Source organism: Maribacter sp. 4G9 (genome assembly GCF_002742265.1).
Taxonomy (GTDB): Bacteria; Bacteroidota; Bacteroidia; order Flavobacteriales; family Flavobacteriaceae; genus Maribacter.
The window spans coordinates 1-105,657 of sequence record NZ_MDGL01000045.1 but is presented as its reverse complement, the minus strand read 5'-3'; the positions used below and the strand labels follow the sequence as shown (position 1 = coordinate 105,657).

The following is a 105,657-nucleotide window of genomic DNA, read 5'->3' as shown; positions in this document are numbered from 1 at the left end:
GGAACAGACAAGGATTTGGATGGAGGATTACAACAATCATAGGCCACATAAGGCCTTGGGATATCTGTCCCCAAAGCAATATTTGGAGCTTAATTCCTTGAGCGGTACCGCTCAAGGAATTAAAAACAATAACTTTGATGAAGTTTTAGAAAAATAAACAGTTCTATCTAGGGGAAGCTTACACCTTTCTTTGCCCACTCACATTGATTCCCCTTAAAAATGCGATTTTTTTACCCATCCTTTTACGTTCGATCAAAACTGTTGACGATTCCCTGAGCCGCCAAAAAACCGCCCGTCCAGGCATTTTGAAAATTAAAGCCCCCTGTTATCGCATCAATGTTTAATATTTCACCAGCGAAATAAACATTTGGGAGCACTTTGCTTTCAAAGGTTTTGAAATTGACCTCCTTTAAGTCCAAGCCCCCTGCGGTCACAAATTCCTCCTTAAAAGTACTCTTCCCATTTACGAAGAACAGGCTTTCCGTCAATTGTGCCGTTAAGTCCTGTAACTGGTTTTTGCTTACTTCTGGCCATGTAAGTGCATCATCGATACCTGATGCCCGCACCAAATTGGCCCATAATCTTTTTGGGATATCCAAAACCTTGGTTCTTATAACGGTCTTTTTCTCCACCTGCTTCACTTTCATAAATAATTCCAGGAGACCGTCGGCATGATAGTCCGGCACCCAGTTCACTTTAATCCTGAACTCATACTCATAGGATGCCAAAATCCGTGCGCCCCATGCCGAAAGCTTCAAAATGGCCGGGCCGCTCATTCCCCAATGGGTAATCAACAACGGCCCTTCCGATGACAGGATTTCGCTATGGCCCACACGACCGTTATTCCTTCGAGATTTTATTTTGTCCAAAACGGCAACTTCGGCATGTGTACTTATACCCGGTATATTTTTGATGCGTTCGTCCTGAATATTGAAGGTAAACAGCGAAGGTACCGGAGGAACGATGGTGTGGCCCAAACCGCTCAATAGATCCCAAATTTTGGGGTTGCTTCCAGTAGTCAACAACAACTTTTTGGATCTATACGTTTTTTTGGCAGTGCTTATTTCCCATAGATCCCCTTCGTCAGAAGAAATATTCATAAATCCCGTAACGGTACAAATTCGAATGATATGTACGCCCAATCTATCTGCTTCGGATGTAAAACAATCGATAATGGTCTGGGAGGAATCCGTTGTAGGAAACATTCTGCCGTCCTCCTCTATTTTTAATGCGATGCCCCTTTTTTCAAAAAACCCGATGGTATCTCCACTGGCATAGGTATGAAAAGGCCCTAACAACTCTTTTTCCCCTCTTGGATAATTGGAAACAAGATCAGCTGGATTGAGCTCGGCATGGGTAACATTGCATCTTCCACCCCCCGATACCTTAACCTTGGTCAGAACTTGCTTTCCCCGTTCAAGGATGGCAATTTTCAACTGGGGTCTAGCCTCGGCGATATGGATGGCCGCAAAAAAACCGGCCGCTCCGCCACCAACTATGACCACATCGAACATTACCGTACCCTTTCAGGATAATTGGTAATGATACCGTCAACACCAATTTTTTTCATGGCATCAATATCAAAATCCTCATTTACGGTCCAAACATTTATTTTGAATCCTGCTTTCCTGATTTTTTTGGCAGACTCCATATCCAGATTTTTATAATAAGGGTTGATAGCCACAGCGTTCACTTCCTTAGCCACAGGAATGGCGTCCACAGGGTTATCCTCGGTTAACACCGCTATCTGAACAGTGGGGTTCAGTTTTCGCATTTCCCGTAACTCGTCCCATTTAAAACTGGAAATGATAAAATTCTCAGGAGACCATCCCTTTTTTTCTATGTAGTAGTTCATGATATAGTTTACCTTATCGGCGGTTTTATCTCCTTTTAATTCGATGTTCAAGGCAACTTTATTGTCAATTAATTTTAGGACATCCTGCAACATGGGAATCTTGTGTCCCCCATTTACGATTAATTTGCTTAGGTCGAAAATATTGTACTCCTCGATCTTTCCGGGGCCGTTGGTCAATTCATCCACAGTTTCATCATGAAAAACCACAATTTCCCCGCTCTGTATCTTAAACACATCTATTTCTATCATATCAACGCCCAAATCCATAGCCTTCTGAACGGAAGCCAGTGTATTCTCGGTTTCATGACCCATGGCACCCCTGTGCCCAATTACCAATGGTTGTCTCATATTACAGGAAGCTAAGGTTATTCCACTTAACAAGATTGAAAATACTTTTTTCATGTGCTAGCTATTGTGTTTTAAACGGTCAAATATAAGTAACCCTCCAGAAAGTTATTGGGATGGATGCTTACATAGACTATAAAATTTCAAAAATAAAGGATTTCAATGGTTCAAGATGTAGGTCAATATGGCCTTCTTTATCTACAATGTTCAATATGTTTTTTTTATCGGAAAGGATGTCCTTCAATTCGTGGGTACCATCCCTTAATCCCCATTGTTCCAGTAGCTCACTTGGCACCTTTAAATCGAAGGAAAAAGAATCAGTAACATCAAAATTAACGATGATGATCAATTTCTGATTTTTAGACCATCGCGCGTACGAAAGCAACCTATGGTTATAATTTTGGGTACGTTCCTTATTAAAAAAATGAATTTCCCTACAATCTCCCATTAGGGCTTCGCTTTCCAAGGTGAAATTCAACAATCTTTTATAAAAAACGCGTAAATGCCTTTCCTCGTCGCTTAACTGTCCCCCATCAAATTTTTTGTTGTTCATCCATCTTTGGTGGTGGGGCACCCCAACGTAATCAAAAATAGAGGTTCTGGAAGCGCTTCCAAACCCCGGATTTTCGGCTGCGGGCTCCCCTACTTCCTGACCAAAATAAATCATGGTTGGGGAGGTGCTTATGGTAGCGGATACCACCATGGCGGGCATTCCTATTTTGGCATTTCCCACAAATTCCGGACTCGCAATACGTTGTTCGTCATGGTTTTCCAAAAAATGGAGCATGTGGTGTTCTATATCCTTAAAGTTGTTCTGAACTACCGGAATATGATCGGACCAGCCATACCCCTTCATGATATGCTTCAATCCGTCATAGAAATCGACCTTATCATATAAATAATCCATTTTTCCTTTATGGATGAACGTTCTGTAGAGGTCTGGATTATAAACTTCGGCCATCAATAGGGCATCCTCGTTCCGCATTTTTATGTAGGAGTTCATAAAGCTCCAGAATTCCACAGGAACCATTTCGGCCATGTCATAACGAAATCCATCTACCCCAAAATCCAACCAATACAGGGCGATGTCCCTAAACTTGAGCCAAGAATCCGGCACATCCCTATGTTGCCAAAAACGAAAATGCTCGGTACAGTCCTTTTCCCCAAAATCATACGGTAGCAGGTCGAAATCCAAACCTCCATCCGGTTTTACCCCATAATTTATGCGCACGGTCTCATACCAGTCGTTCATATCGGGCTTCGAACTTCTGGAACCGTTACCCGTCCATTTAGCGGGATTTTCCTTTAGCGTTCCGATATAAGTATTCTTTTCGCCACCTAAAGGAAGGTAGCCATCCTTCCAATTCGGAACCTCAAAAGAGGAGCCCGGTATATAGTAAAAATTATTGTTTTTCCGATACTCTTTACTGGTATCGTCATCGGCACCAAAACTACCTACGCCGTTGGGGTTAGAGATACCTTGATAATCCCGGGCAACATGGTTGGGAACGATATCCATAATGACCTTCATACCATGCTTATGGGTCCTATCTATAAGTTCCTTAAATTCCTGTAACCTGTTGGCCGGGTCTAGGGCCAAATCCGGATTCACATTGTAATAATCCTTTACGGCGTAGGGAGAACCGGCACGACCTTTCACCACATTGGGGTCATCATTGGAAATGCCATAGGCCGTATAATCCCTAATAACGGCATGGTGGGGCACCCCGGTATACCAAATGTGGGAAACACCCAGATCACGTATTTCCGATAAGGCTTTATCGCTAAAATCGGCAAACTTGCCCACTCCGTTTTCCTCAATGGTTCCCCAGGGTTTATTTGTCGTGTTGGTATTACCAAAAAGCCTGGTAAAAACGTGGTAGATTACTACTTTTCCTTGCATTTTTCAATCGCTAATTCAAACAAGAAGTCCGGCGGGCATATTATGGGGTTCTAGTGTATTTTTAGGGGAGCTTTGGGCAACAACTCATATTCGTTGCCCCGCACCAAGATCGACATTCCGTGATCCCCGTTCAACTCAAAAGTTAATTCGCCGGAAGAGACAATGACCTTGATTATCCTGTTCCTAAAGTTCACCTTAAAGGAATATCCCTCCCATTGCCATGGGATTCTTGGATCAAAGGACAACCCATCGTTTACTATGCGCATTCCCCCAAAACCTTCTACAATACTCATCCAGGTACCTGCCATGGAAGTTATGTGAAGCCCCTCCTCCACTTCCTTATTGTAATCGTCCAAATCCAACCGGGAAGTTCTTAGGTAAAAAGTATAGGCCTGTTCCATTCTTCCCAATTTGGCGGCCTGAATACTATGAACACACGGCGACAAGGATGATTCATGAACGGTGAACGGTTCATAAAAATCAAAGTGCTTTTCCAGTTCCTCCAAGGTAAATCTATCCTCAAAAAAGTAGAATCCCTGAAGTACATCGGCCTGTTTTATATATGGAGATCTTAAAATTCTGTCCCAGCTCCACTTTTGGTTTATTGGTCTTTCCGTCCTATCCAAATCGGCGACCTTAATCAAATCCTTGTCCAAAAAACCATCCTGTTGAAGATAGACACCATATTCCTCCGAATATGGGAAGTACATAGCATCGGCCACCTTTTTCCAGGATTCACATTCCGTTGAGGACAATTTGGTCTTTCCAATGACCCTTTCATAATCCTCTGGATACCCTTCCGCTACTTTGGCCAATTGCTCCAAGGTAAATTGGATGCACCACTGGGCCAAATAATTGGTGTACCAGTTATTGTTCACGTTATTTTCGTATTCATTGGGACCGGTTACACCCAAAATAACGTATTTGTTCCTGTAGCCGGAAAAATTCGCCCTTTGGTGCCAAAAACGGGCAATTCCTATAAGTACTTCCAAGCCCATTTCAGGAATGTAGGAGTAGTCTCCGGTATATCGGTAATAATTATAAATGGCAAATGCTATAGCGCCGTTTCGATGGATTTCCTCAAACGTTATTTCCCATTCGTTGTGGCATTCCTCGCCGTTCATGGTTACCATAGGATATAGGGCCGCGCCATTCGTAAACCCAAGTTTCTCCGCATTTTCTATGGCCTTTTCCAAATGGTTGTACCTGTATTTCAACAATTTTCTGGCAACCAGTTCATCTTTTGTGGCCATATAGAATGGAATGCAATAGGCTTCCGTATCCCAATAGGTACTACCCCCGTACTTTTCCCCGGTAAACCCTTTTGGACCAATGTTCAGCCTGGAATCCGTACCTAGATAGGTTTGGTTCAATTGAAAGATATTGAAACGTATCCCCTGCTGGGCTTTTACATCCCCTAGGATATTGATATCGCTCATTTCCCAAATGCCGGCCCAAGCTTGTTTTTGTTTTTCCAACAAGTTTTCAAAGCCTATATTGGAGGCCCTGTCCAATACATCATTGGCCGCATTTAACAGTGTATCCTCCGGATGGTTTCTGGAAACGGTATACCCACCAAATTTGGTCAGTTTTAAATGTTCCCCTTTTTTTATGTGCTGAGAAAACTTCAAGGATACAAAGTTGTCTTTGGAGACATCCAGATTTCCAGATATGGAAGTGCCCATATAATCCAAGGTTGCTTGCATGAAGGTACAGGTCTTAAAATGTGTCTTCATGGTGTGGGCCTCTATGAAGGCCCTGTTGCCCTCAGAGAAAACATGTGTGGTGTTCCAAAATTTATCATCCCAATTACTGTCCTCGTTTGTAATGCCGCTATCCAAATAAGGAAAGAAGGTTACCTCTCCATCCATATTCTCCAGAGATATATCAAAGGAGATAGCACCTACCTCGTCCAAGTCCAAACTCAAAAATCTGGTAATATTGACCTGGACTTCGGCATTGTTGTCCAAAACTGCGCTATAGCTTCTTTTGTACCAACCTTCCTTCATATTCAGTTCACGCCTAAAGCCCGATACTTTTTTGCAGGTGGCCAAATCAAGTTCCAACCCATTGACAAACACCTTAATTCCGATCCAATTGGGAGCGTTCAAAACCTTGGCGAAATACTCTGGATAACCATTTTTCCACCATCCGACCCTGGTTTTATCCGGATAATAAACCCCTGCAATATAACTGCCTTGAAAGGTTTCACCTGTATAGGTTTCCTCAAAATTGGCACGTTGCCCCATGGCCCCGTTTCCAATACTGAAGAGACTCTCGGAGGATTTCACCCTTTCCGCATCAAAACCTTCCTCTATTATGGACCACTCGTTAGGTTGTATATAATCCTGATTCATATTTTATTGGGATAAAGTAATTCTTTTAACGTTGTTAGGCCGAAAAAGAAGCCCTATTGAAGTAAGTCGTTTAAAAATTCATCTGTCATTTTCGTAAAATCCTTGAAATTATAGTCCGCCTCATGCAAGGTGCTTGGTTCCCCGATTCCTATACTGGTCATTTGGGCAATATTGGCCGCTTGTATCCCGGCTACCGCATCTTCGAATACCACGCAGTTCTGTGGTTCTGTATTAAGGTTTGAAGCGGCTATCAAAAATACTTCGGGATCCGGCTTTGCCTTGGTTACACTATTACCATCCACAATGCTATTAAAATATGGTAAAAGACCCACTTTTTCCAATATAGGTGTAGCGTTTTTACTGGCGGAACCTAGGGCTATGGGCACTTCCCTATTTTTAAGAAATTGTAGGACGCGAGGTACATCGGGTAAAATCTCGGAAGCATCCATCTTTTCAATATAGTTCAAATAATCCTCATTCTTTTCTATCATCCATTGGTCAAATTGTTCTTGTGAAGCACTAATATTTCCTATTTCTAAAAGTATTTCAAGACAACGTTTCCTACTCACGCCTTTGAACAATTCATTTTGCTCCAAGGTAAATTCAAAACCCAATTCGTTGGCCAATTTTTTCCACGCGAGGTAATGGTATTTGGCGGTATCTACAATGACACCGTCCAGATCAAAAATAAACCCCTTCTTTTTCACACATTTAAATTTTAGTAATTATTTAAAAATAATCTACTTATAAAATTGAGAACGTGTGCAAGCGCTGCACGCTCCCATTATAATTTCAAACATTCCTTTTGTGAAATGATTCAAAAAATTTGATAATGCTCGTTTCATGCCGGCAAAAGTAATTAATTGATGGTGGATTCCCTATGTATCAAGGTAGCGGAAATTACCTCGGTTTTATAATTCCCTTCTAGATCGTTTTCTATGCGGTCAATCAACAACTTCGCCGCGGTTTCACCCATAAGTTCACCATGTTGGGCCACGGTGGACAACCTAGGTGTTGAATATCTTGATAAAATTCCATTGGTAAATCCGATGAAGGAAATATCTTCCGGCACCTTTTTTCCCTGTCTTTGGACCACGTCCATACACTTAATGGCAAATATTTCGTTGACACACAGAACGGCATCGATTTCATTATTTTCAAAAAAGTTCCAGATTGGAGATTCGTCCTCACTTTTATAGGGCAAGCTCAAGACCAATGCGCCATTGTAATCCAATCCATTTTTCTGTATTGCCGTTTGATACCCTTTAGCCCTGTCAAAACTTACATTAAAATAACCCTCCGTGGTTATTAAGGCAATATTCCTTTTCCCTGTTTGGATCATATACTCCACCGCCTCATAGGCTATTTCGGCATCATTGAGAATTACCTTATCACATAACACCTCGTCTGAAACCCGATCAAAAAGTACAAGGGGAATTCCTTGTTCCAAGACCTCATTGAGATGGGTATAATCGTTCTTCTCCTGTGTTTCGGCGGAAAGGGACATAATGAAACCGTCTATACTACCATTGGCCAAGAGTTCCATATTAAGAACCTCCTTTTCAAATGATTCATCAGAGACACAAATCATGACATTATAGCCTCTTTCCCCGGCATAATGTTCAATCCCCCTAAAGACTGTTGTAAAAAAATGATGGACAATATCAGGTATGATTACACCAATATTTTTTGTCTTTTTGTTCTTGAGACTTAATGCAATATTATTTGGGCGGTAGTTATATAGCTTAGCGAAAGCTTGAATCTTCTCCTTTGTATCCTTACTGATTTCCTCACTATTTTTCAATGCTTTGGAAACCGTAGATACAGATACTTCCAATTCCTTTGCGATTTGTTTTAACGTGACTCTCTTTTTCAATTGGAAAATTGTATTAGGTGGAATAACAAAAAGTAGCAAATTACATAAATTTTAGAATAAAATTTAAACCCGATTCAAATAGAAGGGTTTTGGATTTCTTTAAGTATTTGACAAGAAAAGGTTAAGAAAAAATTAAATCCACATATTTGTCTAAAATTGCAATTTCACATTTTAGGTTTATTATTTTTACGATTTGTATGTTTAAAAACCTTCTAAATTCATAAACCTTTAATTTTCGTAAGTTATCAACACGAAAACGGTTTCGTGACTTGAATTTCTGATACAATGGATTTGTTTCTGACATTTTTGCATATTTTTAACGCTTGAAATTAATTAAACTCAACTTAAATTAACATTTTATGAAGATTACGCTACTAAAAAGCTTGGCTGTTCTTGGGGTCTTTTTGTCCTTTGGTTTGGCGCAAGCCCAGGAGGTTTCCGGTACCGTTTCAGATGCTAGTGGCCCACTACCGGGTGCCAGCGTTGTTGAAAAAGGTACGACAAATGGAACCCAGACAGATTTTGATGGTAACTTCTCCCTTTCGGTAGGAGACGACGCGGTATTAATATTTAGCTACATTGGTTACAAAAACCAAGAAATACCAGTGGGCGGTCAAACAACTATTGATGTAACCTTAGTGGAAGACACACAGGCTTTGGATGAGGTAATTGTTGTAGGTTACGGTAACCAAGCAAAAAAAGAAATCACATCTTCAGTGGTAAGTGTTAGTACGGAAGACTTTAACCAAGGGGTGGTGCAAGAGCCTACGCAGTTATTGCAAGGTAAAGTTGCCGGTTTAAGTGTTGTAAACAGAGGAGGCAATCCCAATGCTGAGCCAGTTATTCGACTTAGAGGTATTTCCACCGTTGGAGGAAATCAACAGCCTTTAGTGGTAATAGATGGAATCTTGGGAGGTTCGCTGGCTAGTGTAGACCCTGCGGATATCGAAAACATAACCGTACTTAAAGATGGTTCGGCAGCTGCAATCTATGGTTCAAGAGGTTCTGCCGGTGTAATTGTGGTCACTACCAAAAGAGGAAAAGGAAACCAACCATTACAACTTTCCTATAATGGACAAGTGGGTGTTTCAACAATTGCCAATCAAATAGACATTATGAACCGTGAAGAGTTTTTAGCAACGGGAGGTAATGATTTGGGTAGCGATACCGATTGGAGGGATCAGGTAACCCAAACCGGATTTGCTCAAGTTCACAACATCGCAGCTTCCGGAGGTGGTGATGGTTTTAATTTCAGAATTGCCGGTAACTTGAGGGACACCGATAATATTTTGATAAACACAGGTTTTCAACAGTTCAACCTTAGAACCAATTTTACAGGTTTCCTTTTTGACGATAAACTAAAGATTGATGTTAACGCCGCCTTTACACAGCGTGATTCACAAATAGGGTTTAACGAAGCTATGCGTTATGCTACTAGTTATAATCCAACAGCACCTGTTTTTGGGGACGATGCGCCATTCGCCTTTAATTCGTCACAATTTGGTGGTTATTTTGAAACATTGGGGCTTTTCGACAGCTTCAATCCGGTTTCAATAGCTGAATTGAACAGAAACGATGCAGCTGCTACCACATTGAATTATGGAGTTAATCTAAATTATAAGGTTACCGATAACCTGACATTCAACCTTAACTATGCCGCTCAAAACATCAAGAGGGATAATAATCAATACTATCCAACCACCAACCTATGGAGAGGTAATGCCTTAAGCCCAACAAGACGAGGAAGGGCAGATTTTAGAAGTGAGGAACGTAGGTTTAGGTTATTGGAAGGGTATGCAGCATATAAGGGAGCCGCTGAAAAATTGAATTATACGGTCACTGCTGGTTATTCATTTCAAGAAAATGATTACAATTTCAACTATTTCCAAGTAGGGGATTTTCCTCCAGGTGTGGATTTTGATTGGAGTAATAATATTAGCGTTGCACAGGATTTATTGGAAGCAGGACGTGTTGTTGCAGACAGTGGCCGTGAGGACGGAGATCGAATCATAAGGTTCTTTGGTAGGGCTAATGTAACTTTTGACGATGCCATCTTTTTTGATGCCTCCATAGCACGTGAAGGTTCAAGCCGTTTTGGTTCCGAAAACCAATGGGGTATCTTCCCATCCGTAGGCTTGGGTGCTGATTTGAATAAGTATTTGGAATTACCAAACATCAACCTCTTGAAGGTTCGTGCCGGTTGGGGTCTTACAGGGGCTATTCCACCATCCGTAGGTCTTTACCAACAAATCTTTAACGTACAAAACGGTTCTGACGGTCAAAGTGGTGCTGCCACAACACAAGCTGGAGGTCGTGCTGCCAACCCAGACTTAAAATGGGAAGAAAAATCCGAGTTCAACTTCGGGGTTGAATTTGCAATGGATCGCTTTGGAGCCACAGTCGATTACTTTGTTCGTGACATTAATGACTTCATTACGTTGGCCAACATAGATGCGGCTGAAAACAATGGATTTAGCCAAAGATGGCAGAACTCTGGACGGTTGGGTGTAACTGGTATTGAATTGTCTGCTAACTACGATGTTGTAAGAAATGATAAACTGAAGTATAATACTGGTCTTATCTTCACTCACAACAAAAACATCTTGGAGGAAAACCCACAAGGTGACCAAGTCCTCGGTAACCTTGGTGCCCCAGGCCAAAATAACACCAATGTTGTTAGGGTTAAGGAAGGTGAGGAAATTGGACAAATTTGGGGACCCGTTTTTTCAGGAGATGTTGATGCCAATGGGACACCAATACTTGTAGATATTAATGGAGACGGTAATTTGGTTACCGGCCAAGGTAGTGCTTTGGACGATGATGCCGACTTCAGGGTATTAGGAAGTGGTATTCCAGATTTTGAATTGGGCTGGACCAACCAAATAACGTATGGTAATTGGGATGCTAATGTATTCTTTAGAGCCGTAGTAGGACATAGTTTGGTAAACAGTTTTAGAGCCTTCTATGAGCCTATTATTGGATCACAGGCTTCCTACAACTTTGTGAACACAAGTTTGGCTAGATCGGATATTAGAACAGCTCAGTTTAGTGACTATTATGTTGAGAAAGCTGATTTCTTGCGTTTGGATAACATGTCTGTTGGATATACTTTTAACATGAAAGAGGATAGTTATATAAAAGGTTTGCGCTTGTCATTAGCTGGTCAAAATCTTTTCACTATCACTGGTTATACTGGGGTGGACCCGGAACCTTCCTTACAGGATGGTGGATTGGGATTAAGTAACTTGGAAGGATCCACACCCAACCAAAATATACAACAGGTACAGGCTAACCCTTTAATTGCGGGTATCGAAAGAAGGGAAGCCTATTTTACAAGCACCACGATTACTTTAGGTGTTAATGTTAATTTCTAAAAAAAAAATTATGAAACGTATACTAAAACTAACATTGGCAAGTGTAGCATTGATTGCCTACTCTTGTACGGATTTAGATGATGAATTGGAAGATACCATTACCGAAGAATTCTCTATTGAAGGAGTTTCTGTAGGTGGTGGTGAGGATGGAGGTCCTCTATTGGCTCCATTTGGAAGACTAAGGTCTGGATCTGCGGGCAACACCGGTTTCTTTGCTTCTCAAAGTGTACCTTCCGATGAAATGGCCGTAGGCCAAAAAGGAGGCGACTGGTTTGACGGTGGTATTTGGATTCAGCTACACAGGCATACTTGGGATGCCGCACACGAAAGAATTGGTGAAGCTTGGAACGATGCCTATGGGGGAATTGGTGAGTGTAATATTGCTTTATCTGGAGGGAATTTGAATGCCAATCAAACAGCTCAAGTGAGAGCACTTAGGGCCTATTTTTATTGGAGACTTCTGGATTTATTCGGACGTGTTAAAATCGTAACGGAACCTGGAGGGGATGCACCACAATCAGAACGTACGGCGGTTTTTGATTTCGTAGAGAGTGAATTGTTAGCCTCTTTGGGCATTCCAGCAGTAACTGCAGGAATGGATTTATCCGGTAGTAACTTAGGAACTGAGGTCAATAATTATAGAATCAACCAATATGCAGCATTGGGCCTCTTGGCAAAATTGTACTTGAACGCAGAAGTATATACGGGTACGCCAAGATATCAAGAAGCGGATTGGGCAGCATCCTACATTATTGATAATAGTCCATATATTCTTTGTGCGGAAGGATGTACCACTCCAAACTCATCAAAAAGACCCGAAGTAGACTCCGACCCTGAAACTTTGGAAGGTTATCCTGCAATTTTTGCCCCGACCAACGAAAACAATCCAGAAATCATCTGGTCCATTGAGTACAATAACACAAATTTAGGTGGTATGAACTTTAGCCAAATGACTTTGCATGGACCTAGTCAGTTAACTTATGGTTTGGATGAAGCCCCTTGGAACGGTTTTCAGGTATTGGAAGAGTTTTACAATAGTTATGAAAATGGCGATTTAAGAAAAGAAGCAAACTTCTTGGTAGGTCCACAAACTGATTTTTCTGGAAACGCTTTGATTGATTTCGCATCGGATGACGATGATCTTCAAGTGGTATATACTCCTGAAATCAATGAATTAGAACCCAATTCCATCAGACAATCTGGAGCGCGCATGAAGAAATTTAGTTTTGAAGTATTGGGTCGATCAAATATGAACAATGACTACCCTATTATTCGATTGGGAGATGTGCATTTAATACGTGGTGAAGCTCGAGCAAGGGCAGCTGGGGATTGGAGTCTTTCCCTACCAGACGTTAACGCTATAAGGTCAAGAGCAGGTGTAGCGCCGCTAACATCTATCGATGCCGCAGAATTCTTAGCAGAAAGAGGACGTGAAATGTTCCAAGAATCAAGCAGAAGAACAGATCAAATCCGTTTTGGGACGTTTGACGATGTATGGTGGGAGAAAACCAATACAGATGCCTATAGATCTTTGATGCCTATTCCAATAGCTCAAATTAATGCATCTGATGGAACATTGACCCAAAATCCTGGATACTAATAAAGTTTAACATATTTTAATTAAAGGGTTGTTCGTAAGAACAGCCCTTTTTTAATAAGATACATACCTTTGTCCTTTGTGACAAATGCCATAGAATGGATATTTCAAAAGATGAAAATTAATCATTCCTTCATAGGATGGGTTTGCTCTTTACCATTTCTTGCAGCATCATTGGCAAGCTGCAAAAAAAAAGATTTCAAAGAACCTATTCCCCTTTTTGTATTGAGGGATAGCATTACCGGTATTTATTTTGAAAATAAATTGGTTTATGACGAGGAATTCAACCCCTACCTTTATCGTAATTTTTATAATGGTGGAGGGGTCGCGATAGGTGATATAAATAATGATGGCCTAGAAGATATATATTTTACGGGCAATATGGTTGACAACAAGTTATTTCTTAATAAGGGAAATTGGCAATTTGAAGACATTACAGCGAACGCTGGAGTAGCATGCCCCAAAGTCTGGTCCACAGGTGCCACCTTTGCCGATATTAATAACGATGGATTACTAGATCTTTATGTTTGTAAAGCAGGTAGACCTGAAGGCACCAATAGACACAATGAACTTTTTATAAACAATGGAGACCTCACCTTTACAGAATTATCCAAAGAATATGGCCTAGATATTGAAGGGCTCTCGGTACATTCCGCCTTTTTCGATTATGACAAGGACGGGGACTTAGATGTATACATACTTAACAACTCTTTGCGTTCTATTGGAGGTTTCGATTTAAAAAAAGACCTACGGCTAATCCCAGATGAAAATGGCAATAAATTTCTACGCAACGATGATGGTGGATTTATTGATGTCACCAATGAAATTGGGATATTCTCCAGTAAAATAGGTTTTGGCCTTGGTATAACACTTGGTGATTTCAATAACGACAACTGGACGGATATTTTTATTTCGAATGATTTCTTTGAGCGGGACTACCTCTATATCAACAACACCCAAGGTGGATTTAATGAAAATTTGGAAAATTACTTTGAATCCATTTCCATGGGTTCCATGGGGGCAGATTTAGCGGATTTGGACAACGATATGTTGCCAGACCTAATCGTTACGGAAATGTTACCCACCACCGAAGAACGAAAAAAAACAAAAACCCTATTCGAATCTTGGGACAAACAACAACTTGCTGCAAAACAAGGTTATTTTAACCAATATGCCCGAAATGCCCTTCAGAGGAATCTAGGCAACGAATCCTTTTTGGAAGTAAGCAGGCAGGCAAATGTGTCCGGAACCGAATGGAGTTGGGGAGCTCTCCTTTTTGATATGGACAATGACGGCTTAAAGGATATTTTTATCAGCAATGGAATTTATAAAGACCTTTTGGACCGTGACTATCTAGCTTATGACGCCAATGAAGAGAAAATACGAAACAGAATTGCCAAACAGGAAAGAAATGTCATCACCTCGCTTATAGATGCTATGCCTTCCCAGGCGGTCCCCAATTCAGTATTTCATAATAAAGGTAGCTTCAACTTTGAAAATGCCGCTGAAAATTGGGGTTTAAGTACTCCCAGTTTCAGCAACGGTAGTGCCTTTGGGGACTTGGACAATGATGGTGATCTTGATTTAGTAGTAAATAATGTAAATATGCCCTCTTTTGTTTATGAAAACAAAACAGACACCTTAAACCACAGAAGTATACAAATCACGCTCTTTGAAGGGAAATTAAGGGCAATAGGTGCCAAGGCAATGATAAAATCAGATGGAAAAATAATAGGGTATGGTGAGAACTTTGTATCAAGAGGGTTTCAAAGCAGTGTGCCTTATGGTCTCCATTTTGGAGTTGGCAACCTTTCAAAAATTGACTCCTTGATAATTACTTGGCCAAACGGCGACATTAGCACGTACACCAACTTAAAAACAAATGAAAAATATAGATTCTCCCAACCAAAGAATGATTCTATATCTTCCAAAGTCTTGCTAAAACCCAATAAATATCCTTCCCTTCTAAATGAAATTGCCCCTTTGTTTAATTTTGAGCATACTGAAAATCGCTACATCGATTTTGATAATGAAAGGTTATTGCCCCATATGAGCAGTAATGAGGGTCCGGCCATGGCCACAGCCGATATAAATGCGGATGGTAAACCGGATTTCTTTCTTGGAGGTGCCAAAAACCAATCGGGAAAGCTTTTCATTTCAAATAATAATGAATATACTGAAAATGATATCCCTTTCAAAAACGATGCCGGCTCTGAAGACACCGATGCTTTGTTTCTAGATGGGGATGGGGATGGGGACCTTGATTTATATGTGTGTCACGGAGGCAAGGCATTTTCGCCTTATTCCATAGAGCTTAATGATGCTTATTACATTAATAACGGCTCCGTTTTTACAAAATCCAAAAGTTCTTTAAATTTTAGCAAGACCTTTAGCTCATCCGTAGTTACGGCATCGGATTTTGACAAGGATGGGGATATTGACCTATTTGTTGGGGAACGCTACAAACCAAATGTATACGGCCTACCCGTATCTGGATACCTACTAAAAAATGACGGTAAAGGAAATTTCAACATCGCGGAAAACCCACTTTTTCAAAATATAGGTATGATTACCGATGCTATGTGGGGAGATATCAATGATGATGGCTGGGACGATTTAGTAGTTGTTGGGGAATGGATGCCTATTAAAACTTTTATAAATAATAAAGGAAGCCTTGAAGACGCTAGTGCATCCTATGGACTTAAAGAAAGTTCAGGTCTTTGGAAAACGGTTGCCTTGAAGGACCTTGATGGAGATGGTGATATTGACATCATAGCAGGCAATATTGGTCGCAATGCTTTTTACGAGAAGAACATGAAGATATTCATTGCCGATTTTGATGGGAATGGCTTTCAAGAACAATTGATTTGTAAAGAACTGAACGGTAAATACTACCCAATAGCGGATAAGGATGAATTGATTTCCCAAATACCTTCCTTGAAAAAGAAATTCTTATACTATAAGGATTATGCCAAAGCCGATATGACCATGATCTTTTCCGAGGAACAACTTGCAAACTGCTATATTACCGAACTTGATATAATTGAAAGTATGCTATTTATAAACGAAAGCGGAAGATTCAAAGCAAAGGTACTTCCAGATGAAATACAATATGCGCCAGTATATGCAATCTACATGGAGGATATTAATAACGATGGATACCAAGATATGTTTCTTGGTGGAAATCAATACATGGTAAAACCTCAATTCGGGAGGTATGATGCTTCAAAGGGATGGGCTATCTTTGGACCGCTTATTTCTCAAAATTCTGAAGCAAACGTCATTCCACTTTTTATAGAAGGCCAAATACGAGCTTTGGAATGGGTTAATTTAGAAGGAAAAAAAATACTAACAATTGGTACTAATAATGAAGAAGTTCTTTTTTATGAATTCAAGAATAATCAATAGAATTGGTATTCCCTTTATGTTTTTATTATTCTTGAGCTGTTCCACTGGTTCAGAATATTCAAAACTTATAGAGCGTGAAATGGCCACGGGCGAAATTCATGATTCCCTGCTATTTGATATGAAATTCGGTCAATATAGAATGGAGTTTTTTAGTGCTTGTTGGCAATTGAACCAGCAAGGATTGGTCTCCAACGGACCGGGAAATCAAACCGTGAAATATAAATTACCCTTAAGTGCAGACGCACCTTTGGAATCTGAAATCACCTTGCTTTTCTTTGGAGATTTCAATGATGATAAGATTATGACAGGTATGGATTTGGAATTCTTTTACAGTGCATGGTCCATATGGAACAAAAAATTACAATCAGATAAATTAGTGCCGGTTGTCATGGATACCTTGAAAAAGTGGTACCCAGGAAATGATTTCATTAAAGTTCCTTTGGAAAAGGATAGTACCCATCTCTTGGTAAAAGTGGATGGAAACCGCAGAATAGTAATAAGGCCAATAGATGACGACCGCATTGTAAAGGCAAAAATAGATGACCTTAGGTATGTGCTGGAAGAGAAATAATAAAGCGATATTTGATAAGATGCTGTTGAGAATAGGCGCATTTGCTTTTTTGACTTTATTACTATCCTCCTGTAATGACAAAACCAGTGAGCCCATTACTGTTGAAAAAGAAACAGTTTTCAAATTGCGTTCGGGCCAAAGTACCGGAATCGATTTTGTAAACGACTTAAAATACGACCAGGAGTTCAACGTCTATAGATATCGTAATTATTACAATGGTGGTGGGGTTGCCATTGGCGACATAAACAACGATAGCCTACCCGATATTTACTTCATCGCCAATCAAAAAGAGAATAGACTCTATCTCAACAAAGGCAATTTTCAATTCGAGGATATTACGGAAAAGGCCCAGGTTGGAGGCACAAGACCATGGTCCACAGGAGTAAGTATGGTAGACATCAATGCAGATGGCTTTCTGGACATCTATGTTTGTAATTCGGGCGACTTAAATGGCGAAAACAAGCAGAACGAACTTTTTATTAACCAACAGGACGGCACTTTTAAGGAAATGGCGTCAGACTATAATCTAGATGACAAAGGTTTTTCTACACATGCGTCTTTTTTTGATTTTGACAAGGACGGGGATTTGGATGTCTACATACTTAATAATTCCTATAAGGCTATTGGTGGTTTTGATCTAAAAAAGAACGAGCGGAATAAACGCGATATCCTTGGCGGTGACAAACTCATGGAAAATGTAAATGGAAAGTATATTGATATCAGCGAAAAGGCCGGTATTTATGGAAGTGTAATCGGGTTTGGTCTTGGGGTAACCGTTGGGGATGTGAACAATGATGGTTGGGAGGATATTTACGTATCAAATGATTTTTTCGAACGTGATTATCTATATATAAACAATCAGGATGGCACCTTTACGGAATCCCTTGAAAATCAAATTACCGCCATAAGCGTAGCTTCCATGGGAGCGGATATGGCCGATATCAACAATGACGGCTATAACGATATCTTCGTTACGGAAATGCTTCCATCGGAATATGAACGATTAAAGACCGTAACCACTTTTGAAGATTGGAACAAATACCAGTTAAACCTTAATAGTGGATATTACCATCAATTTACAAGGAATACGTTCCAGCTAAACAATGCGGACAATACCTTTAGTGAAATTGGTAGGCTAAGTGGCGTGGAAGCATCGGATTGGAGTTGGGGCGCTTTGATATTCGACATGGATCATGATGGACTAAAAGACCTTTTTATCGCCAACGGGGTCTATCAGGATTTAACGGACCAGGATTATCTTACTTACATTTCCAATACCGAAATCCTCAAATCCATGATTACGACGGATTCGGTGAACTATGCAAAACTAATTGACCTCATTCCTTCGAACAAAGTTGAAAACCATGCCTACAAAAACCTTGGTAATTTGGAATTCGAAAAATATGAGAAATCCGGTTTGCTTGTGGAGAGCTTTTCAAACGGGGCTGCATACGGTGATTTGGACAACGATGGCGACTTGGATTTAGTTGTCAACAACCTGAACATGGAATCCTTTGTCTATGAAAACACTATAATGGATTCCAAGAAATCATACTATCTCAAGTTTGATTTAAGGGGCGAGGGCAAAAATACCCTCGCCGTAGGCTCTAAAATTGAGGTACTCCCCTACAATATCACAGTAGAAAATCAACCAGTACGTGGATTTCAATCCAGTATGGACATTAGACCGAATATTGGATTGCCCAACAATCAAAACATTACGGTAAAGATCACTTGGCCATCGGGCAAGATTACCAAAGTGAATGACATCCGGATAAATCAGACCCTTGTTCTATATGAAAAAGATGCCCAACAAACAGCATCGAACAAATCTCCTTTGGAACCCCAACTTTTCAAAAAAGTAGCGGGGCTAAGAGATTTCGTCCATCAAGAGAATCGCTTCGTTGATTTTGACAGGGACCGTCTTCTTAATCATATGGTTAGTACAGAAGGTCCTAAAATGGCTTTTGGCGATGTAAATGGTGACGGCAAGGAAGACCTTTTCATAGGTGGTTCTAAAGGGAACTCGCCAAGTCTGTTCGTCAACACCGATAAGGGCCTCGTCCTAAAAAAGACGACCGACTTTGACCAACACAAAAATTCCGAAGACATGGAAAGCGTGTTTTTCGATGCAGACGGTGACAATGACCTGGATTTGTACGTATGCAGTGGTGGTATCGAATATTCGCAGTACTCCGCAGAATTCTTGGACCGACTCTATCTAAACGATGGTCATGGGAATTTTAAACTCTCAGATCAAAAGCTTCCTGTGCGCAACACCTTTCATAGTTCTTCCACTGTCGATGTTTCTGATATAGACCACGATGGCGACTTGGATCTATTTGTGGGTGAGCGTATGATTCCCTTAAAATATGGTATGGCGGGTTCGGGCTTTTTATTGGAGAATGACGGCAAAGGCAATTTTACGGATATTACCAAAACCGCCGCACCCTATTTTCAGGAAATGGGTATGATTACCTCCGCCCTCTTCCAAGATCTGGATGATGACAGAGATGAAGATTTAATTATTGTTGGCGAGTTTATGGGCATTGAAATATTTACCAATGAAGCCGGAAAATTTGTTAGAAAGGCAGATAATCCTTTAATGGACTTAAAAGGCTGGTGGAACACCATTGTCCCCAGTGATTTGGACGGTGACGGCGATCTTGATTTCATCGTAGGAAACCATGGATTGAACAGTCGGTTTAAGGCTAGTGAAGAGCTACCCATCCGCTTGTATTCCGCGGACTTTGACGGAAACGGGTTCATTGACCCCATACTCACATTTAGAAGAGAGGATGGACAGGATTATCCTTATGCCCTTAGACATGATTTAATCGAACAAATAAAGGCGATTACTAAAAAATATCCGGATTATCAGTCCTTCAAAGATGCCTCGGTCTCCGCTATTTTTTCTGAGGAAGCCTTGAAAGAAGCAAAAACATTGGAGGCCACCACGTTGGAATCCGTTATACTTGTAAACAAAGGAAACTTCACTTTTGAGGTTTTGCCACTTCCCATCACCGCCCAATTTTCCACCACCTATGCAATTGCCGCCAACGATTTTGATGGAGATGGGGACCAAGACATTGTATTAGGAGGTAATCTATACAACGTAAAACCAGAGGTAGGACGTTACGACGCCTCCTATGGCGTGTTTTTGGAAAACAAGGGTGGTCTAGAATTTGAACCAACAAAAAGCGGAAGAGGCTTTAAAGTTAAAGGGGAAATTCGGGATATGGGCATTTCCGATAAGAAGTTATTCGTAAGTAGAAATCGGGACTCCATAGCCGTATTTAAATTCAATTGATGAGATATTTACTAATAATAGTGGCTACGCTCTCTTTACTAGCGTGCACCAAAGAACCAAATAATAAATCTGCCACGGAAAAGGCACATATTTATTTCAGGAGTGTACCCGCGGATAGTAGCGGAATCGATTTTTCCAATGACCTTGTGGATACTAATGATTTAAATATTATCGAATATTTATATTACTACAATGGCGGAGGAGTGGCCATAGGTGATATCAATAATGACGGACTTGAGGATATCTACCTGACGGCCAACCAGAAACCGGACCGTCTCTATTTAAATTTAGGAGGATTAAACTTCAAGGATATTTCTGAGGAAGCTGGCTTACTTATGGATGCAAGCTGGTCAACCGGGGCTACGATGACCGATGTCAACAATGACGGTAATTTGGATATTTATGTCTGTAAAGTAGGTGATTACAAGAGTCTCAAATCCCACAATGTACTTTATCTCAATAATGGCGATGCCACCTTCAAAGAGGTATCCAAGGAATACGGGCTAAATTTTTCCGGATTTTCAACCCAAGCCGCTTTTTTCGATTACGATAATGATGGAGATCAGGATATGTATCTCTTAAACCATTCCGTTCATACGACCAGAAGCTATGGAAATATTTCCCTACGACAAGAGAAAGACTCTCTGTCCGGCGATCGGTTCTATGAAAATAAGCTAAATGAGGGAGATTCACTTTTTGTAGATGTAACGGATAATAGTGGTATTTATAGCAGTGCCCTTGGATATGGTTTGGCAATTAGTGTTTCCGATATAAACAACGACGGACTTTTAGATATCTATGTGGGCAACGATTTTCATGAGAACGACTATCTCTATATAAATCAAGGCGACAAAACGTTTAAGGAATCCGTAGCCGAATATTTTAACCATACCTCACGTTTTACCATGGGTGTTGATATCGCCGATATAAACAACGACCTGCTTCCCGATATCTTTTCGCTTGATATGATGCCCTTTGATGCACAAATCTTTATGAGGTCGGGCGGTGAGGACTCTGACAAAGTATATCTGATAAAAAAAGGGTTCGGTTTTGAGGATCAATATGCAAGAAACACATTTCAATTAAATACGGGTCAAGGCCATTTTGCCGATGTTACCCTTTTGACAAATACCCATGCCACGGATTGGAGCTGGTCCCCCTTGGTGCAGGATTTTGACAACGACGGCCAAAATGACATCTTTATAACAAACGGAATTTATAAACGGCCCAATGACCTCGATTACATCAATTATTTGAGCAATATCGATTTCTCAAAATATGAAAGAGAAGAACAAAATGAGATCGAAACTAAGCTGATTGCCCAAATCCCTACGGTAAATATTCCCAATGTCATCTTTAGGAATACGGGTAACTTGACCTTTGAGCGCCTTTCGGAGGCTTCCGGGCTCATTGCCTCCTATTCAAATGGAGCCGCATATTCAGATTTGGACAACGATGGTGATCTTGACCTCGTGGTTAACAACATCAACCAAACGGCAAGCCTTTTGGAGAATGAAAGTAAACGGGATACGAGTAAAAATTATGTCATCTTTAAATTAAAGGGAAATCAGGAGTACAATAATCCCCATGGAGCAAAAATCATAGTGTATTCGGTTGGGAATCATTACGTAAAAGAACTTACGACCGTAAAGGGCTTTCAGTCCTCTTCCACACATAAACTACATTTTGGATTGGGCCGTAGCACTAGGATAGATTCTATCCAAATTCAGTGGCTGGATGGAAAAGTACAAACAGAAACAGGTTTGGGCATCAATCAAGAACATATGATTACAAGAAAACCAAACTTACCTGATAATCTGAAAAAGGAAACAACCCAAGAGGAAAACTATGAATTTTTCAATTTTGTCCATTTAGAGAATAACTATTTAGACTACGATCGGGAACGTCTTATACCTGAAAAATTGTCTGCCGAAGGCCCGGCCTTGGTAAAAGCGGATTTCAATGACGATGGTTTAGAGGACCTTTTTATTGGCGGTGCCAAATATCAATCCCCTTCCCTTTACTTTGGAAACAGCGATGGTACCTTTTCAGAAGATAAAAATACAAGCCTTAGAAAGGATATCATTTATGAAGATGTTGATGCCACGGCATTCGATATTGAAAATGATGGTGATCTGGACCTTTATGTAATGAGCGGGGGCAATGAATTGGTTGAAGGAAATCCCAATTTGGAGGACAGAATCTATATCAATGATGGTACCGGTACGTTTGAACGCTTGGACATCCCTTTGATAAAAACCAATGGAGGCAGTGTTTCAGCGGCCGATTTTGATGGTGATGGTTATGCAGACTTGTTCATTGGCAATCGTTCTATTCCCGGAGGCTACGGACTCTCACCCTTGAGCTATATCCTGAAAAATGATGGCACGGGAAAATTCAGGGTTTTGCAACAGGAAAGAATAGGCATGGTAACGGACAGTGAATGGGCAGATTTGAATGCTGATGGATTATTAGATCTAGTTATCGTAGGTGATTGGATGCCCATTACGGTACTGATCAACCAAGGTAATTCACAATTATTGAACGAGACCCAAAAAATGGGGTTGTCAAACACAAACGGAATGTGGAATACCGTATCGGTTACGGATCTGGACAACAATGGCCAATCGGACCTATTGGTGGGTAATGCTGGCTTAAATTTTAAAATTAAGGCAAGTGTAGAGCGTCCCGTGAAATTATACATCGATGATTTTGATGAAAACCAACAACCGGATCCTATCATATTCTATGATTTCTTCGGGAAGTACGTGCCTTTTGCTTCTAAGGACAAACTTACCGAACAAATACCTTATTTAAAGAAGAAGTTCCTAAGCTATACCAAGTTTTCGAAAATTAAGGGCATTGAAAATTTGACCGGTAAAAAAGAGGAAGAAATTATGGAGACCAAACAAGTGCAAGAACTTCGTTCCATGGTCTATCTAAATCCAGGAGAAAATATCAAAGCGGTTTCGTTACCAATACAGGCTCAAATGAGTAGCATACAGGACTTTTATGTAGCGGAGGATGGGCAAATCTACTATATTGGAAATTTCAAGGGGCAAACTAACGAATTGGGTCAAAATATAGAAAATCCAGGGGGTGTCCTCAAAATAGATTCGAATAAAAACATCATCCACATAGGTTCCTTGGACCTACCCAAAGGTTTGGACACAAGAAAAATAATCCCAATTTCAAAAAACAGACTTTTGATTTTGACAAATAACGATCGCTCCTATTTGATTCAAGAAAAGTGATTTTTGGTCTCCTCAAAATTTATCTTACTACCATATCGACCAGTATTTCGAAGTAATTGAAGTCAGTGAATCTTACCTTACAAAAAATTTTCGGATAATTAATTTCCTTAATACCATGGTTTATATTTATAAAAACCTAAAAAAAATTAACGAAAGTTTAATGTTCTCCCCAAACGCCCAATTTTAACCCTAAAGAATTGATTGGCAGTCAAAATAATGTAATTTTGTCCTTTGACTGAGGGATTAATTTGACGATGAATAACAAAATGACACCAGATATGTTCAAGAAAGTTTCGGCCATTTTACTTGTTTTGGTTTTCCTTTCCTGTTCTCAGGAAAAGCCACAACGCTATGAACCGATCAATGTAACGGCAGAGGAATTACATACCTCCATTGATAAGGTGGTAGAGATCATGATTCATGATATATTTTCCCCGCCTGTGGCCAGTAGAATATTCGCGTACCCAAATATCGCTGCCTATGAAATCATAGCACAGGTAAATCCGGAATACAATTCATTGGCCGGACAGGTAAATGAGCTTACCCCTATTCCAAAGTTGGATTCCTTACAAAATGTGAATCCCAATTTGGCAGCATTGATCGCGCACATGAACATTAGCAAGCAATTGATTTTTTCGGAGGATAAATTCAACGTTTTGCAGGACAGTCTCTTTGCCTCATGGGAAACTACGAACAAGATCGAGTTCGAGGCGTCCAAGGCCTACGGGGAAAAAGTAGCGGAACATATAAAAACATGGATGGGGAAGGACAATTATAGCCAAACCCGAACCATGCCCAAGTTTACGGTAGATACGGATGATCCGGCAAGGTGGCAGCCCACCCCGCCCGCCTACATGGATGGCATAGAACCGCATTGGAACAAGATACGTCCTTTCTTTTTGGACTCGGCGGCTCAATTCAAACCGGTACCTCCACCAGCGTTTTCTATGGACAATAATTCCCAATTCTATAAAGAACTCCAGGAGGTATATGAAACCAGTAACAGGATTACCGCTGTTGGTGACGAATCCGAGGAGGTAGCCATAGCTAAATTTTGGGATTGTAATCCCTACGTATCCGTTACCCGAGGACATTTGATGTTTGCCACCAAAAAAATCACTCCGGGAGCACATTGGATCGGAATTACAAAGATCGCCTGTAGAAAAACCGAAAGTGATTTTCAGAAATCGGTGTATGCGTATACGAAAACTTCCATGGCCATTGCTGATGCATTTATTAGTTGTTGGGATGAAAAGTATCGAAGTAACCTAATTCGTCCAGAAACATTGATCAATCAACACATTGACGAGAACTGGGTTCCCATTTTACAAACACCTCCATTCCCAGAATATACGAGCGGACATAGTGTTGTCTCCGGTGCCGCCGCCACAGCTTTGACGGATATTTTTGGGGACGATTTCAGCTTTGATGACGATACGGAACTACCGTACGGGCTTCCCACAAGAAGCTTTACCTCATTCAACCAAGCTGCGGACGAGGCTGCCATCAGCAGAATGTACGGAGGGATTCACTACAGGGCCGCTGTAGAGGTTGGTGTGGGACAAGGTCGAGAACTAGGTGCATTGCTTATCGACAAAATAAATATGAAAAGCGTCAAATCCGTCGCGGAAAATCAAGAGTAGTTTAGATTTAGATTCGTAAATTCATACGTTCTTATCGATATTTTTCAATATGATCAGAACCTGCCTCTTTTTACTATCCCTTACCATTTTTTCCTGTACCAACTACGGGCAGTTAAAGGTAATTACGGATTTACCTGGAAACCTTGAGGAAAACTCCGGTATGATAAGCCTTACAGACTCCGCTGTTTGGATTGTAGAGGATGGGGGAAATAAGGACGAACTATATAAAGTCGATTTTAAGGGAAATATCCTAAAGTCCCTTACCATGAAGAATGGTGACAATGATGACTGGGAAGATCTTGCCAAGGACCATTTGGGGAATGTTTACATAGCCGATATAGGTAACAACGATAACAGCCGTAAAGATTTAAAAATTTATAAGGTTCCCAATCCGGAAGTAGAACCTGGCGACAAAATCGATGCCGAAATAATTGAGCTACGCTATCCTGAGCAAAAGGAATTCCCACCGAAGAAGTCCGGCCGTTTTTTTGATGCCGAAGCCATCTTCCATCATGACAACAAAATATATATCGTCACTAAAAATAGGTCGAACCCTTTTACCGGAAGTGCCTATGTTTATAGCGTACCGGATGTAAAGGGGGAATATGTGGCAACATTAGTCGCTGAAATAAACTTGTGTTCAGATTGGAAAACCTGCCAAATAACAGGTATAGACATTTCCCCAAACGGCACTAAAGTGATCGCCCTCAGTTACGGAAAACTCTTCATTTTTACGGATTTTACTTGGGACAACTTTACCAATGGTAAAGTTGAGGAAATAGATTTGGGAATCAGGACCCAACTGGAGTCCATCTGTTTTATAAATGAAGATGTGCTATTACTGTCTGATGAACGCTCCCATGGCTCGGGCAACAATCTCTATTCCTTGGATTTAAGAAAGGTTAAAAAGCGTTAAAACCCAAAGCCCAGACCAAAAGTAAAACGGGGCCCATCCTCACTGTAAAATAGGGCAACGTTTGCCGTTAGTATATCGGCACTATTAAGAAAAAAGCCACCACCATAAGAAGTGTGCCATTCATTGGACGCAATTCCCGGTGTCCATACCCTGCCATAGTCAAATCCGCCAAAAAGTCCCAATGCCGAGGGTAAAATTCGGGTCCGCATTTTTCTGAGACTATACCGTACATCCGTATTTTGGTAATAGGATGCCTTTCCAGTAAATCGCTGATTTCGATAGCCCCTTAAACCATCCGTTCCACCAATACTGGCAGCCTGATAAAACTCGTATCCATTACCCATATTCACATGTCCTTTCCACTTGGTCGCCAATACCAGACGCCCACTGGGAATCAATTTATAATCGAATGAGATACTCGGTATTAGGTATCCGAAGTTTCTATCTTCCACACCAATATTTTCCTTAAAGCCCAACTCTATGGACGTTGCCATACCCATCGTGGGAAAACTTTGGTTGTCATGGTTCTCATAGGAGTATTTGCCATGTACACCCACAAAACTGTTTCCAGTCTCCTGTCCATTTAGCTGATAAAAGGTATTGATAAATCTATCTGAAGTTTCCTCTACTTCAATGGCTTCATAGGAAAAACCCAAATCAAACTTTGCGCCCAGGGGACTTCTCCATACCAAGGAAGGGGCAAACTCAAAATTTTGAATGCGCACCCTATTGTAGTCCAATCCCAAGTTATCGTCCAAGTTTGCAGTGTCATTCCCAAAACCAAAGAAGTTAATGGCAAAATTGGGGGTGGTAAACCTTGTATTCAAAGCCAAATTCCAATGATCGAACACATTGGCAAATTCCCCACGGTACTGTAACTCTACCCCACTGGTGGCAAAATAATAGGATGCCCTAAGGGTATGTTGTTGGGTAAAAGGGTTTTGCCTGAAACCATTGTAGGTATACGTATCCATAAAACCCACCTTGATTCCATCATCTGGATTAAAACCTACTGTTGGTATCACCTGATTGTTGCTACTTCGAATGTTTAAAGGATTATAGGTATTCACCGGATAATCATCCGTTAACTTCACCTTGGTCCTACCCGCCTCCTCAATCGTGTTCTTTTTACTTTTGTAATCGTAGACGGTGACACCCCTACCATTTTTTATCCTGTAAATATCATTGTTTTGCCCCCCAATAATCCTAACCTTTACCCCTTTGAAATCGTTAGGGTTTACCACTTCGAAAATATCATCGTCATCCAAGCCATACACCCAGATTTCATTGGTACTGGAAGTATAGAAGACCTTATCAAAAAACTGCTTTTTCTTTTCCCCATCAATAATTCTATAGCCACTTACCTGTGTTCTGCGATCATCCAATCGCGTAATCACAAACCAATCATCCTTATCTGTTCCCACTACCGTTGCAAACTTGTTCAGCACTTTAAAATATTGGGTGGCCGTATCTTCAATTTTTTTGACCCTTGAAAGTAGCACCCTTTTGATTTCTTCAACTCCGGCATCGTGTACCTCTTTGGGGAACATGGTAAATGCCTGGTCAATGGCTTTTTCATCTAATTTTTCCTGTAAGAACTTGGCCTGTTCCATCCAGTTTTCCAAGGTACTTTCGGACAATAGCGCCAAATCCAAAACATAGGTTTTTGGAGAAGAATTAAAACCCTTAACATTTCTAATTTCTTCGTTGAATCCTTCCATTAGCCGTAGGCCGGGTATGATCCTGGTAGCAAGGCCCATGAGTATACCATCTCCCATCTGGGAATAGGCCTGGTCCCTATCCCGGGGAACCGGCCTATAAATGACCTTGCCATTTTCCTTGAATTCTGCCCACCGCCACTGGTCTACGTGTCTGTCCCAATCGCCAATGGCCATATCGAACAATCGGGCCCTAATGTAGGCATCGGTATCCACCTCGTACTTCTCATCATCCCTGAGGTCTTCCAGCATGGAATCCGTACTCTTTAACTCATTGGAATACCCAAAACTCTCCAAATCCCCATGACCATCACCAGAATGTTCTTCGATCATGTAAAGTTCGTTCCCAAATACATCGTTGTATTCACCCAAAGCATCCTGTTTGGGGATATAATACAAAACGGGATTGGTATGGAGGATCCCAACGGCATCCGAAAGTTTGCCTATCGTAAACGGGGCATAAGGGTGGGAACCAGTATAAAAATCGGCCAACAACTCCTTGGTGTAGGTGTCCTTTAAATCGTCCAGGACATATTGATCTTGAAAAGCCATGGATTGCAAATAAAGCTCCGGCAGTTTTCTTAAGGCGCGCATCACGTATTCCTTACCCGAAGCATGTCTCAAACGTAAGGATTTGGATTGATGGCCTCCCCCCTTTTTTACCGGTGTAAGCCCACCGAAAAGTGTATCGATGTAAACCACTGGGGCGGTGACCTCCCTCCCGTAGTACTTCCGATACCGTTCTCCCCAAATCGCCTTGAAAAAACCAGATTTGTCAATCTCTTCCTTGGTATATACCGATGCTTTCACTTCCCTATCCGTCACTTTTGGATAAAGGGTATCCAATTTTTTTTCTGTAGGAGGCAATACTGCGGAAGTAAACAGAAACTCCTCGTTCCCTTGATTGTCAACACCGTAATACCGAACCCTTGAAGACCCATCGGTATAAACCTCCAAGGTGGCATACCCCATTCTCCCGGTAGAAAAACGGGATCCGTTCAATAACCTGGTATCACCCTCCTTGGCTCCAGAACCACTGACAATCTGCGGTATGTTATTCTCAACTATGTATTGCAACGTATGCTCATGACCGGATGCAAAAATCACCCTATCCGAGTATTGCGCCAAGGTCGTTACCCTTTTTACCAGATCTAAATATCGTTTGTTTCCCATATCCTCTGTGGAAGCCCCAGTAGTTCTCCTTAGAATATTGATAAAGGTGCCCAAACCCGGCAATGGTATGGGCAAGTCTTTTGGATAAAAATGCTTTTTGAACGAGTATTGCCCACCATGCGGCCCGTAACTGGTCATGGGATGGTGCATGGCGATCAACGTAGTTCTATCCCCATAGTCCTTAATGGCATCCTCCAACTCCAAAAGGAATTTTTCCCTGGTTTTTATTTCACAGTTATCATTGATTCCCGGTCTCCTGTTCCAATTGGTAAGGTACCATTCCGTATCCAGGACAATAATCGCCAGCGCATCGCTCACCTCAATCACATCAATTGGACATCCATTCTTTGGCAAGAAGGCATCTTTATCGTTCAATTGTTCCTTCACATATTCTTCCTCCCTTTCCAAGCCAATGAGGCCTTCCGTATACCAATCGTGATTGCCAGGTATAAAAAGTTTTCTTCCCTTAAAATTGGCGAGTGTCTTCAATTGGGCATCCAAATGGTTCTTTGCCGTTAAATAGGCAATGGTGGAGTCCTTGGGATCTGGCAAACCGGCCGGATAAATATTATCGCCCAAAAAAATGGCCGTACTGTTGCCATCTGCTTGATCAAGCTTTTTTTTAAAGATTTTCAATGCAGGGTTCATACCGCCAATGGGCGAGAGTCCTGCATCCCCAATAAGGTAAAAGGTATGTGCAACTTGCGTATCGATTTGTATATCCGCTGCATCCCGTACATCTGCATATTTTGACTTATAGGTGGCACAACCCGTAATCAAAATAATTAGTAAAAAAGCGGTAGTATTTTTTTTCATATAGACGACCCAGTGTTCTATTTTTTGTAATTTGGAATTACTAAAAAAAAATCCTTATGGCGGATATTCTTCAGAATACCAAAAAGCACGTTACAGCCTTACTGACCAATGAGCTAGATCCAGAATATCTCTATCACAATTTAAGGCATACCCAACGTGTTGTTAAAAGTACTAAAGAAATCTCTAAAGCCTGTGCCCTATCGGATGAGGAAAAAGAAGTATTGGAAATTGCGGCCTGGTTTCATGACACCGGGTATACCGTTGCGACAAAGGAACATGAAAAGAATAGCTGTATCATAGCCACACAATTCTTGGAGGAGGAAGGCTATGGCCCAAACCTGATTGCCAAAGTAAACCAATATATCATGGCGACCGAGAAAGATTGGGTGCCCAATTGTATCGAGGAGGAAATCATTAGGGACGCAGATGCATCACATTTTGCCCAAACAAGCTATTTGGAGACATCAGAATTATTACGGGAAGAACTTAAGTTATTGAATATTGCGGAATACAACTATAGGGATTGGTTGGATGTCAATATAAAAATGCTAGGCAACCAACATCGATTTTATACAGATTACGCCAAGGAAAACTGGCAAGAGAAAAAGGATGATAATCTAAAAAAGTTGATCAAGGAGAAGAAGTCCATCAAGAACATTGCACAAAAAGAGAAGTTAAAGGCAAAATTCAAGGGAGAAAGTCCGGATAGGGGGATACAGACCCTATTTCGCGTTACGCTAAGAAACCACCTTACCTTGAGTGATATTGCAGATACCAAAGCAAACATTTTACTATCGGTCAACGCTATTATCATCTCCTTGGCCTTGTCAAACCTAATACCAAAATTGGACAATCCTTCCAACAATTATCTCATATATCCAACCGCCATTTTTGTATTGTTCAGCATTGTCTCCATGATTTTGGCCGTTTTGGCCACCCGGCCAAATGTTACCAGTGGTGAATTCACAAAGGACGATGTCGCCAAAAGAAAGGTCAACCTACTGTTCTTTGGGAATTTTCACAAAATGGACCTTGCGGATTATGAATGGGCCATCAATGAATTGGTTAAAGACAAGGATTATATATATTCCTCTTTGACCAAGGATCTCTATTTTTTGGGACTTGTACTTAACAAAAAATACAAATTGCTACGTTGGACCTACACCATCTTTATGATCGGTATGATCATTTCAGTAATAGCTTTTGCTTTGTCCTTTAAATTTTTTGGTCCGGAAAGACAACTAAAGGAACTGGTAACCCAGACCTTATTCTTTTAAAGTGGCCATTAAATCTTCATAGGTATAGGATTCCTGGGACTCTTGATCGGTCTTGTACAAGATTTCGGCCCTAATGGCCTTTAGTCCTGAAACTCCTTGAAGACCCTCAAGTTCAACGATTTCTACATTATCGGTAAAATATTTTTTGGATTTCAGGAATTTGATATACCTCAAATATTCAAGTTCATCCTTTTTCTGGGAATAGACGATGGCAATTTTACCCGTCTGGGTAAGTCGCTCGTTGGTACCCTTTATATAGGCCTTGTCAATCCGCTTTTTAATGACTTCGTACCGGGCGTTATAGGTTCCGTCCACATCAAATTTTTTCTCGTCCATTCTAAAACGAATGGACAAGGAAGAACTGTAGACCAATATAAGGGAGGTAGCATCCAAAGGAATGGGCAACTCAGGTTTTAATTTATAGTGCACATTCTCCATTTCGCACATAACCTGCAGTTGCCATAATCTAAGGTTGTTGAGATATAAAGAATTAAAGCCGCCGTTCTCAGAAATACTTTCGCCAATGTACAAATTATGTTCTACCCCGTCCGTCTTGTAACGTTCAAAATAATGGGGAAACATAGCCTGCGCACCTTCTTGTTTTTTGTCCAGGACAGACACTAATTTTTTGTTGATCTTGGTTACGCTTTCATCATAGTTTTTTCTATGATCGTAATACGAACCCGTACCCATATCTATCTTGGCCTCGTAGGCATGTATTTGTTTTGCTATTTTCGCATCCGTTTTTTTTAGATGTTCGAAAATGGGGTCTATTTCCTCTTTTACAAAGTCAAAAATGGCCTGCTCACTATTTGTATAGAGCATCTCTTTAATACTGTTCAAATGATTATTTACCCTAAAAATGAGCTCCTCATAAATGGGCAATCTATTTTTTGCCAAAGCTTCCTCCAGTACCCCATTAATTTGGGACAATTGAATCATTAAGTCCCTTTGGATGGCCTTATTACGGGCCTTGGAAGAATCCTTTATATCTATTTGACCGTAAAGTGGGTACACATCCTTAAAAACGATTTCCTTGAAAGAAGGAGCCCTACTTTCTAACTGGTCTTTGATAAAATATTTCGCTTCCTCTTGAAACTTCCAATATACGGACGAATGTACCGAAGTACATTCATTTTGTATAATGGCATCAATAAGATTTTCTTCCTCTATCTTGGATCGTACGACCGCAGAAACTATATAGGGCATTACATCGTCAAACTTTCGAGCATTGACACCGTTCAGTTCGTTTTTACGCCCTGAGACCACTTCCAAAACACCCAATAGCTCACCTTCAAAAGCAATTGGGGCAAGAATGGCACTCTTTATTTCTTGGTCCCCAAGTACATGATAGGGGTCACTACCGTTAGATTCCTGATTATACTTTTCTACATCGGAAATGGCAAAATATTTGTTTTCCTGAATAAGCCTTTTATAGGAATATTGACATAGGGCATCATGGCATAACTTGGAATCCTTTCCGTTCAGGATAAAGCTTGACATATTTCTTCCGTACACAGGTTCAAATTGGTCCTTTCTTGCGTTATAAACTACAAAACCTACCTTGATATCAGGCAACCTAAAGAACGACCTGAACGTTTCCTGTAGGTTTCCCATAAAATTATCATTGGACCGTTTATCGCTTGCTATGAGGCTGGACTTAATCTCCGATATGGAATGTTCAGAGGTCACGTCAAACATATTGGCAATAATGAAACCTTTTACTAAAAAACTGTCCGGAGGAATCTTTTCCTGCCAAAGGATAAGATTATCCGGACTCTCCATGAGTTCGTCTATATCCGCTTGAGAAAGATCCCTTGACTTTTCAGTAGGTAATATATCAATAAAATCCGCATTGTACATGATGCGGTAATGGTGCATAACACCAGTGGAATCTGGAATATCATAGAAATAGGGCCGGCTAAAATCCAGTTCCACCCCATAGTAGAACTTGAGGATTACGATACATCCCATGATATAATCCACCCCAATTTCCTGGTTCCTTATTTTTGGTTTGTAAAACGGGCCTGCCTTTTTGACGATATTTTGAAATCGTTTTGAGGGATTGAAAAAGAAATCAAAATAGGGTATGGAAGCCACCTTAATTTCATTTTCGCCAAGAATAGGGGAAAAACTGTCTTGAAGAATGAAGGAAATGACATCGTTGTGCTCATTGATCAGTTCCAGATCCTCAAATCCATCCCTTAAAATAGGATAGGGCCTTTGGGCTTCAAGAACTTGTTTCGCCCTTGCCGCCAAAACAACATCATCACCATCTAGCATTTCCTCATATGCCCTTAGAAGTTTGTCAAAACTTATAAGGTAACGAAGAGGTCTTATTTTATCGTCACATTCCATAAAGCATTGGTCTACTTGGCACTCTTAAAATTACAAAAGATACGGTTGTTTTTTGTTAAAGTTTTATCCAACGATGTTACGGTTTTTCGGATATTTATAAAAATTTTGTAGATGTCCTCCGCAAAAAGACTTTCAAGAGCCTATTCCAACGCAAAATATATTCCGTTCGATGATACTTCAAAGTTCATCCTTTTTAGTGATTGCCACCGAGGGGACAATAGTTTTGCCGATGACTTCGCCAATAACAGGAATATCTATTTTCATGCCCTGAACCACTACTACAATCAAGGTTTTGATTATTGCGAACTAGGTGATGGTGACGAGCTTTGGGAAAATATGCATTTTGAGTCCATCTTTGAGGCCCATAAAAATGTATACCAACTTTTACGAAAGTTCCATTTGGAAAAAAGACTCCACATGATATGGGGAAACCATGACATGGTCTATAAGGATAAGGCCTACGTGGACAAGCATCTTTCCAGTTACTTTGAGCCAATCGATAATACGGACAAGGAGTTATTTGAAGGAATAACCTACAACGAGGCCATCGTTTTAAAACATACGGAGACCCAGCAGGAATTGTTCCTTACCCACGGGCACCAAGCGGATTGGTGGAACTATACCTTTTGGAGGTGGGGCAGGTTTTTGGTACGTATACTTTGGAAACCCTTACAGGTATGGGGCATTGCAGATCCCACCAGTCCGGCCAAGAATTTTAAGGAGCTGATAAAGTTGGAGCGAAGGATAAAACGTTGGATTCTTAATAACAACCTCCTTATTACCATTGTTGGACATACCCATAGACCCAGATTTCCGGAGCCCGGAGACATTCCATTTTTTAACGATGGTAGTTGCGTGCATCCAAGAAGTATTACGGGCATTGAAATTGAAAACGGACAGATTTCCCTTATTAAATGGCAAATTGATACCACTTTGGACGGAACGCTAAAAGTTGTAAGGTTACTGCTTGAAGGACCTCAAAAGTTAGTGGACTATATGAAAAAACAGTAATTGTGAAACTGGACACGCTTATTGAAAACATTCCCATACGTCATAATCTTATTTCCACCATAATGTTTTTGTGAGTGGCCCAAAGCTTCTTCCTATCAATTGTACTCCTTCTTAGGTCCAGCAACAATGTTGGCCTAAGATGGTTAGGGTTTTCCATTTTGGCTACCGCACTTATTTTTTTGGATGTTTATGATTGCTACACAGGTCTAATTAAATATGTGCTGTTCCTTAACGATTCCACAGAAGCCTTGGTTTTAATTATAGGACCAACCCTTTACCTGGCCATTTACTGCTTTTTGAAACGTGAGAATGTTACTTTCAAAAAACATTGGTGGCACTTTGCTCTTCCAATGGGATATTTTTTATCGCAGATTCCATTTTATATTGCCCCTATATCAGTTAAATACAACGCCTATATTGGTGCCTATTATTCGAAGTTTCCCAGCGCCAAAATACCGGAATCCTTTGACTATAGCTATCATTATATAAAGGATATTTTTGATTGGTTGATACTTGTCACATTTCTTTTTTATGCCGTCATATCCTTAAAAATGGTTTGGGAAGAAAAATCTAGATTAACTGAAATTGGGGTACAGAATAAATCCAGTAAGTATATTTTCACAAGAAATACAGTTATTTTTCTTTTTTTACTACTGGTATTCATTTTTTCAATTTTCTATTCATTTGATGACGATGGCGGGGATCATTACCTGGGTATTTTCAACAGCTGTCTTGCCTTTTTAACAACCTATGTATTAGTATCGGAATCCCGGTTTTTTGAAAAATCTTGGGTTGCGGACAAGTATGAAACCATTAGTCAGTCAAACCTAAATCTTGCTTTGATTGAATCCTACGTAGAAGAAAACAAGTATTTTCTTAAACAGGATGCTTCACTAAAAGATTTGGCCACAATTCTAAAAGTTCATCCAAACCATATATCAAAAATTATAAATCAAGGGAAAGATTCCAATTTCAACGATTTTATAAATCAAAAAAGGATTCGTTTTTCCCAAGGAAAATTAGTAGACCCTAACTTTTCCAATCTAACCATAGAGGCTATAGGAGCATTGGCGGGTTTTAATTCGAAATCAGCGTTTTATACCGCATTTAAAAGGCACGCAGGAACTTCACCATCCGCATATATAAAGTCCTTTTCTCCAAAATTGTAATTCAGGACAGTAAGAGAACCCTAAAAATTTGCCCGTTTTAATGTCAGGTCGATATTTGCCGAAAAAGTAAATCATGGAGACCACAATTAGGAGATACGATTTGGACTGGCTACGGGTTATCGTATTCGCATTGCTTATTTTTTATCATGTAGGAATGTTTTTTGTTCCCTGGGGATGGCATATCAAAAACAACGTAATTTACGATTGGCTAAAGTGGCCCATGTTATTTTTAAACCAATGGCGCTTGCCCATATTGTTTGTTATTTCCGGAATGGGTACCTACTATGCACTTTCTAAAAGAAATCTTGGTCAGTTCAGTTGGGAACGAATAAGAAGATTAGGGGTTCCTCTAATATTCGGGATGATCTTCATTGTTCCTCCTCAAGTTTATATAGAACGTTTGGCCAAACACCAATTTTCGGGATCTTATCTGGATTATTTTACCTCGGTTGCCTTTAAGGGTGTATATCCGGAAGGCAACATAAGTTGGCACCACTTGTGGTTCCTACCATATTTGCTAGTTTTCTCCGTCTTGTTGGGGCCATTGTTCGTTTACTTAAGAAACAACCCTAATGGTTTTAGCGATTGGATCAAAAGAATCGTAGTCAAGCCTTTTGGTATTTATTGGTTCGTTGTGCCACTCTATCTATTGGAAGCATTTATGGAACCTTTTTTTGACATAACCCATGGATTGATAGATGACTGGTTCAACTTTAGCTTTAGTTTGGTCTTGTTTTTTTACGGTTTTCTTTTGATTTCTACTGGAGATATATTTTGGAAAGTTGTGGAGGAATTAAAATTCAAGGCACTTTTAATAGGTGTTTTCACCTTTCTGAGCCAAGTTTTCATTTGGGTATTTCTGGAAGATGGATATGTGGTCCATTTTACCGAAGCATTGCTTAAAGTCGGGAATATATGGTCATGGATCTTGGTGCTTTTTGGATTTGCGGCAAAATATTTAAACCATAAAAGCAATGCTCTTTCCTATGCCAATAGGGCTGTGTATCCCTTTTACATACTACATCAAACAGTCACAGTTGTTTTGGCTTACTTCTTAATGGACCTTTCTTGGGGACTATTTCCAAAGGCATCACTTCTTGTTTTGGGAACTTTTGGGTTTAGCTGGTTGATATACCATTTCTTAATACTAAAAATCCCGTTATTACAGCCCTTCTTTGGTTTAAAAAAGAAACGTCCGAAATAAGTTAAACTCTCTTCGCTAAAGTCTTCAGTGCCACAACGAATGTATCAAGTTCCTGGGTAGTGGTATAGATATTTGGAGTGATCCTACATCCCTGAACATTGGCATAATCTATCGCCACGGTAAATATGTTGAATTCCTCCAGTAAGCTTTTGGCCAAGTCCGCCGGTTTCATGTGCGCTATGCCCACATTGGCAATACCACAGCTGCGGTGCAGTTCCTTAGGTGTATTCACTACGATGTGTTCCACATCCCTAACGGCATCGCTCCAATACCGTTGCAAAAAACGGAGTCGGTCTTCCTTTCTTTTTAGGCCGATGTTTTCCAAATAATCAATGGCATCGTCTAAGGCCAAATCAGTATGTACGGGCAAAGTACCTGTGTGGTTCAGACGCTTGATTTCAGGTACGTCATTACTATAATCGGCAAAAAGCGGCCAAATTTTGGCAATGTTTGGTTTTGCCACAAACAACATGCCGCTACCCAAGGGTACACTCAACCACTTATGGAGGCTACTGCCATAATAATCACAACCAATTTCCGCTATATTCACATCGATATGTCCAACACAATGGGCCCCGTCCACCATAACCTCTACCCCATGTTTATGGGCCATGTCACATATTTTTTTAATAGGAAGGGTTTGCCCGGTAATATTTACCATATGACATACCATTAACAGTCTGGTCCTAGGCGTAATCTGGGATTCGTAAAGTGAGACTATCTCCTCATCGGACTTCGGATGATTGGGCAGGGAAACTAGTTTATTGACAATGCCATATTTTTTTGCCATCAAGTTGAAATGATCTTTCATGGCCCCGTAATCCTGCTCTGCAAAGATGGCCTCGTCATTCTCTTCCCAGGGATAACCTCCAATGATCATGTCCAAGGATTCTGTGGTATTTCTTGTAATAATAAGTTCCTCCGGAGTGGATCCTACCAATTTTGCCAAGCGGTCCCTAACCTTGTCCTTGTTTTCCCATTGCACGGTACGCATGTAATATGAAGCTTCATAGTTAACCATTTGAATATGCTTCATATATTTCTCCATTGTGGGTTTTGGAATGAAGTTGTAGTACCCGTTTTCCAAATTGATGTAATCCGGTTTCAGGTCATAATCCTCACGAATACGTTCCCAGAAAGCATCCTCATTTTGGGGATAGGGGATTTGGGATTGCTCCAAAGCATCATGAGGAAGTGCCAAAAACGGGGAAAGGAGTGCCGCACCGCCCAATTGCTTTATAAAGTCTCTCTTTTTCATATGGTTGTACTTCTAGTTTAAAAATACGAAAACCCTAGCTTACTTTATCCAAAACATACAACCCTGCAAAAATTGTTCCTTTGGCAAGGTGACTTTTACACCTATTTGGTTTCCAAACATTAATAATCAACTTTAAACATTATGAGAAAAGAATTGGCAGAATTTTTTGGAACCATGTGGTTGGTTCTCGGCGGGTGCGGGAGTGCAGTCTTGGCCGCAACATTTCCAGAATTGGGTATTGGTTTTGTAGGGGTATCCATAGCTTTTGGACTTACCGTATTGACAATGGCATATGCCATAGGACATATTTCCGGATGTCATTTAAACCCGGCGGTTACCATTGGGCTTTGGATGGGCGGAAAATTTAGTGCAAAAGGTGTTTTCCCATACATATTGGCACAAGTTATGGGAGCCATTGCAGGTGCGGCCCTTTTATATGTCATAGCTTCTGGAAGTCCGGCTTTTGAACTAGGCGGATTTGCTGCAAATGGTTTTGGAGAACATTCACCAGGCGGTTACAGTTTGCTATCTGCCTTGGTAACAGAGGTCGTTATGACCTTTTTCTTTCTATTTGTAATTTTAGGTGTTCTTCATAAAAAAGCGTCACCAGGGTTTGCAGGGCTTTCCATAGGGCTTTGTTTGACTCTTATTCATCTCATTTCCATACCTGTCACCAATACTTCGGTAAACCCTGCAAGAAGTACAAGTCAGGCGCTGTTTGTAGGGGATTGGGCCATAGACCAACTTTGGTTGTTCTGGTTGGCGCCCATTGTTGGAGCTATTTTGGCCGGCCTACTTTATAAAGTATTTCAGCAGTTGGAAACTAGATAAGGATATACATTCTTTCTAAAGTGCCCCCAAAGGCGCATTCCTCCAATTGGTTGGGATGCGCCTATTTTTTATAGTATATTTAGTGCACCGTAATAACTAAACTGCCACAACCAATGCCTTTATTGATCGTAGTCCTTGGAATACTTCTTTTGTTCCTTTTGGTCGCAAAATTTAAACTCAACGGATTTATATCCTTTGTTTTGGTATCCCTATTTGTTGGAATTGCGGAAGGAATGCAGCCTATTGCCGTTATTAGTTCCATCCAAAAAGGAATCGGGAACATTCTTGGATTTCTTGTATTGATTTTAGGGCTTGGTGCCATGCTAGGCAAGTTGGTCGCCGAAAGTGGGGCCGCACAACGGATAACCACAAAATTGGTAGATAAATTTGGAAAAAAGAATATTCAATGGGCTGTAGTTCTCACGGGATTTATTGTGGGAATACCCATGTTCTACTCCGTTGGTTTCGTAATTTTGGTTCCTCTAGTGTTTACAATTGCCGCGGCCACGGGCCTACCACTGCTTTATGTGGGTTTGCCCATGCTGGCGTCCCTTTCGGTGACCCATGGATATTTACCTCCGCATCCTGCCCCAACCGCCATTGCCGCAACCTTTAACGCAGATATCGGTAAAACCTTGTTTTATGGTATCATAGTTGCCATTCCGGCCATTGTCGTGGCAGGTCCCTTTCTTTCAAGAACAATGGTGAATATCAAGGCTTCCCCTTTAAAGGAATTGATGAACCCTACCATCCTTAAGGATGAGGAAATGCCGGGAACGGGTATTAGCATATTTACCGCCTTACTCCCCGTAATATTAATGGCCATTGCGGCACTTACCACTCTTTTTCTCCCTGCGGATTCCGTCCTTGGGTCCATTTTGGTTTTTTGCGGTGACCCCGTTATGGCCATGCTACTTTCAGTACTGGTAGCGATTTATACCTTGGGATTGGCCCGAGGTAAATCAATGAAGGAAGTCATGGATACCGTAGGCGATGCTGTTAAAGGAATTACCATGGTCTTATTGATCATTGCCGGTGCCGGGGCCTTAAAACAGGTCTTAATCGATAGTGGCGTGAGCGAGTACATTGGTGAGGCCCTGAGCGGCTCTGCCATTTCCCCCTTGGTTTTAGCATGGTTGATCGCAACGATCATTAGGGTTTGTGTGGGTTCTGCTACCGTTGCCGGATTAACGGCCGCAGGTATTGTTTTACCGCTGATCGAAGGAACGGGGACAAGTGCGGAACTCATGGTTTTGGCCATAGGATCGGGAAGCCTCATGCTATCGCATGTCAATGACAGCGGGTTTTGGCTGTTCAAAGAGTACTTTAACCTCTCTATAAAGGATACCCTGAAATCGTGGACAGTAATGGAAACCACCGTAGGGGTTATGGGATTGATCGGCGTTTTGATATTAAATCAGTTTATATAAATACCATTTGATGAGCATATCCAAAAGAATTGGGGAGCTGGGCTTGGAATTGCCTCCGGCTCCCCCACCAGCGGGTCTATACCGACCTATTTTGATAGTAGATAATTTTCTGTATGTATCCGGTCAGGGCCCGGTTTTAAAAGACGGTTCCCTCTACAAGGGACGCGTTGGGGGTGACCTGGACCTTGCGGGAGGAAAACTAGGTGCCAGGCATGTGGGTTTGACCATGTTGTCAACCATCATCACTCATTTTGGTGAAATAGACCGAATTAAGAGGCTGATAAAGACCTTGGGCATGGTCAATTGTACACCTGATTTCCATGACCACCCCTTGGTGATCAATGGTTTTAGCGAACTTATGGCCGATGTTCTTGGTGCAGAAAATGGTGTAGGTGTGCGCAGTGCGGTGGGCATGATGCTTCCGGGAGGTATTGCCGTGGAAATAGAAGCTATGTTCGAACTTCACAAATAAACCCTTTTTAAGGGATGTGTTATTTTAATCTGAAGGCATATACCTAGATAGGCATATAACTATCGAAAAATAAAGTCAATATTAATTAGGTGAAATTATGGAAGAAGAAAATTGGTTTCGGCTAAAAGACAGTTCAAAGATCATTTCCCCATCCTTATTGGTTTATAAGGATAGGGTCGTCCACAATATTGAGGAAATGATACGAATGGCGGGGGATGCGAAAAAGCTTTGCCCCCATGTTAAGACCCACAAATGTGCTGAAATCATTCAGATGCAACTGGAACGTGGCATCACCAAATTCAAATGCGCTACCATCGCCGAAGCCGAATTGCTAGGAAATTGTGGTGCTCCCGAAGTACTTTTGGCCATGCAACCCGTAGGTGCCAATATAAACCGATTCATTGCCTTAATAAAGACCTTTCCCAATACCAAGTTTTCGGCCCTAACGGACAGTATTGCCATAGCGGACCAAATGGCAGCATCGGGCAAAGAGAACCATGTTAAAATCGATCTATATATTGATTTGAACGTGGGCATGAACCGTACTGGAATTGCCCCGGATGAAAAAGCCTTCTATTTGTACGGGCATATTTCCAAAAACCCCCATTTAAATATTCTCGGTCTACATGTATACGATGGTCATCTCAGAAATCCCGATTTTGAAACGAGAAAACAGGAATGTGACCAGGCTTTCGATAAGGTTCTGGAATTAAAGAAAAGAATTATAAAGGCAAATCTGCCCGAACCCGTAATTATTGCCGGGGGCTCCCCTACATTTCCAATACATTGTAAGAGGAAAAATGTCATTGCAAGTCCCGGGACTACCTTATTATGGGACGCAGGGTATGGAGGTCTTTTCCCGGAGATGAAGTTTCTCCCTGCCGCTGTATTGTTCACAAGAATCATCAGCAAACCCAAGGCCGGCATACTATGTTTTGACCTAGGTCATAAATCCATTGCTCCTGAAATGCCCTTTCCAAGAGTGGAATTTTTAAGTCTGAAACATGATAAACAAATTAGCCAGTCAGAAGAGCATTTAGTGGTGGAGTACGATGACCTAAAGGTCATGGAAGTGGGTGCGGAACATTATGCCATCCCCAAACATATATGTCCCACTGTGGCCAAATACGACGAACTTCTGGTAGTGGACACTGGGAAAATTACCGATGCATGGAAGGTAGCCGCCCGTAACCATAAAATCTCCATTTAACATGTTCATCCTGGATGCCCATCTAGATCTTTCCATGAACGCCATGGAATGGAACAGGGACTTAACCTGGCCCGTAGAAGCCATTAGGGAAAGTGAACAAGGAATGACGGACAAACCGGACCGAGGAAAAAACACGGTTTCCTTTGATGCCTTGAGAAAGGGAAATATAGGGGTTTGTGTAGCAACACAGATTGCCCGTTATGTAAAACCTCGTAATAATTTACCCGGCTGGAAATCCCCACACCAAGCATGGGCCCAGACCCAAGGGCAATTGGCTTGGTATAGGGCCATGGAGGGTGCAGGTGAGTTGTTCCAAATCACAACAAAGAAGCAATTTAACAATCACCTAAAAAGATGGAACGAGGACAATGTCAAAACACCAATTGGCTATATTCTTAGTTTAGAGGGTGCGGATTCCATTATCAATATGGATTACCTGCACAAATCCTATGAAAATGGTCTACGGGCTATAGGACCGGCACATTACGGTCCTGGAACCTATGCCTTTGGAACCGATTCCGTAGGTGGTATTGGTCAAAAGGGTAAGGAACTGCTCAAGGAAATCCAAAAGCTGAACCTTATATTGGATGCAACGCATCTGTGCGACCAAAGTTTTTGGGAAACCATGGATGCGTATGTAGGGCCTATTTGGGCTAGCCATAATAATTGTCGGAAATTTGTAGATCATAACCGTCAATTTTCGGACGAACAAATCGAAGAACTTATAGCCCGTAAAGCGGTTATTGGTATGGCCTTGGATGCTTGGATGATGGTACCCAATTGGGTGCGTGGAAAGTCTACCCCGGAAAGCACTGGGGTTTCCCTGGAGCATACCCTACAGAACATCGATCATATTTGCCAACTGGCCGGAAACTCGCTTCATGTGGGAATTGGAACCGATTTGGATGGGGGCTTCGGGTTGGAGCAATCCCCAAAGGATATCGATACCATTGCAGATCTCCAAAAAATTCCTCCACTGCTTGAAAAAAAAGGGTATACAAAGGAAGATATCAGCAACATTATGCACGGTAACTTTGTACGCTTCCTTCAGCTTCATCTACCCGATTGAGAAGTAAAGCAATACAATAATCGAATTTAACACCCCGTTAAGTCCCTGTGGCAGGGTATTTGTTATCTTTATTCCGATTATTGTTTCATCATGATGAACAGACCGTTTTCATTGAGTATATCCTTTTGCCTATTGGTGTTTGGATGGGTTCAGGCCCAAACAGACCTACCTACGCAAAAACCATTGAAGATTGAATCAGTAAATCCAATCGATAATTCGGGCAAGACCAATTCGGGTTCGGTCTTGAATATTCCATCGGTCATAAAAGAACAGCCCAAATTGGATATGACCACAAGAAACCCTGTAAAAATGCTTCCGGACGAAGAACTTGTACAAGCCGGTACCGGACTAAAAATTGATCCGCGCATTGGACCTGGCGAACGCATGAACGGGTCGGGCCAATTCTTCCCAGACCAGTATCTTGGTGACATTAAGAGTAATGGGAAGTTTATTGGCATCGTCTGTAGGGACCATGAATATGTAGATGGTGACCGCGTCAAAATATACGTCAATGACATAGTTGTTGAACACAATCTATTATTAACGGGCGCTTTTAAGGGAGTGAATGTGGACCTACAATCCGGCTTCAACAAAATAGATTTTGAGGCCTTAAACCATGGTTCCTCCGCACCCAATACAGCACAAGTTGATGTGTATGATGAAAACGGGCAACTGCTCTACTCCAATAAGTGGTTATTATCTTCCGGTTCCAAGGCAACACTGATTGTCACCAAAGATTAGTTTTTAATTTTACACCTCTTAAACTTTATCTTTATGAAGCATTTGATGGAAGGATCATCTTCTATTTAATATCTTTAATTTTCAAAATAATCTTCTTTTAATGTCCAAAAATTATAAAGTTGCTGTCATACAGCTCAATTTGAATAATACAGCCGATGAAAATCGGAAAAAATGTGTGGAATGGATCAAGAAAGCGGCCCATCAAGGTGCCGAAGTTATCTGCCTTCCGGAACTCTATAGCAGTCATTACTTTTGTCAAAGTGAGGATGTGGAAAACTTCTCGATTGCCGAACCTCTTGGCGATATCTCCTTTACAGCCTTTAGTGCCTTGGCCAAGGAATTGGGAGTCGTTATCATTGTGCCCTTCTTCGAAAAACGAATGTCCGGCATTTATCACAATAGTGCCTATATCATCGATACCGATGGAAGCCAAGCGGGCTTGTATCGTAAAATGCACATTCCGGATGACCCCCACTTTTATGAAAAATTTTACTTTACACCTGGAGACCTTGGTTTTCAATCCATAAGTACACAAAAGGGAAATATTGGTACGTTGATCTGTTGGGACCAATGGTATCCAGAAGCGGCCCGATTAACCGCATTAAAGGGTGCCGAGGTTCTGTTCTATCCTACCGCGATTGGATGGCATCCTGCTGAAAAGGCCCAATACGGGGAAAACCAGTACGGAGCATGGATGAACGTGATGAAAGGACATGCCGTTGCCAATGGGATTTTTGTGGCGGCCGCAAACAGGATTGGGTTGGAACAATACCTACCGGATACGGATGGAATCGAGTTCTGGGGAAAATCCTTTATATGTGGTCCCCAAGGGGAAATCCTGGCCTTGGCATCCCATGACAAGGAAGAAATCCTTATGGCCGAAGTGGATTTGTCCCTTCAGGAAAATGTGCGACAAAACTGGCCTTTCTTTAGGGACAGGCGTATTGATGCTTTTGGAGATCTCACCAAAAGGGCTTTGGACTAGGTCTTATGGGTAAAAGAAGATTTCCAGCGGAATGGGAGCGACAGAAAGGTGTTTTATTGTGCTTTCCACACAATGGCAAGGATTGGCCTGGGAAGTATGAAGCCATTCAGTGGGCTTTTGTAGAGTTCATTAAAAAAGTTTCCCATTTTGAAACCGTATTTTTAGTTGTTGCCCATGAATCCTTAAAGGAAAAGGTATCCAACTTACTGCTTATGGCTTCGGTTGACCTTGATAGGGTTTCATTTATCATCCATAAAACCAACCGAAGTTGGATGCGCGACTCCGGACCTATTATCGTTAAGAATAATGGAGAATCGGAAGCGATTAATTTTAATTTCAACGGATGGGCCAAGTACAACAATTGGCAATTGGACAAACAGGTGCCTGCGGTAGTTTCAGATTTTTTGAAAGTCCCGCTGACCCAAGCGACTTACAAGGGAAATAAAGTTATTTTGGAAGGTGGCGCCTTGGAAGTCAATGGAAAAGGTACTTTGATCACTACCGAAGAATGTCTTTTACATCCTTCGATTCAGGTTCGGAATACAGGTTATACAAAAGCCGATTATGAAGCTGTTTTCAAGGAATATTTGGGAGTAACCAATACGATTTGGTTGGGAGAAGGGGTCATAGGCGATGACACTCATGGCCATGTAGATGATTTGTGCCGATTTGTAAATGCCGATACCGTAGTGACCGTAGTTGAAACAAATAAGGCGCACAAAAACTATAAAACACTTCAAGATAATGTAGAACGCCTTCGTTCGGCTAGATTGGAAGATGGTAAACCTTTGAGGATTGTAGAATTACCGATGCCAAAACCCATCATTTTCGAGGCATTGGAATTGCCAGCGAGTTATGCAAATTTTCTAATTATCAACGGTGCCGTTTTGGTCCCCACTTTCAATGATTCCAATGACCGAATCGCACTGAACATTTTAGCGGATTGCTTCCCTGACCGAGAAGTCATCGGTATCAACTGTATCGATTTAATTTGGGGCTTTGGAACCTTGCATTGTTTGAGCCAGCAGATTCCGGAGTAGCAAGGTTAGGTTCAAGTTCAAGTTTCAAGTTTCAAGTTCAAACTAAAAAAAACTGGCTGACAACCTGGCAAGCAAAAAACCTTACTTTCTTACCCCAGGCCGATAGGTTTCCGCTGCCCTTTTAAGCACATCGTCCCTGTAATAGGCGGCGTCCTTCCAATTAACATTGATATATCGTTCCGTTTGATCATCAAAATGAGGTGATTTTGGGTCTCCGCTTTGGCCGCCTGCCAATATTGTTTTTGCCTTGACGGTATCGCCAAACTCCACTACGGCGGCAAAACTATTGCCCCGGGTTCCATATATTTTTTTGGCCCCTGGGGTAGAATATCTAGCCCCATACGCCGCCAAGGCACCCCAGCGACCCGATGCAAATCCAACTCCCTCACTGGGCAGGCTATCATTAAATTCCTGAACAATGTCCCCATTCAATCTTTGATAGCGATTTACCTCGCCCCATGGCATTTTCCAAGTACCAAAATCGCTTTCCAATTGGTCGATGACCTCTTCCAAAACTCGTAATCCCTCGTCCGGATGATTTCCAAAATAGACCATTCGTTCCATATCGCTAATTCCAGAAGGTTGTTTTGCCTTTTGTCCCATGGCCGTTCCATAATAGTGGGCCAAAGTCATGGCAATTGATTCCTTTGAGGTTCTAAAGTCCCACTTTTCCAAAATGGCCATGGGCTCCCTCAATTTAGGGTTTTTATCCTCGTGGGAATTATAGGCATTTACCAATCCTGGAATCAAGGCTTTAAAAGCAGGTAAATATGGATCATGGGCCAATTGAATAAGACTATCAATGGTATACCCTTTCCGATCAGTCAATAATTCAATCGCATGAATCCCCCTAAAGTTTTCTTGGTCTTTGGACATATAGTAGGGATACTCCTCTTTTTTAGGACTGAATTCCGCCGCTGAAGTATAGGGTGTGGAGTTACAATTCTGTATCCATCCATTTTCCGGGTTCAGTACCAGAATATTTTCATCAACGGTATGAAGGCCTTGCCAATCGGTTTGAGGAATACTTCCATCCACAGGCTCCGAGTAATCAAAGCTGACATCCCTTTTGGGCACGAAGTTCCCATGGAAATAGGCAATATTTCCTTCGGCATCGGCATAGACCGTATTGTTGGATGAATTGGTACGAATGTCCATCATTTTCCGGAATGCTTCATAACCGTCCTTTTTAGTTCTAACAAAAGACTGTTCCAAAGCGTTTACAGGTTCCCACATCATGGCGGAGGCGGTCCATTGTCCGTCCACCGCATGTGTAATGGGTCCATGGTGGGTACGGTACATGGGGAATGTCCGATCTTGCATTCCTGTGTCCGTTTTATATTTCAGGGTAACCGTAGTGGAATCTACTGGCCGTAGTTCCTCGCCATATTGATAAAACAGGTTTCCATCATTCTTAACGATGGTTTCCTTGAACTCATCCATCACATCCGTATAGGTAGAGGTATGCATCCAACCCGTTTTCTCGTTAAAACCTTGGTACACAAAGAACTGCCCCCAAGTAACGGCTCCATAGGCATTTAGGCCTTCCTCGCTTACCACATGAACCTCGCCCCTAAAATAAAAGGAAGTATGCGGATTGATCAGCAACATGGCGTTCCCGGATTGTGTTAATTTACCCGATATGGCTACGCCGTTGGAGCCTTGAGGCTCTGCATTTTCTTCCTGCTTCTTTATCTTCATCAATTCCATTTCGGGTAGTTCCATCCCACTCTCATAAAAGGACTCGATTTTTCGTGTAGAAATACGTTCGATATCCCCTCCGATACTGCCTTCACTAAAATACATGGGCATCCAGGGTTCAAATCGGGTCAATAATTTTGGTTTGACTTCCGGGTGGGTGTACAAATAGTAATTAATACCATCTGCAAAGGCATCGCACAGTTTTTTTAACCATTCCGGACTTTTCTCGTAGTTGGTTTTGGCCTCTGCTTCGGTCATAAAAAGTTTCGCCCTTAAGTCACTATAAATGGCTTCCTCTCCTTCCACTTCCGCCAGCCTGCCCGTTGCCCAAATATAATTTTGCTCCACCCGATTGAAATCATCCTCACATTGGGCATATAACAGTCCAAAGACGGCATCAGCATCGGTCTTACCATAAATGTGGGGCACCCCAAAATCATCCCTAATAATTTCTATTTCCGCCGCTTGGGCCTTCCATTTTTCAACTTCCGGATTCATTATTTCCTTGGACCCACAGGCCATCAATAGACAAAATACGGCAACGTAAAATACACCTTTCATACACTATTCTTTACGCTTTTGAAGGTACATAAATGTATCCTCTTTTACCAAATTAAGTATACGCTCCTTCATTTTTAAAAAAACAGGGCCGTATGTTATGACGATTGTCAGTTTTTGTACGCTTAAAATCATGTAGCTTTGAATAAACACGGTAATTTGGTAATCTAATCCATTGGTATTTAACCATACCGGTACGCAAAGAAACGGTCCATTGAGAAAAGTTGCTTTATTCTTCATCACGTTATGGTTCATTTCCTGCGGGGATCAAGAGGAAAAGGTCTATCCTAAGAAAATGTTCATGACAGAATCTGTCTATGCCTCGGTTACGGTTCAACCGGATAGTCTTTATCAGGCATTTGCCGCCGTATCCGGAATTTTGAAAAATAATTTGGTGGAAGAGGGCGATTTGGTCAAAAATGGAGATCCTTTGTTACAGATTATAAACTCCGCACCAGAACTCAATGCGGATAATGCCCGATTAAACCTGAATTTGGCAGAGGAAAATTACAAGGGCAGTGCCGCCGTTCTAACCGCATTGGAGGATGAAATTCAAGCAGCCCTACTTGCCTTAAGGAACGATTCTATCAATTATTTTCGGCAAAAAAGACTTTGGGAGCAACAGATCGGTTCCCAAGTACAGTTTGAGAATAAAAAATTGGCCTATGAACTCTCCCAAAACAAATTTCGATTGGCTAAAAATCGCTACGATCGCACAAAAAAAGAACTTTCCACGCAATGGCAGCAAGCCCGTAACAGTTATGAAACCGCAAAAACCAATGTAGCGGATTTTACAGTTAAAAGTAAAATAAACGGAAAAGTATATGCGCTTTTTAAGCAACCCGGGGAAATTGTAACCACTATGGAACCTTTGGCAGCGGTAGGCAGTAAGGATGTATTTATAATCGAGTTGCTTGTGGACGAAGTGGATATTGTAAAAATCTCCCTAGGGTTGCAAGTACTGGTTACCTTGGATGCCTATAAAAACAACGTTTTTGAAGCATCCATCCATAAAATTTATCCAAGAAAAGATGAACGTTCACAGACGTTCAAGGTTGAGGGTATTTTTAAAGACCCCCCAAAAACCTTATATCCGGGATTGGCAGGGGAGGGTAATATCATTATTGCTGAAAAGGAAAATGTATTGACCCTGCCCAAATCCTATTTGATCAATGGGAATCAAGTACGTACAAATGAGGGGATCGTACAGCTGAAAATTGGACTGCAGAGCCTAGATCAGGTGGAAGTTCTGGACGGAATAGATGAAAACACCCCCATCCTAAAGCCCGAAGAATGACCAACTGGAGTGTCATCTTAAAAATTGCACGAACACATCTAACGACCAAGATGAAAAGTACAGTGACCGCTGCCCTAGGTGTAACTTTTGGTATAGGGGCCTATATTACCATGGCCGGCTTCATGACCGGGTTGAACAACCTACTCGACGGACTAACCCTTAATCGTACACCCCATATTCGATTATACAACGAAATTGCACCTTCCAAAAAGCAACCCGTTTCCCTATATACCGATTTTAAGGGGGCGTTCAATGTCGTTACATCCATAAAACCCAAGGAAACTCAAATAAAAATTCACAATGCACTGCCCATTTTAAAGTATCTTAAAACCAAAGAGGACGTTAAGGGCGCTACCCCGCAGTTGCAGGCCCAGATTTTCTATCTTTCAGGTTCAATAGAATTAGGGGGTATTCTGATTGGGGCCGACATTATGGAAGAAGCCCGACTTTCCAACATCAACGACTATATTGTATCGGGTAGTCCAGAAGCCTTAAAAAACAACGCCAATGGCATTTTACTTGGTGCGGGGCTCGCGGATAAAATGTCGCTCTCGGTAGGTGACCGAATTCAGGTTGCCACGGTTTCGGGCTCCATTTTCCCCCTAAAAATTGTAGGTATCTATCAAAGCGGATTGGCAGAAATCGATAATGCCCAGAGCTATGTGAACCTGAAAACGGCCCAACGAATTTTAGGGCAACCTGAAAACTATATCACGGACATTCATATAAAATTGTTTGATATAGAAGCGGCGCCCGCTATGGCAAAAAGGTTGGAGAGACAATTTGATATCCAGGCCATAGATATCAAAGAAGCCAATGCACAGTTCGAAACAGGGTCAAGCATACGAAACCTTATTACCTATGCTGTTTCCCTCACCTTGTTGATCGTTGCCGGATTCGGTATTTATAACATTCTCAATATGCTGATCTATGAGAAAATGAAGGATATTGCCATCTTAAAAGCCACGGGGTTTTCGGGAAGGGACGTGTCCCTTATTTTCATCAGTCAGGCAGTCATTATTGGGCTTTTGGGCGGTATTCTGGGCCTTATGGTTGGGTTTGGACTTTCGGTATTGATAGACAACACACCTTTTGAGACCGAGGCACTTCCCACAATAAAAACCTATCCCATCAATTATAATCCGCTCTATTATGTCATAGGTATCGGCTTTGCCTTACTATCCACCTTTATCGCCGGATATCTACCTGCCAATAAAGCAAAAAATATGGATCCGATTAAAATAATCAGGGGAACCTAAAGCCCCAAACCTACGTCATGAAATTAGTACTTGAAACAAGGAACATCAATAAACACTTCTACAAACCCAAGGATTTCCATGTGCTAAAGGATATTTCCTTTGGGATTCAACCCGGGGAATTTACCTCAATAGTAGGAAAGTCCGGTTGTGGAAAATCTACGTTGCTTTATATTCTGTCCACTATGGATACGGAATATACAGGTGAACTTTATCTAAATGGTCAACTAATAACGGGTAAATCCAATGAGGAACTTTCAAGGATAAGAAACAGGCACATAGGGTTTGTATTTCAGTTTCATTATCTTCTCTCGGAATTCAGCGTACTTGAGAACGTGATGCTACCCGCAAAAAAACTCGCCGAAAAATCCTTGGAGGAAATTGAACATGACGCCCAAGAAAAATTGAAAATGCTCCATATTGGGCATTTGGCCCAACAAAGGGCTTCCCGCATTTCTGGTGGTGAAAAACAACGTGTGGCCATAGCCCGTGCATTGATCAATAACCCTACCATTCTAATGGGCGATGAACCCACTGGAAACCTAGATAGTCATAATTCTGAAAATGTCTTTAATATCTTTAAGAATCTTGCCCAAGAAAAGGGGCTTTCCCTTTTGGTAGTAACCCACGACAATGATTTTGCTAAACGTACGGATCGCATCATTGAAATGGAGGATGGCAGCATATTGAAATAGTCATCCCAAGAACATCTGAAATCAAATGAATGGAACTTTTGTTATAAGATCAATTTTTTGTTGGCTTCTTAAAGTTATTCCATACACTTCTAAACAAAAAGGTATTTTTGCATCATGGCAGAAAAAAAGGTTAGTATCCTACAGGCATTTAAAACCATCATTTGGCCCAGAAGAAAACTGGTTTTTATTGGACTCTTGCTCATCGTAATCAGTAAGGCGGCAAGTTTTGTGGCCCCGGTGTCCCTTCGGTACTTTTTGGATGATATTGTTCCCAATAAGGACTATGACTTTTTAAAAATTCTGGTAATCGTTGTAATTCTTTCGTTTCTGGTACAAGCCATTATGTCCTTTCTATTGACAAAAGTACTGAGTATACAGGCGCAGTTTATGATATCGGAACTACGTGCACAGGTTCAAAAAAAAGTACTTGCCCTGCCCATTCGTTTTTTTGACAATACAAAGTCGGGCGCACTGGTATCCAGAATCATGAGCGATGTGGAGGGTGTACGCAACCTTATAGGAACCGGCCTTGTACAATTGGTTGGAGGAACCATTACGGCGGTGGTTTCCCTTATCCTCTTGTTACGTATTAGCCCCACCATGACCTTGCTGACCTTTATTCCCTTAATATTGTTTGCAGTCATTGCCTTAAAAGCCTTCAAGATCATTAGACCCGTTTTTAGGGAAAGAGGCAAAATAAATGCAGAGGTGAAAGGCCGACTAACGGAAACTCTTGGAGGAATACGGGTCATTAAAGGCTTTAATGCCGAAGAACAAGAAGGAAAAGTATTTGAAGAAGGCGTGGAACGTTTATACCAAAATGTAAAGAAAAGCTTAACGGCCACAGCGGTAATGACAAGTTCCTCCACCTTTCTTTTAGGATTGGCCACCACAGGCATTATGATGGGTTTTGGAGGGTACAAAATGATGCAGGGCGAATTAAGTACGGGTGAATATTTTGAATTTACCTTTCTATTGGCCCTTATGGTCGCCCCCATCGTTCAAATGAGCAATATAGGAAGTCAGCTTACCGAAGCCTTGGCCGGATTGGACCGTACCGAAGAACTTATGAATCAAGTGACCGAAGCGGATGATAAGGACAGGACCATTGAGCTAGAACAAATAAAAGGCGACATGCGCTTTGAAGATGTTTCCTTTGCCTATGAGGAGGACAAGGAGGTATTGCACAATATCAGTTTTGAGGCCAAGGCCGGGGATGTCATAGCGCTTGTTGGGAGCTCCGGTTCCGGAAAATCGACTATTGCAGGTTTGGCGGCCAGTTTTTTAAATCCGGATTCAGGAACCATAACCATTGATGGTATTGACCTTTCAAAGGTTGACCTGACCAGTTTCCGACAGTTTTTGGGAGTAGTCCTACAGGACGACTTTCTATTTGAAGGCACCATCCGTGAAAATATTCTTTTCCCCAGGCCGGATGCTACCGAGCAAGAACTACGGGATGCCGTTAAAGCTGCTTATGTTGATGAATTCACCGATAGATTTGATGATGGTCTGGACACGGTCATTGGGGAGCGTGGGGTAAAACTTTCAGGCGGCCAACGACAACGTATCGCCATTGCACGTGCCGTACTGGCAAATCCCCAAATTTTGATACTGGACGAAGCCACTTCCAACCTGGATACCGAGAGCGAATCCCTAATCCAGAAAAGTTTGGCTCAACTTACCAAAGGCCGAACCACTTTCGTAATTGCCCACCGTTTGAGTACCATTAGAAAGGCCGATCAAATCTTGGTCATTGAAAATGGTCGCATAGCCGAACAAGGCACCCATGAAGAGCTGATTGCTACCGAGGGTAGATATTACAATTTGTTTACGTATCAGGCGAGGATATAGTTGGCTGTTAGCTAAAAAACGTAAGTTCAAGCGCAAATAAAAATTCAATATAAACTATTCTGAATAGTAACTTCCAGTTTCTAGTTTCTCGTGCAAAATTAAATTTTCGGTTTGTCTTGTTATTGATTCTTGAATTTGAACTTGACTCTTGAATTTGAACTTGAATTTATTAGAGTTCCTCAGGGGCAAGCTCCACTTCCAGTCCGTCCATAGACTCCGTAATATGCAATTGACAACCCAGTCGGCTATTTTCGCGTACGTTAAAAGCCTCCGCTAGCATCGCCTCTTCATCGTCACTTTTCTCCGGTAAGTTATGGTCAGATTTTACATAGCATTGGCAGGAAGCGCACATGGCCATTCCTCCGCAAATCCCGATAGTTCCTTCAGGAGCCAATTCATAGGAACGAACAACTTCCATGAGGTTCATGTTCATATCGGTTGGGGCATCTACTTCGTGCCGTACACCGTCACGGTCGGTTATTTTGATTTTGATATCGGACATAGTCCATATAGTTTATTAGTGGGTTAGTGGGTTAGTGGGTTAGTGGGTTAGTAAAAAAGTTTAAATTAAATAATGTTTATTTCATTGACTTAATAAATGAATATAGCATTTTAGATATTTCATTTGTTTCATTTATCAGCTTCAGAGCCAAAGCCGAATCAATATAGTTTAATCGTTTGGCAAGATACAACATAGACCTAAGTTCACTATTGGAGGCCAATGAAAAATAAAGAAAACGTTTAAAATCTGGGTTGGAGCTTCTTTCAAACCCTTCGGCTATATTATTTGAAATTGATACTGAGGCTCTAGTAATCTGATCTCTAAATCCAAAATCTTTACTATCCGTAAAATTTTGATAAACTAAAACCGCCAAATCTTGCGCCTTTTGCCAGACCACTAAATCCTCAAATCGTTGAATGGTCACTTTGTTCTGCTATTTTAAAAATTTGAATATGTGCAATTCCATCCGCTACACTATCTCACAATCCTCTATTTCATTATCCACTATTTCACTAACTCACTATTTCACATTATGTAATTTCCTTTATTACTGCTTTGGGAGCTTCTTTTTTTGAGCCATCAAATCCGTTAATACCTCCAACGGTCGTGTACTTTAGAACGTATTTTTTATCAGGAAATATTCTTTGATAGGCACTTTGACACATCAATGTGGCTTCATGGAAACCACACAAAATCAATTTGAGTTTACCGGGATACGTATTAACATCCCCAATGGCGTAGATTCCGGGAACATTGGTTTGATAGTCGAACGTGTCTACTTTAATGGCATTTTTTTCAATTTCCAAACCCCAATCCGCGATGGGTCCTAATTTGGGTGAAAGTCCAAACAAGGGTATAAAATTATCTACCTCCAAAGTAATATCTTCGGCGGCGTTGGTAGTTTTCCGTATCGAAACCGATTCTAATTGCCCTTCGCCTTGTAAGCCTACTATCTCTCCAGGGGTTATTAGGTTGATCCTTCCTTGATTTTTGAGGTTTTGTACCTTTTCAACGGAATCCAGGGCCCCTCTAAACTCGTTTCTTCGGTGTACCAAGGTCACTTCGGATGCAACATCGGCCAAAAATATGCTCCAATCCAAGGCAGAATCACCACCACCTGCAATAACGACCCTTTTATCACGATACACCTCAGGGTCTTTAATCATATAGGACACCCCGTTATCCTCATATTCCGAAAGATTCTCCAACAAGGGTTTTCTGGGCTCAAAACTTCCAAGCCCTCCGGCAATGGCCACTACCGGAGCGTTATGTTGGGTCCCCTTATTTGTGGTGACCACAAACGTACCATCAGCTTGTTTTTCAATGGTTTCAGCCCTCTCCCCTAAAGTAAAAGCCGGTTGGAAAGGTTTAATTTGTTCCATGAGGTTATCCACCAAATCACCGGCAAGAACTTCCGGAAAACCTGGAATATCATAGATCGGTTTTTTGGGATAAATCTCGGAACATTGTCCACCCGCCTGTGGCAAGGCATCGATAAGATGGCATTTTAATTGTAATAATCCTGCTTCAAAAACGGCAAAAAGACCTGTTGGACCGGCCCCTATAATAAGAATATCTGTTTTAATCATGTATAGCACTATTAGCTGGCTAAACTACTCGCGGGAAGGTTTAAAAATTATGATTTTTGTCACGTTATCATTCAACATTGATAACCTCTTCAATCTGGGGAGCATACTTTTTTATGGTCATCTCAACGCCACTTTTTAGTGTCATTTGATTTACGCTGCATCCTACACAGGCACCATGAAGTTTTACCTTTACGGAATTTCCGTTATCAATTGAAATAAGGGAGATGTCCCCGCCATCGCTCTGTAAAAAAGGGCGGATTTCCTCCAAGGCCTTTTCCACTTTTTCATTTAGATCATCCGAAGTCATTGTTGTCATAACTACTTCTTTTTAACGGCAGAACAGCCTGCCATTGTTGTTATCTTTATTGCCTCAGTCGGCGGAATATTTTTATTTCTATCCACTACCTGTTGCACCACATTTTTGGTAAGTTCCTCAAAGGCAGCTTCAATGGGCGTAGCGGTTTGCAAGGCAGCCGGCCTTCCTACATCTCCAGCCTCCCGGATACTCTGTACCAAGGGAATTTCACCCAAGAAAGGAACGTTTAGGTCTTCAGCCAAGTGTTTAGCACCTTCCTTGCCAAATATATAGTATTTGTTATCTGGAAGTTCCGCAGGAGTAAAATAGGCCATATTTTCTACAATTCCTAAAACAGGCACGTTAATGGAATCCTGTTGGAACATGGCCACACCTTTACGGGCATCGGCCAAGGCGACCTCTTGTGGCGTACTTACCACTACGGCACCCGTTACAGGCATCGCCTGCATGATACTCAAATGGATATCCCCGGTACCGGGCGGTAAATCCAACAACATAAAATCTATTTCTCCCCAATGGGCATCGAAAATCATTTGGTTCAAGGCCTTGGAAGCCATGGGTCCACGCCAAATTACCGCCTGATTGGGTTGGGTAAAGAATCCAATGGACAATAATTTTACCCCGTAATTCTCTACGGGCTTCATTTTGGATTTCCCGTCCACATTCACCGCCAAGGGTTTTTCATGGGCCACATCGAACATAATGGGCATGGACGGACCGTAAATATCGGCATCCAAAAGCCCCACCTTGAATCCCATTTTTGCCAAGGTAACGGCCAAATTGGCGGTAACCGTAGATTTACCAACCCCTCCTTTTCCTGAGGCCACCGCAATGATATTCTGAATACCAGGAATTGGCTTTCCTTTAATTTCATTGACTTTAGGCGGGGTAGCAGGAACATCTACCTTGATATTGACCTTTATCTTTGCCTTTTCGTATACATCCTTATGGATGGCCTTAAGAATTTCCACCTCCGTTTTTTTCCTGGCTTGAAGACTCGGGTTTTTTATGGTAATATCCACCTCGACCTCATCCCCAAAAATCTGTATGTTTCGTACGGCCCCGCTCTCCACCATATTCTGGCCCTCACCTGGAACGGTAATGGTTTCCAATGCCTTTAAAACGTCCTTCTTATCTATCATCATTATGTAAATTCATTCTAAACAACAAAGATAATCCTTAGGCATGAGATTAAGAAGCTATTATATTGAAATTGAAGATAAAGCAATAAGAACTGCCTATCCTATGAACACTTTAAAAATGTTTTCCAAGCATATTAAATAACAATAATAAATTATGAATCGGTCGAATGTAGTATTTTAGGCCAAAACCAATACTATCTATCCATGCGGCACACCTTCAAAACAAAACCATTTCTCCTCGTCTCGCTTTTTTTGGTCTTCCTGATATATGCCTGTGGAGGGACGAAGCACGAATTCACAAAAAGGGACATAAAGCGAGCTCAAAACTTGGTGGGCGTTGCCTTTACCAAAAAACAGCTCGATACGCTTTACCCTTACTTGGAAAGAAACAGGGAGGGCTATGACTCCTTGCGCACGTACCAATTGGATTATACGGTCTTCCCAGCCATCAAATTTGACCCTTTGCCGTTAAATTTTAATCCCAAACCGCAAGCGGAATTTCCATCGTGGGAAATTCCCAATGACGTGGAACTGCCCACCATCAAATCGGAGTTGGCTTTTTATACCATTCCGCAATTGGCCTCTTTGATCAAAAACAAAAAGATTACATCGGTTGAATTGACCCATTTTTTCATCGACAGAATAAAAAAGTATGATAATGTTCTACAATCCACTATTACCATAACGGAGGAATTGGCCATGGAACAGGCAAAAAAAATGGATGCCGAATTATACGCAGGGAAATACCGTGGCATTTTACACGGGATTCCATTTGGCGTGAAAGACTTGATTTCGGTGAAAGGATATAAAACGACTTGGGGTGCGGAACCTTATAAAAATCAGGAATTTGATATGACGGCAACCGTAGTCGAAAAACTTCAGGATGCAGGGGGCGTATTGATCGCGAAACTGGTATCCGGTTCACTGGCCCGTGGCGATGTTTGGTTTGGTGGGAAAACCAAAAATCCATGGGATATTAAACAGGGCGCAAGCGGTTCATCGGCAGGTTCGGGTTCGGCTACTTCGGCAGGACTGGTTCCCTTTGCACTGGGTACCGAAACCTTGGGAAGCATTACCTCTCCCAGCACCCGAAACGGTATTACAGGCCTACGCCCTACTTATGGTCGGGTGAGCAGGTATGGCGTTATGAGCTTGAGTTGGTCCATGGACAAAATTGGTCCTATGGCCCGCAATGCCCAAGACTGCGCTATTGTTTACAGCATCATATCTGGAAAAGATCCAAAAGACCCCACTACCACTGACTACCCTTTTGGGTTTGACAAAAACAAGGATGTTACTACCCTTAAGGTAGGATATCTAAAGAAAGATATTGACAAGGATACTTCAAAATCAAAGGACAATATGGTAAAGGCCTTGGAGGTATTTAAAAAGATGGGGGTGAAAATGGAAAGTCTAGAATTGCCTAAAGACGTCCCTTTCAATAGTTTTGATATTATTTTGAGGGCCGAGGCAGGTGCCTTTTTTGATGACTTGGTACGTTCTTCCGACGTGGACAAAATGGTGGAGCAGGACCAAAGCTCTAGGGCCAATTCCCTTCGTCAGGCGCGATTTATTCCAGCGGTAGAATACCTACAGGCCAATCGGCATCGGGAAGTTTTAATAGAGAAGATGCATGAATTGATCAAAGATTACGACGTCATCATCTCACAATCATTTGGCAATAGACAGTTGGTCATTACCAATTTAACGGGACACCCTGTAATCGCCATTCCAACTGGGTTGGACAAGGACAAACACCCAACCAGCATCACTTTGGTGGGAAATCTGTATGATGAGGCCAGTATCCTTTTATTGGCAAAAGCCTTTCAAGAACAAACGGAATTTGACGAAATGCACCCGGAAGGGTATACAGATTAAACCTTTCGCCCGTCCAGCAAATTGATAATCCGTGAGCCATAGGCCGCATTTTTTTCGGAATGTGTTACTTGGATAATGGTTACTCCTTCTTCCTGGTTTAATTTTTTGAACAGCTCCATTATTTCTTCACTCTGTTGGGAGTTAAGATTACCCGTTGGCTCATCGGCTAAAATCAATTTGGGATTGGCGATCAATGCCCTGGCGACCCCAACAAGCTGTTGTTGCCCTCCACTTAGCTGTGCAGGGAACAAATCCTTTTTTCCGACGATATTAAATCGATCCAACATATCGGCCACCATGGCCTTACGCTCAGAGCCTTTAAACTTTTTATACAACAGGGGCATCTCCAAGTTTTCCTGAACAGTTAAATCATCTAGGAGATGATAGGATTGAAAAACAAAACCGATATATTCCTTATACAGGTTGGAACGGTGCTTTTCTTTTAGGGTGTGCACGGATTCGTCCAAGAAATTATATTCGCCCTCGTCAAAGGTGTCCAACATTCCTATAACGTTAAGCAAAGTGGATTTACCAGAACCCGAAGGTCCCATTACGGAAATAAACTCGCCTTCCGCTACCTCTAGATTGATATCCTTCAATAAAAAAATCCGCTGACCCCCGGAGTTGACCCACTTGAAAATATTTTTTAGTTGTAATAACATAGATGTTAGATATTAGATGTTAGAAATTAGATGTTAGATGTTAGAAATTAGATGTTAGATATTAGACGATAGTTTTTAGACCATCACAAAAAAGATGAAACTTATTCAGTCCGCAGACTTTTTACAGGGTTGGCCTTGGCGGCTTTTATCGCCTGAAAACTTACCGTAAGGATGGTTACGCCCAATGCTCCCAACATAGCCAAAGCAAAAATCCACCACTTTAAAACTACCCGATACGGATATTCCTGTAGCCATCCGTTCATAATGAAATAGGCAATGGGGACAGCGATAAAACAAGAAATGATGACCAGCTTTAAAAAGTCTTTGGAAAGCATATTCCAAACGTTGAATATAGTTGCCCCCAACACCTTGCGAACACCAATTTCCTTCTTGCGCTGCTCAGCAACAAAGGATGTAAGTCCAAAAAGCCCAAGGCAACTGATCAGGATGGCCAAAGCTGTAAAGACCCCGGACAAGGTTCCAATGCGTTCTTCCGAAGCAAATTTTTCCCCGTACTGACTATCCACAAACTCATATTCAAAAGGGATATCCGGGAAGTGCTCCTTGAACACTCTTTCTACTACCGCCAAATTCTGTCCAGCACTTTGGTCCGGGTTCAATCTGAGGTTATAATAACTGGAATTATTGAACCGATCATATACGTAAATACCTTGTTTCACGGGTTCGTAAGGGGATTGGGTAATCATGTCCTGTACTACGCCGATAATTTTCAAGGGAGGCCCTGGGTCTTCCTCGTCATCGTCCTTTAGAAGTTTACCAACTGGGTCTGGCATGCCCAAATATTTTTTAGCGGTTTCATTGATAAGTACGCCCAAGGAATCCGTGGCATACTCCCTTGAAAAATCCCTGCCCTCTACTATTTTTAAGTTGAGCGACTTGGCATATTCCGGTGAAACCTCGGTCCAGGCCAAATCTTCCTGAAAACCTTCCGGTTTTCCTTCCCAGGTAAATCCACTTCTATTGGACCAAATTTGCGTTGTGGGACTACTGGAAGTGGACATTTCTACCACTGCTCCGGAACCTATAAATTCACTGCGCATTAAATCATATTTTCCCTCAAAATCTTGACTGAACGTTGGAATCTGGATAAGCCCTTCCTTATCATAGCCTACAGGTCGGTTTTTGGCATAGTTGATCTGCTGCATTACGATAACGGTGCCAATGATAAATGCCACGGAAACCGTAAACTGTAACACAACCAATATTTTCCTAGGAAGACCTGCGTACTTCCCTGCTTTAAAAGAACCTTTTAGGACATCTACAGGTCTAAAGGAGGAGAGATATAACGCAGGATAACTTCCCGCCAATAAGGAAGTGAACAAGATAAACCCAAGAGATACCAGCCAAAACGTGCCATTGGCCCAAGGAAAGGAGATTTCCTTTCTAGACAGTTCATTAAAACCGTTCAATGAAAGAAGTACCATGACCAAAGCCAAAACAAATGCGAAAAGGACCACCAAAAAAGACTCACTTAAAAACTGATAGACCAACTGACCCTTCTGGGAACCTATGGATTTACGAATACCTACTTCCTTGGCCCGTTTTTCTGATCGTGCCGTACTTAAGTTCATAAAGTTGATGCAGGCCAACAGTAACACAAATGCCCCAATAATGCCAAAAAGCCAAACATACTTGATGCGGCCGCCTACTTGTTCCCCATTTTCAAAACTGCTCCTGAGATGCCAATCCTCCATGGGAAATAGAAAAATTTGTGGATTGAACTCCGCGCTATTCTCATTCAAGGTCTTTTTTATATCCTTTATTTTGTTGGTAACACCCGCCATGGTGGTATTATCCGCAATTTGTACGAACATTTGAAAGGAATTGTTGCCCCATTGGTCCTCCGCATTTCGTATCCATTCATTATTGGCCAAGTACTTTTCCCAAGGAATGATAAATTCAGTATCATTGAAGGTGTTATTAAAAGGAATATCCTTGTAAACGGCACTAACGTTCATATCATGCTCGTTGCTTACTTTGATGGTTTTTCCAATGGGGTCTTCACTGCCAAAAAGTGCATTGGCCGTGGATTCCGATAACATAATGGAATTGATCTCCCTTAATCCGTCCCTTTCCCCTTTTATGATTTCCAGATTAAAAAGTTCTGGGCCCACGCGCTGCATATAATTGCCCGGTCTGGAAATACTCTTCTCCCCGTACTTTAGGTAATGGTCATTGGTCCAAGAACACATGATCAAATGCTCAAAATTGTCACTATAACCGTCTCTCAGCGCCATTTCAAGAGGTCTGGGTATGGCAGGTCCCGTGCCTGTTTCCCCATTAAATGTTTGGGATTGAAAAACCTGGGCGATTTTTCCCTTGTTCTTAAAATAGCTATTATAGGAAAGTTCGTCCTGTATCCAAAGGCCTATGATCAAGGTAACCGCCATACCAAGGGCCAGCCCACCAATATTGATAACCGAATACCCCTTATTTTTTAAAAGGTTTCTCCAAGCGATTTTTAGATAGTTTTTAAACATGATTGATGAATTTTTTGATGCTTTGACTACGCTCAGCACAGGTTGATGATTTATATAAAGACTTTCCTTTTTTTTAAATGTGTCACTCTGTGCGTAAACTTTTTATTGGATTCACCTTAGCTGCCTTTATCGCTTGATAACTTACCGTTAGAATGGCCACTAGTAAGACCCCAATAACTGCAGTTCCAAAAACCCACCATGGCATGCTCGTTCGGTAGGTATAATTTTCTAACCACTGTTTCATAAAATGGTATGCAACGGGAACCGCGATAAGACCGGAAACAATTATCAAAACCACAAATTCTTTGGAAAGTAATTGGAATAAGCTCGGAACGGAAGCACCCAAAACTTTTCGGATGCCAATTTCCTTGGTGCGCTGCTCAGCCATAAAAGTGGCCAATCCAAAAAGACCTAGACAGCTAATGAATATTGCAAGAATCGAGAAAATTTCAGACAATTTTCGCATACGTTCCTCAGTCTTGAACTTTTTTTCAAAGGCAGCATCTACAAATTGATAGTTGAGCGGAACACCGGGCGAGAACTTACCAAAGACCGTTTCGATTTGCCCGAGGGATGCCGCAAGGCTTTTTCCATATACCAGTTTTAAATTAATCCAATTGGTCTGATTATAATTTATGGAATATATGGCCGGCTTAATGGGCTCAAAAGGTGATTCGGTCAATAGGTTCTTAACCACCCCAATGACCTCATGTTGCCCATCATACCAACGAATCTTTTTACCAATCGGATTTTCCAATCCCATATACTTTACAGCAGCCTCATTTAAGATGTAACTGGTAGAGTCCGAAGCAAAATCCCTAGAAAAATCCCGTCCTTGGGCCAAATCCCAGTCGACAGTATTTCCATAATCATGGGATACATAAAAAGCAACAATATTGGTAACAAAATCGGGGTCTTTACCTTCCCATTCATAACCGGCATTACTGTTCCAGACCTCGGTCAAAGGACTTGAGGATTCCGCCATTTCCTGTACCACGCCAGTTTCTTTCAAAGCATCGCGAAGCGCATTGTATTTGCCTTGATAATCTTCTGTAGTTTTTTCGACCATGACCAATCCATTTTTGTCGTACCCAACAGGTCGGTCCTTGGAATGTTGAATCTGCCGATTAACCACCACCGTACCGGCTACCAGAATTATGGAAACCGTAAATTGAACGACAACCAGCACTTTACGGAATGATGTCGCCGACCTTCCTGTACGGATAGTTCCCTTTAACACCTTTACAGGACGGAAAGAGGAAAGGTATACTGCCGGATAACTTCCGGCCAAAAGACTCGTAACCAAAATTAATCCTGCACAAATAATCCAAAAAATAGGGTTGACGAAAGGAAACAAAATCTGTTTGTTGGCCAATTGATTGAAAAAAGGCAGGAATAACAATACAAGTCCACATGCCAAAATAAAGGCACAAAGGGTAACCAACAAAGATTCGAACATGAACTGACCGACCAATTGGTTCCTCCGGGAACCCACTGTCTTTCTTATCCCTACTTCCTTGGCACGTTTTTGGGCCCTGGCCGTGCTTAAGTTCATAAAATTGATACAGGCCAACAGTAGCACAAATATGCCTATAATGCCAAACATACGTACATATTGGATAGTTCCCCCAACGGATTGTCCATTCTGAAAAGTAGACCGTAAATGCCAATCCTCCATAGCATGCAGAAATATTTGAGGATTGCTCCGTTTAGTGCCCTCGGGTAGATGCTGGTATAGAACATTCTTTATTTTATCACTAACGGATTGCATGGAAGAATTGTCCGCTATCTGTGCATAAAGCAAATAAGAATTATTGTCCCATAACTTTTGATCGCGCGCCGTCTTCACCCAATCGTTCATGGTCACATACAACTCCCAAGAAGCGACAAATTGAAGTGCCTTTGGCTCAGAAAACGCACTAAGGGCATCAAAAATATTAGCATTTTTCGGTAAATTTTTAAAAACACCTTTCACCGTAACCACAGCGTCGTTATTCAATTGCATCGTTTTTTCCATAGGATCTTCATCACCGAAAAACGCTTTAGCAGTAGATTCAGAGATGATAATAGCATTGGGATTACTGAGTGCATTGTGATTACCCTTCAACATAGGAAACGAGAACATACGAAGGAAACCTTTTTCCATAAAAGCCCCGTATTCATTCAGGTGCTTATCTTTTAAGGACAACACATTGTCTCCGGGAAAGGAACTCATGACCACCTCATCAAAATCGTCACCGTATGTGCTACGCAATTCATCCGCCAGTGGATAGGGATGATTGTACCGGGTTCGGGTTTCCCCATTTCCAGTCTTGTTCATCAAAACCTGAGCTATGCGTTCATGGTTTTTAAAATTGGTATTGAAGGATAATTCATCATGTACCCATAAGCCAATGAATAGGGCCACTGCAATACCCAACGCAAGACCTCCAATATTTATGATGGTATATCCCTTGTTTTTAAAAAGATTGCGCCAAGCGATTTTCAGATAGTTTTTAAACATGATTGATGATTTTTTGATGCTTCGACTAAGCTCAGCACAGATTGATGTTTTAATAAAGACTTTCCTTTTTTTATAATTGTGTCACTCTGTTCGTAAACTTTTTATGGGGTTCGCCCTTGCGGCTTTGATCGCTTGAAAACTAACGGTAACAAAGGCTACTATCAGGGTCAATCCTCCGGATATGAGGTAAACCCACCATGATATATCTATTCTAAAAGCAAATTCTTCCAGCCAATTGCTCATAAAATACCAAGAAACCGGTATGGCAATCAGGATGGAAACAAAGACCAACTTCAAAAAATCTTTTGAAAGCAGGCCCGTAATGGTGCCCACGGAAGCACCAAGGACTTTACGAACCCCTATTTCCTTGATTCTATTTTCCGCAACATAACTTGCCAAACCGAACAAGCCCAGGCAAGAGATAAAAATGGTCAAAAGCGTAAATATATTGGCGAGTTTCCCCGTGGTACGCTGGTCGTTGAACTTTTTGGCATAAGCGGCGTCCACAAATTCATAGTTAAAGGGATATTCCGGATTGTATTTATTAAAAATACGTTCGGCCACGGCCAAGTTTTGCGCCGTGTTCACCTCTGGGTTCATTCTCATATGAATGACATTGAACCATCCTTTGGCACCTTCTATGACCATAGGTTCTATTTTTTGGAAGGGAGAATTGTACACAAAGTCCTTTATCACCCCTATAATATGCCAATCAATGCCGTTGTCCTTTATTTTCTTACCAATAGGGTCTTCAAAGCCCATTAACTCCAGGGCAGATTGATTTAATATTGCTGCGGTAGAATCCGTTGGGTATTTTTGAAGATCAAAATCCCTCCCTTCTATAAGTTCGAGTCCCATGGTATTTACCACACCATCATCGGAAATCAATCTATGGATAATGGTCTTATCCTGCCCATTTTTACCCTCCCACTCAAAACCCCAAGTATTGCTCCAACTCTCGGTAATGGGTGAATTGGTCTTGGTTACCGATGTAAAGGCCCCGGATTCAAGTAATTCGGTCTTTATCAAATCATAGTTCTTCTCCATATCACCTTCAAGAGAACTATAGATCAGGTTGTTCTTAGCGTATGCCAATTGCCTATTTTGAACTTTATGAAGCTGTTGGGTTATTATCAGGGAAGCGGTTATAAGCACTATAGCTACCGAAAATTGGAGAATGACCAAAACTTTTCTTGGTGTAACCATCGCGTCCACTTTTTTAAAAGTACCCCGTAATACCGATGATGGTTTGAACCCCGATAGATATAGGGCCGGATAACTACCGGCCAACAATCCCGTGAAAATAGTGACCCCAATGGCAACCATCCAAAAACCGATACTCGCCATATTCAATGATAGTGGCCTTTCCACCAAATTATTGAACGAGGGCAGTAATAGTAATACCAGAATAATCGCAAACGTTGCCGAAATAAAAGTAATGAGCACAGATTCCCCTACAAACTGGCCTATCAAGGATTTTCTAGGTGCCCCCAGCACCTTTCGCACTCCCACTTCCTTGGATCTCTTTTCACTGCGTGCCGTGCTCAGGTTCATGAAATTGATACAAGCAATGATCAATATAATTATTGCTATGAACCCGAACATCCTGATCAGTTCAATTCTGCCGCCCATTTCCACGCCATTTTCAAACTCCCCGTATAAATACGTTTTAGAGTAGGGGTATAACAGTGTTTTAATGTCCGGCGTATCCTTGTCATAATTTTCTCGGAGCGAAACGATCTTGTTTGAAAAAGTGTCGATATCCGTGTTTTCCTTTAAAAGAACATACGTGGCCACCGAATTATTTCCCCAATTTTTGTCGTCCCAACCTTGTTGGGTCAAATAGGACCAAGGAATTAAAAATTCAAAGCTAAAATGTGTGTTGGGCGGTACATCCTTCAAAATTCCGGTAACCTTAAAAATGTCCCTGTTATCAATTTTAACCATCTTCCCAATTGGGTCCTGGTTCCCAAATAATTTTTCCGAAAAGGATTCTGTTATAACTACGGAATTGACATCGTTCAAAACGCTATTAACGTCACCTTGTATCAAGGGAAATGAAAACATGTCTAAAAAATCTGGGTCTACCATGGTCCCAGTTGCCTTAATCTTTTGGTCGTTCCAAGCAAAAAGGTACGAGTTATCGTAAAAATATCGGGATACTTTCTCAATTTCGGGATAATCCTTTTTAATGGTAGGCGCCATTGGTTTTGGTGTGGAATTCCAAGTCCATATTTCCCCTTCAATTTCATATTGGTTATTTACTTCGTATAAGCGGTCTATTTTTTCATGGAACCTATCAAATCCCAATTCATAGTTGACCCATAGAACAATCAGCGTGGTCATTGCAAGACCAATGGAAAGTCCAAGAATATTCAAAAAAGAAAAACTTCTATTTCTGATTAAGTTTCTCCAAGCTATTTTTAGATAGTTTTTTATCATGTTGAAAATCGTTTTTCGATGTTGGTTGCAGGTTCCCTACTCATGGTTAAGGACGAGAAGAGTCGGTTATTGCCAAAAATTAAATTTAAATTCACTGCTAACTGCTAACTGCCAACTGCCAATTGTTTACTCCGATCTCAAGCTCTTAACAGGATTCACAATTGCTGCTTTTATACTTTGATAGCTTACCGTTAATATAGCGACGCCTACTGCCAATAAAGCTGCTAATAAAAATACCCACCAAGGGATATCAATTCTATAGGAAAAATCCTGTAACCACTTGTCCATAGCATACCATCCTAGTGGCAAAGAAATTAAAATGGCAATACCTACCAATTTGAGAAAATCTACCGTAAGCCGATATGAAATCTGGCTTACACTTGCCCCCATTACCTTTCTTACGCCTATCTCCTTGGTTCGCTTTTGGGCATTAAAAGCTGCTAATCCAAATAATCCCAAGCAGGCAATAAAAATGGAAAGAACAGTAAATATGATAAAGATTTTACTTAGGCGCTGCTCTGCTTCATAAGTGGTATTAAAGGAATCATCCATAAAGCGATAATTAAAGGGTTGCCCTGGGGCAAAAGTTTCCCAAACATTCTCTAGTTCAGCAAGGGTTTCGGTGTATGCACCTGGACTAATTTTCGCTGCTAGAATTCCTGGGGTCTGATTCCAAAAAAGACCAAGAGCACTAATATTTTCCCTTAAGGATTCATAATGAAAATCTTTCACTACCCCTATAACCTTGTAGAATTGCGGTCGTTCTAAATCTATATCCTGAGAGATTTGCGTTCCAAGGGCCTCTTCGGCATTCATCCCCAAAACTTTCAGGGTCGCCTCATTGATTATTACTGCTGTAGAATCTGTTGCATATTGCTTATTGAAGTTTCGACCGGCCACCAACTCCATGCCCAAGGTGCCAATATAATCGGGGTCTACATTCCAAGTCTGCATCTGAATAGCGTTTTCTTGCGTCATAGCTCCCTCCATAAAATACGAACTGTTAGACCTTGAAGACGGGGTTGGCAAATAATAACTTATCGTCGCATTTTTTACATCACCAATTTTTAAAACCTCTTCCTTAAATGACGCTAACCTATCGCCCACCGCAAAAATATCTTCAACAAGAACTATTTGTCCTTTGGAAAAACCTAAATCCTTGCTCTGTATATAATTTAACTGTTGAAATACAACCAGTGTACTTACAATTAAGAAAACAGTTATCGTAAACTGAAAAACAACCAAAGTATTTCTAATATTTCCTCCCCCAACACTACTTTGCGCTCCACCCTTAAGTGTTTTTACCGGATTGAATTTTGACATAAAAAAGGCAGGGTAACTTCCAGAGAGTAATGCTAACAGAATAGTAGCTAAAAGTAAAACCCCCCAAAATATTGTATTAGAAAAAGGAATTGATACAGCCTTACCGGATAGTTCATTGAAAAATGGAAGGACTACCATTGTTAATATAAGAGCCACCAACAATGAAATAAATGAAATCAAACCTGATTCTGTTAGAAATTGCCTGATTAATTCCATCTTATTTGAGCCAAGCGTTTTACGTACTCCTACCTCTTTGGCACGTTTTAGAGAATAGGCCGTAGAAAGATTCATAAAATTCACACAGGCCAGAACTATCAAAAAAAAACCTATAAATGAAAGAATATAGATATTCTGAATACTGCTGTTAGCACTCATCTCGGAATCTCGATTGGAATAAAGGTGGATATCCGTAAGTGCCATAGTATGGTATCTTAAATAATTACCTGCTTCAATAAAAGACTTTTTAGTAATTCCTGGAAAGTGTTGTTGCGCCCATGGTAGCATATAGGTATCCAACATTCCCTCTAACGGTTCTTGAAAGTCTGCCACATCTGCCGAAGGAATGAGCTTTACGAACGTGTAATAATTATTACTTCCCCAATTAATCAATTGGGCATCCGCATAACCGGACATTGCCATAAAAACAGTATGCTCCCTTAGAAAGGAGTTTTTTGGCAAATCATCAATTACTCCGGTAACAGTATACGTATCACTATTGTTCAACAACATGGTTTGCCCGAGTGCATTGTCAACTCCAAAGTGTTTTTCTGCCGCAGTTTTGGTCAGTACCATAGTATTTGGTTGCTCCAGAGCGGTATTGGCATCCCCAACCAATAATTCGATTCCAAAAAAATCGAACAAAGTAGAATCGGCAAAAGACACCCTTAATTCCTTTGTATTAGCTTCCGTCCCAGTTTTTCTTAGTAATAAGCTCCCTCGGTCACGAAACCTAACGGTAGATTCTACCTGTGAAAAGTCCTTCTGCATTGCAGCGGCCATTGGAGCGGCTGCCTCAGCCGACCTCATTTCAGCTCCTCCGAATTTAATATCGGTATCAATTCTGTAAATACGTTCAGCATCGGCGAACGTCTTATCAAAACTTAACTCATCATGAATATATAATGAGATTAAAAGGGCACCAGCCATACCAATGGCAAGTCCGAAGGTGTTGAGGAAGGTAAAAAAAGGTTGTTTTCTTAAACTCCTCCAGGCGATTTTGATGTGATTTTTAAACATGATTGTTCGTTTCTTGATTGATGCTTCCACTACCTAAGCACAGGTTGATGCTCAGGCTCATATTATGCTTTTTCCAATTTCGTGCCAATTAGTCAATTATTTGTTTTACAGGTACTTGAATAATTTTTTCTTTTTAAGGGTGTAAAATATTTTGACAAATCATGTACAATATATTTACAGGAAGCCCCTCCAAAAAATTCTAAAACCCCTTTATAATCAACATGTCTAAATCAGAAAAGCATATTAAATTGCTTTACTCTGTTCTTAAGCTTTTTACGGGGTTGGCCCTTGCCGCTTTTATGGCTTGGAAGCTTACTGTGGCCAAGGCTATAGCCAATGCAATCCCCCCCGAAAGGGCAAAGACCCACCACTGTATATCAATCTGGTACGCATAGTCGTTTAACCATTTGTTCATGGCATACCAAGAAAAGGGTGTTGCAATCAAAATGGCCAATAATACCAACTTCAAAAAATCTTTAGACAACAGCAAAGCAATACTTGATACCTCGGCCCCTAAAACCTTGCGTACTCCTATCTCCTTGGTTCTTTGAACGGCACTATAGGTGGCCAACCCCAACAATCCCAAACAAGCGATTAAAATGGCGAGAAAGGAAAAAATGGTGAATAGGTTTTTAAACTTGAAGTCGGCCTCATACTGTTGGTTAAAGGAGTCATCCAAGAAACTATAAAGAAAAGGGCGGTGGGGCACCAGTTCTGCCCATTTATTTTCAATATTGGATATCGCTTGTTGAATGTTCTCCGATTTCACTTTTAAAGAAAGGTATTTACCATACTGCGAATAACGTAAAGTCAATGGTGCCACTTTTTGATGCAAGGACAAGTAGTTGAAATCCTTTACTACGCCTATAATGGTACCTTCGCGACCCCATTGTTCAAAGCGCTTACCGATTATATCCTCTGGGTTGGCATAACCAAAACTTTTTGCCGCAGCTTCATTGACCACCATGGCCTGAGTGGAATCTGTAACGAACTCCCGTGAATACGGCCGTCCGGCAACAACTTCTATTTCGTAGTGCGGAATAAAATCAAAATCGATTTCATATAGAAATGGGTCAAAGTTTTTCATTTGACCTTCTGGCGTCTGAATACTTGTTCCCGCAGCAGGAAAATGACTTCCTGGCACAGTGCGCGAACCGGCTACCGAAACCACTTCGGGGAGTTCCATAAACTCACTTTTTATGGTTTCCATATTATCAAGTACTTCCCCGTCCCAATTAAAATCGATGACCAATTGCTGCTCCCTGTCAAATCCCAGATTTTTGTCCAACATGAATCCCAACTGAAAATACACTATTACCGTGCTGGCTATCAATGCTATGGATAGACTAAATTGAAATATGACCAATCCTTTCCTTAGCCTATTTCCGTTTTGCGATGTTCTAAAAACACCTTTTAATACGCTTGAAGGTTTAAAACTTGAGAGCACAAAAGCGGGATAGCTACCGGATAAAAGTCCAATGATCAAAGCCATTCCGGCATATAGCAATACTGTAGAGCTGTCAAAAATTTCCTCCGTTAAAAATGGTTTTCCGGTAATTCCACGCATCGCAGGAAGACATAGAAATACCAAGGCAATGCCTAATATCGATGCTAAAAAAACCATAGTCAACGACTCTCCCAGAAACTGATACACCAATCCTTTCTTGTTCGCTCCAATCACTTTCCTAATCCCGACCTCCTTTGCTCTTTCCAAGGAGCGGGCCGTTGCCAAATTCATAAAATTGATACATGCAATAATCAGGATGAAGAGTCCAATGATGGCAAAGATGTAGATATTGGAAAGGCTGCCCGTAATACCTGGCTGCCTTGCAGCTTCAGATTGTAAGTACGCCTCACTCAAAGGTTCAAAAGAAAGGTCGTAGTAATATTCGGCATCTTCTTCTGGGCGATTCCTCTCTAAGAATGCTGGCATTTTTGCCTGAAATGCCTGTTGGTCGAAATTCTCATCAACAAGAAAATAGGTGTAGAAATCTACATAGCCCCAAAAATCGAAAATTTCAGGCCTGGTCTCATAAAAAGAACTCATGGACATCAGCACATCAAAGTTGAAATGTGAATTTGAGGGTACATCTTTCATTACGCCCATTACGGTATAAACACCGTCATTTGCCCTTCCCCCTACACCTTTAATAGCCTTGCCCATGGGGTCCTCGTCTCCAAAATATTTCTTCGCAGTACTTTCCGTCAGGACTATGGAATATGGTGCTTCCAAAGCCGTTTTTGGGTTGCCGGAAATTAAAGGCCATGTAAAGACATCAAAAACCGTTGGGTCCATATAAAAGCAATTGCTCTCTTGGAAGGAACGTTTATTATACTCCAATAGGACATCTGATCTCCCAGAAAATTGGACTATTTCTAGTATTTCCGGAAAGTCGGATTTTAAAGCGGGACCTACCGGGGCATTTCCCCAAATCCATCGGTCTTCCGTATTATCCGGACTGTTGTGATGTACCGCCCTAAAGATTCGATCTCCCTTTTCATGATAGCTATCATAGGAAAGCTCGTTCTTAATGAACATCGCAATCAACAAAAAACAGGTCATTCCTATGGCGAGACCTCCAATATTAATAGCCGAGTACCCTTTGTTCTTTAATAGATTTCGCCAAGCGATTTTGATATAGTTTTTTATCATGTTTGCTGTTTTTGTCTCCTTGATTAGATGAGGATTTGATTGATGAATAAACTCCTTTTTTCAATTAGCAATTAGCAAGAATACTTCTTACATTATATAGATACAATTTTCAAAACCATTGCTTATTGTTTGTATACTGTTCAATAAGTTATGTTTCCTTCTCCTCTCCGCCTGTGCTAAGCGCAGTCGAAGTATTGGAGGGGCCGGGGGAGGCTTTACATCATGGCCCCAATTGCTCGGTTTTGACTTTCTGTAACTATCTGTCCATCGAATAAGTTGACTACCCTGTGGGCATAGTGGGAATCCCTGTCAGAGTGGGTAACCATGACAATGGTCGTTCCTTCTTGGTTCAGCTCTGTTAGCAAATTCATGACCTCGATACCATTTTTGGAATCCAAGTTACCGGTGGGCTCATCCGCCAAAATCAATTTTGGATTGGTTACTACGGCTCTTGAAATGGCCACACGCTGTTGTTGTCCACCGGATAATTGCTGCGGAAAATGCTTTTGCCGATGGGCAATTTTCATGCGTTCCAGCACCTTCATCACTTTTTCCTTTCGCTCGCTCTTTCCCATTTTTAAATAGATGAGCGGTAGTTCCACATTTTCGTAGACCGTTAGTTCATCGATCAGGTTAAAGCTCTGGAATACAAAACCAAGATTGCCCTTTCGCAATTGGGTACGCTGGCTTTCCTTGAGTCCGCCCACTTCATGACCGGCAAAGTTGTAACTGCCATCAGTTGGATTGTCCAACATACCAATAATGTTCAATAGGGTAGATTTTCCACAACCGGAAGGTCCCATAATGGCCACGAATTCACCATCTTCCACTTTTAGGTTTACGTTATTTAGCGCCAAGGTCTCCACTTCCTCTGTCCTGAAGCTCTTTTTTAAATTTTTGATAGTTATCATCTCTACTTTTGATTAAATTGATTGTTATAATGACATCCAGTACATCTGAATGTGACAGTTTTTTTATTTTAATACGATTCTTTCCGCTTCCCCAAAGCTGTCGTAGTTGCTGGTGATCACTTTTTCACCCGCGTCCAATCCTTCCAGCACCTCATAATACCTTGAATTTTGTTTCCCTATCCGTATAGGTCTTTTTAAGGCTTCTTCACCATCCGGACCTACAACAAATATCCACTGGCCCCCCGTACTTTGGAAAAAGCTTCCTTTGGGTACCAATAAGGCATCGCTGGATTCCCCCAATTGCAACCGTATGTTATAGCTCTGACCGGTACGAATCGTTTCAGGTTTTTCACCCGTAAAGACCAAATCCACACGGAATCTTCCATTCCTAACCTCAGGGTATACCTTTCTTACCTTTAAAGGAAATTCCGTTCCATTCCGTTCAAGCACGGCGTTCAAATCCCTTTTCACCCGATCGATATAATGCTCATCAATATCGGCTTCGATTTTATAATCGGTCAAAACATTGATCTGTCCAATACGTTGCCCTTGCGATATATTTTGCCCAATTTCGGCATCCAAAAACCCTAGTTGACCATCGGCAGGGGCGCGCACATTTAAATGGTCCAGTCGCTGGTATACCATCCCTAATGTCTTCTGCATTCTGGCCAAATCGTTGTCAAGACCCGTCAAGGATGTTTCACGTAACTCATCATCGTTCTCAGTCTGAAGCTTGATTATTTCATATTGTTTTTGGGACAGCTCATAGTTCTCTTTGGAAGTAAGATACGCCTCCTGGGAAATCAATTCCTCATCGTAAAGGGCCTTGTTCTGTTCATAATTCCGCTTTAAACGCTGAAGGTCTGTACTCGCAGTTGCCAAGGAACGCCTTCCCTCTACCTGACGGGAATCAAAGGTCAACTTTGTGGAACGAAGGTCATTTTGTTTCAAGGCCAAATTACTTTCGCTGGCCAAAATCTGCTCGTACAGGTTCATGTTTTCCAGTTTTAGGATGATATCGCCTTTTTTGACCATGGCTCCTTCCTCGATCAATTTTTCGGTAACCCTTCCTCCCTCATACGCATCCATATAAATGGTGGTGATGGGAGCCACATTTCCGTTAATGGTGATATAATCATCGAACTTGCCCTGGGACACCTCTGCGATTGAAAGCTTATCCTTTTCTGTTCTAAAAGTGGAAACAGAACTGGCAAAAAGCAACTGATACCCCACAAATAACAACAATAATCCCAAAGCTATATACCCATAATGTTTGGGGCGTAATCCTTTTTTCTTTTCTAATTTAATATCCATTTTGTTCGTTGTTCGTTGTTCGTTGTTGTTGTTGTTGTGGTTGTGGTTGTTGTTGATAATGTAAAAAGTTATTTTTCACTTTTCATTTTTAGCTTTTGGGGCTAATGCGCTTTAACATCAAACACTGGCAATCCCCTATAAAAATCCAAGGTACTCCTGTTTATTTCTGACCGAAGCCTTACTTGTAAGTTCTCGTTTTGGGCACTAGCAAAAAGATTTTTTGCCGTGAAAAGTTCAATGGCGTTGATCATGCCTTTCTCGTAGCGCTTCTGTGCTATGGTGAACGACAATCGTTGCGCCTCCATATTTTGTTGGCTTTGCTCCATTTCAACCAGCAAGGAATTGTACTCCTGAACAAGCTGCTGTATGGTCTGGAAAAGGACTTGCTCCTGAACTTCCAGATTATTTTCCTGACGTAGCTTTTCTATTTTGGCCTGTTTCACCCTAGATCTTGCAGACCAACCATTACTTATGGGAACACTAAGACTGATACCGTAAAACCTAGAGGTATTGTCCCTGAACTGCTGACGAAATGGGAAGGTATTGCCTAGGGAATCCTGAAAGGTTTCAAAGTAACCTGTTCCAATACCCGCGAAAAGGCTCAACGACGGATATAGATTTCCCCGGGCAACGCCCACCTGTTTCTTAGCGGCTTGTGCCCGTAATTCCTGCGCCTTTATCAAGGGCAAAAAATCCCTGGCCTTCTCATATACGGAATCAGATTCCATGGTCCCTGTAACTTGGGCTTCTACCTCTTGGCCCATATCTGTGATAATTTGAATGTCTGAAGTATTCTCCAGGTTCATTTCCTGGATCAGCGTCAACTTGGCCGCAGCCAATTGATTTTCAGATTGGGTAAGGTTTAGCTCATCGGCCAATAAAAGGGATTGCGCCTCGTACAAATCGGCACCCGCCATCAATCCCAACTCGATTTGTTTCTCCACTAGTTGATAATTGGTTCTAGAAACTTCCAATTGCTCTTTCGCGATCGCCACCAGCCCTTCAAAAAAGCGGATGTTGTTAAACGCCTGCATCACCCTAAAAGCCAAAAGATACTTTTGTTGCAATACCTCTTCTTTAGTGGCACTGTACAATAATTTGGACGCCTTAATGGAATTTATTTTTTGAAAACCCCTGAACAAATCGATATTGGACTGCAACGAATAGCTATTGGAAAAGAAATCCTGAACAACAAAGGTACCCGTATTGGGGTCTTCCGCCCTACCGGAATTTATGGTATAATCTGAATTGGCGTTCAAAACCGGCAATAGGTTTCGCACGGATTGTCTATAGCTTTCCTTATTGGAAAGGTTGTTATATTCAAAATTGTTCAATTGTAAATTATTTTCCAAGGCATAGGAGATGCATTCATCCAAGGTCCACGGCTTTTGCGCCATTAGGCACGTACTCCATAATAGAAAGATAAATAGTAATAATCTTAGAAAATGTATCATACTTTTTTTATGCTATGCCAAAAAACATACTATTTACATGCCATAAATACAAAAAATTGATTTTCAATACATTAAAAATTTTTTACAGTGTAAAACAACAACACACTGTAAAATAGTTGTACAGATATTGTAAAATATTTTGACACTTGCTAAAAACCAATCCCCTCAATTTGTAGCTTTATCCGTATCAACCCACAAATTATTCACATTATGGTGGATGCAAAAATATTGGTCATTGATGATAATAAGAGCGTTTTAAGTGCTTTGGAAATACTGTTGCAATTCGAGTATAAGAGCGTACAGACCATCTCAAACCCCAATCAAATCACGTCCTTTCCAAATTTTAATTCGTTGGACATCATACTGTTGGACATGAATTTTTCCGCTGGCGTGAACACTGGGAACGAAGGACTTTACTGGCTTCGGGAAATCAAAAAAAAAGCGCCCCATATTTCCGTCATCATGATGACCGCATACGGCGCAATCGACCTTGCCGTAGAAGCTTTAAAGGAAGGTGCTTCGGACTTTATCCTTAAACCATGGAACAATGAGCGGTTATTGACAACCGTAAAATCGGCATACGAATTAAGAAAAACCCAAAAGGAAGTACTTCAGTTAAAGGAGAAGGAATCCAACCTAAAGCAGGTCATCAACCAAAATTCCAACTACATCATCGGGAATTCCAAGGCCCTGAACCACGTGTTATCCTTGGTACAGAAAGTGGCCAAAACGGATGTAAATGTTTTGGTAACAGGGGAAAATGGAACCGGAAAGGAGTTGATAGCTAGGGAACTCCATAAACTATCGGCACGGCAAAACGAAGTATTCATTTCGGTGGATATGGGGTCTATCTCTGAAAATTTATTTGAAAGTGAGCTTTTTGGTCATGTAAAGGGCTCTTTTACAGATGCCAAGGATGATAGGGCCGGGAAATTCGAAGCGGCCAATGGTGGTACTTTGTTCCTGGACGAAATAGGGAATCTTTCCCTACAAATGCAGGCCAAATTGCTTTCGGCCATTCAAAACAGGGTTATAGTAAGGGTGGGGTCCAATAAAAACGTTCCCATTGATATCCGATTAATTTGTGCCACGAACTGCAATTTGGACCAAATGGTTGCCGATGGACTGTTCCGGGAAGATCTATTGTACCGCATCAATACCATTCGTGTGGAAGTTCCTCCCTTGCGTGAACGTGAAAATGATATTTTGGTGCTGGCAGATTTCTATTTGAACAAATTCATAAACAAATACGGGAAACAAGGATTGCGCATCAACCAACAGGCGCAGGAAAAACTACTGGGCTATGCCTGGCCTGGAAATGTGCGGGAGTTACTGCATACCATGGAGAGGGCCGTTATTTTGAGCGAGGGCAATGTATTAAAACCCGATGATTTTTTATTGGAATCCAAAAATACCCTTTCCTTGGAAAATGGCCCCAGTACCTTGGAAGAAATGGAGTTGATGATGATAACCAACGCCTTGAACAAACATGAAGGCAACTATAGTGCCGCTGCGGAAGCATTGGGGATTTCTAGACAAACGCTTTATAATAAGCTTAAAAAAACCTCTAAATAATTATGGTAAGCCGCAATATATACCTCCAACTGGTATTTAGGATTGTTTTGATCGTACTGACCGTTGTGGTTACGACCTACCTCTTTTTTAAGGGAAACTATGTAGGATGTGGTATTGGTATTTTGATATTGATTGGACAAACATCCGCACTTATCAATTATGTGAACCAGACCAATCGTAAGATCGCCTATTTTTTTGATGCCATAAAGAATGAGGATTTCACCCTGCGATTTCCCGAAAAATTAAGCGTAAAATCCTTGGAGGAACTTAACCATAGCCTAAACATGCTCAATAGCATGATACAGGACATTCATTTAAAAAAACAGGCGCAAGAGCAGTACTATCAAGAAATTCTGCGGCAAGCGGATATTGGGATTTTTACCATCAATCCCAAGGGTCATATTCTTTTTGCCAATCCCACCGTTCAGGATTTGTTCAATTACAGGCCCTTGAACCACGTAAAGCAACTCAATCAAGTGGATACGGAACTATACCAACTCTTTCAAAATCTGGCCCCATTTGAAAATAAAATATTCCAATTGGGAAATGAAAGAGGCAAAAGGGATTTAAGTATAAAATGTACCCCCTTGACCATTGAGGAACAGGAATTATTGCTGGTCGTTGTCCACGATATCCACAGGGAATTGGACGACAAGGAAACAGATTCATGGGTGAAGTTGATCCGCGTGCTCACCCATGAAATCATGAATACCATCACGCCCATAACTTCGATATCCGAGTCCATCCTACGATACTTCAAAAAAGGAGGCTCACTTACGGACCCGAACGAATTTAATAAAGATCAAATCAAGAATACGGCAAAAGGATTGGAAGTTATCAAAGACCAAGGGAACGACCTTATGAGTTTTGTTCAATCCTATAGGACCTTTTTAAGCGTACCGGAACCGGATAAGGAATTGATTCCCGCCCATAAACTTTTGGAACGTGTAAAACTGTTGTTGGATGAACAGGATACGGAAAACAAAATTACTATCGACCTTGAAATTAGCCCAAAAGACCTAGCGATGTTCGTGGACCAAAAGCAAATCTCCCAAGTATTGTTAAACCTGGGAAAAAATGCCAAGCAGTCCTTGGAGGGGCAAGAAAATGGGGAAGTAAGGTTTATCTGTGGCATCAATGAAATGAACAAAAAATACATTCAGGTACGGGATAATGGCCCCGGCATTCCCCCTGATTTATTGGATGCCATTTTCGTGCCGTTTTTTACCACCAAAAAATCCGGAACGGGCATTGGTTTGAGCCTTTCAAAACAAATCATGAGATTGCACGGTGGAAGCATCCAAGTACTTTCCAGTGAAAACACGGTATTTACCTTGATTTTTGATTAAAGGGTTTCACCCAATTCCTTCCAAGGATCCCAGAAATGTCCCGCCAAATTCTGTATCTGGTTGTCCTTGACCTTTACTCCCTCACTTTCCAACAATTGCTGCATTAAGTTCGTACCCTCAAAATGATGCTTCCCTGTTAAAAGTCCGGCTTTGTTTACCACCCTATGGGCGGGAATATCATCCCTATTGTGGGAGGCGTTCATGGCCCACCCTACCATTCTGGCACTACGGGCGGCCCCTAGATATTTGGCAATGGCACCATAGGAGGTAACCCTTCCATAAGGTATCTGTTTGGCTACTTCATAGACCTTTTCAAAAAAATTATCGTTATCTGCCATGTACCTACCGATTTAATACCCGAACAACGGTGATTATCAACAAAATCACCATTAGAAAGGAAAGAATGTAGTTCGCATTTTTTTCAAACCGATTTGTCTTTTGCTCCAGTTTGTCAAAGTAAAATACATACAGGTACAGCACCGAAAAGGTGCCCAATCCGGCCGCCAAAACGAAGATGGCTATATCCAAAAACATGAACTTGATCCAACCCGATGCATTCCACATGATGTTCAGTCCGCTGTAGTAAGGAATCGTCAAAAAATTAAGCGCGGCGAGAAACATTCCCTTTAGATAACTATTGCGCTTACTGATTTTGATCGCCTTGATCTTTGCTTTTTTGTTTCGTTTGGCAGCTATGAAAAAATAGACTGCCAAAGAGGCGAAGACTACGATGGCCACTTCCAGCAGGGTAGATACCACTTGGGGGTTTCTATCCAGGAATTTAGAGATAAAAACAGCTATGGTTGCCTGTAACATAATGACCGTAGATACCCCTAGACTAAAAATAACCCCGTTAAGCTTATTTTTCTCCACACTGGTCTTGGCGGCATTTAAATTCAAAAGACCCGGCGGTACCGTGGCCATGAACGCCGCTGAAAAGGTAGCGAAGAAAAGGATGAGCAAATGTTGCATGAGCTAGTGTATCCTAAACTGAATATAGGTTATGGGTTTCCCCTTCTCAAGATACTGATTTTCGTAGAATGTCTGTATCTCCAAGACATCCTTTGGGCTGCCTTCATTTTTGTAGACGTCGTGATTGGCGTAAATAACATCCAGCCCCATACCATGCAATAGTCCCAACGTATAGCCGTGCATAAACTCACTATCGGTCTTAAGATGCATCAATCCTTGGGGCTCCAAAATTCGTTTGTATTTCTCCAAAAAAGCCGCATTGGTCATTCTATGTTTGGTACGTTTGTACTTGATTTGGGGGTCTGGAAAAGTAATCCAGATTTCAGAAACCTCGTTTTTTCCAAACAAAAGGTCCACCAGCTCTATTTGGGTTCTTAGAAAGGCTACATTTGACAATTCTTCCTCCAAGGCAGTTTTGGCGCCCCTCCAAAATCTGGCGCCCTTGATATCGATGCCTATGAAATTCTTATGCGGGTTCCTCTTGGCCAGACCTATGGTGTACTCGCCTTTTCCGCAACCCAGTTCCAGTACGATCGGATGGTCGTTTTTAAAATGTGCCTTCCAATTTCCCTGGTATACAAAACCATTGGTGACTTCTTGCCGGGTTGGTTGGATTACGTTTGGAAAGGTTTCGTTTTCCTTGAATCTTTTTAGCTTGTTCTTACTGCCCACAATTAGTTCTTTAAAACCACAAAGCTAAGAAAATTGAGAAGGCCCTTATTTTTTGGATTTTGTATTTTCCAACTTGCTCTTCTCCAGGGTGAAGGAAAACTCGGAGCCCACATCCTCGGAACTCTCCACGTAAATTTTCTCGCCGTGGGCCTCTATAACGTGCTTTACGATGGACAGACCAAGGCCACTTCCACCTTCCTTTCTACTACCACTTGGATCAACCCTGTAAAAACGTTCGAACAATCTGGGCAAGTGATTGACAGGGATGCCCTCCCCGTTATCGGTCACCCGTACAATAACCTTGTTCTTTACCAAATTTTCAACGCTTACCTCGGTAGTGCCGTTCTCGTTCCCATATTTAATGGAATTTACAAGCAGGTTGGTCAATACTTGTTGGATTTTTTCCTTATCGGCATATACCATTATAGGGTTTGGATAGGCCATATCAAAAGTGAGGACAATTTTCTTTTTGTGGGCCTTCATTTCCAAGAGATCAAAAACATTTTGAATGAGCTCGATAATATTGAAATCCTCCTTTTCCAAGCGTAAATCGCCCACCTCCAATTTGGTAATCAAATCTAGGTCCCTCACGATATAAATAAGCCGCTCCACGGCCTTGTTGGCCCGGGAAATATACTTTCTCCGAATGTTCTTATCCTCTATGGCCCCATCCAAAAGGGTTTCCAAATAGCCCTGCGCCGTAAATAATGGGGTTTTTAGTTCGTGCGAAACATTACCCAAAAAATCCTTTCGGTATTCTTCCCTTATTTTAAGCGTATCGATTTCTATCTTCTTGTCCTTGGCAAATTTCTCAATTTCGGCGGTCAGGGTACGCATATCCGTGGTTACCGGGTTGGTGGAGAGCGGCGTGGATTCCAACAATTCCACATCGTCATAAATTTTCTTGATCCGGCGGTAGATGAATCGTTCGATCCTTAATTGAAGGGTCACAAAGGAAAGGGTGAAAATAAGGAAGGAGGCAATGCCCAATAGCAACCCGTCAAACATATTCAAATACCAAAAAAGACCTCCAAGAACAAAAAAGGAAATAGCTCCTATGTATAATGCCGACCGAAAGGCAAACCTATAGGATTTTTTAGATCGTACGGCCATTACAGTACAAACTTATACCCTACGCCTTTAACGGTCTTAAAATGATCTTCCCCTATTTTCTCACGTAGCTTACGTATGTGGACATCAATGGTCCTTCCGCCAACGACCACCTCATTGCCCCAAACCCGGTCCAAGATGACCTCTCGCTTAAAAACCTTGTTGGGCTTTGAGGTCAACAGGGCCAATAGTTCAAACTCTTTTCGCGGAAGGATGATTTCCTCCCCATGATTGATGATCTTGTATTCTTCCCTGTTGATGACGATGTCCCCCACCTTGGTAATGTCATCTACGGGCCCATCCTCCTTGGACAATCTTCTAAGCAAGGCATTTACCTTGCTAACCAAAACCTTTGGTTTTATGGGTTTTGTAATGTAGTCATCGGCGCCCGCATCAAAACCGGCCACCTGTGAATAATCCTCGCCTCGGGCGGTCAAAAAGGTAATTATGGTATTTTCCAATCCCGGCGTCTTCCTCATGATTTCGCATGCCTCAATACCGTCCATCTCGGGCATCATGACATCTAGGATAATCAAATCAGGGAGCTTCTTTTTGGCCTTGCTCACACCCTCAGCACCGTTTTTGGCCGTAATGATCTCATAGCCTTCGGAAGAGAGGTTATAACTTAAGATTTCCAAAATATCCGGTTCGTCATCCACTAAAAGTATGGTAATATCCTTTTTCTTCATTTTTCCTATGGTTTGGTCTTTAATGGTCTGAGGTAACTAAAAGTATTAATAAGCAATGGTTTAGCGGTATCCCCAATCGTATTTTGGACATGTTAATTTACCAAAAGTACAGATTATACCCGTATGACAAAATCGCTTAACGTTGATTTAATGTAGTAACATTAGGTTAACCTTTTTGCAATTCATATTTAACATGGGGGTAACCCGACTTTTACAACCCCTAGCGTTCTTTGCGGCGTAAATCAAATAATACTATTATGAAAATTAAAAACTTAAATTCTATGAAGAAGTTATTGGGTCTTTCCATTGTATGTTTTTCATTGGCCTTTGTAGCTTGTAGCGACGATGACGGTCCTGTTGACCCTATTGTAATTACAGACGAGGATTTTGACAATGACGGTATAAATGACGATGTCGATAACTGTCCTGGTACTGCGAATGCAGATCAGGCCGATTCTGATGGTGATGGTATTGGCGATGTTTGTGATCCTACAGACGATGGCGCTTCAAATCAAGTTGGGCAAACTGTTGTAGTGGACAGCGATATTACTGAAGATACTACCTGGAGTGCTGATAATCTTTACAATTTGGATGGTAGGGTATTTGTTACTAACGGTGCTACCTTAACTATTGAACCTGGCGTTATTATAAAGGCGAACGCTGGATCTGGGGTAAATGCCTCCGTATTGGTAGTTACCAGAGGAAGTAAAATTGAAGCTGCAGGTACCGCAACCGCTCCAATTATCTTCACTTCTGCCTCTGATAATATTGCCTATGGTGAGACTGCTGGTACTAACCTTACCCAAAATGACAGAGGTCTTTGGGGTGGTCTAATTGTATTGGGTAATGCACCTGCTTCTTTTGACGGGGACGCCGTTGCAGCGCAAATTGAAGGATTGCCAACCGATACCGATGGTGACAAAGGTTTATACGGTGGAACGGACCCAGCCGATGATTCCGGAACGCTTCAATACATCTCCATTCGTCATGGCGGTGCCTTGATTGGAGAAGGTAATGAAATCAACGGTCTTACTTTGGGCGCTGTTGGAACAGGTACAACAATTGACAACATAGAAGTTGTTGGTAACGTAGATGATGGTGTTGAATTCTTTGGTGGTACCGTGAACGCAACCAACCTTTTCGTTTGGGCCCAAGGGGATGATGGTTTGGATATTGACCAAGCCTATTCCGGTACCATCGATAATGCCATGGTCGTTCAAGGAGCAATTTCTGATCATGCTTTGGAAATTGATGGTCCTGAAGGATCTCTACAAGGGGCTTATACTTTGACCAATGCAACTCTTGTTGGACTTTCTAACAATGTGGAGAATGGTGAAATAGCCGACTTCCGTTCCAATGCCCAAGGCACCAATAGCAATATATTGGTTACTGGATTCACCGGAGTAGGTACAGATTTACAGCTTTCTGATGTTGAATTGGATAACGCAGGTGTTGCTGCCAACTACACTGCCGGTACACTTGTTTTCACCAATTGGGAAATCGTGTTGCCCACTGGTGTTACTACTTCCGCTGAAGTATTCAATGATACTACGGATAGTACCACTTTTGAAGCTGATGCCGCGACATTTTCATCTGCTGTAACTGAAGGTACGACCGGAGCCGATACTTCCGCTTTTGCTTGGACATACTCTAATGCAAAAGCAAGTTTAGGCTTCTAACAAATAAATAAAATCAAGTATAAATACTTTAAATTATAAAGTTGCTCGTCTTACATTTTTGGTAAGGCGAGCAACTTAATTTCTATAAGAATACCTGTTATAACTAAACTCATATGAAACTTAAATCGCTTTTTGTTTTACTTGCCGCATTTTCCATTCAGACCATCTTCGCACAAGAGGGTTTAATTTCGGGAACAGTGATGGATGGTGAATTTAATGACGTATTGCCATTTGCGAATATTACTATAAAAGGTACTACCAAAGGGACGACCTCGGATTTTGATGGAAAATACGTCTTAGAGTTAGAGCCTGGCACCTATACCGTTGTATTTTCATTTTTAGGATATGAAACCAAGGAGATTTCTGAGGTTGTCATAGCCCAAGGTGCGGAGGAAATAATCGACGTTACCTTGAACACACTTCCAAACGCTTTGGACGAAGTGGTGGTAACCACTACGGTTTCAAAGAATACGGAGGCTTCCGTTTTAAATTTACAGAAGAATTCCGTGGCCTTATTGGATGGTCTTTCCATTCAAAGTATTAAAAAATCAGGGGCTGGAGATATTGCCAGTGCCATTAAGGCCGTGCCGGGCGTTTCAGTTCAAGGAGGAAAATTTGTATATGTAAGAGGTTTAGGTGACCGATATACAAAATCCATCCTTAACGGTGTCGATGTGCCAGGTCTCGATCCCGATAGAAACACCCTTCAATTGGACATATTCCCCACCAACATTCTGGATAACATTATTGTAGTAAAATCCGCTACCGCAGATCAACCTGCCGACTTTACCGGAGGTGTGGTAGATATTGTTACCAAAGATTTCCCAACAAGAGCAGAATACAGTGTGTCTGCCGGACTTGGGTACAATTCCTCCATGCATTTTAACGATAACTATTTGACCTATGATGGCAGTGTTTCGGATCCATTGGGATATGACGGGGGAAAGCGGGATTTACCCATTTCACAAAACTTTGAAACCCTCTTGCCACAGCAAAATGGTCAAGTTGCAAGGATTACCACCCAATTGTTCGATTCAAATCTAAAAGCCTTGCAGGAACAAAACGGAATGGATTTTAGTTTTGGCTTCACAGCAGGAAATCAATATAATGTGAATGAGGATGGTACCAAAAAAATAGGTTATTTGGCCTCTTTATCCTATAGAAACAATACGGAATTTTATGAAGGCATTGTTAACGGTCAAGTCTTCCGTAAGCAAGATCAAGACTCTTCGGTTTTCGAGCTGATAGACGATAGAACCCAATCCGGTGATTTAGGCGTGAACAACGTCCTAATAAGTGGTCTTGCGGGGGTTTCATTCAAAGGCAAGTCTTCAAAATACAAATTAAATGTGTTACACATTCAAAATGGCGAATCAAGTGCTGGATACATTAGGCAGGACAATTTCAGTGTCAATTCCAATACCATCTTTAAAGATGTATTGACCTATACCCAACGTTCCATTACCAATGCTTTGTTGAACGGCGAGCACTCCAACGAGGACGGATCTTGGAAAGTTTCTTGGAAATTGTCACCAACATTTTCAAAAATATATGATAAGGACTTAAGAACCACACCGTTTAGGTTCAATACCGAAACAGGAAACTTTTCCATCTCCCCCAGTGAATCCGGTGATCCCAGCAGGATTTGGAGAGATTTGGAGGAAATAAACATAGCAGGAAAACTCGACCTTACCAGAAGGCATCAACTATTTGGAAGGGAAGCGAAATTAAAGTTTGGTGGAGCATACACCATGAAGCAACGAGACTTTGTGGTTGATCAGTTTTCCCTCCCCGTACAATCAAGACAGGGTAATTTCAGCCTTGGATTTGGAGGAGATGCAGACCAAGTATTGGCACCTGAAAATATCTATGACCCAAGTACCGGTGAAGGGACTTTCGTAAGAAGGGATTCCAATGTTTCGGATTCCTTTGATTCAGAAATGTCCGTAGCTGCCGGATATGTAGGTGATGAGTTCAAACTATCCGAAAGGTTGAACGCTATACTTGGTGTACGTTTTGAGAAGTTTGATCTTTATTATTCAGGCATTAACCAGGACGGTGAAGTTTTTGATAACGTCAATCTTCTGGACAAGGCAGATTTCTTTCCATCTGCCAACCTGATTTATGACCTCAACGAAGAGGCAAGTAGGAAATTTAGGGCATCCTTCAGTAGCACCACGGCAAGACCTTCTTTCAAGGAGGCTTCCAATGCACAGATTTTTGACCCTGTTTCCAGTACCTTTTTTATCGGAAATATCAATATCCAACCCACCTATATAAACAACTTTGATTTACGATTTGAAGCTTATGGTGAAAGGACCAACTTCTTTGCCGCAAGTGCTTTCGCAAAGACCTTTGATGACCCTATTGAACTATCCTTCATCCGTGAGGCAAGAGGTCAGTTCATACCCTTGAACCTAGGTGACGCGGTAGTTTTTGGTGGTGAGCTGGAGTTTAGAAGAAGTATGGACTTTATCCCTGGTTGGCAAGATTTTTCCTTTAATGCCAATGTCTCCGTAATTGAGTCCCGTCAATCCTTTAGTGAAGACGAGGAGGAAGCACGAAGGGACAACCTTAGGGAAGGTGAGGAATTTAAGGATTATAGAACGCTTCAAGGACAATCACCCTTTCTTTTAAATGTTGGATTCAATTATGACAACAATGACAATGGATGGCAAGGTGGCCTTGTTTACAACGTTCAGGGCAAGACCTTGGAAATTGTAGGTAACGGGGATATTCCAGATGTATTTACTTTACCCTTCCACAATCTTAAGTTTAACTTAAGCAAAGAGTTTGGAAAGGAGAAAAACAGCAAACTATCACTTCGCTTTGAAAACATACTTAATGATAAGATCGAAAGTGTGTATCAATCCTTTGGAGCAACAGATAAGCTATTTTCATCCAGATATCCAGGACAAGCAATTTCTTTAGGATATAGTTACCAATTTTAGGGACTAAAAATCTAAATGAATAAAAAGCCCGTCCCGATACCATTCGCGGACGGGCTTTTTGCATTTCATCGAAAAATTTAAAGAAAGCGGCCTATCCTGTTGACGTCCAGTGGGTATAATTCCTATATTTGTGGCATAGCATTTGTAACCAGCTATATATGAAGCACCTTTACCTCGTTATTTTCTTTCTTTTTTGTGCTGTTGGTTTTGGACAAAGTTCCCAAAATCAAGGGGATATAGAAGGTTTTAGCATGTATCCCAATCCGGTTACAAATGGCAAGGTATACATTACTACGGCCACGAACGGCCCAAAGGAAATCTTCGTATATGACGTCTTTGGGACCCTTATCCTCAAAACTACCATTATCGGCAAGGAACTATCTTTGAATGATATGGATGCGGGCGTATACGTCCTTAGGGTATTTGAAAAGGATAAAATGGCGACCAGAAAGCTCATCGTCAAGTAAATTTCACTCCTATATCTTATTTATTTCATGTCGATAATCGGTATGAAAAATCCGATGTATTGCAAGGGCTATCTTGTTGACATACAAAATAGTATCGTTTACAACATTTTTACATTGAACCTAGCGGATTGAAGTAACTTTAGGGTGTTGATCCCAAATCGATGCCCAATGAAAAAAATCTACTTTATCCTTTTAATGGGGTTTTCCTTCATGGTATATGGCCAGGACACAATTGATTTTCGAAAATTAAAGAATGAGGAAATCTCAGGTTTTAAACTATATCCCAACCCTGCCACGGCAGACATGGTCTATGTAACCACGGAGAACAACGACACCAAGGAAATACGAATCTATGATGTCTTTGGTGAGTTGGTTTTGACCGATCGTATCACGAACAAGACCTTGGACATCTCCAGACTTTCACCAGGTGTCTATGTTATCCAAGTAACCGAAAACAAAAAAACGATCAATAGGAAATTGGTGGTAAAGTAACAGTTTTCGAACCCGATTTACCCTACTTTTCAAGATACATTCTACAGGGTTCTTTACCTTTACGGGGAATTGAATATTCCATGGGCCCAAAAGGTATTTTTGATATTTCATCCAAGACCGAATTTGAAACCAAATGTTTGGAAGTTTTTCGATTTCAGTATCAAAATAACCAGGTATACCAAAGGTTCTGCGACTATTTAAATATAGAAGCGGAGCAAATTAAAAAGCTAACCGAAATTCCATTTCTACCCATTCAATTCTTCAAGGAACACAAGGTTGTTAGTACTTTGGACAAGGAAGAAATCATTTTTACCAGTAGCGGAACCACTGGCTCCGTCGCGAGCAAACACTATGTAACGGACTTGAGCCTATACGAACAAAGTTACCTGAAAGGCTTTGAAAGTAGCTACGGGCCTATTGAAAATTATTGTGTTTTAGCGCTTTTACCTTCCTATTTGGAGCGGGAGGGTTCTTCCTTGATTTATATGGTGCACGATTTTATAGGTAAAAGCAAACACCCTGATAGCGGTTTTTTTCTGAACGACTTGCGGAAATTAAAATCGGTTTTGATGAAACAGGAGGCCAATAAACAAAAAACCCTTTTAATGGGAGTGTCCTTTGCCCTTTTGGATTTTGCCGAAGTATTCCAATTGGATTTGGAAAATACCATTGTGATGGAAACGGGGGGCATGAAGGGACGTAGAAAGGAGTTGATACGTAAGGAACTCCATGAAATTCTCAAAAACGCGTTTGGGGTGCCGACTATTCATTCCGAGTATGGTATGACAGAATTGCTTTCCCAGGCCTATTCCCAAAGTGATACATTGTTCGAATGTCCACCTTGGATGCAAATATTGGTGCGGGATACCGAAGACCCCTTGACATTGCTACCTATGGGTAGGACCGGCGGTATCAACGTAATCGACCTTGCCAATATCTACTCATGTTCCTTCATTGCCACTCAAGATTTGGGAAAACTATATGACCATGGAAAATTTGAAGTATTGGGACGTTTTGACCACTCCGATGTTAGAGGGTGTAATTTAATGACCCTTTAATTCTTTTGGATCTCGTATAACAGGCCAGGTCCATCACACGCCATCCATGTATTTTGAAGTTTATCCGCAGAAATATATTGTAAGGTTTCGGTACCGTATCCATAGCAGCCACCCGCCAATTCCCCTCCAGTTTCAAAAAGTAGTTTCAGATAATCAGCATCGTCGTTGTCGAACTCTACCATCTCAAAGCTTCCTGTGGCTTCAAGCAGGCTACCATCACGTTCACTACTTTTGATAAAGGTACCGTCTGGATTGAAGATGTAATATTCCTGCCACTCCATATCATCTCCCTCTGTAAGGGAATTCGCCACACTACCTGTCATTTGGACAAGTTTCCATTTTTGACTAGAAAATTGCAAATCCCTATCCTTGAGCACCAAATCATCGTTGGTACATCCAAATACAAGCATAATAACCAATAAAGTTAAAAATGGCTTTTGCACAACTTCAAGGGGTTAATTAATTCTACCTTAAGATACTACAAATATTCATGGGTTGCGTTAAGGGAATGTGAAGTATTTTAAAAGATCCTCATTTTCATTCCTTTGGTTTTCTCAAGGCCTAATAAAAAAATAAGCCACCTCATCATCGGCAATTTCCGGCCTGTCCAAGTAGACCAAAGTCAATTGGTTTCCGGTAACTTCGAATTGATAGCTGGTGTTATCGGTAAAATCGAGAATATTGTTTTGACCGCCATACTTATATTCTCCCGCTTCCTTAAAAAATCGTTCACTCCCCTCATGATTAACCGTAAGGGTACTTTTTTGGGTATCGAATACCAATCTTGTTTCCGAGAAATCGACATCGGCATCGAAAGCACAGAAACAGCTTACCTCCTGCAATATCCATTCCCCGTTCAAACCGGTGTCCTGAATAATGGTGTCATTGTCCGAATCACAGGAAATCAGAAAAACCAAAATCATCAACCCTAAAAACCGATTCATCTGTTTATTTATATTGTTTTTATGGTCAGATGCAATTCGCCAATGACCCTCTCAGTGGGTATCAAGACTTGTTCTGGCTCATTTCATAAAACCATTTTTTAAGTAGATGGAAAAGTGTGGAAAAGGTTGCCTATTGGGTTACCGTAAGTACGTAATAATTCTTTTTGCCCCGCTGCAGCAACACAAACTTTCCATTGATCAGGTCTTCCTTGCCAATAAGGTAGTCCTCCTTCACCTTTTCCTTGTTTACGGAAATGGAGTTCTGTTTCAATTCACGTCTCGCCTCTCCATTAGAGCCCAAAAATCCTGTCTGTGCGGACAAGGCTGCAATCATATCCAACCCATTTTCCAGGGAGGCCATGGGCACCTCGGCCTGGGGAACCCCTTCAAAAATGTCCAAAAAAGTTTTTTCGTTCAGTGCTTTGAGGTCTTGGGATGTGGACTTGCCAAAAAGAATATCGCTCGCCTTCACGGCATTTTCCAAATCCTCCTTTGAATGTACCATTTCCGTAATTTCCTCGGCCAATTTGCGTTGAAGCACCCTTAGGTGGGGTGCCTGAGAATGTTCCTCAACTAGTTCCACTATTTCCTGTTTGGAAAGAAAGGTGAAGATCTTGATGTATTTTTCCGCATCGGCGTCCGAAGTGTTCAACCAATACTGATAAAATTTATAGGGGGAAGTTCGCTCGGCATCCAACCAGACATTTCCGCTTTCGGTCTTTCCAAATTTGGTGCCATCGGCCTTGGTAATCAACGGACACGTGAGGGCATAACCCTTCCCGCCGCCTATTCTACGGATCAGCTCAGTACCCGTGGTAATATTGCCCCATTGGTCACTACCACCCATTTGCAGGGTACAATTATGGGTCCTGAATAGATGGAGAAAATCGTAGCCCTGTACAAGCTGATAGGTGAATTCCGTAAATGACATGCCTTCCTTTGCTTCGGCGGAAAGTCGCTTTTTAACCGAGTCCTTTGCCATCATATAGTTGACGGTAATATGCTTGCCAACATCCCGTATAAAATCCAAAAATGAAAAATCCTTCATCCAGTCGTAATTATTCACCAGGACCGCGGCATTATCGGCATTGCTTTCAAAATCGAGAAATCTTGAAAGTTGGTTTTTTAAGGCTTCCTGATTATGTCTTAGCGTGGCTTCGTCCAATAGGTTTCGCTCCGAGGATTTACCGGATGGATCACCGATCATACCCGTTGCACCGCCTACCAACGCAATGGGTTTATGCCCTGCCAATTGAAAATGTCTCAGCATCATGACACCCACCAAATGACCTATGTGCAGGGAATCTGCAGTTGGGTCTATTCCCACATAGGCAGATTGCATACCCTCCATTAGATATTCTTCCGTTCCGGGCATTGCATCGTGAAGCATTCCTCTCCATTCCAACTCCTTTACAAAGTTTGAAGCCATGTTTAAAGATTTCATTTTGATTCCCTGCAAATATAAAAGGAATTACGCCGCTGATCAACCCTAATTAAGGAGGAATTTATCCAGGGGTATTTCCTACATTTGAACCTTCATAGAGGGATTTGGTATGCAGCCAAAGATACCTAAACACAAGTAAATGTTAAATATGAGTTGGTTGACATTACTTTAAACGAATGTAATATGGTTTTAGTCACCGGAGGTACTGGGTTAGTGGGATCCCATTTAATTTTAAGATTGGTACTGTCCAACGTCAAGGTCCGCGCCCTGTATAGAACACAAGAAAAGCTAAGGCACGTAAAACAGGTCTTTTCCTATTATCATGACGATCCGGAATCCATTTTTGACCAAGTGGATTGGATACAAGGTGATATTTTAGATCTGCCTTCCTTGGAAAATGCCTTTTTGGGTATGGAACAGGTATACCATGCCGCGGCCCTCATTTCATTTGACCCAAGGGACTTTAAAAAACTTCTAAAAATCAATGTGGAAGGAACTGCGAATGTGGTCAATCTCTGCATCCATCATAAGATCCGGAAACTCTGTTATGTAAGTACCATTGGTACCATTGGCAGAAGCGTCCCTGGAAAACATGCCACGGAAAACAATGATTGGAACGAATTGAACACGAACGTCTACGCCCTTACCAAGTATTCGGCCGAAATGGAGGTATGGAGGGGTTCTCAGGAAAACCTGGATGTTGTCATCGTAAACCCGGGCGTAATCATAGGTCCGGGATTCTGGGAGAACGGTAGTGGGAAACTATTCGCTATGGTGAACAAAGGTTATTCCTATTATCCCCCAGGGGGAACGGGATTTGTTTCCGTAACCGATGTAGTTTCGATATTGACAAGGCTGATGAAGGCCTCGATAAAGAACGAAAGGTTTATTCTTGTGGCCGAAAATCTTTCCTATAAGGAAATAATGACCTCCATATCCCATATTCTTGGAAGGAAACCCCCTAAGAAGGAACTTAAAAAATGGCAATTGGAAATAGGCCGTTTTTTTGATTTTTTGAAAACCTTGATTACCGGAAAACCTAGAACCCTTACCAAAAACTCGGTTTATTCCCTGTTACATCCTGAAACGTATAACAATGAAAAAGTGAAGAGGGCGCTGAACATCTCATTTGAACCTTTGGAAGCATCCATTGCCTTTACTTCCAAAAAGTTTATGGAAGACTGTCTTTACCCACAATAGGGGAAGGCTTCAAGCTGTCCAAAACAGTCTTTCTTGTGCGTTTGCTTTCAAGTAGTTTAAGACTATCGGTAATTTTTTTTTCTTCCTCAAGTTCAATTCTGGTGGCATCCAAAGAGGATTCCACCTCAGTATAAATAGCCTCATACTCTACTGGCAAGGAGGCATAGTATCGGTCACTTACCACAAATTGAGCACTATCTATCCCATATTTTTCAAAAACATACCTTGTGGGCTCTACGGCATTGTCCTTTAAAATTCCCAAATTGGCCCCTTTTGCAGCATTTATCAACGCCATGTCCCTTAAGATCAAGACCATCTTATCCTTTGGAATAAGGTTTTCCGGTTGTTCTATGAGTTTTTCACCACAAGCGGTGAGGCATGCCAATACGAGTATGACTATCCTAAATCTTTTCACACCTTTAATTCTAGGTTAACTATTTGATATTTCATAAATACTTTTAAGGGACTGTACGATTATGCTACAAAGTCCTCCTATGTGGTTTTCATCTATCAAAAGTGAGTCTTTTGGCATTCCTTTTCTTCGATAGTTTCCCGTTGTCATAGGCCAAATGCCCATTGACAAAGGTATGGGTAACCTTGGCCCGAAAGGAATTTCCTTCAAATGGCGACCAGCCACATTTGTACAAGATATTATCCTTGGAGACCTGCCAAGGATCTTGCAACGAAACGACGGCCAAATCAGCAAAATATCCTTCCCTGATATAGCCCCTCTTTGCAATATCGAACAACTTGGCCGGATTGTGACACATTTTTTCTACAATTTTTTCCAAACCAATAACACCTTCCAAATGTTTTTCCAACATGGCGGGCAGGGCATGTTGCACCAATGGCCCTCCGCTTGGGGCACTTGTATATGGGCTGTCCTTTTCCGAGAGTAAATGCGGGGCATGATCTGTTGCTATGACATCGATCCTATCATCCAACAAAGCTTTCCATAGAGCGTCCCGGTCCTTGGCCGTCTTCACAGCAGGGTTCCATTTGATCAAAGTGCCCTTGTCCAAATAATCGGTATCTGAAAACCACAAATGATGGATACAGACCTCGGCCGTAATTTTCTTTTCCTCCAATGGAATATCGTTTCGGAACAAATCCATTTCCTTATCCGTTGAAAGGTGGAATACGTGCAATCTTGCCCCTGTTTTTTTGGCCAAGGAAATCGCTTTGGACGAAGATAGATAACAGGCTTCCTCACTTCTGATAAGCGGATGATATTGTATGGGGATATCCTCACCATACCGGTCCCTGTATACTTCCAGGTTTTGCCGTATGGTGGTCTCATCCTCGCAATGTACGGAAATGACCATCTCCGTATTGCTAAAAATACTTTCGATCACCGCGTCATTATCTACCAACATATTCCCTGTAGAGGAACCCAAAAACAACTTGATTCCGGAACAGGCATTTTTGTCCAAACGTTTCAGCTCTTCCAGATTATCGTTGGTTCCCCCAAACAAAAAGGAATAATTGGCATAGGAAGTTTCCTTGGCCATGGCATGTTTTTCCTCCAGTTTGGCAATCGTTGTGGTCTGCGGGTTTGTATTGGGCTGCTCCATATAGGTCGTAATGCCTCCGGCAATGGCGGCCCTACTCTCTGTGGCTATATTACCCTTATGGATAAGCCCAGGCTCCCTAAAATGCACTTGGTCGTCTATGATGCCGGGGAGTATGTATTTTCCATCCAAATCGATGACGGTGGCTTCCCTTTCCGAAATATCCTTGGAGATTCGCGAAATATAGTCCCCTTCCAAAAGGATATCCAGTTCCTCAATGGAACCTTCATTTACGACCCTGCCGTTTTTTAATAGTATTTTACCCATTTTAAAATCTATTTTTTTGAAAAAGGCTGCGGAGTTTCATGATAAAAACGCCCCAGATAGCCTCACTGATTATGGAGGAACTCATCTTGGATTTACCTTTTACCCTATCCTTAAAGATAATGGAAACCTCTTCAATTCTGTAATTTTTCAGGTAGGCCCTAAACTTCATTTCTATCTGAAAGGCATAGCCCACAAAACGAACGGAATCCAAATCGATGTTTTCGAGAACATATCTCTTGTAACAAACAAATCCAGCAGTGGGATCATGGACCCGCATCCCTGTAATCATTTTTACGTACACGGACGCCCCATAGGACAATAAGACCCTATATAAGGGCCAGTTGACCACGTTCACTCCTTTTTTGTATCTGGACCCCACTGACACGTCGGCCCCTTTTTCACATGCCTTGAGCAATCGTAGGAGATCCGTTGGGTTATGGGAGAAATCGGCATCCATTTCAAATATATAATCATATTTTCTACCGATGGCCCATTTAAATCCGTGGATGTATGCCGTACCCAAACCCGATTTTTCCTGCCTCACTTCCAAAAACAGCTTATCCTGAAACTGCAGCTGTAATTCGCGCACACGGTCCGCAGTACCGTCTGGCGAGTTATCGTCCACAATAAGGACATGAAAGTCCTTTGGCAATTCAAAAACAGCATTGATTATCGCGTCAATATTCTCAATTTCATTGTAAGTAGGAATGATTACAACACTGTTGGACATCGGCATATACTATAAGGGCACAAAAATAGTGTTTTAATAATGGCGAAAAAATCACTTAGGGCCTTTATACAAATTTTACGAATTGGAAAACAATCTGAATTTGTAATTTTACGGCTTTAACGACCGCCAATGTTCGAAAAAATCCCTAGGCAATTTTATTATTTTCTCGCAGCAATTTTTGCCCTGAACCTAATACAATCCGCATTTACGGAACTGATTTTTGACGAAGCCTACTATTGGTACTACAGCCAACATATGGCCTGGGGCTATTTTGACCATCCTCCCTTGGTGGCCTTGCTTATAAAAATAAGCAGCTTTTTTTTTAATGGAGAGCTAGGCGTCCGTTTTATGAGCTGCATAATTTCCGCTGCAAATATCATGGTCTTATGGTCGTTGATCGACAAACCGGAAAAAAACAGGTACATACCCCATTTTTTCATTTTGGTCTTTTCCATGACTTTATTGAATGCCTATGGCTTTTTTACGCTTCCGGATACCCCTTTGCTATTTTTTACATCCTGTTTTCTTTTAACGTATAAATGGCTCCTAAAAAACCCAAGCTATCCAACGGCCATCCTATTGGGTGTTTTTATGGCCGCCTTGATGTATAGCAAATACCATGCGGTACTGGTCATTCTGTTCGTATTGCTGTCAAATTTGAAATTGGTACGGAATTCGTACGCATGGTTATCGGTTCTCATTGCTTTACTCTGCTATGCCCCACATTTTTATTGGCTTTATGCGAACGATTTTGTTAGCATTAAGTACCATCTGTATGAACGACCCAATGACGCCTATCAGTTTGAAAAGTATACATTGGGCTTTTTTGTAAACCTGATCGCCCTATTTGGACTGACCTTTCCGTTTATTTATTATGCCCTATTTAAAACCAAAAGCAAGGATCTGTTTACACGTGCTCTTATATTCTTGACCTATGGGGTCATCCTGTTTTTCTTTCTTTCAAGTTTCAACAGAAGGGTACAGACCCAATGGATCATTGTAATCTGCATACCCTTGGTTCTCATTGTATATAATTACATGCTGGAACATAAAACGGTGCTCAAATGGATTGTACGACTGGGGATTATAAATGCTGTGCTGATTCTATATTTAAGGGCCGGGCTTGTCTACCAACCTTTACTTTTCGACTTTTTTTACGAAAGTCATGGTAACAAGACATGGGTCAATGCAATCCGTGAGGAGGTAGGTGACATTCCGGTGGTTTTTGAAAATTCCTATCGCAATGCACCTATGTACGAATTTTATACTGGGGGAATCCCAACCTTCTCCCTGAACAATGTGATGTACAGGAAGAACCAATATTCCATAGATACATCCGAAGAACGGGTACGGGGCAAAAAAGTGGCCTATTTATCCAAATACATCAGTGATAATACGTTTTCATATACCAAACCCGATGGCTGGGACTATAAAGGCAAATACATTGAAGATTTCAATTCTTTTAGAAAGCTTGAATGTACTTTGAAAGAGGAAATCGTGGTGCTGGGTAGTTCCTATTATCATCTGCAGCTCATCAATCCCTATGACTTTGATATAGCATTGTCCAAGCTTACATTTTCAATTGCCTATTTGAGCCCGTATAAAAATACCTTGGGCTTAAAACCTGTCATTCCCAAACCTATAAACAATAACCCTTTGGTGTTGTCCAAAAATGATACTACGGACTTTATATTGGACATTCCTTCGTTTGATCAAGAAAAAGTGGGCTATATTAGAATCGTAATTTCAGAAAACGGACTGTATCCAGGCCTGAATTCCAAACCAATACCAGTGAACTAATGGAGCCAATTGACAGGATTACCGATAACTTGGACTGGATTACCCTTATCTTGTTTGGCAGTCTGCTCTTGGTAGTCATCGCCAAAAAGATTTTCTATACACGGTTCCTGAATTTTATCATTTTGCCTTTCAACAACAAGTACATAATTATGTACAACAAAAAAGAGAAGCTTTTCAATTGGTTTCATATACTGCTTACGGTATTCCAAATCATCAATATATCATTGTTCGCCTTTCTTGTTTGGAAAAGTTATGAAAGTCCCACAACATCCGCCTCAAAGGTGACTTTTTTTGTAATCCTTGGCTATCTTTTTCTTTTCGTTTTTGCAAAGTTGTTCCTACAACTGGGGAACGGTTTCATTTTTGGGTCCTATGGTACCATCAATGAATTACTGTTCAAAAAAACCTCTTATTTGAACTACGGAAGCCTTGTCCTATTTCTTGCCAATATACTTTTGTGTTTCGTGTTTATTAACTCCATGCCTGTAGTATTATCAGCATTTGCACTATTTCTATTAATTAATATTATAGGCTGGGTTTCAGTTATTAGGATTCATCAAAAATTCATTAGTTCCCACTTTTTCTATTTTATTTTGTACCTTTGCGCACTCGAAATTGCACCCCTAATCATATTGGGAAGCTTTCTAAAATAGTGTATCCTATGAAAGTAAAAACAATTTTGGTCTCCCAGCCTGAGCCAAAAATGGAAAATTCTCCCTATTCCAGGCTCATCGACAAAGAAAAAGTAAAGGTCGACTTTAGGCCTTTTATTCATGTTGAAGGAGTGGACGCCAAAGGCGTCCGTCAACAAAAAATTGATTTGAAGGACTTTACGGCCATAATTCTTACAAGTAGAAATGCGGTAGATCATTACTTTAGGATTGCCGAGGAAATGCGTTTCAAGGTGCCGGATACCATGAAATATTTTTGTCAATCAGAGGCCGTGGCCTATTACCTTCAGAAGTATGTGGTCTACAGAAAAAGGAAGATTTATGTGGGCAAACGTTTGTTTTCCGATTTGTCCCCGATGATGAAAAAGTACAAGGACGAAAAGTTTTTGTTACCATCCTCCGATGTTCTTAAGCCCGAAGTCCCCGAAACACTAAACACCCTTGATATCAACTGGAAACGCGGTATATTCTACAAAACGGTTATCAGTGACCTATCTGACCTAAGGGATGTCTACTATGATATTTTGGTGTTCTTTAGTCCGTCTGGGATTGAGTCACTCCTTCATAATTTTCCCGATTTCAAACAAAATGATACGCGAATTGCGGTCTTTGGGAATTCTACAGTGGAAGCTGCCACAGGTGCCGGGCTTAGAATCGATATAAAAGCCCCCACTCCAGAGACTCCATCCATGACGATGGCATTACAAAAATATATCACGAACGCAAACAAGTAAACTGCCTTGGGGCAAACCCACGAGGTATTCGCTGGAAACAAGCTTTTAATTTGGAGGCATGCCTCGAAGTATTATACCCTTTGGCGTCGCTAATAAAAGTTGCTTCTGAATCCAAAACAAAAAGGCCTTGCAAATTGCAAGGCCTTTTTGTTTTTCTATCTTTATTTATCGAATTAAGACGCGTATCGCTGAGGTCCTCCGCGTCTAATTTCCTCGTTGGCGTATTTTTCAAACTTTTTAAAGTTCTCCCTAAAGGCATTGGAAAGCTTAAAGGCCGTGGTATAATATTTTTCATCATTGTTCCAAGTTGCCCTAGGACTCAATACGGTGGTTGGAACACCTGGACACTCCCTGGGTTGCGCCACTCCAAATACGGAATGAATATGGTAGGAATCATAGGAATACAGGCCAAGGTCGCCATTGAGTGCAGCACTGATCATGGCACGGGTGTACTTTAACTTCATACGGGTACCAACACCATAAGGCCCACCGGTCCATCCCGTATTTACCAACCAGACTGCTACTCCTGTTTCCTTCATTTTTTTACTCAACATCTCAGCATATTTTGTGGGATGCAAAGGCATAAATGGTGCACCAAAACAGGCTGAAAAAGAAGGTTGCGGTTCTACGACCCCTGCTTCAGTACCAGCAACTTTTGCTGTATATCCAGAAATGAAATGATAGGCGGCCTGGCTAGGCGTTAGTTTGGATATAGGGGGCAATACCCCAAAGGCATCCGCGGTCAAGAAGAATATATTTTTAACATTTTTACCAATAGAAGGCTGCTGTATGTTGTCTATATGGTATATGGGGTAACTTACCCTGGTGTTTTGTGTTATTGACGTATCGGCAAAATCCACATTGCCATCCTTGTCCAGGATCACATTTTCCAAGATGGCTCCTGGTTTAATGGCATTGTAGATTTCCGGTTCCTGCTCTTGGGAGAGATTGATTACCTTCGCATAACATCCACCTTCAAAATTAAATACAGTGTTCCTACTGGTCCAACCGTGCTCATCATCCCCTATCAACTTCCTGTTTGGGTCTGTGGACAAGGTTGTTTTACCGGTTCCGGACAGCCCAAAAAATATGGCGGTATCCCCTTCCTCGCCCACATTGGACGAACAATGCATCGGCAAGGTTTCCTTAAACACAGGCAATATAAAATTGAGTGCTGAAAAAATTCCCTTTTTTATCTCCCCGGTATAGCCCGTACCACCAATTAGGGCAATTTTTTCAGTAAAGTTCAGTATCGCGAAATTGTGTTGCCTTGTTCCATCTTCTTCGGCATTGGCCATGAAACCAGGTGCATTGATAACCGTCCATTCCGGACTGAAATTCTCCAATTCTTCGTCGGTTGGCCGTAAAAACATATTATAGGCGAACATGTTGGACCAAGGGTATTCGTTTATGACCCTGATATTCAGTTTGTATTCCGGATCGGCACAGGCATAACAGTCCCTCACGAAAAGTTCCTTTGTGTTCAAATAAGCAATAACCTTGTCATACAATGCCGTAAACTTTTCCGGTTCGAAGGGAATGTTTACCGGCCCCCACCAGATTCTATCCTTGGTAATATCATCCTTTACGATAAAACGGTCTTGGGGAGACCTACCCGTAAATTCTCCCGTGTTGACGGCAAGGGTACCATTTTTGGTCTCTACGCCCATGCCAAGGTCGATAGTCGCCCTCTGTAGTGCTTGAGGCGATTCCTGATAATGAAAATTATCATGGTCAATTCCGTAATTTTTTAAAGATGTTGTCTTCGATTGGTAGGATGAACTATGCATAATTCAAAATATTAGTTTCCCAAAGCTATTAAATTTAGCGCTGAAGCCCTTGCAAATCAAGAGGTATTCGTGTATTTATCGGTAAGAAATATGAAATCTACGATGAATGATTGAATTTTCAACAAATAAACATCGGTATAAATACTATTTAGTAAGCAAGCCGTAAATTATTAGGGTTTGTATTGTTAAATTGATAAAATAATTTGTTTTTATTGCCGATTATATAATTAAAACAGCCGCCTTCCCAAAATATATGAACCTAGTATAAGGACTTAAAATACTCTGATACCCTACCTTGAAGTAGGTTCTTGGCATTTTCCATATTATATTCCAAAGATTTGTTGGGGTCCCCAATTTCTATGACATCCTTAACGCCGTTCGAGGTAAGCGTTTCCAATGGAACATCCAATTTACCGCAAACGGCCAGCACTGGAATATCATATCTGTTGGCAAGTTCCATAACCCCTTGAATCAATTTTCCCTGAAGGGTCTGATTATCGATTCTTCCTTCACCCGTCACGATGTAATCGAATTTTTGGGTATCCAACACTTCCTTGACCCCGCATAGTTCCAATATAAATTCGACCCCGCTGAGGAACTCCGCCTTAAAAAAGGCCTTGAGACCAAATCCGGTTCCCCCGGCAGCTCCTGAACCTGGTATTTCCGAAAAATTGGAACCAAATTGCCTTTCGTAGACATCCGATAGATTTCGCAATCCTTTGTCCAACTCCGTTATCATTGCAGCATCGGCACCTTTTTGGGCGGCGTATACAAAAGCGGCCCCATCTCTTCCAAATAGCGGGTTTTTGACATCGTTTATGGCGAAGAATTGAATCCCAGCCGTGTCAATAACATTCTCAGCCTTGGAAATCCTATGTATGTTCTTTAAATTTTTTCCTATAGGTGCCAGCGGTTTTTCGTGAGCATCCAAAAATTCAAAGCCCAAAGCATTTGCAATACCCATTCCCCCATCGTTCGTAGCACTGCCCCCCAATCCTACATATATTTTTTTGGCCCCTTTCTTTATAGCGTCTCCAATTTGTTGCCCGCTACCAAAAGTGGTAGTCAGGGCCGCATTTCGCTCAGCAGGTTCCAGAAGTTCCATGCCAGAACTATTGGCCAATTCTATATAGGCCGATTTGGATTTTTCATCCAACAGATAGTACGAGGAAATTTCCCTACCCAAGGGACCCAAAGTTTTCATTGCTACCCGTTTGCAGTCCTTATACGTTGCAATAGCGTCCAAAAAACCGTCCCCACCATCCGATGCCTTTACAAAATGGAAGGAGGCATCATCCTTTACCTGCCCAACACCCTGCTTAAAGGCAAAAAATACTTCCTCGCTCGTTAGGGATCCTTTGAACTTATCCGGAATGATCAAAAACCTCATTTTCTTAAATTTTCAGGAAAACCATTAATAACGATGTCCCACAGTTGTGGCAATAAGAAATAAACGAAAAGGCTCAGCACGATGATGGACATAATATTCATGAAAAATCCTTTTCGGACCATATCCGGAATCCGTAGATATCCGGAACCAAAAACCACCGCATTGGGAGGGGTGGCAACGGGCAACATAAAGGCACACGAAGCCGCTACGGCGGCACCCACCATTAAAACAAAAGGGTGCACGTCAATAGTCAAGGCCATTGGTGCCAGAACAGGAAGCAGCATGGCCGTTGTGGCCAAATTGGACGTTATCTCCGTTAAAAAATTTACCGCGGCAATGAGCACCAAAACCAAGATGAAAATTGGGAGCCCAGACAATGAAGTCATCTGACCTCCGATCCATACGGCAAGACCACTTTCTTCAAAGCCCTTGGCCAGTGCCATTCCGCCACCAAAGAGTAAAATGATTCCCCAGGGCATTTTAACGGCCTCGTCCCAATTGAGCAATTGCTCCCCTCTTTTTTTAGCGGGAAGCAAGAACAAAAGAATCGCAAAGAAAATAGCAATGATGGTATCGTCCAATCCGGGCAAAATATGCTGCAATAAAAATGAACGGGTAATCCAACAAAACGCGGTAGCGCCAAAGACCAGTCCTATCAATTTTTCCTCATAGGTGATTTTTCCCAGACCATTTTTTAGTCTTCTGATTTCCGCCCTACCTCCTGGAAATTCGACCTGTTTGAAGGAAAAGGCATAGCGTGTTAAATACTTCCAGCAAATGAATATAAGAACGATGGAAATGGGAAGTCCGAACATGAACCATTGCATAAAGGTGATTTCATATCCATAGGTGTCCAAAACCACCCCTGCCAAAACCAAATTGGGCGGGGTGCCTATCAATGTGGCCATACCGCCAATGGAAGCGCTGTAGGCAATGGCTAGCATCAGTGATTTTCCAAATAACAGGTTCTCGTCCTCCGCCGTAGCTGGATTATCCTTTAATTGTTTGATAATCGCCAGACCAATGGGCAGCATCATTACGGAGGTGGCCGTATTGGAAATCCACATGGATAAGAAGGCCGTGGCCACCATAAATCCCAAAATAATTTTTCGGATATCGGCCCCTATTAAATGGATGATGTTTAGGGCAATTCTTTTATGCAAGTTCCATTTTTCAATGGCGATGGCAATCACAAACCCTCCCATGTACAGAAATACGTATTTATGGCCAAAAGACCCCGAAGTAGCCGTAAGGTCCAACCCTCCCGAAAGCGGAAAAAGCACGATCGGCAATAGTGCCGTCACGGCGATTGGAATGGCCTCCGTAATCCACCAGATAGCAATCCAAACCGTTGATGCCAACACTGCGTTGGCTTCCTTTGACAAACCTTCCGGATGAAAGAAACAAAGAATCAATACAAAGGAAATTGGACCTAATATAAGTCCCAATAATTTTGAGCTATTCATAACCTAAATAGTTATTTCAGGGTTGATTTATAGATTTGAACTCCCAAATATACCCATGCGGCCAGCAAAAATGTTCCGCCAATGGGAGTAATAAACCCAAGGGTCCTAAAATCAAATGCGGTAATCTCATTTAAGGCCAAGAGATAAATAGAAAATGAAAAAAAGACCACGCCGATCAAGACCAGCCCGTATACTATCCGTTGGGTCTTTTCAGCGATTCCGGGCAATGATCCCAAAATGAACGGGAAAAAGGCGTGATACATTTGGTAGCGAACGCCTGTTTCAAAAGTAGCTACGGCATCCGGAGTTACCAATTTCTCCAACCCGTGTGCCCCAAAGGCACCTAAAGCAACCGCCAAAAATCCTAAAAGGGATGCGGTAATCAGTATTGTTTTTTTCATCTAACCAAAAACTAAATGGAATACTAAGGTTCACTTTACAAGGTACTCAATTGTTCAGTAACGATTCAAAGTTGATTCTATAACTTTATCGATATGTATTCTTACATATGTAACAAATTGATACCTTCGTATAGTCAATCATACTCAAAAGTACATAATAAGAATGTTGCGAAAAATTTTGATCATAGGGGCAGGAAAATCTACTTCCTTTTTATTGGATTATTTATTGGGAAAATCAGGGTCAGAAAATCTTAGGGTCACCATTGGCGACCTTGATACCTCGTCCATTCCTGAAAATATAAAGTCGCACCCCAATTGTTCCATTCGCACACTGGATATCTTTAAAGAGAATGAACGTATATTGGCGATAAAGGAGTCGGATTTGGTAATTTCCATGCTACCGGCAAGATTCCACATCAAAATTGCGGAAGACTGCCTAACCTATAAAAAGCATCTGGTTACAGCTTCCTATATAAGTCCGGAGCTTAAAAAACTCAACGAAAAAGTTACAGAAAGCGGTTTGGTCTTCATGAACGAAATTGGGTTGGATCCTGGTATCGACCACATGAGCGCCATGCAAGTCATTGACCGTATCCGGGACAAAGGGGGTAAAATTTTGTTGTTCGAATCGTTTTGTGGCGGTCTTGTGGCGCCGGAGTTTGATAACAACCTATGGAACTATAAGTTTACATGGAACCCAAGAAACGTGGTCCTTGCCGGCCAAGGGGGTACGGCCAAGTTCATTCAGGAAGGCACCTACAAATACATCCCGTACCACAAGTTGTTCAGGCGGACGGAATTCTTTGACGTAGAGGATTTTGGCAAATTTGAAGGTTATGCCAATAGGGATTCCCTCAATTACCGGGAAGCCTACGGCTTACAGGATGCACTCACCATTTATAGGGGTACCATGCGGCGCGTAGGGTTCTCAAAGGCATGGAACATCTTTGTGCAATTAGGCGCTACGGACGACACCTATATAATCGAAGATTCAGAAAATATGACCTATAGGGAATTCATCAATCTTTTTCTTCCCTACTCCCCAACGGATTCTGTGGAGCTGAAACTCAGGCACTATCTAAAAATAGATCAGGACGACAGTACTTGGGAGAAACTCCTTGAACTGAACCTTTTTGACAAGTCAAAAAAAATAGGTATCCCCGAAGCTACTCCGGCACAGGCACTACAGAGAATTTTGGAAGACAAATGGACCTTGGGCGAAAAGGAAAAGGATATGATCGTCATGTACCATAAATTTGGGTATAAGCTAAACGGGGAGAAAAAACAAATAGATTCCAAATTGGTGGTTATTGGTGAGGACCGTGTCCATACGGCCATGGCAAAGACCGTTGGTTTACCCGTTGCTATAGCCGCACTAAAAATTTTGAACGGACACATCACCACTCCAGGGGTCCAAATCCCTATTTCCAAAGAGGTATACCAACCCATCCTCAAGGAATTGGAGACCTTGGGCATCAATTTTAAGGAATACGAAGTTCCCTATTTGGGATATAACCCTGATTCGGTAGCAAGTTAATCACATATTCAAGGTATTTGTGTAATTTTGATTTCAATTTGAAATCATATTCATGAAGTCGGATAACAAAAACACCAAGATAGACGGTATTGACAAAAAAATATTACGGTTTTTAATGGAGGATGCCAGAAAACCGGTATTGGAAATTGCCCGAAGCATAGGTATTTCTGGAGCGGCTATTCATCAGAGGTTACGCAAGCTGGAGGCTTCAGGACTATTGGCCGGTTCCAAGTTCATTATCAACCCCAGGGCCATGGGTTATACCACGATGGCCTACATCGGCATTTATTTGGACAAGGCCATGAGCAATCCGGCAGCGGTGAAACAATTGGAAAAAATCCCCGAAGTTTTGGAATGCCATTATACTACGGGAAACTGGTCCATCCTAATCAAAATTCTCTGTAAGGACAACGAACATTTGATGCATGTGCTCAACAAGGAAATCCAACAAATTGAAGGGGTATCAAGAACAGAGACCTTTATTTCGCTGGCACAGCAAATAGACCGGCAGATAACGATATAAAACCATCATCGAGGCATTTATTATGCCGATAAAAAGCCTTTATAAAGGGAAATGTTGCCGATCAGATAACTTCCCAAAAATTAAAAACATAAAAAAGCCTTCCCAAATTTGGAAAGGCTTTTAAATTTTTTGACTTAGGCATTTAACCACTAATATTTTTGATATAGCATGGCGGGGTATTTACCATCCTGAGCATCAGGTTGTCGAATATGCCCTC

Annotated in this window: 78 protein-coding genes; 39 read left to right on the top strand and 39 right to left on the bottom strand. The window is 41.4% G+C overall.

Annotated features, from left to right (window positions below; translation table 11 throughout):
* The coding region (locus BFP75_RS22680) for an integrase core domain-containing protein (RefSeq protein WP_165776559.1) at positions 1-157 on the top strand (157 nt) is incomplete at its 5' end.
* An 85-nt stretch (positions 158-242) separates the two neighbouring features.
* Here the strand turns inward: BFP75_RS22680 and BFP75_RS07100 are convergent.
* From BFP75_RS07100 to BFP75_RS07075, 6 genes are all read right to left on the bottom strand, one after another.
* Positions 243-1,514, bottom strand: coding sequence for an NAD(P)/FAD-dependent oxidoreductase (locus tag BFP75_RS07100; protein WP_099544546.1), 1,272 nt, complete (start codon positions 1,512-1,514; stop codon positions 243-245).
* Positions 1,514-2,257 carry a glycerophosphodiester phosphodiesterase gene (locus BFP75_RS07095; protein WP_099544545.1) on the bottom strand — a complete coding sequence of 248 codons (744 nt, stop codon included), beginning with the start codon at positions 2,255-2,257 and terminating at the stop codon, positions 1,514-1,516. Before BFP75_RS07095 ends, BFP75_RS07100 begins: the two co-directional genes overlap by 1 nt.
* 76 nt (positions 2,258-2,333) lie before the next feature.
* Positions 2,334-4,103, bottom strand: coding sequence for an alpha-amylase family protein (locus BFP75_RS07090; RefSeq protein ID WP_099544544.1), 1,770 nt, complete (start codon positions 4,101-4,103; stop codon positions 2,334-2,336).
* 50 nt (positions 4,104-4,153) lie between these two features.
* Positions 4,154-6,460, bottom strand: a complete 2,307-nt coding sequence (locus tag BFP75_RS07085) for a glycoside hydrolase family 65 protein (RefSeq protein ID WP_099544543.1) — start codon at positions 6,458-6,460, stop codon at positions 4,154-4,156.
* Between the two features lie 53 nt (positions 6,461-6,513).
* Positions 6,514-7,167: a beta-phosphoglucomutase gene (gene pgmB, locus BFP75_RS07080; RefSeq protein WP_099544542.1), complete on the bottom strand. Its 654-nt coding sequence runs from the start codon at positions 7,165-7,167 to the stop codon at positions 6,514-6,516.
* A gap of 152 nt (positions 7,168-7,319) precedes the next feature.
* On the bottom strand, positions 7,320-8,336 hold the full coding sequence (locus BFP75_RS07075) for a LacI family DNA-binding transcriptional regulator (RefSeq protein ID WP_099544555.1): 1,017 nt from the start codon (positions 8,334-8,336) through the stop codon (positions 7,320-7,322).
* A gap of 359 nt (positions 8,337-8,695) precedes the next feature.
* On the opposite strand from BFP75_RS07075, the gene BFP75_RS07065 reads away from it, so the two are divergent.
* The 8 genes from BFP75_RS07065 (at position 8,696) to BFP75_RS07030 (ending at position 26,409) form a co-directional block, all read left to right on the top strand.
* On the top strand, positions 8,696-11,710 hold the full coding sequence (locus BFP75_RS07065) for a SusC/RagA family TonB-linked outer membrane protein (RefSeq protein WP_099544540.1): 3,015 nt from the start codon (positions 8,696-8,698) through the stop codon (positions 11,708-11,710).
* Between the two features lie 10 nt (positions 11,711-11,720).
* Positions 11,721-13,310: a RagB/SusD family nutrient uptake outer membrane protein gene (locus BFP75_RS07060; protein WP_099544554.1), complete on the top strand. Its 1,590-nt coding sequence runs from the start codon at positions 11,721-11,723 to the stop codon at positions 13,308-13,310.
* A gap of 111 nt (positions 13,311-13,421) precedes the next feature.
* Complete coding sequence (locus BFP75_RS07055; protein WP_099544553.1) at positions 13,422-16,715, top strand: VCBS repeat-containing protein; 3,294 nt, start codon at positions 13,422-13,424, stop codon at positions 16,713-16,715.
* The gene (locus BFP75_RS07050; protein ID WP_123803353.1) at positions 16,693-17,286 is read left to right on the top strand and encodes a hypothetical protein; all 594 of its coding nucleotides are present in this window, start codon (positions 16,693-16,695) and stop codon (positions 17,284-17,286) included. The genes BFP75_RS07055 and BFP75_RS07050 overlap by 23 nt, the downstream gene beginning before the upstream one ends.
* Positions 17,255-20,596, top strand: a complete 3,342-nt coding sequence (locus BFP75_RS07045; protein ID WP_240531720.1) for a VCBS repeat-containing protein — start codon at positions 17,255-17,257, stop codon at positions 20,594-20,596. Before BFP75_RS07050 ends, BFP75_RS07045 begins: the two co-directional genes overlap by 32 nt.
* Positions 20,596-23,850 (top strand): VCBS repeat-containing protein, encoded by a 3,255-nt coding sequence (locus BFP75_RS07040; protein ID WP_099544537.1) that lies wholly within the window; start codon positions 20,596-20,598, stop codon positions 23,848-23,850. The genes BFP75_RS07045 and BFP75_RS07040 overlap by 1 nt, the downstream gene beginning before the upstream one ends.
* Before the next feature lie 278 nt (positions 23,851-24,128).
* A complete protein-coding gene (locus tag BFP75_RS07035; RefSeq protein ID WP_099544552.1) occupies positions 24,129-25,493 on the top strand; it encodes a vanadium-dependent haloperoxidase in 1,365 nt (454 codons plus the stop codon).
* A 49-nt stretch (positions 25,494-25,542) separates the two neighbouring features.
* Entirely contained in the window at positions 25,543-26,409 is an 867-nt protein-coding gene (locus BFP75_RS07030; protein ID WP_099544536.1) for a hypothetical protein, read from the top strand.
* Here the strand turns inward: BFP75_RS07030 and BFP75_RS07025 are convergent.
* Complete coding sequence (locus tag BFP75_RS07025; RefSeq protein WP_099544535.1) at positions 26,406-30,116, bottom strand: metallophosphoesterase; 3,711 nt, start codon at positions 30,114-30,116, stop codon at positions 26,406-26,408. The genes BFP75_RS07030 and BFP75_RS07025 overlap by 4 nt on opposite strands.
* A 56-nt stretch (positions 30,117-30,172) precedes the next feature.
* On the opposite strand from BFP75_RS07025, the gene BFP75_RS07020 reads away from it, so the two are divergent.
* Positions 30,173-31,393 (top strand): Pycsar system effector family protein, encoded by a 1,221-nt coding sequence (locus BFP75_RS07020; protein ID WP_099544534.1) that lies wholly within the window; start codon positions 30,173-30,175, stop codon positions 31,391-31,393.
* On the opposite strand, the gene BFP75_RS07015 is transcribed toward BFP75_RS07020, so the two are convergent.
* Entirely contained in the window at positions 31,382-33,751 is a 2,370-nt protein-coding gene (locus BFP75_RS07015) for a GAF domain-containing protein (protein ID WP_099544533.1), read from the bottom strand. The genes BFP75_RS07020 and BFP75_RS07015 overlap by 12 nt on opposite strands.
* 111 nt (positions 33,752-33,862) lie before the next feature.
* Here BFP75_RS07015 and BFP75_RS07010 point away from each other — a divergent pair, with 111 nt between their 5' ends.
* The 3 genes from BFP75_RS07010 (at position 33,863) to BFP75_RS07000 (ending at position 37,135) form a co-directional block, all read left to right on the top strand.
* Complete coding sequence (locus BFP75_RS07010; protein ID WP_099544532.1) at positions 33,863-34,762, top strand: metallophosphoesterase family protein; 900 nt, start codon at positions 33,863-33,865, stop codon at positions 34,760-34,762.
* 74 nt (positions 34,763-34,836) lie between these two features.
* Positions 34,837-35,931, top strand: a complete 1,095-nt coding sequence (locus tag BFP75_RS07005; protein ID WP_099544531.1) for a helix-turn-helix domain-containing protein — start codon at positions 34,837-34,839, stop codon at positions 35,929-35,931.
* A gap of 73 nt (positions 35,932-36,004) precedes the next feature.
* Complete coding sequence (locus tag BFP75_RS07000; RefSeq protein ID WP_206073509.1) at positions 36,005-37,135, top strand: acyltransferase family protein; 1,131 nt, start codon at positions 36,005-36,007, stop codon at positions 37,133-37,135.
* Position 37,136: 1 nt separating this feature from the next.
* On the opposite strand, the gene BFP75_RS06995 is transcribed toward BFP75_RS07000, so the two are convergent.
* Positions 37,137-38,393 (bottom strand): aminotransferase class V-fold PLP-dependent enzyme, encoded by a 1,257-nt coding sequence (locus tag BFP75_RS06995; RefSeq protein WP_099544530.1) that lies wholly within the window; start codon positions 38,391-38,393, stop codon positions 37,137-37,139.
* A gap of 141 nt (positions 38,394-38,534) precedes the next feature.
* On the opposite strand from BFP75_RS06995, the gene aqpZ reads away from it, so the two are divergent.
* From aqpZ to BFP75_RS06955, 8 genes are all read left to right on the top strand, one after another.
* Positions 38,535-39,224 carry an aquaporin Z gene (aqpZ, locus tag BFP75_RS06990; RefSeq protein WP_099544529.1) on the top strand — a complete coding sequence of 230 codons (690 nt, stop codon included), beginning with the start codon at positions 38,535-38,537 and terminating at the stop codon, positions 39,222-39,224.
* Positions 39,225-39,337: 113 nt separating this feature from the next.
* Positions 39,338-40,654 carry a gluconate:H+ symporter gene (locus tag BFP75_RS06985; RefSeq protein WP_099544528.1) on the top strand — a complete coding sequence of 439 codons (1,317 nt, stop codon included), beginning with the start codon at positions 39,338-39,340 and terminating at the stop codon, positions 40,652-40,654.
* 10 nt (positions 40,655-40,664) lie between these two features.
* The gene (locus BFP75_RS06980) at positions 40,665-41,126 is read left to right on the top strand and encodes a RidA family protein (protein ID WP_099544527.1); all 462 of its coding nucleotides are present in this window, start codon (positions 40,665-40,667) and stop codon (positions 41,124-41,126) included.
* 97 nt (positions 41,127-41,223) lie between these two features.
* Complete coding sequence (locus tag BFP75_RS06975) at positions 41,224-42,336, top strand: D-TA family PLP-dependent enzyme (RefSeq protein WP_099544526.1); 1,113 nt, start codon at positions 41,224-41,226, stop codon at positions 42,334-42,336.
* Between the two features lies 1 nt (position 42,337).
* Positions 42,338-43,405 carry a dipeptidase gene (locus BFP75_RS06970; RefSeq protein WP_099544525.1) on the top strand — a complete coding sequence of 356 codons (1,068 nt, stop codon included), beginning with the start codon at positions 42,338-42,340 and terminating at the stop codon, positions 43,403-43,405.
* Between the two features lie 90 nt (positions 43,406-43,495).
* A complete protein-coding gene (locus BFP75_RS06965; protein WP_317044513.1) occupies positions 43,496-44,146 on the top strand; it encodes a hypothetical protein in 651 nt (216 codons plus the stop codon).
* 100 nt (positions 44,147-44,246) lie between these two features.
* The gene (locus BFP75_RS06960; RefSeq protein ID WP_099544524.1) at positions 44,247-45,131 is read left to right on the top strand and encodes a carbon-nitrogen hydrolase; all 885 of its coding nucleotides are present in this window, start codon (positions 44,247-44,249) and stop codon (positions 45,129-45,131) included.
* Between the two features lie 5 nt (positions 45,132-45,136).
* The gene (locus BFP75_RS06955) at positions 45,137-46,171 is read left to right on the top strand and encodes an agmatine/peptidylarginine deiminase (RefSeq protein ID WP_099544523.1); all 1,035 of its coding nucleotides are present in this window, start codon (positions 45,137-45,139) and stop codon (positions 46,169-46,171) included.
* Positions 46,172-46,252: 81 nt separating this feature from the next.
* Here BFP75_RS06955 and BFP75_RS06950 read toward each other — a convergent pair whose 3' ends face one another.
* Positions 46,253-48,394, bottom strand: a complete 2,142-nt coding sequence (locus tag BFP75_RS06950; protein ID WP_410504077.1) for an acylase — start codon at positions 48,392-48,394, stop codon at positions 46,253-46,255.
* Positions 48,395-48,644: 250 nt separating this feature from the next.
* On the opposite strand from BFP75_RS06950, the gene BFP75_RS06945 reads away from it, so the two are divergent.
* The 4 genes from BFP75_RS06945 to BFP75_RS06930 all read left to right on the top strand — a co-directional run bounded on the left by BFP75_RS06945 (position 48,645) and on the right by BFP75_RS06930 (position 53,532).
* The gene (locus BFP75_RS06945; RefSeq protein ID WP_240531719.1) at positions 48,645-49,727 is read left to right on the top strand and encodes an efflux RND transporter periplasmic adaptor subunit; all 1,083 of its coding nucleotides are present in this window, start codon (positions 48,645-48,647) and stop codon (positions 49,725-49,727) included.
* Positions 49,724-50,986, top strand: a complete 1,263-nt coding sequence (locus BFP75_RS06940) for an ABC transporter permease (RefSeq protein WP_099544521.1) — start codon at positions 49,724-49,726, stop codon at positions 50,984-50,986. The genes BFP75_RS06945 and BFP75_RS06940 overlap by 4 nt, the downstream gene beginning before the upstream one ends.
* Positions 50,987-51,003: 17 nt before the next feature.
* A complete protein-coding gene (locus tag BFP75_RS06935; protein ID WP_099544520.1) occupies positions 51,004-51,678 on the top strand; it encodes an ABC transporter ATP-binding protein in 675 nt (224 codons plus the stop codon).
* A 114-nt stretch (positions 51,679-51,792) separates the two neighbouring features.
* Entirely contained in the window at positions 51,793-53,532 is a 1,740-nt protein-coding gene (locus tag BFP75_RS06930; RefSeq protein ID WP_099544519.1) for an ABC transporter ATP-binding protein, read from the top strand.
* A 169-nt stretch (positions 53,533-53,701) separates the two neighbouring features.
* Here BFP75_RS06930 and BFP75_RS06925 read toward each other — a convergent pair whose 3' ends face one another.
* The 5 genes from BFP75_RS06925 to BFP75_RS06905 form a co-directional block, all read right to left on the bottom strand.
* Positions 53,702-54,034: a 2Fe-2S iron-sulfur cluster-binding protein gene (locus BFP75_RS06925; RefSeq protein ID WP_099544518.1), complete on the bottom strand. Its 333-nt coding sequence runs from the start codon at positions 54,032-54,034 to the stop codon at positions 53,702-53,704.
* 76 nt (positions 54,035-54,110) lie between these two features.
* Complete coding sequence (locus BFP75_RS06920; protein ID WP_099544517.1) at positions 54,111-54,458, bottom strand: four helix bundle protein; 348 nt, start codon at positions 54,456-54,458, stop codon at positions 54,111-54,113.
* Positions 54,459-54,564: 106 nt separating this feature from the next.
* Complete coding sequence (locus BFP75_RS06915) at positions 54,565-55,623, bottom strand: NAD(P)/FAD-dependent oxidoreductase (RefSeq protein WP_099544516.1); 1,059 nt, start codon at positions 55,621-55,623, stop codon at positions 54,565-54,567.
* Positions 55,624-55,690: 67 nt separating this feature from the next.
* Positions 55,691-55,930, bottom strand: a complete 240-nt coding sequence (locus BFP75_RS06910; RefSeq protein WP_099544515.1) for a NifU family protein — start codon at positions 55,928-55,930, stop codon at positions 55,691-55,693.
* 11 nt (positions 55,931-55,941) lie between these two features.
* Positions 55,942-57,084 (bottom strand): Mrp/NBP35 family ATP-binding protein, encoded by a 1,143-nt coding sequence (locus BFP75_RS06905; RefSeq protein ID WP_099544514.1) that lies wholly within the window; start codon positions 57,082-57,084, stop codon positions 55,942-55,944.
* A 201-nt stretch (positions 57,085-57,285) separates the two neighbouring features.
* Between BFP75_RS06905 and BFP75_RS06900 the strand changes: the two genes are divergently transcribed.
* Complete coding sequence (locus BFP75_RS06900) at positions 57,286-58,959, top strand: amidase (protein ID WP_099544513.1); 1,674 nt, start codon at positions 57,286-57,288, stop codon at positions 58,957-58,959.
* On the opposite strand, the gene BFP75_RS06895 is transcribed toward BFP75_RS06900, so the two are convergent.
* The 9 genes from BFP75_RS06895 to BFP75_RS06855 form a co-directional block, all read right to left on the bottom strand.
* A complete protein-coding gene (locus BFP75_RS06895) occupies positions 58,956-59,621 on the bottom strand; it encodes an ABC transporter ATP-binding protein (protein ID WP_099544512.1) in 666 nt (221 codons plus the stop codon). The two genes, BFP75_RS06900 and BFP75_RS06895, sit on opposite strands and share 4 nt — an antisense overlap.
* Before the next feature lie 101 nt (positions 59,622-59,722).
* Positions 59,723-62,122 carry an ABC transporter permease gene (locus tag BFP75_RS06890; protein WP_099544511.1) on the bottom strand — a complete coding sequence of 800 codons (2,400 nt, stop codon included), beginning with the start codon at positions 62,120-62,122 and terminating at the stop codon, positions 59,723-59,725.
* Positions 62,123-62,204: 82 nt separating this feature from the next.
* A complete protein-coding gene (locus tag BFP75_RS06885) occupies positions 62,205-64,625 on the bottom strand; it encodes an FtsX-like permease family protein (protein WP_099544510.1) in 2,421 nt (806 codons plus the stop codon).
* An 81-nt stretch (positions 64,626-64,706) separates the two neighbouring features.
* A complete protein-coding gene (locus BFP75_RS06880; RefSeq protein WP_099544509.1) occupies positions 64,707-67,067 on the bottom strand; it encodes an ABC transporter permease in 2,361 nt (786 codons plus the stop codon).
* A 126-nt stretch (positions 67,068-67,193) separates the two neighbouring features.
* Complete coding sequence (locus BFP75_RS06875) at positions 67,194-69,626, bottom strand: ABC transporter permease (RefSeq protein WP_099544508.1); 2,433 nt, start codon at positions 69,624-69,626, stop codon at positions 67,194-67,196.
* A gap of 253 nt (positions 69,627-69,879) precedes the next feature.
* The gene (locus tag BFP75_RS06870) at positions 69,880-72,279 is read right to left on the bottom strand and encodes an ABC transporter permease (protein ID WP_099544507.1); all 2,400 of its coding nucleotides are present in this window, start codon (positions 72,277-72,279) and stop codon (positions 69,880-69,882) included.
* A gap of 215 nt (positions 72,280-72,494) precedes the next feature.
* Positions 72,495-73,190, bottom strand: a complete 696-nt coding sequence (locus BFP75_RS06865) for an ABC transporter ATP-binding protein (protein WP_099544506.1) — start codon at positions 73,188-73,190, stop codon at positions 72,495-72,497.
* 63 nt (positions 73,191-73,253) lie between these two features.
* Positions 73,254-74,504: an efflux RND transporter periplasmic adaptor subunit gene (locus BFP75_RS06860; protein ID WP_099544505.1), complete on the bottom strand. Its 1,251-nt coding sequence runs from the start codon at positions 74,502-74,504 to the stop codon at positions 73,254-73,256.
* Between the two features lie 101 nt (positions 74,505-74,605).
* Positions 74,606-75,958: a TolC family protein gene (locus tag BFP75_RS06855; protein ID WP_099544504.1), complete on the bottom strand. Its 1,353-nt coding sequence runs from the start codon at positions 75,956-75,958 to the stop codon at positions 74,606-74,608.
* A 210-nt stretch (positions 75,959-76,168) separates the two neighbouring features.
* Between BFP75_RS06855 and BFP75_RS06850 the strand changes: the two genes are divergently transcribed.
* Complete coding sequence (locus BFP75_RS06850; protein ID WP_099544503.1) at positions 76,169-77,533, top strand: sigma-54-dependent transcriptional regulator; 1,365 nt, start codon at positions 76,169-76,171, stop codon at positions 77,531-77,533.
* Between the two features lie 2 nt (positions 77,534-77,535).
* Positions 77,536-78,882: a sensor histidine kinase gene (locus BFP75_RS06845; protein ID WP_099544502.1), complete on the top strand. Its 1,347-nt coding sequence runs from the start codon at positions 77,536-77,538 to the stop codon at positions 78,880-78,882.
* On the opposite strand, the gene BFP75_RS06840 is transcribed toward BFP75_RS06845, so the two are convergent.
* From BFP75_RS06840 to BFP75_RS06820, 5 genes are all read right to left on the bottom strand, one after another.
* A complete protein-coding gene (locus tag BFP75_RS06840; RefSeq protein WP_099544501.1) occupies positions 78,879-79,220 on the bottom strand; it encodes an MGMT family protein in 342 nt (113 codons plus the stop codon). The two genes, BFP75_RS06845 and BFP75_RS06840, sit on opposite strands and share 4 nt — an antisense overlap.
* A gap of 4 nt (positions 79,221-79,224) precedes the next feature.
* Positions 79,225-79,854 carry a LysE family transporter gene (locus BFP75_RS06835; RefSeq protein ID WP_099544500.1) on the bottom strand — a complete coding sequence of 210 codons (630 nt, stop codon included), beginning with the start codon at positions 79,852-79,854 and terminating at the stop codon, positions 79,225-79,227.
* A 3-nt stretch (positions 79,855-79,857) separates the two neighbouring features.
* Positions 79,858-80,526 (bottom strand): tRNA (guanosine(46)-N7)-methyltransferase TrmB, encoded by a 669-nt coding sequence (trmB, locus tag BFP75_RS06830; RefSeq protein WP_099544499.1) that lies wholly within the window; start codon positions 80,524-80,526, stop codon positions 79,858-79,860.
* Between the two features lie 45 nt (positions 80,527-80,571).
* Positions 80,572-81,534 (bottom strand): sensor histidine kinase, encoded by a 963-nt coding sequence (locus BFP75_RS06825; RefSeq protein WP_410504076.1) that lies wholly within the window; start codon positions 81,532-81,534, stop codon positions 80,572-80,574.
* 104 nt (positions 81,535-81,638) lie between these two features.
* Entirely contained in the window at positions 81,639-82,325 is a 687-nt protein-coding gene (locus tag BFP75_RS06820) for a response regulator transcription factor (RefSeq protein ID WP_099544497.1), read from the bottom strand.
* Positions 82,326-82,606: 281 nt separating this feature from the next.
* On the opposite strand from BFP75_RS06820, the gene BFP75_RS06815 reads away from it, so the two are divergent.
* The 5 genes from BFP75_RS06815 to BFP75_RS06795 all read left to right on the top strand — a co-directional run bounded on the left by BFP75_RS06815 (position 82,607) and on the right by BFP75_RS06795 (position 88,972).
* A complete protein-coding gene (locus BFP75_RS06815) occupies positions 82,607-84,004 on the top strand; it encodes a thrombospondin type 3 repeat-containing protein (protein ID WP_165776558.1) in 1,398 nt (465 codons plus the stop codon).
* A 113-nt stretch (positions 84,005-84,117) separates the two neighbouring features.
* The gene (locus BFP75_RS06810) at positions 84,118-86,955 is read left to right on the top strand and encodes a TonB-dependent receptor (RefSeq protein WP_099544495.1); all 2,838 of its coding nucleotides are present in this window, start codon (positions 84,118-84,120) and stop codon (positions 86,953-86,955) included.
* A gap of 158 nt (positions 86,956-87,113) precedes the next feature.
* Entirely contained in the window at positions 87,114-87,422 is a 309-nt protein-coding gene (locus BFP75_RS06805; RefSeq protein WP_099544494.1) for a T9SS type A sorting domain-containing protein, read from the top strand.
* A gap of 168 nt (positions 87,423-87,590) precedes the next feature.
* Positions 87,591-87,914, top strand: a complete 324-nt coding sequence (locus BFP75_RS06800; protein ID WP_099544493.1) for a T9SS type A sorting domain-containing protein — start codon at positions 87,591-87,593, stop codon at positions 87,912-87,914.
* An 80-nt stretch (positions 87,915-87,994) separates the two neighbouring features.
* Positions 87,995-88,972 carry an acyl transferase gene (locus BFP75_RS06795; RefSeq protein ID WP_099544492.1) on the top strand — a complete coding sequence of 326 codons (978 nt, stop codon included), beginning with the start codon at positions 87,995-87,997 and terminating at the stop codon, positions 88,970-88,972.
* On the opposite strand, the gene BFP75_RS06790 is transcribed toward BFP75_RS06795, so the two are convergent.
* The 3 genes from BFP75_RS06790 to tyrS all read right to left on the bottom strand — a co-directional run bounded on the left by BFP75_RS06790 (position 88,969) and on the right by tyrS (position 91,345).
* Positions 88,969-89,382: a hypothetical protein gene (locus BFP75_RS06790; protein WP_099544491.1), complete on the bottom strand. Its 414-nt coding sequence runs from the start codon at positions 89,380-89,382 to the stop codon at positions 88,969-88,971. The genes BFP75_RS06795 and BFP75_RS06790 overlap by 4 nt on opposite strands.
* Positions 89,383-89,526: 144 nt before the next feature.
* On the bottom strand, positions 89,527-89,916 hold the full coding sequence (locus BFP75_RS06785; RefSeq protein ID WP_123803350.1) for a hypothetical protein: 390 nt from the start codon (positions 89,914-89,916) through the stop codon (positions 89,527-89,529).
* Positions 89,917-90,046: 130 nt separating this feature from the next.
* Positions 90,047-91,345: a tyrosine--tRNA ligase gene (tyrS, locus tag BFP75_RS06780; RefSeq protein ID WP_099544548.1), complete on the bottom strand. Its 1,299-nt coding sequence runs from the start codon at positions 91,343-91,345 to the stop codon at positions 90,047-90,049.
* A 198-nt stretch (positions 91,346-91,543) separates the two neighbouring features.
* On the opposite strand from tyrS, the gene BFP75_RS06775 reads away from it, so the two are divergent.
* A complete protein-coding gene (locus BFP75_RS06775) occupies positions 91,544-92,560 on the top strand; it encodes an NAD-dependent epimerase/dehydratase family protein (RefSeq protein ID WP_099544489.1) in 1,017 nt (338 codons plus the stop codon).
* On the opposite strand, the gene BFP75_RS06770 is transcribed toward BFP75_RS06775, so the two are convergent.
* From BFP75_RS06770 to BFP75_RS06760, 3 genes are all read right to left on the bottom strand, one after another.
* A complete protein-coding gene (locus BFP75_RS06770; RefSeq protein ID WP_099544488.1) occupies positions 92,532-92,975 on the bottom strand; it encodes a DUF4296 domain-containing protein in 444 nt (147 codons plus the stop codon). The two genes, BFP75_RS06775 and BFP75_RS06770, sit on opposite strands and share 29 nt — an antisense overlap.
* An 88-nt stretch (positions 92,976-93,063) precedes the next feature.
* Positions 93,064-94,398 carry a dihydroorotase gene (locus BFP75_RS06765; RefSeq protein ID WP_099544487.1) on the bottom strand — a complete coding sequence of 445 codons (1,335 nt, stop codon included), beginning with the start codon at positions 94,396-94,398 and terminating at the stop codon, positions 93,064-93,066.
* 1 nt (position 94,399) lies between these two features.
* The gene (locus BFP75_RS06760) at positions 94,400-95,128 is read right to left on the bottom strand and encodes a polyprenol monophosphomannose synthase (RefSeq protein WP_099544486.1); all 729 of its coding nucleotides are present in this window, start codon (positions 95,126-95,128) and stop codon (positions 94,400-94,402) included.
* Between the two features lie 129 nt (positions 95,129-95,257).
* Between BFP75_RS06760 and BFP75_RS06755 the strand changes: the two genes are divergently transcribed.
* The 3 genes from BFP75_RS06755 to BFP75_RS06745 are packed head-to-tail and all read left to right on the top strand — an operon-like array spanning position 95,258 to position 98,333.
* The gene (locus tag BFP75_RS06755; protein WP_099544485.1) at positions 95,258-96,928 is read left to right on the top strand and encodes an ArnT family glycosyltransferase; all 1,671 of its coding nucleotides are present in this window, start codon (positions 95,258-95,260) and stop codon (positions 96,926-96,928) included.
* Entirely contained in the window at positions 96,928-97,581 is a 654-nt protein-coding gene (locus BFP75_RS06750; RefSeq protein ID WP_099544484.1) for a DUF4271 domain-containing protein, read from the top strand. Before BFP75_RS06755 ends, BFP75_RS06750 begins: the two co-directional genes overlap by 1 nt.
* Positions 97,582-97,589: 8 nt before the next feature.
* Positions 97,590-98,333 (top strand): uroporphyrinogen-III synthase, encoded by a 744-nt coding sequence (locus BFP75_RS06745; RefSeq protein ID WP_099544483.1) that lies wholly within the window; start codon positions 97,590-97,592, stop codon positions 98,331-98,333.
* Positions 98,334-98,506: 173 nt separating this feature from the next.
* Here BFP75_RS06745 and pckA read toward each other — a convergent pair whose 3' ends face one another.
* The 4 genes from pckA to BFP75_RS06725 all read right to left on the bottom strand — a co-directional run bounded on the left by pckA (position 98,507) and on the right by BFP75_RS06725 (position 103,380).
* A complete protein-coding gene (pckA, locus tag BFP75_RS06740) occupies positions 98,507-100,123 on the bottom strand; it encodes a phosphoenolpyruvate carboxykinase (ATP) (protein WP_099544482.1) in 1,617 nt (538 codons plus the stop codon).
* A 259-nt stretch (positions 100,124-100,382) separates the two neighbouring features.
* Positions 100,383-101,513: a glycerate kinase gene (locus BFP75_RS06735; protein WP_099544481.1), complete on the bottom strand. Its 1,131-nt coding sequence runs from the start codon at positions 101,511-101,513 to the stop codon at positions 100,383-100,385.
* Positions 101,510-102,979: an SLC13 family permease gene (locus BFP75_RS06730; protein ID WP_099544480.1), complete on the bottom strand. Its 1,470-nt coding sequence runs from the start codon at positions 102,977-102,979 to the stop codon at positions 101,510-101,512. Before BFP75_RS06730 ends, BFP75_RS06735 begins: the two co-directional genes overlap by 4 nt.
* 11 nt (positions 102,980-102,990) lie before the next feature.
* Positions 102,991-103,380: a DUF423 domain-containing protein gene (locus tag BFP75_RS06725; protein ID WP_099544479.1), complete on the bottom strand. Its 390-nt coding sequence runs from the start codon at positions 103,378-103,380 to the stop codon at positions 102,991-102,993.
* 163 nt (positions 103,381-103,543) lie between these two features.
* On the opposite strand from BFP75_RS06725, the gene BFP75_RS06720 reads away from it, so the two are divergent.
* Both BFP75_RS06720 and BFP75_RS06715 read left to right on the top strand, forming a co-directional pair.
* On the top strand, positions 103,544-104,917 hold the full coding sequence (locus BFP75_RS06720) for a saccharopine dehydrogenase family protein (RefSeq protein ID WP_099544478.1): 1,374 nt from the start codon (positions 103,544-103,546) through the stop codon (positions 104,915-104,917).
* Positions 104,918-104,969: 52 nt separating this feature from the next.
* Positions 104,970-105,440, top strand: a complete 471-nt coding sequence (locus BFP75_RS06715) for an Lrp/AsnC ligand binding domain-containing protein (RefSeq protein WP_099544477.1) — start codon at positions 104,970-104,972, stop codon at positions 105,438-105,440.
* Positions 105,441-105,657: the final 217 nt, after the last annotated feature.

Coding starts and splice junctions, on each gene's coding strand:
- BFP75_RS07100 (WP_099544546.1), bottom strand. CDS start 1,514: ATGTTCGATGTGGTCATAGTTGGTGGCGGAGCGGCCGGTTTTTTTGCG.
- BFP75_RS07095 (WP_099544545.1), bottom strand. CDS start 2,257: ATGAAAAAAGTATTTTCAATCTTGTTAAGTGGAATAACCTTAGCTTCC.
- BFP75_RS07090 (WP_099544544.1), bottom strand. CDS start 4,103: ATGCAAGGAAAAGTAGTAATCTACCACGTTTTTACCAGGCTTTTTGGT.
- BFP75_RS07085 (WP_099544543.1), bottom strand. CDS start 6,460: ATGAATCAGGATTATATACAACCTAACGAGTGGTCCATAATAGAGGAA.
- BFP75_RS07065 (WP_099544540.1), top strand. CDS start 8,696: ATGAAGATTACGCTACTAAAAAGCTTGGCTGTTCTTGGGGTCTTTTTG.
- BFP75_RS07060 (WP_099544554.1), top strand. CDS start 11,721: ATGAAACGTATACTAAAACTAACATTGGCAAGTGTAGCATTGATTGCC.
- BFP75_RS07055 (WP_099544553.1), top strand. CDS start 13,422: ATGAAAATTAATCATTCCTTCATAGGATGGGTTTGCTCTTTACCATTT.
- BFP75_RS07050 (WP_123803353.1), top strand. CDS start 16,693: ATGAATTCAAGAATAATCAATAGAATTGGTATTCCCTTTATGTTTTTA.
- BFP75_RS07045 (WP_240531720.1), top strand. CDS start 17,255: ATGACCTTAGGTATGTGCTGGAAGAGAAATAATAAAGCGATATTTGAT.
- BFP75_RS07040 (WP_099544537.1), top strand. CDS start 20,596: ATGAGATATTTACTAATAATAGTGGCTACGCTCTCTTTACTAGCGTGC.
- BFP75_RS07035 (WP_099544552.1), top strand. CDS start 24,129: ATGTTCAAGAAAGTTTCGGCCATTTTACTTGTTTTGGTTTTCCTTTCC.
- BFP75_RS07030 (WP_099544536.1), top strand. CDS start 25,543: ATGATCAGAACCTGCCTCTTTTTACTATCCCTTACCATTTTTTCCTGT.
- BFP75_RS07025 (WP_099544535.1), bottom strand. CDS start 30,116: ATGAAAAAAAATACTACCGCTTTTTTACTAATTATTTTGATTACGGGT.
- BFP75_RS07020 (WP_099544534.1), top strand. CDS start 30,173: ATGGCGGATATTCTTCAGAATACCAAAAAGCACGTTACAGCCTTACTG.
- BFP75_RS07015 (WP_099544533.1), bottom strand. CDS start 33,751: ATGGAATGTGACGATAAAATAAGACCTCTTCGTTACCTTATAAGTTTT.
- BFP75_RS07010 (WP_099544532.1), top strand. CDS start 33,863: ATGTCCTCCGCAAAAAGACTTTCAAGAGCCTATTCCAACGCAAAATAT.
- BFP75_RS07000 (WP_206073509.1), top strand. CDS start 36,005: ATGGAGACCACAATTAGGAGATACGATTTGGACTGGCTACGGGTTATC.
- BFP75_RS06995 (WP_099544530.1), bottom strand. CDS start 38,393: ATGAAAAAGAGAGACTTTATAAAGCAATTGGGCGGTGCGGCACTCCTT.
- aqpZ (WP_099544529.1), top strand. CDS start 38,535: ATGAGAAAAGAATTGGCAGAATTTTTTGGAACCATGTGGTTGGTTCTC.
- BFP75_RS06985 (WP_099544528.1), top strand. CDS start 39,338: ATGCCTTTATTGATCGTAGTCCTTGGAATACTTCTTTTGTTCCTTTTG.
- BFP75_RS06980 (WP_099544527.1), top strand. CDS start 40,665: ATGAGCATATCCAAAAGAATTGGGGAGCTGGGCTTGGAATTGCCTCCG.
- BFP75_RS06975 (WP_099544526.1), top strand. CDS start 41,224: ATGGAAGAAGAAAATTGGTTTCGGCTAAAAGACAGTTCAAAGATCATT.
- BFP75_RS06970 (WP_099544525.1), top strand. CDS start 42,338: ATGTTCATCCTGGATGCCCATCTAGATCTTTCCATGAACGCCATGGAA.
- BFP75_RS06965 (WP_317044513.1), top strand. CDS start 43,496: ATGATGAACAGACCGTTTTCATTGAGTATATCCTTTTGCCTATTGGTG.
- BFP75_RS06960 (WP_099544524.1), top strand. CDS start 44,247: ATGTCCAAAAATTATAAAGTTGCTGTCATACAGCTCAATTTGAATAAT.
- BFP75_RS06955 (WP_099544523.1), top strand. CDS start 45,137: ATGGGTAAAAGAAGATTTCCAGCGGAATGGGAGCGACAGAAAGGTGTT.
- BFP75_RS06950 (WP_410504077.1), bottom strand. CDS start 48,394: ATGGCCTGTGGGTCCAAGGAAATAATGAATCCGGAAGTTGAAAAATGG.
- BFP75_RS06940 (WP_099544521.1), top strand. CDS start 49,724: ATGACCAACTGGAGTGTCATCTTAAAAATTGCACGAACACATCTAACG.
- BFP75_RS06935 (WP_099544520.1), top strand. CDS start 51,004: ATGAAATTAGTACTTGAAACAAGGAACATCAATAAACACTTCTACAAA.
- BFP75_RS06930 (WP_099544519.1), top strand. CDS start 51,793: ATGGCAGAAAAAAAGGTTAGTATCCTACAGGCATTTAAAACCATCATT.
- BFP75_RS06925 (WP_099544518.1), bottom strand. CDS start 54,034: ATGTCCGATATCAAAATCAAAATAACCGACCGTGACGGTGTACGGCAC.
- BFP75_RS06915 (WP_099544516.1), bottom strand. CDS start 55,623: ATGATTAAAACAGATATTCTTATTATAGGGGCCGGTCCAACAGGTCTT.
- BFP75_RS06910 (WP_099544515.1), bottom strand. CDS start 55,930: ATGACTTCGGATGATCTAAATGAAAAAGTGGAAAAGGCCTTGGAGGAA.
- BFP75_RS06905 (WP_099544514.1), bottom strand. CDS start 57,084: ATGATGATAGATAAGAAGGACGTTTTAAAGGCATTGGAAACCATTACC.
- BFP75_RS06900 (WP_099544513.1), top strand. CDS start 57,286: ATGCGGCACACCTTCAAAACAAAACCATTTCTCCTCGTCTCGCTTTTT.
- BFP75_RS06895 (WP_099544512.1), bottom strand. CDS start 59,621: ATGTTATTACAACTAAAAAATATTTTCAAGTGGGTCAACTCCGGGGGT.
- BFP75_RS06890 (WP_099544511.1), bottom strand. CDS start 62,122: ATGTTTAAAAACTATCTAAAAATCGCTTGGAGAAACCTTTTAAAAAAT.
- BFP75_RS06885 (WP_099544510.1), bottom strand. CDS start 64,625: ATGTTTAAAAACTATCTGAAAATCGCTTGGCGCAATCTTTTTAAAAAC.
- BFP75_RS06880 (WP_099544509.1), bottom strand. CDS start 67,067: ATGATAAAAAACTATCTAAAAATAGCTTGGAGAAACTTAATCAGAAAT.
- BFP75_RS06875 (WP_099544508.1), bottom strand. CDS start 69,626: ATGTTTAAAAATCACATCAAAATCGCCTGGAGGAGTTTAAGAAAACAA.
- BFP75_RS06870 (WP_099544507.1), bottom strand. CDS start 72,279: ATGATAAAAAACTATATCAAAATCGCTTGGCGAAATCTATTAAAGAAC.
- BFP75_RS06865 (WP_099544506.1), bottom strand. CDS start 73,190: ATGATAACTATCAAAAATTTAAAAAAGAGCTTCAGGACAGAGGAAGTG.
- BFP75_RS06860 (WP_099544505.1), bottom strand. CDS start 74,504: ATGGATATTAAATTAGAAAAGAAAAAAGGATTACGCCCCAAACATTAT.
- BFP75_RS06855 (WP_099544504.1), bottom strand. CDS start 75,958: ATGATACATTTTCTAAGATTATTACTATTTATCTTTCTATTATGGAGT.
- BFP75_RS06850 (WP_099544503.1), top strand. CDS start 76,169: ATGGTGGATGCAAAAATATTGGTCATTGATGATAATAAGAGCGTTTTA.
- BFP75_RS06845 (WP_099544502.1), top strand. CDS start 77,536: ATGGTAAGCCGCAATATATACCTCCAACTGGTATTTAGGATTGTTTTG.
- BFP75_RS06840 (WP_099544501.1), bottom strand. CDS start 79,220: ATGGCAGATAACGATAATTTTTTTGAAAAGGTCTATGAAGTAGCCAAA.
- BFP75_RS06835 (WP_099544500.1), bottom strand. CDS start 79,854: ATGCAACATTTGCTCATCCTTTTCTTCGCTACCTTTTCAGCGGCGTTC.
- BFP75_RS06825 (WP_410504076.1), bottom strand. CDS start 81,534: ATGTTTGACGGGTTGCTATTGGGCATTGCCTCCTTCCTTATTTTCACC.
- BFP75_RS06820 (WP_099544497.1), bottom strand. CDS start 82,325: ATGAAGAAAAAGGATATTACCATACTTTTAGTGGATGACGAACCGGAT.
- BFP75_RS06815 (WP_165776558.1), top strand. CDS start 82,607: ATGAAGAAGTTATTGGGTCTTTCCATTGTATGTTTTTCATTGGCCTTT.
- BFP75_RS06810 (WP_099544495.1), top strand. CDS start 84,118: ATGAAACTTAAATCGCTTTTTGTTTTACTTGCCGCATTTTCCATTCAG.
- BFP75_RS06805 (WP_099544494.1), top strand. CDS start 87,114: ATGAAGCACCTTTACCTCGTTATTTTCTTTCTTTTTTGTGCTGTTGGT.
- BFP75_RS06800 (WP_099544493.1), top strand. CDS start 87,591: ATGAAAAAAATCTACTTTATCCTTTTAATGGGGTTTTCCTTCATGGTA.
- BFP75_RS06795 (WP_099544492.1), top strand. CDS start 87,995: ATGGGCCCAAAAGGTATTTTTGATATTTCATCCAAGACCGAATTTGAA.
- BFP75_RS06790 (WP_099544491.1), bottom strand. CDS start 89,382: ATGCTTGTATTTGGATGTACCAACGATGATTTGGTGCTCAAGGATAGG.
- BFP75_RS06785 (WP_123803350.1), bottom strand. CDS start 89,916: ATGAATCGGTTTTTAGGGTTGATGATTTTGGTTTTTCTGATTTCCTGT.
- tyrS (WP_099544548.1), bottom strand. CDS start 91,345: ATGGCTTCAAACTTTGTAAAGGAGTTGGAATGGAGAGGAATGCTTCAC.
- BFP75_RS06775 (WP_099544489.1), top strand. CDS start 91,544: ATGGTTTTAGTCACCGGAGGTACTGGGTTAGTGGGATCCCATTTAATT.
- BFP75_RS06765 (WP_099544487.1), bottom strand. CDS start 94,398: ATGGGTAAAATACTATTAAAAAACGGCAGGGTCGTAAATGAAGGTTCC.
- BFP75_RS06760 (WP_099544486.1), bottom strand. CDS start 95,128: ATGTCCAACAGTGTTGTAATCATTCCTACTTACAATGAAATTGAGAAT.
- BFP75_RS06755 (WP_099544485.1), top strand. CDS start 95,258: ATGTTCGAAAAAATCCCTAGGCAATTTTATTATTTTCTCGCAGCAATT.
- BFP75_RS06750 (WP_099544484.1), top strand. CDS start 96,928: ATGGAGCCAATTGACAGGATTACCGATAACTTGGACTGGATTACCCTT.
- BFP75_RS06745 (WP_099544483.1), top strand. CDS start 97,590: ATGAAAGTAAAAACAATTTTGGTCTCCCAGCCTGAGCCAAAAATGGAA.
- pckA (WP_099544482.1), bottom strand. CDS start 100,123: ATGCATAGTTCATCCTACCAATCGAAGACAACATCTTTAAAAAATTAC.
- BFP75_RS06735 (WP_099544481.1), bottom strand. CDS start 101,513: ATGAGGTTTTTGATCATTCCGGATAAGTTCAAAGGATCCCTAACGAGC.
- BFP75_RS06730 (WP_099544480.1), bottom strand. CDS start 102,979: ATGAATAGCTCAAAATTATTGGGACTTATATTAGGTCCAATTTCCTTT.
- BFP75_RS06725 (WP_099544479.1), bottom strand. CDS start 103,380: ATGAAAAAAACAATACTGATTACCGCATCCCTTTTAGGATTTTTGGCG.
- BFP75_RS06720 (WP_099544478.1), top strand. CDS start 103,544: ATGTTGCGAAAAATTTTGATCATAGGGGCAGGAAAATCTACTTCCTTT.
- BFP75_RS06715 (WP_099544477.1), top strand. CDS start 104,970: ATGAAGTCGGATAACAAAAACACCAAGATAGACGGTATTGACAAAAAA.